The sequence below is a fragment of the Microvirga arsenatis genome, assembly GCF_009910705.1.
GTDB lineage: Bacteria > Pseudomonadota > Alphaproteobacteria > Rhizobiales > Beijerinckiaceae > Microvirga > Microvirga arsenatis.
The window spans coordinates 57,122-168,267 of the sequence record NZ_JAAAXJ010000008.1; the positions used below are offsets into that span (position 1 = coordinate 57,122).

Genomic DNA, 111,146 nt, shown 5'->3' on the forward strand with positions numbered 1-111,146 from the left:
TCGTTGAGCTTGAACCCGTCGGGGCCGAACAGCTTGATCCCGTTGTCCTCGTAGGGGTTGTGCGAGGCCGAGATCATGACGCCGAGGTCGCAGCGCATGGAGCGGGTGAGCATGGCGACCGCCGGGGTCGGGATGGGCCCCAGGAGCAGCACATCCATTCCCACCGAGGTGAAGCCGGCCTGAAGGGCGGATTCGATCATGTAGCCGGACAGCCGCGTATCCTTGCCGATGACGACCCGGTGGCGGTAGTCGCCGCGTTGCCGGAACATGACTCCAGCCGCCTGCCCCACCCGCAGGGCGAGATCCGGGGTGATGATGCCATTGGCGCGGCCGCGAATGCCGTCGGTCCCAAAGTATTTACGCACGTGCTTTGTCTCCGCATTCCGTTGCGCCGATGCGCGCTTTTGCTTTTTCAAAGCAACCTCCCCCACTTCGGTCAAGGCATGGAGGCCGATCCGCGCATCACAAGTGATAAGCGATTGTTACAAACCTTCCGCCTAGCTCATGTGTAGTATTAGTACTTCAGGGTAAACAAAAAAGAACGCCCGCTGATAAAGCGGGCGTTCCTGGATTTCACAACTACTGGCGCTTTTAGGCCTGCGGCTGGGGCTCCATGCCGCCATCGCTCTCCCGGGGACGGCCGGGACGGGTGGTCGGGACGGCGGAGCCGCGGGTCGGGGTGACCGGGTCGCCGGCGTCCCGCACCGGGGGCTGGCCGTCGAGGAGGTTGCGGATCTCCTCGCCGGTGAGGGTCTCGTATTCCAGAAGGCCCCGGGCCAGGGTCTCCAGATCGTGCTGCTTCTCGGTGAGGATGCGGCGGGCGTCGTTCAGCCCGCCCTCCACGAGGCGGCGCACCTCCGAGTCGATCTTCTGGGCGGTGGCTTCCGAGATGTTCTGCTGGCGGCCCACCGACATGCCCAGGAAGACCTCGTCCTGGTTCTCGCCGTAGGCGACGGTGCCGAGCTCGGGCGAGAAGCCCCAGCGGGTCACCATCATGCGGGCCAGGCGCGTCGCCTGCTCGATGTCGGACTGGGCGCCGGAGGTGACCTTCTCCTTGCCGAAGATCATCTCCTCGGCGATGCGCCCGCCCATCATGATCGCAAGCCGCGAGGTCATCTGCTCGTAGCTCATGGACAGCTTGTCCCGCTCAGGCAGCTGCATGACCATGCCGAGCGCGCGGCCGCGCGGAATGATGGTGGCCTTGTGCACGGGGTCCGTGGCCGGAACGTTGAGCGCCACGACGGCGTGGCCGGCCTCGTGATAGGCGGTCAGGCGCTTCTCGTCGTCGGTCATGACGAGGGTGCGGCGCTCGGCGCCCATCATCACCTTGTCCTTGGCGTCCTCGAACTCGCGCATGGTGACGATGCGCTTGCCGCGCCGGGCGGCCAGCAGCGCCGCCTCGTTGACGAGGTTCATCAGGTCCGCGCCCGAGAAGCCGGGGGTGCCGCGGGCGATCACCTTCAGGTCCACGTCGGGAGCGAGCGGGACTTTCCGCACATGGACGCGGAGAATCTTCTCGCGGCCGACCACGTCGGGGTTCGGCACCACGATCTGGCGGTCGAAGCGGCCCGGGCGCAGGAGCGCCGGGTCGAGCACGTCGGGGCGGTTGGTGGCCGCGATGATGATCACGCCCTCGTTGGCCTCGAAGCCGTCCATCTCGACCAGCAGCTGGTTAAGGGTCTGCTCGCGCTCGTCGTTGCCGCCGCCGAGACCGGCGCCGCGGTGACGGCCGACCGCGTCGATCTCGTCGATGAAGATGATGCAGGGGGCGTTCTTCTTCGCCTGCTCGAACATGTCGCGCACGCGGGAGGCGCCCACGCCCACGAACATCTCGACGAAGTCGGAGCCCGAGATGGTGAAGAACGGCACGTTGGCCTCGCCTGCCACCGCGCGGGCGGTGAGGGTCTTACCGGTGCCGGGAGGGCCGACGAGCAGCACGCCGCGGGGGATGCGGCCCCCTAAGCGCTGGAACTTCTGCGGATCGCGCAGGAACTCCACGACCTCCTGCAGGTCCTCCTTGGCCTCGTCGATGCCGGCGACGTCGTCGAAGGTCACGCGGCCATGGGCCTCCGTGAGCAGCTTCGCCTTCGACTTGCCGAAGCCCATGGCCCGGCCGGCGCCGCTCTGCATCTGGCGCGACAGGAACACCCAGGCGCCGATGAAGAGCGCGATGGGCAGGATGTTCATGAGAACCGCGATGAACCAGGGGGTCGAATCGGATTGCGGACGGGCCGTGATCTGCACGCCCTTCTGCTGCAGCTTCGTGACCAGCATGGGGTCGCTCGGCGCATAGCTCGTGAAGGTGCGGCCGTCCGTGTAGGTGCCGCTGATCTCGGGCCCGGAGATCACGACGCTGGAGATGCGCCCGGCATCGGCGTCGCTCAGAAGCTGGCTGTAGGCGATGTCGCTGCCGCCGCCCCGCTGGCCGGGGCTCTGGAAGAGGGTGACGAGCGCCAGCACCAGGAGGAAGATGACGACCCACAAGGCGAAGTTGCGGAAATTTGAATTCATTGGATCAGGTTCTGCCCCAGAGGGAGATGAGCGTGAGGAGATCTCCCCGCGCGGCTAAACTCAATGTAGGCACACCGTCTCGCCTTGCCAAGGGAATGAGGCGCCCGTGCGGCATCATCCGATAGCCTTGGCAGGTGACTTGGCTAACGGCCCCGGCGACGGGGGGGTTCCCGGGCGAGCGTCACCTTTCCCCCGGGGTCGAGGCGAACGAGCGCTCCGGCGACGGTCGCGCGCAGGGCTTGCCCCTGATCCACCGCCTCCCTGAGGCGCTCCGCGCAGGCTTCGAGCCGGCTGAGGCGCGGGCTTTCGAGCCCGATGCGGGCGAGGCTCAAGGCCAGCATCCGCACGGCGATCTCGAAGGGCTCGCGGCCCAGCGCACCGGCCTGGAACGCCAGGCCTCCCCCCTCCTGGACCGGCCCTGCCCGCTCCAGCGCCTCCCGGGCCATGCGGTCGAGGGCCTCGTCCGCCCGGGCGGCGCGCTCGGCGAGGCGCGCGAGGCGCCCGGCGGTGAGCCCCTCCTCGGCCAGGAGCGGCATGAGCCTGCGCCAGCGCACGCGGGCGTAGAGCTCGTTCGCATTGGAGGGATCGAGGACGAAGCGCCAGCCCTCCCGCCGGCAGAGGTCGAGAAGAAGCGACTTCGGCAGGCCGAGGAGCGGCCGGCCGTGGCGGATGCCCTGCCTGTCCGTTTCCCGGCGCATGCCGGAAAGCCCCTGCAGGCCGGAGCCCCTGGCGAGGCGCATCATCACCGTCTCGGCCTGATCGTCGAGCGTATGGGCGGTGACGAGATGGGAGGCGCCGAGCTCCCGGGCATGGGCGACGAGAAGGCGGTAGCGCGCCTCGCGGGCGGCCTCCTGAACCCCGGCTGCGGGCTTGCTCCCGGTCCAGGGGAGCGTCCGGTGCGGCAGGCTCAAGGCGGCGGCCTCGCGGGCGACGAAGGCGGCCTCCTCGGCAGCCTCGGGCCTCAGGCCATGATCCACGGTGGCGACGAACACGGGCGGGCGGCCGGGCCCAGCGGCCCAGCGCGCGAGAAGGTGCATGAGGGCGATGGAATCCGGACCGCCGGAGACGGCGGCCACGATGCCGGAGGCGCGATCGAGGGAAAGGAACATGCGCTCCAGCCCGTCATCCGAGAGCGGATCGTCGGGGGGCGGAGGAAGAGCCACGGCGCGGCCTGAAGGCTTTTTAAGGGATCAGCTGCACTTGATCCGCTTCTGCTCGCGCTCGGAGGCCTGGCGCACGGCGGCGGAGGCCTGCGGGTACTTGCGGTCGAGCTCGGCGAAGACGGCGCAGGCGCGGTCCTTGGCACCCAGCCCGTTGAGGGAGATGCCGAGCCGCAGCAGGGCGTCGGGAGCCTTGGCCGCATCGGGGTGCTCGGCCGAGACGTTCAGGAACTGCTCCGCGGCCTCCCGGTAGCGGCTGCGCACGAGATAGGTCTCGCCCAGCCAGAAGGTGGCCTCGGGCACCAGCCTGTCGCGCGGATTGGACTGCAGGAAGCGGCGAAAGCCCATCTCGGCCTGGTCGTACTGCTTCTGCGTGAAGGAGGCATAGGCCGCGTCGAAATCCGCGCGCGGGTTGCCGACGCTGGTGGCCGCCACGCTCGGGCCGGGCCTTTCGCTGATGGCGCCCTGCGGCAGGGCCGCGGCGGGGCCATCCATCGGGGCGCCGGCCTCGTCCTGCTCGATCAGGTCGCCGATGCCGGCAAGCTGGCCGCCGGGCAGCGGCATCGGGCGGCCGGCATCCGCCGCCAGCGGGGCGGACGGCGGCGTGGAGCCGAGCGGACGGGGCGCGCCCGGGGCATCCGGCGCCTCCGACGGATCGAAGACGTCGCTGCGGCGCTGCGGCTGGGGAGCGGGGGCGGGCTGCGCCTGAGGCTGGGCCGGACGCGGGGGCGTCGCGGTGGAGGGCGCGGGCTTGGAGCCGCCGCCCCGCCCCTCCTGGAAGCGGAACTCCACGTCCTCCTGGAACTTGCGCAGCTGTTCCTTCAGCTGGCGGTTCTCGAACTGGAGCTGCTCCATCTGCCCCGCGAGCTGGCGGAACTGGCTCTCGAGCCGGTTCAGGCGCACGACCACCTCGGCGGCATCCTGCGCGGCGGCAGGGGCTGCGAGGGCGAGGGCAAGGGCGAAAAAGGCAAACAGGCGTCGATACATGCTGGGATATCCGTGAGGATCCTCGAACGAGGCGCCGTTAACACAAAAGCGCCGCCACGGCGAGACTATGGCGGCGCTCCAGGATTTCACAGGGACTTGAGCGAGAGTATCGGACCCAAAAGTGGGCCCCACTTTTGGGGACAATTTCGAGACTCCCTCTCTTGGCCGGCGCATCGTTCGGAGCGGAAAACCGGATCCACTTTTCCGCACGATGCGCTGGGTGAGGCCTTATGCCCCGGCGCCGCCCCCGAGCACCGTCACCGCGCGACGGTTCTGCGACCAGCAGGAGATGTCGTTGCACACCGCCACCGGGCGCTCCTTGCCGTAGGACACGGTGCGGAAGCGGTTGCCCGGGATGCCGCGGGAGATCAGGTAGTCGCGCACGACCTGGGCGCGGCGGGCGGAGAGCGAGAAGTTGTACTCGCGGGTGCCGCGCTCGTCCGCATGGCCCTCCACGATGAAGGTGTATTGCGGGTAGCGCTGCAGCCACTGGGCCTGCTTGTCGAGGGTCGCGACGGCGGTGGGGGTGAGGTCCGTGGAGTCGGTCTCGAAGAACACGCGGTCGCCCACGTTGACGACGAAGTCCTGGGCGCTGCCCGGGGTGGCGGCGCCGCCGGCGCCGAAGCCGCCGGCTCCGCCCGCCATCTCATCTTTGTTGGACGAACACGCCGCCGCCCCGAGGGCGAGGACGAGAGCAGCGGCGAATTTGACGGCGCGCAGCGTCATCATGGGCAATACTCCTTACACATACGTTTGCCGAACGTTGTGTCTTTCATATCGGGAGGATGGTTAAGGGAGGGTTCCGTCAACCGTGAGGACAAGCGCCGGATCAAGGTGAATTATGGCCAAGTTGTGGAAGTTGGCCTTAGGGTTAACAGAACGTGAAGACCACGGCGTCCAGCCCTGGGATACATTCCTTTAGGGAAGTTAGACGAAGCTCGGCTGCCGATTGCCCGTCTCACGCGTTGAGAGGTCATGAACATCGTGACGACCCCGCCCGGTACCCTCGGACAGCCCTACCGCAAGGCCCTCGACGACCTGCGTCTGGAGCGGGCCTTCTCGCGCATCGCCGACAGCGACCTGCGCCATGGCAACGCGGTCGCCCTGCTGCGCGACTCGCGGGAGAACTACCCGGCCTGGCTCGAGGCGATCCGCTCCGCCGAACGGGTCGTCCACTTCGAGAACTTCATCGTCGCCGATGACGACACGGGCCGGGAATTCGCCGAGGCGCTCATGGAGCGGGCGCGCGCCGGCGTGCGGGTGCGGGTGCTCTACGACTGGCTGGGCTCCTCCGCCCGCGCCCTGCCGCCCTACTGGCGGCGCCTGCGCGAGGCCGGCGTCGAGGCAAGGGTTTTCAACCCGCCCCGGCTGACGGACCCGTTCTGGATCCGCCGCAACCACCGCAAGCTGATCACGGTGGACGGGCGCATCGCCTTCGTCTCGGGGCTGTGCGTGTCCGACAACTGGGTCGGCAAGGACGGCCAGGAGCCCTGGCGCGACACGGGCGTGTCCCTCGCGGGACCCGTGGTGGCCGATCTCGACGCCACCTTCGCCGAGAGCTGGTCGCTTGCGGGCATGCGGGCGATCCCGAAATCCGAGCTGCCCCATGCGGATCTCATCCCGCATGCGGGCACCATCGCGGCGCGGGTCATCAGCGGCGAGCCCGGCATGTTCCGCACCTACCGGGTCGACCAGTTCATCGCCGCCACGGCCCAGCGCAACCTCTGGATCACCGACGCCTATTTCGTCGCCACCACCTCCTACGTGCAGGCCCTGGGCGAGGCGGCCCGGGACGGCGTGGACGTGCGGCTCCTCGTTCCGGGATCGAGCGACGTGCCGGCGCTGCAGCCGGTCGTGCGGGCGGGCTACCGCTCCCTCATCGAGGCCGGCATCCGCGTGTTCGAGTGGAACGGCTCCATGCTCCACGCCAAGACCGCCGTGGCGGACGGGCGCTGGGCGCGGGTGGGCTCCACCAACCTCAACCTGGCGAGCTGGGCCACCAACTGGGAGCTCGACGTGGTGGTGGAGGACACGGGCTTCGCCGAGGCGATGGAGGCGATGTACCTGGAGGACCTCGCCAACGCCACGGAGATCGTGCCCGGCTGGCAGTCGCGCCGCCGGCAGGCGAAGAACATGCGCTCGCGCCGCGGGCACCGCTATGCCAAGGGCGGCGTCAGGCGCCTTGCGGCCGGCGCCCTGGCGCTCTCCACCACCGTGGGCCGGGCGGTGGGATCCGGGTCGCGCTCGCTCACCGCCACGGAGGCGAGCAGCATCGCCATCATCGGCTGCGTCCTGCTGGCCCTCGCGGCGCTGATCACGTTCTTCCCCGTCATCATCATCTCGCCGGTGGTCATTGCGCTCGTCTGGTTCGGCCTCGCGCTGCTGATCCGCGCCTTCCGCCTCAAGCGGCGCGTGCGGCTGCGGCGGCGCAAGCTCGCCCTGCGGCGCAAGCTGGCGAGGATCAAGGAGGAAGAGGCCTCCATCGGAGAATAAAAGGAAACCCGGGGCCCAAGCTTGGCGTTGACGTCGGGTATGCCCGACACGCGCTTCCCGAGGAGTTTCCCATGGCATCAGGCCCCTCCGGCACCCTCGATCCCCTCGACCGCACCCATGCGATGAGCGCCCTCCTGGCGCAGAACTGGTGGGCCTTGGCCCTGCGGGGCGTCCTCGCCATTGTCTTCGCGCTCATCGCCTTCCTCTCGCCGGGGGCGACGATCCTGTCCCTCGTGCTGTTCTTCTCGGCCTACATGCTGGTCGACGGGGTCTTCGGCATCGTCTCAGGGATCAGGGCTGCGTCCAACCACCAGCGCTGGGGCCTGCTGGTGCTGGAGGGCATCCTCAACATCCTGGTCGGCATCGTTGCCTTCGCCATGCCGACGCTGACGGTGCTGTTCTTCGTCACCCTGACAGCCGTCTGGTCGCTGGTCACCGGCGTGCTGATGATCGTCGCCGCCTTCAAGCTCAACCCCGATTACGGCCGCGGCTGGCTGATCTTCAGCGGCCTCGTGTCCGTGCTCTTCGGCGTGGCGCTCCTGATCGCGCCGCTGGTCGGCGCCGTGGTGCTGACCTGGTGGCTCGGCGCCTATGCGCTGGCCTTCGGCATCGGCCTCCTGGTGCTGGCCTTCAAGCTGAAGGGTCGCCGGGACGATGCGGCCGGCAGCACGGGGACGCTGAGGGCTTGAGCCCACTTCCCTCCCCCTTGTGGGGAGGGCCAGGGTGGGGGTGCCGGCGCTCCCCTTTCAAGATCGTGGCTCCGATCACCTCTCCCCGGATCTCGGGTGTTCCCGAGATCCGTTTCTGGGCTGCAGGTCGGGAACACCCGACCTGCGGCGGGGAGAGGTCGAGCGACAGCGAGGGTGAGGGGGAGAGCGGGTGCCGGAGAGGGCTGTAACCCCTCACCCGGACCTGACGGTCCGACCTCTCCCTCAGGGAGAGGTGAATAGGCGCCAGACCTTCTGAGATGATCGCTCACACCCCCCTCTCCAACTCTCCCCCACAAGGGGGGAGAGGGCAGGTTGGCGCTCGCTTACCGCGACTCGCTCAACAGCGGCGACCAGGTCGGGTCGGAGGCGAAGGACGGGGTCGGCACGGGCTGCTCCACGCGGCCGGTGATGTCGACCATGTAGAGCTTGCCGCCGGCCTGCCCGCCCGGATCGCGGAAGAACAGGATGTACTGGCCGTTGGGCGCCCAGGTCGGGCTCTCGTTGTGGAAGCCTTCCGTGAGGATGCGCTCGCCCGAGCCGTCCGGCTTCATGATGCCGATGGCGAAGCCGCCGGCGCGCTGCTTGGTGAAGGCGATGTAGTCGCCCCGCGGCGACCAGGCCGGCTGCGAATAGGAGCCGTCGCCGAAGGAGATGCGGCGCTGGTCCGAGCCGTCCGCGTTCATCACGTAGATCTGCTGCTTGCCGCCGCGGTCGCTCTCGAACACGATCTGCTTCCCGTCCGGCGAGAAGGACGGCGAGGTGTCGATGGCGGGCGTCGAGGTCAGGCGCGTGGTGGCCTGCGAGCCGAGATTCATCATGAAGATGTTGGCGTTGCCGCCCTGCTGCAGGCTCATGACGATGCGGCTTCCCTCGGGCCCGAAGCGCGGCGAGGAGGCCATGTCGGGGAAGTTGCCGAGCACCTGACGGGTGCCGGTCTCCAGATTGATGACCTGGACGCGCGGCTGCTGGCCCTCGACCTGGGACATGTAGGTGATGTCCTGGGTGGCGGGCGAGTAGCGCGGCGCCACGACGGAGGTGTCCCCTTGAGTCAGGTAGCGCACGTTGGCACCGTCCTGGTCCATGATGGCGAGACGCTTGCGGCGGTTCTCCTTCGGGCCGGATTCGTCGACGAACACGATGCGCGAGTCGAAGAATCCGCCGAAGCCCGTGATCTTGGTGTAGACCGCGTCCGAGATGATGTGGCCGACGCGGCGCCAGAAATTGGCGTCCGTCACATACTGCTGGCCGGTGAGCTGCTGGCCGGTCTCGATGTCCCACAGGCGGAACTCCGCGCGCAGGCGCCCCGACGGGTCGCGCGAGACGCGCCCGGTCACGAGCGCCTGGGCGCCCGCCATCTTCCAGGCGTCGAAGCGCGGCGCTGCGTCGAAGGACGGACGCTCGGGGAAGCGCGCCTTGTCGAGGGGCGCGAAGTACCCTGAGCGCTGCAGGTTGTTGGTGATGATCCCCGACACCCGCTGGCCGAGATCGCCCTCGCCCGAGAAGTCGGCGATGGCGATGGGCATGGGCTGGAACTGCCCGCCGGGACCGACGCGGAACGAGAGCTGCGCCTGGGCAGCGGGAACGAGCGCCGCCATCGGCAGGACGACGGCCAGCGCGACGATGAGACGGGAAACGATGCGAGTGATCATGGGATGCTATCTCAAGCTTGAACGGCTTTAAGAGAGAGGAGGATCGAACTGGACGTTCAGGATCTTCCAGTCCGCGTAATAGGGCGCGAATTTCGCGGGAATTTCGAACTGGCGGCACTTGCGGATCGCCCGGACCGCCGCATCGGCCACCGCGCGGTCGGTCGATGAGCTCCCCGCCTGAAGGATCTTTGGCTCGGTGCTGAGCGAACCGTCCTGGTTCAGGCGGATGTCGAGGACCGGAGGCGTCACCTGCCCGCCCGAGGCCGCGATCGGCGCGCTGTAGCAGCGCTCGATTTGCGACACGAGGATGCCGATGAGCGCATCGCGCAGGCTGGGCGAGAGCTTCGCCGCCGATCCCGTCGCGGTGCCGAGCGACGCGGTCTTCTGGACCTCCGCGCCGGTCGCGCCGGTGGATTGGCTCTTCTCCTTGCTGTCGAGGAACTGCTTGAGGTCGCCCATGTCGAGCTTCTTGGCGAGCTGGGCTTCCTTGCGCGCCTTGGCCTCGGCCTCTTCCTTGGCTTTCGCTTCGGCGAGCTTCTTCGCCTCGGCTTCCGCCTTGGCCTTCGCTTCGGCCTCGGCCTTCGCCTTGGCTTCGGCGATCCGCTTGGCTTCCGCCTCGGCCTTGGCTTTCGCCTCGGCTTGCGCCTTCGCCTTGGCTTCGGCCTCGATCCTGGCCTGCTCGGCCGCCTTGGCCTTCTCGATGGCCTCGGCTTCGGCCTTTTCGCGAAGCTGCTTTTCCTCCGCGGCCTTGGCCTCGGCGGCTTTGTCTTCCTGCGAACGTGTCGGCGGCGCGGGCGGCGGCGGCTGGGCCGCCACGGGCTCCTCCTTGTCGGCGACCTTCATCTCGGCCGGGCGCTTCGGGGGAGCCGGCGCATCGCGCTTGTCCTCGCCGGGATCCTTCTGTTCGGTCTTGTCGGCGACGCGCTCGGCGCGGGGCTTGGGCTGCGGGGCCTTGGCGTTGGTCTCGCCCTTGGTGATCTGCGAGAGCTGGGCATCGGTGATGACCTCGACCGGGATGCCCTCCTGCGCCTCAGGAAATTCGTGCACGGAGGACAGGCCGATCATGGCGGCAGCCAGCAGCGCCGCATGCGCGACGCCCGAGACCCAGAAGCCCGGCTCGGAGGTGTTGAACTTCCATGTCAACGCCACGTCTGTTTGCCCCCTGCTTTCAGCCGGCTCAGTTCCGGTCCACCTCGGTGACGAGGGCGACGCGCTTGTAGCCGGCCGTGGTCACGATCGACATCACCTGGGCGACGCGCCCGTAATCCACGCGCTTGTCGCCGCGTACGAAAATGCGTTCGTCGAAGCCCGCCTTCGAGACCTCCGCCAGCTTGCCGACGATGGCCTCGTCGGTGAGCTCGATCTCGCCCAGGAACACCTGGCCCGTGGCCTTGATGGAGAGCGTCACCGGCGTCGCGTCGGAATTGAGCGGCGCGGCCTTGGTCTGCGGCAGGTCGAGCGGCACGCCCGCCGTCATCATGGGCGCCGCCACCATGAAGATGATGAGCAGCACGAGCATGACGTCGATGAACGGCGTCATGTTGATCTCGTTGATCACGCCGGCCTGCCGGGAGCGCCTGCGGCGCCTGCCCCCTGCCGATCCTGCCATCATGGCCATGCCGGATCCTCCTTATGCCGCATTGGCGGGCGGACGGCCCGCATGGCCGATGCGCTCGTCCACCTGACGGGACAGGATGGCCGAGAACTCGTCGGCGAAGCCCTCGAGCCGCGTCTGGAGCTTGCCGACCTCGCTCTGCAGCTTGTTGTAGGCGAGCACCGCGGGAATGGCCGCGAAGAGGCCGATGGCCGTGGCGAACAGCGCCTCCGCGATGCCCGGCGCCACGACGGCGAGGCTGGTGTTCTTGGAGGCGGCGATGGAGGTGAACGAGTTCATGATGCCCACCACCGTGCCGAACAGGCCGATATACGGGCCGGCCGAGCCGATGGAGGCGAGCACGGTGAGGCGCGCGTTCAGCCGCTCCACCTCGCGCTGGATGGTGACGTCGAGCACCTTGTCGATGCGCTGCGGCAGGGTCTGGAACGAGCGCCCCGAGCCCTCGAAGGAGCGCTTCCACTCGCGCATGGCGGCGACGAACACGGCGGCCAGGCCCGTGGCCGGGCGGCTCTGGAGGTTGCGGTAGAGCTCCTCCAGGGACTGGCCGGACCAGAACACGTCCTCGAACCGGTCCATGGCGCGCTTGGAGCGGGCGTAGAGCAGCGTCTTGTCCACGATGATGGCCCAGCACCAGACCGAGGCCGCGAGCAGGCCGATCATCACGAGCTTGACGATGAAATGGGCCTGCCAGAACAGGCCAAAGAAGGACAGGTCGTGGGCCACAGGAGCGGCCTGGGCCACATCAGCCGGATTCATGATCTCTCGTCCTCGCTCTTCGAGCAGCCTTGAGGGGTTCAAGGCCCGCCGCAGAATGGTCTTGGGAAAATCTGTTTCTGTATCACAGCTCGTTCGCCCCCGAATCTGTCGAAAATAAGGGCGGCGGGCCGACAGGATCGAGATCGTCCCAGACCGTCACCTGTTAGGCACAGAGTAAGGTTAAGGTCTGGTTTAAAAGGGGCTTTTTCGCGCGAGGATCCTGAGCTCCCGAAGCGGCAGCCGGCGCGATTCGCGCCGGGACGGGCTTGCCCTTGCACCGCCGGACGGGCCTTATGCGAATCCGCACGACCACCCCTGACCGGCCCGGATGCCCATGAGCCAGCCTTTGAGCCTTGCAACCCTCTCCGCCCTGCCCCCGGCCGTGGAGCGGCCGCGCTACCGCCGCGAGGCGCTGCGCCCCGGGATCCTGCATGTGGGCGTCGGCAACTTCCACCGGGCTCACCAGGCGGTCTATCTCGACGACCTGTTCAACCAGGGCCGGGATCTGGACTGGGCCCTCGCGGGCGCCGGCATCCGCCCCGGCGACCGGGCCATGCGGCAGGCGCTGCAGGGGCAGGACTGGCTCACCACCGTGGTCGAGATGGAGCCGGGAGCGCACCGGGCGCGGGTGACCGGCGCCATGGTCGATTTCGCGCCGGTGGGCGAGGATGGCCGCGCCATCGTGGCGGCCCTCCAGGACCCGGCCTTCCGGATCGTCTCCCTCACCGTCACGGAGGGCGGCTACTGCATCGACCCGGCGACCGGCGCCTTCAACCCGCAGCATCCCGACATCGTGCACGATGCGGCCCATCTGCAGGCGCCGAGGGGCGTGTTCGGCGTGCTCGTGGCGGCGCTGAAGGCCCGGCGCGAGAGCGGCCTTCCCCCCTTCACGGTCATGTCCTGCGACAACATCCCCCATAACGGCGACGTGACGCGGGATGCGGTGGCCGGCCTCGCCCGCCTCGTCGATCCGGCGCTCGAGGGCTATGTGCGCGAGAGGGTGGCCTTCCCCAACAGCATGGTGGACCGCATCACGCCCGCCACCACGGACGCCCAGCGCGCGGCGCTCTCCGAGCGCTTCGGCATCCAGGACGGCTGGCCGGTCTTCTGCGAGCCCTTCCGGCAATGGGTTCTGGAGGACCGCTTCTGCGCCGGGCGGCCCGCCCTGGAGGAGGTGGGCGTCACCTTCACGCCGGATGTGGCGGCCTTCGAGCTGATGAAGATCCGCATCCTCAACGGGGGGCACGCGGCCATCGCCTATCCGGCCGCCCTGCTCGGCATCCACTTCGTCCACGACGCCATGGCCGATTCCGAGGTGCGCGGATTCCTCGACAAGCTGGAGGCGGAGGAGATCGTGCCGGTCGTGCCGCCGGTGCCGGGCGTCGACCTCGACGCCTACACCCGCCTCATCGCCCGCCGCTTCGCCAATCCGGAGATCGGCGACACCATCCCGCGGCTGGCCCAGGACGGCTCGAACCGGCAGCCCAAGTTCATCCTCCCCTCGACCCGGGACCGGCTGAAGGCGGGCGCGGACGTGACGGGCCTCGCCCTGGTCTCAGCCCTCTGGTGCCGCTTCTGCGCCGGCACGGCCGACGATGGCCGCCCCGTGACCGTGGACGACGCCAACGCCGCTCGCCTGACGCCCGCGGCGCTCGCGGCGAAGGACGATCCCGCCGCCTTCCTGGGCTTGCGGGACATCTTCGGCGACCTTGCCGATACGGCGCCCTTCCGCGCCCGCTTCGCGACGGCGCTCGGCAGCCTCTGGCGCGACGGGACGCGGGCGACGCTGCGGCGGTATATGGATGGGCAACTGATCTGAAGGAGGAACGATGAGCAAGGATGGCAATTCGTCCGACCCAACTCGGATCGTGCAGGGGCAGCTCGACGCCTACAACGCCAAGGACATAGACCGCTTCATGAGCTATTGGGCCGAGGATGCGCAGTACTTCGCCTTTCCCTCGGACCTCTTGGCGCAGGGCGCGGAGCAGATCCGGGAGCGCCATGTCGCCCGGTTCAAGGAGCCTAACCTCTTCGGTCAGCTCGTCAGCCGGATCAACGTCGGCAATCTGGTGATCGACAGGGAGGTCGTGACCCGCACCTTTCCGGAGGGACCAGGTCGTGTCGACGTGATCGGGATTTACGAGATCAGCGGCGACAGGATTGCCAAGGCGTGGTTCAAGATGGGCGCACCTGTGCTCGACCAAGCACCTTAAGGCGCAGCCGCGTTCAGCGCCGCCCGCAGCTCGTCCGGGATCCGCACCGCGCGACCGCCCCTGACGGCGGCGACCATCACGTCGGCGGTGACCAGCACCTCCTCGCCGCGCCGGACCTCTTGGGCGAGGGTCATGGAGGCGCCACGCATTTCCTTGGGGCGGGTCACAACGGTGAGCACGTCGTCCATCACGGCGGCGCCCAGGAACTCGATGGTCATCTTGCGGACCACGAAGGCGAGCCCGCCCATCTCGGCATGGAGATCCGACTGCGCCACCTCCACCGCCCGCAGCAGCTCCGTGCGGCCGCGCTCCAGGAAGCGGAGATAGCTCGCGTGATAGACGCGGGCGGAGAAATCCGTGTCCTCGTAGTAGACGCGGATGGGGAGAATATGGGCCCCGTCCTGCATGACGCCGGAGAGGTGGGGCCAGCGCCCACCCTCCCCTTGAGGGGGAGGGTCGGAGCGCGTGAGCGATCCGGGGTGGGGTGGCGGCGCGACGTCTTGGGAGGTCGCGTTTTCCACCCCCTCCCGCGCCTGCGGCGCGACCTCCCCCCTCAAGGGGGAGGTGCTGGCGTCGCGCCGCTCACTCATCCGCATCCCCGCCGAACAGCCCGAACTGCGCCGCGGTCTCGCGGGTCGGTTCGGGGATGCCGAGATGCCTGAAGGCGTGGGGGGTGAGGATGCGCCCGCGCGGGGTGCGCTGCACGAAGCCCTTCTGGATCAGGTAGGGCTCGATGATGTCTTCGATGGCGTCGCGCGGCTCCGAGAGAGCCGCCGCGATCGTCTCGATGCCCACCGGACCGCCGCCGAAGGAACCCGCGATCATGGTCAGGTACTTGCGGTCCATGAGGTCGAGGCCGATGGAATCGACGTCCAGCAGGCGCAGGGACCGGTCCGCGAGGTCGCGGGTCACCGTCTGCACCCCCTCGACGATGGCGAAGTCGCGCACGCGGCGCAGGAGGCGGCCGGCGATGCGGGGGGTGCCGCGGGAGCGGCGGGCGATCTCGTTCGCCCCCTCCTCGCTCATGCCTAAGCCCAGCACCCGGGCGCTGCGGCGCACGATGAGCTCCAGCTCCTCCACGGTGTAGAACTCGAGCCGGATCGGGATGCCGAAGCGGTCGCGCAAGGGAGTGGTGAGCAGGCCCGCGCGGGTGGTGGCGCCGACGAGGGTGAATTTCGGCAGCTCGATCTTCACCGAGCGGGCAGCGGGGCCCTCGCCGATGATCAGGTCGAGCTGGTAATCCTCCATGGCCGGATAGAGGATTTCCTCCACCGCCGGGTTGAGCCGGTGGATCTCGTCGATGAAGAGCACGTCGCGCTCTTCGAGGTTGGTGAGCTGGGCCGCGAGATCGCCCGCCTTGGCGATCACCGGGCCGGAGGTCGAGCGGAAATTGACCCCGAGCTCGCGGGCGACGATCTGGGCGAGCGTGGTCTTGCCCAGGCCCGGCGGGCCGACGAAGAGCACGTGATCGAGGGCGTCGCCCCGGGCCTTGGCGGCGTCGATGAAGACCTGGAGATTGGCCCGCGCGGCCTTCTGGCCCGTGAAATCGTCGAGCGAGAGCGGCCGGATCGATGCATCGACATCGTCCTCGCGCTTTTCGGGGCTGAGCAGGCGGCGTGAATCGGTCAAAGAAGCTTACCTTCCAAAGGCTTCATATAGGCATTTACCCTGTAATACGCCATCCTTAACAGGATCAAAACAGGAACGTCCTGCCCCCTCTGTCATTCCCGGCCGGAGCGCCAGCGGAGGGGAAGGGAACCCATCAATGTCGAGTATGCGGGTGGATCCCCTTCCCTCGCCTGCGGCTCGCCGGGGCTGACAGGAGACACTCAACGCGCCAGCTCTCTCAACCCTAACCTAATAAGCGTCTTCGCCTCGGCCTCGTCGCCGGCCTGCTTCATCGCGGCCGCAACCGCTGCTGACGCTTGGACCTGGGGATAGCCGAGATTGACCAGGGCCGAGATGGCATCGGCCACGGGGGCAGGCGCGCTCCTGTCCTCGACCGCGCCGGTGAGGCGGATGAGGGCCGGGTCGACGGCGGCGAAGGCCGGAGCCTTGTCCTTGAGCTCGGAGACGATGCGCTGGGCGAGCTTGGGGCCGACGCCGGGACCGCGGGCGACGGAGGCCTTGTCGCCGGTGGCAATCGCCGTCGCGAGCGCTCCGGGATCGAGCACCGAAAGGATGCCGAGCGCCACCTTGGCGCCCACGCCCTGCACGCTCTGCAGCAGGCGGAACCACTCGCGCTCCGAATCCGAGCGGAAGCCGAAGAGGCGGATCATGTCCTCGCGGACCATGGTCTCGATAGACAGCACCGCCGCCTCGCCGGTGGGCGGGAGGTTCTGCAGGGTGCGGGAGGAGCAGTGGACCACGTAGCCGACCCCGTGCACGTCGAGGATCACGAAATCCTCGCCGTAGGAATCCACCACGCCCTTGAGTTTGCCGATCACGTCAGTCCTTGCTCCTGCTTCCCTCCCCCATGCGGGGAGGGATTGAGGGTGGGGGTCGTAAAGCCGGAGTGCTGCGCTTCGCGGTGAACTCACGCGCCTGCTGCAGCATCCGACGGGACGATCCCACCCAGTCGAACCACCCCCACCCCTACCCCTCCCCGCAAGGGGGAGGGAAGAGGCGTTCTCTTCGGGTCACGATCCCCGGATCGGCTATCGCCGTCCGGGATGACGTTTGTGGCTCTGTAACACCTAATAGCTCGCCGCCAAAGCGCGGGCCTTGCGGTGGTGGGCGTGGGCGATGGCGATGGCGAGCGCGTCGGCGGCATCCGCCTTCTTGAAGTCGGCCTTGGGCAGCAGGATCTTCACCATGGCCTGCACCTGATCCTTCTCCGCATGGCCCACGCCGACCACGGTCTTCTTCACCTGGTTGGCGCCGTATTCCGCCACCGGCAGGCCATGGAGGGCCGGCACCAGGAGGGACATGGCGCGGGCCTGGCCGAGCTTGAGGGTCGCCTGCGCGTCCTTGTTGACGAAGGTCTCCTCCACGGACACCTCGTCGGGCGTCCAGGTCCGGATCACGTCGGTGAGCCGGTCGTGGAGCTGCTTGAGGCGCAGGGCCAGCGCGAGGTCGCCGTCCGAGGTCACGACCCCGCAGGCGACGAAGGAGAGCTTCGTCCCCTCGACGGTGATGACGCCCCAGCCGGTGTTGCGCAGGCCGGGATCGAGGCCGAGGATGCGGACGCGCTCGCTCACATCAGCCCGCCATCTTCTGCATCAGGGCGTCGGACAGCTCGAAGTTGCCGTAGACGTTCTGCACGTCGTCGTGCTCCTCGAGCGATTCCATGAGCCGCATGAGCTTCTCGCCGGACTCGTCGTCGACCGCGACCGGCGTCTGGGGCTTCCAGACGAGCTTGGAGGCCTTGGGCTCGCCGAACCTGTCCTCGAGCGCCTTGGTCACCTCGTTGAGGGAGCCCTGGTCGCAGTAGATCTCGTGGCTCTCCTCGCCGGAGACCACGTCGTCGGCGCCGGCCTCGATGGCGGCCTCCAGCATGGTGTCCGCATCGGCGACGCCGGCCGGGAACTCCACGAGCCCGACCCGGTCGAACATGAAGGAGACGGCGCCGGTCTCGGCGAGGTTGCCGCCGCTCTTGGTGAAGTAGGAGCGGATGTCGGAGGCCGTGCGGTTGCGGTTGTCGGTCATCGCCTCGACGATGATGGCGGCACCGCCCGGGCCGTAGCCCTCGTAGCGGATCTCCTCGTAGTTCTCGCCCTCGTTGCCCGAGGCCTTGTTGATGGCGCGCTGGATGTTGTCCTTGGGCATGTTCTCGGCGCGGGCGGCGAGGATCGCGGCGCGCAGGCGCGGGTTCATGTTCGGGTCGGGCGCGCCCATCTTGGCCGCCACGGTGATTTCGCGGGCGAGCTTGGAGAAGAGCTTGGAGCGCATCGCATCCTGGCGCCCCTTGCGGTGCATGATGTTCTTGAACTGCGAATGTCCGGCCATCGGGGCCTCTCCGAAGATGCGGCCGAGGGCGGCTGGGGAACCCTGCGCCCGTCAGGCCGTGAATGGTGACGATGAGGGGCTTATAAGGCGGCGAAGGGCTTGAGGCAAAGCCCCCCGCCCACCGATTCGGATCAGAAGCCGAGCCAGCCCGGCAGGTTCTGAATGGCCGCCACGATGAGGTGGTAGGAGGCGCCGAGGATCGTCACCGTATAGGCGAGCCCTGCCAGGCCGATGAGATAGCCGGCGATCAGGAGATAGCCGTCCTCCTCCATGACCGCGATGGAGGCAATGACGAGGGCGATGGAGGGCGGGAAGTTGGTGCCGGGGAACGGGATCAGGACCGAGAGGGCGACCAGGACGGCGAAGAGCCCGACCATCCGGTCGCCGATGGGGCCGAAGAGCTGGAGCAGCCGGGGCTTGCAGTAGCTCTCGAGCTTCTGGAGCCTGGGCTCGGCGATGTCGATGAGGCGCTTGAACTTCGCGACGGAGACCGTCTGCCGCAGGAGGAACTTGGGCAGCCAGGGGCGCTTGTGGCCGAGCATCATCTGGATGCCGAAGATGAGCACGGGGGTGCCGACGATGCCCGCGATGCCGGGCACGTTCGGGACGCAGTTGGGCAGGGAGAACAGGATCAGCACGAAGCCGAAGGCGCGCTCGCCGAAAGCCTCGATGATCTCTCGGATCGAGATCGTCTCGGCCCTGGCCTCGTCGATCACGGCCCGCAGGACGGCCGAGGCGCTCTGGTGCTCGTGCGCCTGATGGAACTCGCTCGTCTGCCGATAGACGTTGATCCTGCCGGTCCTGGTTGTCTTCGCGTCTGCGTCCACCGATCACCTCCGTGACGGGACAGATGGGAACGGCGACGCTCCACGCCAAGGGAGCGCCAACGGAGATCCCCTCCCCCTTGCGGGGAGGGGCAGGGGTGGGGGTGGTGCGACCGGGTGAGACCTTTCCGTCATGGCCCGGCCTGTCCCGGTCATCCCAATCAGGAAAAGCACTGTACCTCATCGCATCGGGATCACCGGCACAAGGCCGGTGATGACGCGGTAGGATACGCTTTGGCAATCCTAAGAGTGCAGAGCCTGACACTCCAACCCCCACCCTCGATCCCTCCCCGCAAGGGGGAGGGAAGAAGCAGAGGTCAGTCCCAGAAGCGGGGCCAGGTCTCCTCGAGGTGCGGCCCGAGCCGCACGGCCGCCACGCGCTTGGCCAAGCCGGTGCGGTCGTCGGTTTCCACCGCAACGCCCGAGAGCGTGCCCTCCCCGAGGGCCGGCTCCATGCGCGGCCCGGGGGTCTTCTGGACGAAGCGGCGGATCGATTCCTCCTTCTGCATGCCGAGCACGGAATCGTAGTCGCCGCACATGCCCGCATCGGTCATATAGGCCGTGCCGCCGGGCAGCACCCGGTGATCGGCGGTGGGCACATGGGTGTGGGTGCCCACGACCAGGCTCGCCCGCCCGTCGAAGTAATGGCCCATGGCCTCCTTCTCGCTCGTGGCCTCCGCGTGGACATCGATGACGACGGCATCCGCCACCTGCCCCAGCGGGCAGGTTTCGAGCTCCCGGTCCACGGCGGCGAAGGGATCGTCGAGGGGGTCCATGTAGAGGCGGCCCATGACGTTGATCACCAGGACCCTGTGGCCGGAGCGGGTGTCGATGAGGTTGGCGCCCCGGCCCGGGGTGCCCGGCGGATAGTTCACGGGGCGCAGGAGCCGCGGCTGGCGCTCGATGAAGACCAGGGTCTCGCGCTGGTCCCAGGAATGGTTGCCGAGGGTGATCGCGTCGGCGCCCGCGGCCAGGATCTCGTCGCAGATCGCCTCGTTGATGCCGAACCCTCCGGCCGCGTTCTCGCCGTTGATGACCACGCAGTCGAGCTGCCAGCGGTCGCGCAAGGATGGCAGGCGTTCGATCACCGCGCTGCGGCCGGGCCGCCCGACGATGTCGCCGAGGAAGAGAAGACGCATGATGGTCCTTAAGCAGATTTCGTCCGAATGAGCTCGGCTTCGGTGATGATAACGTCGAGAAGCCGGTCGTGGGGCTCGACCGGAACCGCGTCGATCTCCTGAACCGCATAAGCAAGCCCGATGGTCAAGGTGGGATGCTGCGCTTCCAGGGCCGCGATGGCCCGGTCGAAATGGCCCTTGCCGTAGCCGATGCGCCCTCCCCGGCGGTCGAAGGCGACGAGGGGGACGAGCAGGGCCTTCGGGAAGACCTCCGGCGCATCGGGGCCCGGCTCGCGCACGCCGAAGCCGCCCTTGACCAGCACGTCGCCGGGCTGCCAGAGGCGCCAGCTCAGGTGGGGATGGAGGATCTGGGAGAGGGCCACGTCCTGGCCGCGGTCGAGCAGCGCCTCCATGAGCGGGCGCGGGTCGACCTCGGTGCGGATCGGCCAGTAGCCGCCCACCGGCGTCGCGTTCTGAAGATCGGGGAGTTCGAGCGCCCGGCCTGCGATGCGCCGCGCCGCCTCCTCGCGAAACCCTTTGTCGAGCGCGTCGCGGCTCGCGAAGCCCTCGCGGCGGAGGCGCTCCTTCAGTTCGGGAGGAGAGAGAGAAGTCATAGAGTGCGGAGCCACAAAAGCCGTCGGAGAAGCGATCCCGGGAACCTACAAAGTAGGTGGGCGCCGTATGTCCCGGTCCACGGACCGGGTCAGGGACAGCTCCCTTCAGGATCGATAAGGCCCCGGGGAATATGAACTCCTAACGCGCCCCGCAGCCCCGCCTTCCTTATGTAGGGGTCCGCAGGCCCGGGGGGAAGGGGAAAAGCGGAATGAAACTCATATCTTTCGAGCCGCCTCCGTAACATTCCGAAGTAGCCGGGCTGCCCGAACTCCGCCAAATGCACCGTGTAGGGGATGTGCCATCGACCAGCGGAGGAAACATGGCCCATCTGAAGCACCATCGATACAAAGAGCTGCATCGCAAGGGCCGCACGGCCTCGCCCAGCATCGACGCCATGATGCGGGAGGTGCTGCACAGGCTCGGCGACATCGACTTCCAGTACGAGCTGGAGCTCGACAGGGCCGAGCTGCGCGCTCCGACCCCTGAGTCGAAGGAACATCTCAGGAGACGGATCAGGGCCGCCCATCGCGAGCGGCGCGAGCCCTATGTGGAGCTGCTCGCCACGCTCCGGCAGCGCCAGCACCGCCTCGCCGCGTAACGGCGAGGCACGGCTCAGCCGGATCGGCGGTAATGGTAGCGGTACAGCTCGCGCCGGAACCCGAGCGCCTCATACAGGGCATTGGCGGGGGCGTTCTCCGCGACCACGGCCAGGCAAGCTCCTGTCGCTCCCTGCCGCTCCCGCGCCCAGGCCAGCACCGCGCCGACGGCCTTCCGGCCGAGCCCCCGACGCCGGACGGCCGGATCGGTCACGACGGAGTTCACGCAGACGATCCCGTCGTGGACTGCCCCGTATGCCAGGGCGCCAGCGCGGCCGTCGGCGAGCCGCACCGTCGCGAAGACCGCAGGAACCGCAAGGCTCCCGAGGATCTTCCGGTGGATGGCCCGGGTGGCCTCGCTCTGCCCGTGCAGCCGAGCCAGGGTGCCGAGCCAGACCTCGCCCGGAAAACCCTCCTCCATGGCCGCGTCTCCGGCAGGCTCCGGCGGCGTATCGGCGAAGTCCATGAACAGAACGCGGCTTTCGTCCTCCGGCGGGCCGTAGCCCCGCCGGCCGAGCGCATGGTCCAGGGCGGGATCGGCGGTCGACGGGATGCAGAAGATCGCCGGCAGCCCTTGAGCGCGGTAGACGGCCTCGCAATAGCGGATCTTGCGATCGAGCGGCAGCGTTCCGGGGGCGACGAGGTTCACGGAGTTCGTCCGCCGCGTATGACCGTCCGCCAGCCGGATCAGCCAGCCGTCGAAGACCACTTCGCGCAGGGCCGGCCAGCCGTTCAGGCAGGCCTCTTCGATGCTTCTTGTGAGACGATCTTCGGGAGAGGGAATCATTTTGCTGAACCAGGGCGGCCCTTCGACCGGACACACTTTACGGGTGGAAAACAGATCATCGCCGGTTATGATCGACCGAGGCTTTTGCTCATGTAAACGGTTGTTCCTCCCATGAAAGGCTCACGCTTGACGATGACGTATCCGGTCCTCTCGTAAAGAGCGACGTTGGCCTCGAAAGCAGCATTGGTCAGCAGGCGGGTCTCGGTGCATCCAGCCTCGATGGCCCTGCGCTCCGCATGAGCCAGCAACTGCCGGCCCAGTCCCCTACCCTGATCCTCTGGCCTCACGGCAACATTCTCGATCCAGAGATGATCCTCGCGCAGCATCATCTGGATCAATCCCACTATTCTGGGACCGATGGAGATCACATCGATCCAGTGCTCCCGGACGGCTTGGTCGTAGTCGACGGCCATCGGTCGAGGCTCACGGCCGATAACCGGAACCCACCTTGCATATGCAGCCCGCACAACATCACGGATCATCGCCGCATCTTCCGGTTTTGCAGACCGGAATTCCACATTGGGCTCCGAAAGCATGAGAGTTCCCTAGACGTTGGAAATAAAAACCCTGCCGACCGGATGGTGGGCAGGGCTGCTGGAGCATTGAGAGAAAGCGAAGGGATCTATGCTCCCATACTTCGCCCTCTCGGACTCAACGCAGCGCCCCGTACTGTCGTGCGGAATCGGCGTCGCTGGGCTGAGTTCGAGAAGAGTGCGTTCATAGCGCCATTTGTGCCAACGTATAACATATCTGTCAATTGACGATCTCGGCAGCAGTTCCTGCTCCGGCGCTACCGCAAAGGCAGGTTTTTTGGCTCGAAACAGAGCGCCCGAGATCCCGCTATACCTGCCCCGCCCCGTTGAGGCTGCGCGCCAGCTCCTCGATCCGCTCGGCCGCCCGCTGGACGCCTTCGGCGAGTCGGGCCTCGATGAGGTGGAGGCGTTCGTCGCCGGAGGAAGAGGCGCGCCGGAACTCCGCCATCTCCGCCTCCAGGGCCGCAAGCCGCCCGCGGGCCTCGTGCAGTTCGTCCGCCTGGGAGAGGGCTGCCATCACGTGGAGGCGCAGGTCCCCGATCTCGCCGAAGGAGGCGCGCAGCTCCTCGATGCGGGCGTCGTAGGCCGCGGCCAGGCCTTCGAGATGCCGCTCTTCCCCCTCGCCGCAGGCCATGCGGTAGGTCCGGCCGGCGATGGTCACGGTGACCTGGGGCATCCTCAACCCTCCTCCGGCTCGAGCTGGCCGGCCCGGGCGAGCACGGCCTCGACGGCTCCGATGGCATGGCGGACCCGGCGGCCCACGTCGTCGGCCGCCGCCTCGAAGCGGTGCAGGCGGGTGAGCGCTCCGTCGAGCTCCACGGCGAGGCGGGCCCGGTCGTCCTGCATGAGCTGGAGCTCGGTCTCCAGACCGCCGCGGCGCCGCTCGGCCTCCAGGCGGCGGGAGACCGCCGCCTCGAGGAGCCCCAGGGCCCTGTCCAGCCGCTTCATCGCTTCGTCGAGTGTGGGCGCCATCGTGCCTCCTGAATCGGGGGATGACACTAGGCTTCCCGCGTGAAGCGGGCAACGGTCCACAAGGGGATTACACCCTTTCCAGCCTTTGACTCGCCCGGGCCGCATGTTAAGGAGCCGACGCCTTTTCCAGACAGACCGCCCCGTTGCGGGGCCTCAAGACCTGTGGATCACGCCGTGCTGAATACCGTCTCCGCCGATCGCGTCACCCATTCCGATCTGGCGAACGCCGTGCGCGTCCTCGCCATGGACGCCGTCGAACAAGCCAAGTCCGGCCATCCTGGCCTTCCCATGGGCGCCGCCGACATCGCCACGGTGCTGTTCACCAAGTTCCTGAAATACGATGCCGCCGACCCGGCCTGGCCCGACCGCGACCGGTTCATTCTCTCCGCCGGCCACGGCTCGATGCTGCTCTACGCGCTCCTGCACCTCACCGGCGTGAAGGGCATGACCATCGACGAGCTCAGGAACTTCCGCAAGCTCGACTCGAAGACCCCGGGGCACCCCGAGAACTTCATGACCCCCGGCGTCGAGACCACCACCGGGCCGCTCGGCCAGGGCATCGCCACGGCGGTGGGATTCGCATTGGCCGAGCGCATGCTCAACGCCGAATACGGCAGCGATCTCGTCGACCACTACACCTATGTGCTCGCCTCCGACGGCGACCTGATGGAGGGCATCAGCCAGGAGGCCATTGCGCTCGCAGGCCACCTGAAGCTCAACCGCATGATCGTCCTGTGGGACGACAACGAGATCTCCATCGACGGCCCCCTGTCGCTCGCCGACTCCGTCGACCAGGTGAGGCGCTTCCAGGCCTGCGGCTGGAATGCGATGCGCATCGACGGCCATGACCCGAAGGCGATCCAGCGCGCGATCGCCAAGGCCCAGAAGTCGGACCGCCCGACCCTCATCGCGTGCAAGACCGTCATCGGCTACGGCGCCCCGAAGAAGGCCGGCACCTCCAAGGCGCACGGCGAGCCGCTCGGCGCGGAGGAGCTCGCCGGCGCCAAGGCGGCGCTGGGCTGGAGCCATGCGCCCTTCGAGATCCCGGACGCCATCCGCGATGCCTGGGCCAAGGCCGGCCGGAAGGGGCGCCGCCTGCGCAAGGCCTGGGCGGACCGGGTGAAGGCCCTGGAGCCTGAAAAGCGCGCCGAGTTCGAGCGCCGCCTGAAGGGCGAGCGCCCGAAGGCGCTGGCCGATGCGGTCGCCAAGCTGAAGGACCGGCTCGTCGCCGAGCCGCAGAACGTCGCCACCCGCAAGGCGAGCGAGATCGCGCTCGAGGTCATCACCGAGGCCGTGCCGGAGCTGGTGCTGGGCTCGGCGGACCTGACGCCCTCCAACAACACCAAGACCAAGAACCTCACCGCCATCTCGCCCGGCAACTACGCCGGCCGCTACATCCATTACGGCATCCGCGAACACGGCATGGCGGCGGCCATGAACGGCATCGCGCTCCATGGCGGCTACGTGCCGGCAGGCGCCACCTTCCTGGTCTTCACCGACTATGCCCGTCCCGCCATGCGCATCGCGGCGCTCGCCGGCATCCCGGTGGTCTACGTGATGACCCACGACTCGATCGGGCTGGGCGAGGACGGCCCGACCCACCAGCCGGTGGAGCACCTGGCGGCGCTGCGCGCCATGCCGAAGATGCGCGTGTTCCGCCCCGCCGACGCGCTCGAGACCGCCGAGTGCTGGCAGCTGGCGCTCGAGCGCACGGACGGCCCGACGACCCTGGCGCTCACCCGCCAGAACCTGCCGCAGGTGCGGAAAGAAGCCGGCCAGGGCAACCTCTCGGCCACGGGCGCCTACGAGCTGTCCCCCGCCTCGGGCAAGGCCCGCGCCACCATCTTCGCGTCGGGCTCCGAGGTCGAGATCGCGCTCGCGGCCCAGAAGATCCTGGATGAACAAAGCTTCGCCGTTCGCGTTGTGTCGGTGCCTTCGCTCGACCTCTTCCTCGCTCAGCCCGAGAAAGTTCGCGCCCGCATCATCGGCGATGCGCCGGTGAAGGTCGCGGTGGAGGCGGCCGTGCGCTTCGGCTGGGATTCGGTGATCGGCCCTGACGGAATTTTCGTCGGCATGCATGGGTTTGGCGCCAGCGCGCCCTACAAGGACCTTTACAAGCACTTCGGCATCACCGCCGAGGCGGTCGCCGAAAAGGTCCTCAGGACTCACAATCTCTAAGGCCTGGGAGACCTCAGGCCGGAAAACGCAAGGGAGCTAAGACTATGACGGTGAAGGTCGCGATCAACGGGTTCGGTCGCATCGGACGCAACATCCTCCGCGGCATCGTGGAGAGCGGCCGCAAGGACATCGAGGTGGTGGCCATCAACGACCTCGGCCCGGTCGAGACGAACGCCCACCTGCTCCGCTTCGACTCCGTCCACGGCCGCTTCCCGGCGGAAGTCGCGGTCGACGGCGAGTTCCTCGTCATCAACGGCCAGAAGATCCGCGTCACGGCGATCAAGGACCCGGCGACCCTGCCCCACCGGGAGCTCGGCGTCGACATCGCGCTGGAATGCACCGGCATCTTCACCTCGAAGGACAAGGCCTCCGCGCACCTCGCCGCCGGCGCCAAGCGCGTGATCGTCTCGGCCCCCGCCGACGGCGCCGATCTCACGGTCGTCTACGGCGTCAACCACGACAAGCTGACGAAGGACCATGTGGTCATCTCGAACGCCTCCTGCACCACGAACTGCCTCGCCCCCGTGGCGAAGGTGCTTCACGAGGCGGTGGGCATCGAGAAGGGCTTCATGACCACGATCCACTCCTACACCAACGACCAGCCGACGCTCGATCAGATGCACAAGGACCTCTACCGCGCCCGCGCGGCGGCCCTGAACATGATCCCGACCTCGACCGGCGCCGCCAAGGCCGTGGGCCTCGTGCTGCCCGAGCTCAACGGCAAGCTCGACGGCTCCTCGATCCGCGTGCCGACCCCGAACGTCTCCGTGGTCGACTTCAAGTTCGTGGCCAGGAAGACCACCACGAAGGAAGAGATCAACGCCGCGATCAAGGCGGCCGCCGACGGCCCGCTCAAGGGCATCCTCGGCTACACGAATGCCCCGAACGTCTCCTCCGACTTCAACCACGACCCGCACTCCTCCGTGTTCCACATGGATCAGACCAAGGTCATGGAGGGCAACTTCGTGCGCGTGCTGTCCTGGTACGACAACGAGTGGGGCTTCTCGAACCGCATGGCGGACACCGCCATCGCCATGGCGAAGCTCATCTAAGGGAGGCCTGTGAATGACCGCCTTCCGCACGCTCGACCAGGCCGACGTCAAGGGAAAACGCGTTCTCGTCCGGGTGGACCTCAACGTCCCCATGGAGAACGGCCGGGTGACGGACGCGACGCGCATCGAGCGCGTCCTGCCCACCATCCGGGAGATCGCCGACAAGGGCGGGAAGGTGATCCTTCTCGCCCATTTCGGGCGCCCGAAGGGCCGCGATCCTAAAGAGTCCCTGAAGCCCGTCGCGGAGGCGGTCTCGCAGCATCTCGGCAAGGCGGTAGCCTTCGCCGACGACTGCATCGGCGAAAGCGCCGCCCGGGCGGTCAGCGCCCTGAAGGACGGCGACGTGCTCCTCCTCGAGAACACCCGCTTCCATGCAGGCGAGGAGAAGAACGACCCGGCTTTCATCCAGGAACTGGCGAAGCTCGGCGACCTCTACGTGAACGACGCCTTCTCCGCCGCGCACCGGGCGCACGCCTCGACCGAGGGTCTCGCCCGGGTGCTGCCGTCCTATGCCGGCCGCACCATGCAGGCGGAGCTCGACGCCCTGACGAAGGGCCTCGAGGCGCCCAAGCGCCCCGTCGTCGCCATCGTGGGCGGCGCCAAGGTCTCGACCAAGATCGACCTGCTCGAAAACCTCGTGACCAAGGTGGACGCCCTGGTCATCGGCGGCGGCATGGCCAACACCTTCGTCCACGCCACGGGCCTCGGCGTCGGCAAGTCGCTCGCCGAGAAGGACCTTGCCGCGACCGCCATGCGCATCATCGAGAAGGCGCGGGAGGCCAACTGCGCCATCATCCTGCCCGTGGACGGCGTCTGCGCCTACGAGTTCAAGGCCGGCGCCCTCAACCACACCTACGGCATCGACGCGATCCCCGAGGACCAGATGATCCTGGACGTGGGCTCCCAGTCGGTGGAGCGCATCAACGCGGCGATCAACGATGCGGCGACGCTGGTGTGGAACGGGCCGCTCGGCGCCTTCGAGATCCCGCCCTTCGACCAGGGCACCGTGGCGGCGGCCCGCCACGCGGCCCAGCGCACCCGGGAAGGCAAGCTCGTCTCCGTCGCCGGCGGCGGCGACACGGTGGCGGCGCTCAACCATGCTGGCGTTGCGGACAGCTTCACCTATGTATCCACGGCAGGCGGCGCCTTCCTGGAATGGCTCGAGGGCAAGTCCCTGCCCGGCGTGGAAGCGCTGAGAGCCTGAAAACGGCCCGAGCCGAAGGGGCTACCCCTTCGGCACCCGGGACGGCACGGGAAGATCGCTTAAGCTAAGGTTCAGTTTCGGCGCGCTTAAAACGACGCGCCCAATAAGGAGGATAGGATGGCCCGCATCACGATGAGGCAGCTTCTGGATCACGCAGCCGAGCACGGCTACGGCGTGCCTGCCTTCAACATCAACAACATGGAGCAGGCGCTCGCGATCATGGCGGCGGCCAACGAGGTCGATGCGCCCGTCATCATCCAGGCGTCCCGCGGCGCCCGCCAATACGCCAACGACGTCATGCTCAAGCACATGATGGACGCCGTGACCGAGATCTACCCGCACATCCCGGTCTGCGTGCATCTCGACCACGGCAACGAGCCCGCCACCTGCATGACCGCCATCCAGGCCGGCTTCACCTCGGTGATGATGGACGGCTCGCTCAAGGCCGACGGCAAGACCCCGGGCGACTGGGACTACAATGTGGGCGTCACCAAGAAGGTGGTGGAGATGGCCCATCTCGGCGGCATCTCGGTGGAGGGCGAGCTCGGCGTGCTCGGCTCCCTCGAGACCGGCATGGGCGACAAGGAGGACGGCCACGGCGCCGAGGGCAAGCTCTCCCACGACCAGCTGCTGACCAACCCGGACGAGGCGGTGAAGTTCGTGGCCGAGACCAAGGTCGACGCGCTCGCCATCGCCATGGGCACCTCGCACGGCGCCTACAAGTTCACCCGCAAGCCCGACGGCGCGATCCTGGCCATGCACGTGATCGAGGAGATCCACAAGAAGCTCCCGAACACCCACCTCGTGATGCACGGCTCGTCCTCGGTGCCGCAGGAGCTGCAGGACATCATCAACAAGTACGGCGGCCAGATGAAGCCCACCTGGGGCGTGCCGGTGGAGGAGATCCAGCGCGGCATCAAGCACGGCGTGCGCAAGATCAACATCGACACCGACAACCGCATGGCCATGACGGGCCAGATCCGCAAGGTTCTGCAGGAGAACCCGGGCGAGTTCGACCCGCGCAAGTACCTGAAGCCCGCCATGGAGGCGATGACAAAGCTCTGCAAGCAGCGCCTGCAGGAGTTCAACACCGCCGGCCAGGCCTCGAAGATCAAGCGGGTCTTCACCCTCGCCGAGATGGCCAAGCGCTACGCCTCCGGCGAGCTCGACCCCACCTTCGGCTCGGCCCGCCAGGCGGCGGAGTAAGGCGATCAGGCTTTCGCCTCAATCATCCTCGACAAGCGGGGCCTCGCAAGAGCGCCCCGTTTTCGTTATGGGAAGGCCGTCTTCCCTTTCTGACCCCTGTGACCCATGGCCGATACCGCCGCCCGCCTCTACCTGATCACCCCCGTCCTGGAGGACGCCTCCTTCGCGCCGCGCCTTGCCGAGGCCTGCGCGGCAGGCCGCGTGGCCGCCGTGCTGCTGCGGCTGAAGCCCGCCGACGAGCGCAGCCTGACCAACCTGGTGAAGGCCCTCGCCCCTGCCGCTCAGGAGCATGGCGCCGCCGTGCTCGTCACCGCCGAGGGCCAGGCGGACCTCGCCACCATCGCCGCCAGGGGCGGGGCCGATGGAGCCCATGTGACCGGCGCCGACCCTGCCCTCGTCCGGGAACTGCGCGATCGCCTGAAATCCGAGCGCGCCATCGGCGCCGGCGGCATCCGCACCAGGGACGACGCCATGACGCTGGGCGAGGCCGGCGTCGACTACCTGCTCTTCGGCGAGCCGCGCCCGGACGGGTCGCTGCCCCCGCTGGAGAGCGTGGTGGAGCGGGCCGCTTGGTGGGCCGAGATCTTCGAGACGCCCTGCGTCGCCTATGCCCCGACCCTGGAGGCCGTGGGGCCGCTCGCCGCCACGAATGCCGAGTTCGTGGCCCTGGGCGATGCGGTGTGGTCCCATCCTGAAGGCCCGGCCGCCGCCCTGAAGGCCGCCGCCGGGATCCTGGACCGGCAGGGGGCCACCCAGTGAGGCGCCACGCCTGGATTCTCGCCGGCGCCCTGCTCGCAGCCGCCGCGCCCGGCCATGCGGCGCAGCCCGACCTCGCCTATGGCGCCTATCAGCGCGGCCTCTACCTGACCGCGTTCCGCGAGGCGACCCTGCGGCTCGAGAGGAACAACGGCGACGCCGCGGCCATGACCCTGCTGGGCGAGCTCTACAACCAGGGCCTCGGCATCCCGATGGATGCGAAGAAGGCCTCCGAGTGGTATCGGCTGGCGGCCCAGCGGGGCGATGCCCATGCGATGGCCTCCCTCGGCCTCATGGCCCTCGACGGGCGCGGCATGGCCAAGAACCCCGCCCAGGGGCGGGCCTGGCTGGAGGAGGCCGCCGCCAGGGGCAATCCCCTCGCCTCTCACAACCTCGCCCTGCTCCTCCTCACCAGCGAAGCCAGCGCCGACCTGCAGAAGGCGGTCGAGCTCCTGAAGAAGGCCGCCGCGGCCGAGATCCCCGATGCGCAGCACGCGCTCGGCGTGCTGTATCTCAAGGGGCGCGGCGTGGAGCGCAACGCCGCGGAGGCCGCCCGCCTGTTCGAGCGCGCCGCCAGGAACGGCAGCTCCGTCGGCGAGGTGGAATACGCCATCCTGCTCTTCAACGGCGACGGCGTCGCGGCGAGCGAATCCCAGGCCGCGCGCTATTTCCGCCGGGCCGCCGCCAAGGGCAACGCCATCGCCCAGAACCGCCTCGCCCGCCTGCTCGCGGCCGGCCGGGGCGTGCCCGCCAACAAGGTCGACGCCGCCGCCTGGCACATTCTGGCGGCAGCGCAGGGCCTGGCCGATCCCTGGCTCGACAACGCCTTGAAGGACCTCACCCCCGAGGATCGCAAGCGGGCCGAGAGGCTCGCCGCCGAGCGCCTCGGCATGCGGTAATTGCGTCCTCTCCCGTCGCCGCCGGCCTCATACCGGTGACGACGGGTTGAGGGCGGCCAGCCACACAAAATCCCAAGACCGGGATCATTCGAGCGCCTGCCCGGTTGTTCAACCGCTTGACGCCAATCCTCCCGTAGTCCATCGACCACACTCTCTTTCAAAACCGCTCTTTGTCAGGACCTGCACGATGATCCGCTCGCCCCTCATGACCGTCATGACCGATGCCGTGATGAAGGCCTCGCGCTCCCTCAAGCGCGATTTCGGCGAGGTCGAGAACCTGCAGGTCTCGCGCAAGGGGCCGGGCGACTTCGTCTCCGCCGCCGACCGCAAGGCGGAAAAGATCCTGCGCGAGGCCCTCGAGAAGGCCCGCCCCGGCTACGGCTTCGTCATGGAGGAGGAAGGCGTCGTCCAGGGCACGGACCCCAGCCACCGCTGGCATATCGACCCCCTCGACGGCACCACGAACTTCCTGCACGGCCTGCCCCAGTTCGCCATCTCCGTGGGGCTCGAGCGCGACGGCCAGATCGTCGCCGGCGTGATCTACGATCCGATCAAGGACGAGCTCTTCATCGCCGAGCGCGGCAAGGGCGCCTATCTCAACAACCGCCGCATCCGCGTGGCGGCCCGCAGCGACCTCGCCGACGCGGTGGTGGCCTGCGGCCTGCCCCATATCGGCAAGGGCGACCACGGCCTGTTCCTGCGCGAATCCGCCACCGTGATGAGCTATGTGGGCGGCATGCGCCGCTTCGGCGCCGCCTCCCTCGACCTCGCCTATGTGGCCTGCGGGCGCTTCGACGCCTATTGGGAGCGGGGCCTGAGCTCCTGGGACATGGCGGCGGGCATTCTCATGATCCGCGAGGCCGGCGGCTTCGTCTCCGATGCCGACGGCGGCTCCGACCCGCTGGGGAAGGGCACGATCGCCTGCGGCAACGAGACCCTGCACCGGGACCTGCTCAAGCTGCTGAAGAAGGCGAAAGGCTGATATTTCTGTTCGTGCCGGGGGCCGGGCCAACGGTCGCGCTTGATCCTTCGGACGGGCGCGGCCACATTGGGGCAGCCCCGAAGCACGAAAGCACAGGATAACGATGGCGGACCAAACCCTTACCCCACCGCGGATCTACCTCATCCGCATGGCGGTCTTTCTGGTTTTGGCAGGGTTCATCGCCTTCATCCTCTACCGGCAGATCTGGGAGGCCTTCCAGGCCAATCCGGGCCTCAACGCCCTCATCCTGGGCGTGATGTTCATCGGCATCGTGCTCGCCATCCGGCAGGTCTGGCGCCTGTTTCCGGAGGTGCGGTGGGTCAACACCCTCCGGCAGAGCGAGGAAGGGCTCGTCGCCCCCACGCCGCCGGTCCTGCTGGCCCCGCTCGCGGCCCTGATGGGCAACAGGCCGGGCCATTCGGGCCTCTCGGTGGCCGCCACCCGCTCGGTGCTCGACTCCATCGGCGCCCGCCTCGACGAGAGCCGCGAGATCGTGCGCTATCTGGCCGGCCTTCTCGTCTTCCTCGGCCTCCTCGGCACCTTCTGGGGCCTCATCGACACGGTGGGCTCGGTCGGCCGCATCATCTCGTCGCTCCGGACGGGGCAGGATTCGGCGGTGCTGTTCGACGAATTGAAGAACTCCCTTGCCGGGCCGCTCCAGGGCATGGGCCTGTCCTTCTCCGCCTCCCTCTTCGGCCTGGCGGGCTCCCTCGTCCTCGGCTTCCTCGACCTTCAGGCCGGCCAGGCGCAGAACCGCTTCTACACGGAGCTGGAGGACTGGCTCGCCACCTCCACCACGGATGCTCCCGTCGAGCCCTCCCTGCGCGCCGGCGCCACGCCCCAGGACCTGACGCTCGCCCTCAACCGGCTGACCGCCGCCGTCAACGACGGCGCCGGCGGACGGGCCGCGACCCAGGCCATGGCGAACCTGGCCGAGGGCGTGCAGGGCCTCGTCCAGCACATGCGCGCCGAGCAGCAGATGATCCGCGACTGGGTGGAGGCCCAGGCCGCCCGCGAGAAGGAGCTGAAGCAGGTGCTCGACCGGCTCTCCCGTGAAAGGCTGCCCTGATGCCGGTCTCGAGCGCAGGCGGGCGGCGGCGCGGGCGCGGCGGCCAGATCAACTACTGGCCCGGATTCGTGGACGCCCTGTCCACCCTGCTGCTCGCCATCATCTTCCTGATCTCGGTCTTCACGGTGGGCCAGTTCTTCCTCTCCCGCGAGCTCTCCGGACGCGACACGGTGCTCGACCGGCTCAACCGCCAGATCGCCGAGCTCACCGACCTCCTCTCCCTCGAGCGCTCCAACCGGCGCAGCATCGAGGAGACGGTCACCTCCCTTCAGACGACCCTGCGCGCCAACGAGGCCGAGCGGGCGCGCCTGCAGGGGCTGCTCGACAGCGGCGGCGCGGCGCAGGCCCAGGCGCAGCAGCTGGGCACCCAGCTCGAGGCCGAGCGCCAGGCCACGGGCCGGGCGCTCAGCCAGGTGGAGATCCTCAACCAGCAGATCGCCGCCATGCGCCGGCAGCTCGCGGCGCTCGAGGAGGCGCTCGCGGCCTCCGAGAACCGGGACCGGGAGAGCCAGGCCCGCATCGCCGATCTCGGCAGCCGCCTCAACGTGGCGCTCGCCCAAAGGGTGCAGGAGCTCGCCCGCTACCGCTCCGACTTCTTCGGCCGCCTGCGCCAGATCCTCGGCAACCGGCCGGACGTGCGCATCGTCGGCGACCGCTTCGTGTTCCAGTCGGAGGTGCTCTTCCCGGCGGGCCAGGCCTTCCTGCGCCCCGAGGCCTCGGGCGAGATCGACCGCATCGCGAGCGCCCTGATCGAGCTCGAGAAGCAGGTTCCGCCCGACATTCCCTGGGTGATCCGGGTCGACGGCCATACCGACCAGCGCCCCATCAACACCCCGCAATTCCCCTCGAACTGGGCCCTGTCCTCCGCCCGCGCCATCGCCGTGGTGCAGGCGCTCGTCGCCCGCGGCGTCCAGCCCCAGCACCTCGTCGCCGCCGGCTTCGGCGAGTTCCAGCCGCTGGACACCGGCACCACGGAAGAGGCCTATGCCCGCAACCGGCGCATCGAGCTGAAGCTGACGGAGCGGTGAAACTCCGTCAGCTTGAGTTTAGTTACAGGGGCTTACCAAGGTAAGCTGCTACTTTGGATGTCTGAACACCTACTTGTCTCACAGCATTGATGAGCTGCTCACGAGTGATGTTCCACTTCTTAGTCCAGTATTGGACCTCCCACTCCTCATGGATGTTGATCTTGGTAGGATCTTGAGGACGCCGGATATTGAGATTGTCAGGCATTCTTGCACTCCTGGTTCTATATGCGGTATCTCCGCAACCAGAAGTTATGTACATCCTATAGAGACTACAAGATTACGTTAAGCTCACTCCGCCGCCTCGCTCCGCTCCTGCTCCCCCGTGAACTGCAGCCGTGCGAGGCGCGCGTAGAGGCCGCCCCTGGCGAGGAGGGTCTCGTGGGTGCCCTCCTCCGCGATCCGGCCCTGGTCCATGACGAGGATCCGGTCGGCGGAGCGGATGGTGGCGAGCCGGTGGGCGATGACGAGGGTGGTGCGGCCCTCCATCAGCCGGTCGAGGGCTCCCTGAACCTTGCGCTCGCTCTCCGCATCGAGCGCCGAGGTGGCCTCGTCGAGGAGCAGGATCGGCGCGTCCTTGAGGATGGCGCGGGCGATGGCGAGGCGCTGGCGCTGGCCGCCGGAGAGGGTGATGCCGCGCTCGCCGATCTGGGTCTGGTAGCCCTGCGGCATGGCCTGGATGAAGCCGTCGGCGGAGGCGAGCTCCGCGGCGCGGCGCACCTCCTCCTCCGTGGCCTCCGGGCGGCCGTAGCGGATGTTGTCGAGAACCGAGGCCGCGAAGATCGTCGGCTCCTGCGGCACCAGGGCCATGCGGGCGCGCAGGGCGAAGGGATCGGCCTCGGCGATGGGCACGCCGTCGACCCGGATCGTGCCTTCCTGCGGGTCGTAGAAGCGCAGCAGCAACTGCAGGATGGTGCTCTTGCCCGCGCCGGAGGGCCCGACGATGGCCACCCGCTCTCCCGAAGCGACCGCGAAGCTGAGGCCGTGCAGCGCCTGCTGCTCCGAGCGGGTCGGATAGGCGAAGCGAACCTCCTCGAAGGACACGGTGCCCAGCGGCGGGTTCGGCAGGGGCTTCGGGTGGCGCGGTGCCTTGATCGCGGGCCGCGCCGCCAGGATCTCGCCGATGCGCTCCGCCGCGCCGGCGGCCTGGGCGAGCTCGCCATAGACCTCCGAAAGCTGGCCGAGGGAGCTTGCGGCAAAGACCGCGTAGAGCACGAACTGCGACAGGCGCCCGCCCGTCATCTGCCCCGCCAGCACGTCCTGCGCGCCGTACCAGAGAACCCCGACGACGCTCGCGGAGACGAGGAAGATGCCCGCGCCGGTGAGGAAGGCGCGCATGGTCGTGGAGAGCCGGGCGGCGTGGAAGGCCTCCTCCGCGGCGGCGGCAAAGCGCGATGCGGTGAGGCTTTCCATGCCGAAGGCCTGCATGGTGCGCACGGCCCCGATGGCCTCCGCCGCAAAGGCCGAGGCGTCGGCCAGCCGGTCCTGCGCCGCCCGCGACCGGCGCCGCACGGCGCGCCCGGAGAAGACGAGCGGCAGGACGATGACCGGAATGGCGAGAAGCACGAGGGCCGAGAGCTTCGGGCTCGTGACGATCATGAGCGTCACGGCGCCCACGAAGAGGAACAGGTTGCGCAGGGCGATCGAGATGCTGACGCCGAACGCCGCCTTGACCTGGGTGGTGTCGGCGGTGAGCCGCGAGACGATCTCGCCGCTCCGGGTCTGGTCGAAGAAGGCAGGGTCCAGGGAGGTCAGGTGGCGGAACACGGCGGCGCGCAGGTCCGCCACGACCCGCTCGCCCAGGGTGATGACGCAGTAATAGCGAAGGGCGCTGGAGAGGGCGAGCACGCCCACCACCACGACCAGCAGGACGAAATAGGCATTGATGAAGGCCCGCCCCTCCTCGGAGAAGCCGAAATCGATCACCCGGCGCACGGCGATGGGAACCACGAGCGTGGCCGCGGAGGCGAGGATGAGGGCGCCGAGCGCCGCGGCGATCCTGCCCTTGTAGGCGAGGCCGTAGGGGATGAGCGGCTTCAGGGCGCTCAGGGCAGCCTTGGGGCGGGATGGGGCGGAGGGCAAATCGGCCATGTCAGCCTTCGTCGAGGGAACCGCGGAGAGGAGCTGTGTCCATTGGCACGGAATCAGCTCTTTTCGTTTGAGGTGTCTCAATTTCCGGCAGCGAAGCAGGCTCACCCCGCCGAAAAGTGATCTGGGGCGGTTTAGCACCTTTGCCCCGGCTTGTTTCAAGGGTCTAAGTGGGGTATAGGCGCGCATCCATCAATTCAGGCTCGATCTACCCTGCGGGCTGACCAGACTTGGCTGGCCGCGAGAAGGACTATGGCAATGGCGCGCAAAGAAACCGATCATCCCGACTACCACTTCATCAAGGTGGTCATGACCAACGGCACCGAGTACACCACCCGCTCGACCTACGGCAAAGAGGGCGACACCCTCAACCTCGACATCGACCCGAACACCCATCCGGCCTGGACCGGCGGCCAGCAGCAGCTGCTCGACCGCGGCGGTCGCGTGTCGCGCTTCAACTCGAAGTTCGCCGGCCTCGGCCTCGGCGGCAAGAAGTAAGCCGGCAGCAGCGCCGGCCGTTTCAGGCCATCCTGCGAAAGCCCCGCTTCGGCGGGGCTTTTTCGTTGGCCGCATCGTTCCGCGGTTCTCTCTCACGCCCCAACCCTAGCCCTCCTCCATCAAAATCAGGGGCAGGAGAGGGCCAGGTGCGGGTGCAGTGTTCTCACTTTGTTCTTGACTTCTGCTGCAAGCTGGGCTATATCATGGCTCATCCTCGTCCGGTGAGGGGCGCGCTCGCGAGGCGTCGCAGATGCGGGACGGGGCGCGGTCCCGCCGCAGGCCTCGCACGCCTGTGGTCGCGGGAGGCCGACCCTGGGCTCTGCCGCAGGAGGTCCGCCTGAAAAGAACCGCGCGTGACGAGCAGTCCGGCTCTTCACCTTCCACCATCATCCATCGAGCCGGGCTGCCCCAAGCGCCACCCTCGAGCAACCCTGACGGCTCGCAGCTCACGCTGCGGGCCCGAAGGCGCTGGATCTTTGAAAGACTCACCACCTGCGTCATCCCGGACGGCGTGAGCCGATCCGGGATCGCATGACCCATGAGGCGCTCTTTCCCTCCCCCTTGTGGGGAGGGCCAGGGTGGGGGTGTGAGCGAGTGCCTATAAAGGTCAGGCGCCGACACCCCCGCGAGACGGGCCCGGCTCACTCAGATCGACCGGCAGCGATCAAGGCTCCTATTGCGGAGGTCCAAAAGCCTTCTGCAGCAGGCCGAGCTGGTCCGCGACCGGATTCGGGGCTGCGGACTGGACGGGGGCCTCCCCCTCGGAGATCAGGCGCTCCAGGTGGAGGATCCTGGCATGGAGACGGGTCGCCAGGCCTATGAGCTCCCTCAGCCGGGCGGGCAGGGCCTCGTACTCGGCCACGGTGGCGGCCGTCTCCGGCGTGTTGAGGCGGACCCGGTTCTTCTCGCTCCGGGCCTGATCCGGGGAGATCTCCCCCTCCGCGACGGCCCGCTGCAGCAGCAGCCAGGACGCCACCTGCATCAGCCGGGTGGTGAGGCGCATGCTCTCGCTGGCATAGATGAGGCTCGCCTGACGGGGCAGATGGCGCGATTCCTCGCGGCCGGGCCCGTCGAGATAGGCGGCGGTCTCCTCGATCAGCTCCATGCCTTCCTGGAACAGGGCCTTGAAGGCCTCGGACCCGACGAAGCTCTGCCCGAACCGGACAGGATCGATGTCGAGCTGGATCACGTCGGGTTCGTTCACGCGCATCTCCCAAGCCTTGCCATTCCGCCGCGAGGGGCGGAGGCATTCCGAACGCATGGGAAGATTATAGAGCGGCTCGCGGGAACTTGCCTCGCTAACCTCTTCTTAAGGTTAAGCCTGCTCCCCTCAAAAATCGAGCCGCTCGAGGCGGCTCTTCAAGTCTAACAGGGAAGCGTCAAACAGAGTGGACCGAAAAGCCACCCGGCATCCAGAGAGAGAGAGAAATCTGGATGCCTCTAGGATGCCTCGGATTGGTTAACGGGCCGTTAAGGCTCCTCGACATTTCCCGGATCGATTCATCACGCCGATCCCTCACACCGATTCCTGGCCGATCTTGAAGAAGGCGCTGGCGGCAGCCAGGGAGCTTTCCTTTCTAGCCTTCGCCTCCTTGAGGCGGGCGATCTCCCGCTCGAGCACCTCGACACGCTCGTCGAGCTCGTCGATGGAGAGCATCGACAGGTCCTGGCCGATTTCGTGCCCATTGAAGACGCGGCGCGGTTCATCGGCAAAGGGATCGAGGGCCATGGCATTCTCCTCCGCAACGGTTGATCGGGACGTTAATCCGGCATGTATTCCTTGCCAACAGAGCCTATATCCCGGGAGCTTGTTGACCAAAGGAGGGGAAAATGGGGCAGATCCCGGACACGATGCGCGCCGTCGTCGCGCAAGGCAGCGGCGGGCCCGAGGTCCTGAAGGTGGTCCAGCGTCCCGTTCCCCAGCCCGGGAAGGGTGAAATCCTGGTCCGGGTGAAGGCGGCGGGCGTCAACCGTCCCGACGTGCTCCAGCGGCAGGGCGGGTATCCCCCTCCCCCCGGCGCGCCCGACATCCTGGGGCTCGAGATCGCGGGCGATGTCGCGGCTTCGGGCCCCGGCGCGGCGCGCTTTCCCGTCGGCACGCCGGTCATGGCCCTTGTCCCGGGGGGCGGGTACGCGGAATACGCCCTCGCCCACGAGAGCAACGCCCTGCCCGTTCCGTCCGGCCTCTCCGTGGAGGAGGCGGGCGCCATCCCGGAGACCTATTTCACCGTCTGGACCAATGTGTTCGACCGCGGCCGCCTGCAGCCGGGCGAGACCCTTCTCGTCCATGGCGGGACCTCCGGCATCGGCACCACGGCGATCCAGCTCGCCAAGGCTTTCGGGGCCAAGGTGATCGCCACCGCCGGCTCGCCCGAGAAATGCGAGGCCTGCCGGCGGCTCGGCGCGGATGCGGCGGTCAATTACCGGACCGAGGATTTCGTCGCGGCGGTCAAGGAGGCCACCGGCGGGCGCGGCGCGGACGTGATCCTCGACATGGTGGGCGGGGACTACATCCCCCGCAACTACGAGGCCGCCGCCCAGGACGGGCGGATCGTGCAGATCGCCTTCCTCCAGGGCCCCAGGGTCGAGGTCGATTTCCGCCGCCTGATGGTCAAGCGCCTCACCCATACGGGTTCGACCCTGCGGCCACGCTCCCCGGCGGAGAAGGCGGCGATCGCCCGCTCGCTCGAGGCCAAGGTCTGGCCGCTCCTGGCCGAGGGCCGCTGCCGGCCGGTGATGGATTCGGCTTTTCCACTGGAGGACGCAGCCAAGGCTCATGCCCGCATGGACGGGGGCGAGCACATCGGGAAGATCGTGCTCACCCTATAAAGTTTGCAACATCGCGGCACGATCCCTATAATCATCCCGTTTCCCTCACATCGTGAGACGAGATGCTCCGGTCCGCACCGGTTCGGAGCGCAAGAGAGTTTTGCCGTGCGGCGCCGATCATCCGGCGCCCGGCCTGAAGGAGGTTCGCTTACATGTCCCAGGGACCGCTGATGCCGAAGGCGACGGCCGTTTGGCTCGTCGAGAATACATCGCTGTCGTTCGACCAGATCGCCGATTTCTGCAAGCTCCACCCGCTCGAGGTGAAGGGCATTGCCGACGGCGAGGTCGCGGCGGGCATCAAGGGCCTCGACCCGGTGACCACGGGCCAGCTGACCCGCGAGGAGATCGAGAAGGCGCAAAGCGACCCGAACCACCGCCTCCGGCTCGCCGAATCGCGGGTGAAGCTGCCCGAGCAGAAGCGGGTCAAGAAGGGGCCGCGCTACACCCCCGTCTCCCGCCGCCACGACCGCCCCAACGCCATCCTCTGGCTCGTGCGCAACCATCCCGAGCTGAAGGATGCGCAGATCATGCGCCTCGTGGGCACCACCAAGACCACGATCCAGCAGGTCCGCGACCGCACCCACTGGAACTCGGCCAGCCTTACCCCCATGGACCCGGTGACGCTGGGTCTCTGCTCGCAGATCGACCTGGATTTCGAGGTGCAGCGCGCCGCCAAGGACCGCCCGCAGGTGGAGCCCCAGGAGCATGGCGGCACCCTGATGCCGGCGGAGGTCTCCACCGCTCCCGAGCGGCCCGCCGATCCCTTCGCCGACATGAGCCGCCCGAAGCCGGCTCAGGAAGACAACATCGACCTCAACTCCGTCTTCGCCAAGCTCAAGACGCTCAAGCGTTCGGACGACGAGGACGACCGGTAAGTTTCACGCAGAACGGCCCGGAGCGATCCGGGCCTTTTTGTTGGTCATGTGGTCATTTCGGACGGAGCGCAGCGAGGATCCGGGATCGTCTTCAGAACGATACGCCACCAGCCCTCTCCCCCCTTGTGGGGGAGAGTTGGAGAGGGGGGGTGTAGCGCCGGACTGGAACCAAGGTGGCGCCAGCACCCCCCTCCCGGCCGCTGCCGCGGCCACCCTCCCCCACAAGGAGGGAGGGGATACCTGCGCCACACTCGCTTAACGATCCCGGGTTCTGCTGAGCAGCCCCAGTATGACGCTTGCAGCCTCAGCCCGTCACGCCCCTGGCCCGCAGCGCCTCCCCGATCTCCTCGAGAATGATCGGATCGTCGATGGTGGCGGGGGTCGTCCATTCCTCGCCGTCGGCGATCTTCTTCATGGTGCCGCGCAGGATCTTGCCCGAGCGGGTCTTGGGCAGCCGCGGCACGGTGATGGCGAGCTTGAAGGCGGCCACGGGGCCGATCTTCTCGCGCACGAGGCCGACGAGCTCCTTCTCGATCTCCTCGGGCGCCTTCTGGACGCCGGACTTCAGCACCACGAAGCCGCAGGGCACCTCGCCCTTCAGGCTGTCCTTGACGCCGATGACGGCGCATTCCGCGACCGCCGGATGGGAGGCCAGCACCTCCTCCATGCCGCCCGTCGAGAGGCGGTGGCCGGCGACGTTGATGATGTCGTCGGTGCGGCCCATCACCCAGACGTAGCCGTCCTCGTCGATGTAGCCCGCATCCGAGGTGTTGTAGTAGCCGGGATAGACCGAAAGATAGGATTCCCGGAAGCGCTGGTCCGCGTTCCAGAGCGTGGGCAGGCAGCCGGGAGGCAGGGGCAGCTTCGCCACGATGGTGCCCATCTTGCCCCGTCCGACGGATTTCCCGCTCTCGTCCAGCACGTCGAGCTCGTAGCCGGGCACGGCGACCGTGGGCGAGCCGTGCTTGACCGGCAGCGCTCCGAGGCCGAGCAGGTTGCCCGCCACCGGCCAGCCGGTCTCCGTCTGCCACCAATGGTCGATGACCGGGACGTTCAGGATGTCCTCGGCCCATTTCACGGTGTCGGGATCCGCCCGCTCCCCTGCCAGGAACAGGGCGCGGAAGGACGAGAGATCGTACCTCTTCAGGAGGTCCGCGTTCGGATCCTCCTTCTTGATCGCCCGGAAGGCCGTGGGCGCGGTGAAGAGCGTGACGACGCCGTGGTCGGCGATCACCCGCCAATAGGCGCCCGCATCGGGGGTCCCCACCGGCTTGCCCTCGTAGAGGATCGCCGTGCAGCCGTGAAGCAGCGGCCCGTAGACGATGTAGGAATGGCCCACGACCCAGCCTACGTCGGAGGCGGCCCAGAAGACCTCGCCGGGCTTCACGCCGAAGAAGTACTCCATCGACCACTTGAGCGCGACCATGTAGCCGCCGTTGTCGCGCACCACGCCTTTGGGCTTGCCGGTGGTGCCGGAGGTGTAGAGCACGTAGAGCGGGTCGGTGGCGGCCACCGGCACGCATTCGGCCCTGCGGCCTTCCCTTCGGGCGCGTGCGGTCTCGCTCTGCCAGTCGCGGTCGCGGCCCTCCACGAGGGAGGCCTCGCATTGCGGCCGCTGGTAGATCAGGCAGGATTCGGGCTTGGAGGCCGAGAGCGTGATGGCCTCGTCCAGCAGCGGCTTGTAGGCCAGAACCCGGGCGCCCTCGATGCCGCAGGAGGCGGAGAGGATCGCCTTCGGCTTGGCGTCGTCGATGCGGGTGGCGAGCTCCTTCGGGGCGAAGCCGCCGAAGACCACCGAATGGATCGCGCCGATGCGGGCGCAGGCCAGCATCGCGAAGGCGGCCTCGGGGATCATGGGCATGTAGATGACGACCCGGTCGCCCTTCTCGACCCCCATGTCCCGCAGCACGGCGGCGAGCGTCGCCACCTCGTCCTGCAGCTCGGCATAGGTGACGGCGCGCTTCGTGCCGGTGACGGGGCTGTCGTAGATGATGGCGGCCTGCTCGCCGCGCTGGGCCACGTGCCGGTCGACCGCGTTGTGGCAGGTGTTGCAGACGGCGTCGGTGAACCAGCGCCCGTAGATCCCGGCCTTCGGATCGAACACCGTGCCGGCGGGCCTGATCCAGTCGATCCCCCGCGCGGCCTCAGCCCAGAACCCCTCCGGATCGGCTTTCCAGCGGGCATAAACCTCATGATAGCGGCTTTGGGTCGATGACATGGCGTTTCCCCGTTGCGTTCACTGCATGAGACTTCGCGTGGCTGCTGTGGTAGCAGGCGGTTGTGCCGTGGTCAGCGGAGACTTTCGGCGATCCGACTTTCGGCGAGTTCCTTCGTGATTACCGATCCTCTCTTCTATGCCGCGGCCATTCCGGCCGTGACGCTTCTCGGCCTCGCCAAGGGCGGCTTCTCCGGGCTCGGAATGCTCTCCCTGCCGCTCATGGCCCTGGTGGTGTCGCCCGTGCAGGCGGCCGCCATCACCCTGCCGATCCTGATGGTGCAGGATGTCGTCTCGGTTTGGGCCTACCGGTACACATGGGACCGGCGCAACGTGGCCATCCTGGTGGGGGGCGCCGTGTCGGGCATCGTCACGGGCTACCTGCTGGCCGCACAGGTCTCCGACGCCGCGATCAAGCTCGCCGTCGGGTTGATCTCCATTGCGTTCGCCATCCGCCGCCTGGTGCTGGAGCGGGGCGGACGGGAGCCGAAGGCAACCACGGCCGACCTGCCGCGGGGCCTCTTCTGGGGCTGGGTGACGGGGTTTACCAGCATGATCGCCCACGCGGGCGGCCCGCCGTTCCAGATCTACGTGATGCCCCAGCGCCTGCCGCGGGACGTGTTCGTGGGAACGGGGGCGGTGGTGTTCGCGCTCATCAACTGGATCAAGGTGCCGCCCTACCTGGCGCTGGGCCAGTTCACCGTCGAGAACATGGCCACCGCGGCGGCGCTCTTTCCCGTGGCGATCGCCTCCACCTGGGCCGGGGTCCTGCTGGTGCGGCGCGTCTCCGGCCAGAGCTTCTACACGGCGGTCTATGTGCTGCTGGTTCTGGTGGGCCTCAAGCTCGCCTATGACGGCGCGGCCGCTCTGCTGTAGGCACGCAAACGAAAGCCGCCGCTCCAGGGATGAAGCGACGGCTTCCGGGTTGGGGATTGTTCTGGAACCGCGCGGCTAGTGCACCGCCGATTCGGAGCTTCTCAATCGGGCGATCTCATCCTTGAGCTGAAGCTTCCTTCGCTTGAGTTCTGCCAACTTCATGTCATCTGCCGCGGGTCTGCTGAGGGTGTCCTGGATCTCGCGCTCGAGGGCGCGATGCTTGCGCTCCAGTTCCGACAGGTGATTCTGCAGTGGCATGTCAGTTCCTCCTATGTGATCTACTGACCCGGCTATTGTGCCTGCGAGAGTGTGGCGAGTCGAAGGCAAAATTTGCAGAATCGAGAGCTGAAGATGCTCGTCTGATCTTGCCCTCCACAGGCCCTCAGAGCATACTTCGCGCCTCTTGGCCCGGCGTCCTTAGGCGACTTGGCATTGAGCGCATCGTGCGGAAAAGTGGACCCGGTTTTCGCTGGCGCGGCCCGCTGGGTCCGCGCCCAACGATGCGCCGCTCGAGGGATTGAGTATCGGATCGATCCCGAGAGCGAAGACCACTTTGGGGTCCGATGCTCTGGAAATTTTCAATGACCGAATTGGCTGAACTGGAAGCGGAATTGGCCCGTCTCAAGCAGGAGCACCGCGACCTCGACATGGCGATCGACGCCCTGGAGAGCATGGTCGCCGGGGACCAGCTGCAGGTGCAGCGCCTGAAGAAGCGCAAGCTCGCCCTCAAGGACCAGATCATGCGGCTCGAGGATCAGCTGACCCCCGACATCATCGCCTGAAACGCCCGGCTTTCCCGGAACGGCCTTGCCTGCCGGGAGCGGCTTCGCTATTCCCGCTGGACACCCTTGGGCCGCATCCTTGGCCTTTGCAGCCGGAGCCACGCCATGGCGGGATTCCCTATCGCCATCATCATGGGCAGCCAGTCCGACTGGGCCACCATGCGCCACGCCGCCGAGACCCTCGATGCGCTCGGCATCGCCTACGACGCCCGCATCGTCTCCGCCCACCGCACGCCGGACCGGCTCTACGACTTCGCCAGGAGCGCCAAGGCGGAGGGCTTCCAGGTGATCATCGCCGGCGCCGGCGGGGCCGCCCACCTCCCGGGCATGACCGCCGCCATGACCCCCCTGCCCGTCTTCGGCGTGCCCGTGGAATCCAAGGCCCTCTCGGGTCAGGACAGCCTGCTCTCCATCGTGCAGATGCCGGCCGGCATCCCGGTCGGGACCCTGGCCATCGGCCGTGCCGGCGCCGTCAATGCCGCCCTGCTCGCCGCCGCCGTGCTCGCCCTGCACGATCCGGAGCTCAGCCGGCGCCTCGACGACTGGCGCAGGCGCCAGAGCGAGAGCGTGGCCGAGCGGCCCTCCAACGAAAGCTGACCCCGCATGATCCGTCCCGGCTCCACCCTCGGCATCCTCGGCGGCGGGCAACTCGGCCGCATGATCGCCATGGCGGCGGCGCAGCTGGGCCTCAAGACCCACATCTACGCGCCGGAGGAGAACAGCCCCGCCTTCGACGTGGCCACCGAGGTCACCGTCGCCCCCTATGAGGACGAGGCGAGCCTGGTGCGCTTCGCCAAGGCCGTGGACGTGGTCACCTACGAATTCGAGAACGTGCCGAGCGAGACCGCCGCCACCCTGAGCGCCCATGCCCTGCTCGCGCCCAATGCCCAGGCGCTGGCCGTGGCGCAGGACCGGTTCCTGGAAAAGAGCTTCATCGCGGGCCTCGGCATCGACGTCGCCCCCTTCGAGGTCTTCGCGGACGAGGCGGAACTCGGCGAGGTGCTGGAGCGCATCGGCCGGCCCGCCGTGCTCAAGACCCGGCGCTTCGGCTACGACGGCAAGGGGCAGGCGATGCTCCGGCCCGGGACGGACGCCGCTGCCGCCTGGGTGGAACTCGGCCGCGCGCCGGCCATCGTCGAGGGCTTCGTGCCCTTCGAGCGGGAGGTCTCGGTGGTGGCGGCCCGCACCGCGTCGGGCGCCTTCGCAGCCTATGATCTGTGCGCCAACGAGCACCGCCACCATATTCTGGACTTAACCCGGGTTCCCGCGGGCGTCTCGCGGGAGACGGAGGAACAGGCGGTCCGGATCGCCCGCGCCATCGCCGAGGCCCTGGACTATGTGGGCGTGCTGGCGGTGGAGATGTTCCTGGTCTCGGACGGGGGCCGGGAGCGCCTCGTGGTCAACGAGATCGCCCCGCGGGTGCACAATTCGGGCCACTGGACCCTGGGCGGCGCCGTGACCTCGCAGTTCGAGCAGCATGTGCGCGCCGTCTGCGGCTGGCCTCTGGGGAGCGCCGCCCGCCTCGGGCGCGTGGAGATGCGCAACCTGATCGGCCACGATGTGGACGCCTGGGAGGAGATCCTCGCCGAGCCCGGCGCGCATCTGCACCTCTACGGCAAGGCGGAGGCGCGGGCCGGCCGCAAGATGGGGCATGTGACCCGGGTTTTCCCGGAACGGGATTGAAACCTTTTCGAATCCTGGCGGTTATCGATCTGGCCCGGCGGTTTTCTTCAGAGGCAACCCTGGACAGGCAGGGCTTCTTCTGATATCGACGCCGGCCAGATAGAGGTGCGCTTGACGCGCCTCCTTTGTTTTCTGTCACAATCGAAACGGATCAATACGAGGAATTCGCGTGCAGGTTCTTGTCCGGGATAACAACGTCGATCAGGCGCTCCGCGCTCTCAAGAAGAAGATGCAGCGTGAGGGCATTTTCCGCGAGATGAAGCTCCGCGGCCACTACGAGAAGCCGTCCGAGAAGAAGGCTCGCGAGAAGGCTGAGGCCGTTCGCCGCGCCCGCAAGCTGATCCGCAAGCGCATGCAGCGCGAAGGCCTGCTGCCTTCGAAGCCCCGCCCGACCCGCTGAGCTCTTGCGAGCGAGCCCTTCCGAGGGCTCAAGCCTATCGGTTGTGAACCAGCGCCCGTCGCGTGAAGCGGGGCGCTGTTTGCATGTCTGGGCCCAAGCCCTGCGACAGATGGCCGGGCAAGGCGCCTCTTTCCCCCCGCGGCATGCCTTTTTGATGCCTTGTTTCACGGCTGTTAAGGTTTTCCCGCCAGAGTGCCGCCTCCCGGTACCGAGTAAGAAGCTGGAGACGAACGTGTTCGCCCCATCGATCCGCCGTTTTGCCCCCCTGAGCCTGACCCTTGTCGCCCTCGGCCTCTCCGCCTGCGGCACGACGAGCACCGGCCCCGCCCAGCGCATCGCCGTGGTGGAGGAGGACACGCAGGGCACGAGCACGGTCAACATCGCCTCCCTGTCGGACGTGATCCAGCGCAACCCGAACGATCCGAGCGCCTACAACACCCGCGGCGCGGCCTATGCCCGCGTGGGCAACTACAGCAGCGCCATCGCCGACTTCACCAAGGCGGTGCAGCTCGACCCGAACTACGCCCCGGCCTACAGCAACCGGGCGCTGGCGCTCCGGCAGACGAACCGCAACGATCAGGCCCTGGCCGACTTCACCCGCGCGATCCAGGCCGATCCCAATTACGGCCCGGCCTATATCGGCCGCGCCAACCTGTACCGCGCCCAGAACCAGTTCCAGGAGGCCCTCAGCGACCTGAACATGGCCACCCGCCTCCTGCCCGAATCGGCCGAGGCGCTCCATTCCCGCGGCCTGCTCTACCAGCGCCAGGGGATGCACCAGCAGGCGATCCTCGACTTCGACGCCACCATCGACCGCAACCCGTTCGTCGGCGCGCCCTATGCCGCCCGCGGCCAGAGCCTCGTGGCCACGAACCAGTACGACAAGGCGATCGAGGACTTCAACGCGGCCCTCAACGTGGACCCCAAGGACGCCAATTCCTGGGCCTGGCGCGGCGTGGCCTTCGAGCGCAAGGGCGACCGCGCCCAGGCCGTCGAGAGCTACCAGCGCGCACTGGCCATCGACAACGCCAACAGCATCGCCCGCCAGGGCTCGTCCCGCCTGCAGGGCGGCGTCACGAGCCTGTTCCGCTCCTGAACCCCGCAGAGGAGCGGCGGCATGAACCCCGCCCCTCCCCTGCGGACGGTCTCCGACATCGGTCGGCTTCTCGAAGCGCATGCGGGCCTGCATGCGCTTTTGTCATGTGTGGAGAGCCTCGAACTGCCGGACGCCTGGATCGGCGCGGGTGCGATCCGCAACCCGGTCTGGGACGTGCTGCACGGGCGTCCCATCGACCTCCGGCGGCTCGACGACGTGGACGTGATCTTCTTCGATCCCGGCGATACGGGAAGGGGGCGGGAGGCGGAGATCGAGCGCCGGCTCCGCGCCCTGGCGCCCGCCGTTCCCTGGTCGGCGAAGAACCAGGCCCGCATGCACCTGCGCAACGGCGATGGGCCCTATCGTGACACCTTCGATGCGGGTGCTCACTGGGCCGAAACCGCCACAGCCGTTGCGGCCCGCTCGATCGGAGGGAAGCCGGAGGTCATGGCGCCCTACGGCGTCGACGATCTCCTGAACCTGATCGTGCGACCGACCCCGGTCTTCGGGCACAAGATGGACATCTACCGCGAGCGGGTCATGGCGAAGGACTGGCCTGCCCGCTGGCCGAATCTGACGCTGCTGATGACGTGGGAGGGGGCCTATTCGGCGTCTCACAGTTCCTTCGACAGGATCGAGACGTAGGGCTCGAAGCCGAAGGCGCGGTAGGTGCGCTCGGCCCGCTCGTTGGCCACGAGGGCGCCGATGACGAGGCGCTTCAGGCCGGCGGCCTTCGTCAGGCGCTCGGCCTCGTCGAGCAGCATCCGGCCGATGCCGCGCCCGCGCCAGTCGCGGTGCACGATCAGATCCGTCACCGTGCCGTGGTTGCGGACATCGGCGGTCACGTAGGCGGCATCCTGGTCGAGCGAGAAGCCCATCGCGGCGACGACAGCCCCTTCCGCTTCCGCCAGGACGATGCGACCGTTGCGGCGGGACAGGCGCTGCATCAGCTCGTCGTAGTATTCCTCGGCCGCCCCATAGTCGCGCCGCCGGTCGCCGACGAGATCGGCCTCGAACACATTGAGCTGGTGGATCAGCTCGACGACGATGCCCCGGTCGGCGGGAAGAGCGGTGCGGAGGGTGATGGAGGGCATACGATAATCCGGCTGGTGCGCGAGGGAGACGGGGTTAAAGCAGATTTAGCTCCATCCGTCATTCCATCACGCGTCATGGCCGGGCTTGTCCCGGCCATGACGTCTTAGGAACCACAAACCTCATCCTGAGGAGCCCGCGCAGTGGGCGTCTCGAAGGAGGATCCAGAGAGCACTGGATCCTCCTTCGAGACGGATTGCTCACGCAATCCTCCTCAGGATGAGGACAGAGGATACAGAAAAGGCAATTCCTGGAACACGTCCCGGGCTGACGAAAAGGTTGCCGAACAAAATGCCCGGCACGAAGGCCGGGCAAAGCGCTTCCCTGATCGCCCGATCAGAGGTTCTTGAGGATCTCGTCGACCACCTTCTTGGCGTCGCCGAAGAGCATCATGGTGTTGTCGCGGAAGAACAACTCGTTCTCCACGCCCGCATAGCCGGAGCCCATGCCGCGCTTGATGAAGAGCACGGTCTTGGCCCGCTCCACGTCGAGGATCGGCATGCCGAAGATCGGGGAGGCCGGATCGGTCTTGGCGGCCGGGTTGGTCACGTCGTTGGCGCCGATGACGAAGGCCACGTCGGCCTGAGCGAACTCGCCATTGATGTCCTCGAGTTCGAACACCTCGTCGTAGGGCACGTTGGCTTCCGCCAGCAGCACGTTCATGTGGCCGGGCATGCGGCCCGCCACCGGATGGATGGCGTACTTGACCTCGACGCCCTCGGCCTTCAGCTCGTCCGCCATCTCGCGCAGGGCATGCTGCGCCTGGGCCACCGCCATGCCGTAGCCCGGCACGATGATGACCTTGGAGGCGTTCTTCATGATGAAGGCGGCATCGTCCGCCGAGCCCTGCTTCACGGGCCGGGTCTCGACCGCGCCGGCAGGCCCGCCCGCCGTCTCGCCGCCGAAGCCTCCGAGGATCACGGAGACGAAGGAGCGGTTCATGCCCTTGCACATGATGTAGGACAGGATCGCGCCCGAGGAGCCCACCAGCGCGCCGGTGATGATCAGCGCGAGGTTGCCCAGGGTGAAGCCGATGCCGGCGGCCGCCCAGCCGGAATAGGAGTTGAGCATCGACACCACCACCGGCATGTCGGCACCGCCGATGGGGATGATGAGGGTGACGCCGAGCACGAAGGAGACCAGCACGATCAGCCAGAAGGCCGCGTGGCTCTCGGTGCGGATGAAGGCGACGAGCAGCACCAGCAGCAGGAGGCCGAGGCCGATGTTGATGAGGTGCCGGCTCGGCAGCATGATCGGCTTGCCCGACATGCGGCCGTCGAGCTTCAGGAACGCGATGACGGAGCCGGTGAAGGTGATGGCGCCGATGGCCACGCCCAGCGCCATCTCGAACAGCGAGCCGCCATGGATGGCGCCTTTCGCGCCGATGCCGAAGGCCTGCGGCGCATAGAGCGCGCCTGCCGCCACGAGCACCGCCGCGAGGCCTACCAGGGAGTGGAAGGCGGCGACGAGCTGGGGCATGGCCGTCATGGGCACGCGCCGGGCGATCACCGCGCCGATGCCGCCGCCGATGGCAAGACCTAAGATCACCAGCGCCCAGCCGCCGAAGCCGCTCGGGGGCGAGACGAACAGGGTGGTGAGGATGGCGATCCCCATGCCCACCATGCCGTAGAGGTTGCCCTGCCGGGAGGTGGTGGGGTGCGACAGGCCCCGCAGGGCCAGGATGAACAGGACGCCCGAGACGAGGTAGAGGATCGAGGCTAGATTGGCCGACATCGCCTCACCCCTTCTTGCGGTACATGGCGAGCATGCGCTGGGTCACCAGGAAGCCGCCGAAGATGTTGATGGCCGCGAGGATCAGGCCGATGAAGCCGAGGGCCCTGGCCCAGATCGGCCCCTCGCCGAGGGCCGGGGCGACATTGACGCCCACCGCCAGCACCGCGCCCACCACGATCACGGAGGAGATGGCGTTCGTCACCGACATCAGCGGGGTATGCAGCGCCGGGGTCACCTGCCAGACCACGTAGTAGCCGACGAAGATCGCGAGCACGAAGATGGCGAGGCGGAACACCGTCGGGTCGACGGCCCCGTGGGTGACGGCCGCAGCGGCATGTCCGGCCGTATCGGCCAGCTGATCGGCAATGGACTGGGCCGATTCAGCGGCGCGGCGGGCGGCCTCGGCCGCTGCTCGGGCCTGCTCGACGGCCTGTTCGGGCGTGAGTGCCATTCTGTCCTCCCCTGGACGGTTTAAGCGGTCGGCTGGAAGGCGGTGTGGACGATGGCGCCGTCGCGGGTCAGGCAGGTGGCCTTGACCAGCTCGTCGTCCCACTTCACGGCCAGTTCCTTGGTGTCCTTGTTCACCAGCGTCTCGACGAAGGCGTAGAGGTTCTTCGCGTAGAGGCTGGAGGCCGTGGCGGCGAGACGCCCGGGCACGTTGAGGTGGCCCACGATCTTCACGCCGTTGTGCTCCACCACCTGTCCGGGCTGCGCGAGCTCCACATTGCCGCCGCGCTCCACCGCCAGATCCACGATCACCGAGCCCGGCTTCATGGACTCGACCATGGCGCGGGTGACCAGCTTCGGCGCCGGGCGGCCGGGGATCAGGGCCGTGGTGATGACGATGTCCTGCTTGGCGATGTGGGAGGCGACCAGTTCGGCCTGCTTGGCCCGGTACTCGGCCGACATCTCCTTGGCGTAGCCGCCGGCGGTCTCGGCCTGCTTGAACTCCTCGTCCTCCACGGCAATGAACTTGGCGCCCAGGCTCTCCACCTGCTCCTTGGCGGCGGGGCGCACGTCGGTGGCGGTGACCACCGCGCCGAGGCGGCGGGCGGTGGCGATGGCCTGGAGGCCGGCGACGCCCGCGCCCATGACGAAGATGCGGGCGGCCGGCACCGTGCCGGCGGCCGTCATCATCATCGGGATGGCCCGGCCGTATTCGGCCGTGGCGTCGATGACGGCGCGGTAGCCGGCGAGGTTGGCCTGGGAGGAGAGGACGTCCATCACCTGGGCGCGGGTGATGCGGGGCATCAGCTCCATGGCGAAGGCGGCAACCCGGGCATCGGCAAGGCTTTTCAGGGCCGCGTCCTGGCCGTAGGGGTCCATGATGGCGATGACGAGGGCGCCGGGCTTGGCGCCGGACAGCTCGTCCGCGGCAGGGCGGCGAACCTTCAGGACGACGTCGGCATCCTTCAGGGCCTCGGCGGCGCTGGCCGCGACCGAGGCGCCTGCGGCCTCGAACTCGGCATCCGTGATGCCGGCCTTGGCGCCGGCACCGGCCTGGACGACCACGTCCGCGCCGAGGGCCTTGTATTTCTTGACCGTCTCAGGGGTGGCGGAAACACGGGTCTCCGCTCCATCGGTTTCGGAGAGAACGGCAATCCGCATTTTGGCCCCCCTGCGACTTGGTCAATGGCTTGAGATCAAGCTCTTGTCTCGTTTCGATGAACTCCCGCTGCTCAGTAGAGGATGAGCGCCAGGAGAAGGAGAACGCCTACCGCAGCCGGGGCGCGCACTCCGATGGAAGGAGCCATCGCTCCGACGGCACCGGCCGCCAGGGAGAGGACGACGCCGAAGATCGCCGTCAGCCAGGCGTGCTTGATGCCGCCGACGGCCAGCGCGAGGACGTGGCAGATGACGACGGCGGTTGCGATTTCGGCGAACTGGATAAATCCGCGATAGGTCGCCTCATGAGCGCGGCCGTCCATATCCGGACTGTAACCCCCATGCGGCGCATGTTTTGTATCGGCCATGATTCAAAGCCCTGTTGAGCGTCACGTTTAATGGCTGCGTTTAACGCATGCGGTGAGGAGCCGCAATCTTTCGAATGGCTCCCAGCGAAAACTTTATGAATGTTTCGCGCCGTTATTTGATCCCCAGGAAGTCGCGCCACTGGGGCAGGCAGACGGTTTCGTAATCGTATTTCGCCACGGCGATTCGGCGCGCTTCCGCAGCCATGGCGGCCGACCGCTCCTTGTCCGCCAGGGTCTCGCGCACCCGCTCGGCCAGGGCCTTCTCGTCGAAGAAGGGGAAGAGGCGGCCGTTGACCCCGTCCTCGATGATCTCCCGGACCGGCTCCGTGTCGGAGGCCACGATCCGGCACTCCAGCGCCATGGACTCGATGGAGGACCAGGACAGGACGAAGGGATAGGTCATGTAGACATGGGCGGAGGAGACCTGGAGCACCTTCACGAACTGGTCGTAGGGCAGGTTGCCGACGAAATGGATCCGGGACCAGTCCACCGGCCGCTCGATGCGCTCCTTGAACACGTCGAACCAGGACTTCCCGCCAGGCGCGGAGCCGGAATAGCTGGTGCCCTTGCCGCCCACGATCACTACCCGCAGCTCCGGGTCGATGTCGAGGAGATAGGGCAGGCTCTTGAAGACCACGTGGGCGCCCCGCATCGGCTCGATGTTGCGGGTGACATAGGTGACCACCGGCTTGTCGCGGGTGAGCTGAGGGCCGTCCTGGCCCAGCCTGAGCTTGACGGCCGGGTCGGGCAGGAGCCGCTTCGTGTCGATGCCGTCGTGGATGATGGCGAGGCGGTCGCGCAGGTAATCCGGGAAGGTGTCCCGCTGGTAGCGGGTGGGCGCCACGGCCAGGTCCGCGACGTCGAGGGCGCCGAGCTGCATGGCGTTCTTGGCGCGCAGGCGCCAGATCACCTCCTCGTTGGTGATCGGGAACTCGGGGTCGAAGTCCAGGTCCTGCCCCTTGGCGTGGTAGTAATATTCGAAATAGGCCACGTGGCGGGCCTTGGGCCATACGTCCTTGAGAAAAAGGTTCTCGCCCCAGCCGGTATTGACCACCACCACGTCCGGCTGGAAGCCCTGGGCCGCCAGGGCGCGGGCCTTGTGGGCGACCCCGTAGGCCCGGCGCAGGCGCGGGATGACGGGGGAATAGCGGTTCTGGAAGGGGGCGTCGTCCGGCCCCGGCACCGCCTCGTAGGAAAAGTACTTCACCCCCGGGATGGAGCATTGCTTGACCATCCCGAGCCCTACGACCTCGTGCCCCTCGGCGGCGAAGGACCGGGCGAGCCGCAGGAACTGGCCCGGGAAGTTCTGGTGAACGAAAGCGATCTTCATCGGCTGCCCCCTCGCGCCGCCGGCCCGTTCGGGCTCGCAGACGGCCTTGAGCCCTTGCTCTTCCGCATGGTCATGCCCTAAGGCCGAACGGCGAAAGATGCAACCTCATTACAGAGGATTTGGTAAACCGGCAGCGGCGAGGGCCTCCTGCTGCCTGCGACCCAGGGTTTCCAGGGAGAAGCGCTCGATCTCGGTCTCGAAGAGCCGGTGGTAGTTCAGCTCGGCCCTCAGGTGGAGGAAGACCGCGCCCAGGCCCACCGCGGCCCGATCCATGAAGACGAACTCCCGCGGCACCGTGACCGGGCCCTTCTCCTTCAAGGCCTTGTGCACCTCGAAAGCCTGCCTGCGCCCGTACTCGCCGGGCTTGACTCCGTCAGCCACGGTGCGGATCCGGTCGTCGAGGAGCGGGGCGTAGATGAAACGGGCCCAGATGTTGAGGATGTCGATCAGCTCGTTCGACAGGCTCTTGAAGCCCCAGGTCTCGTAGGCATGGACGATGCGGGCGCGGTCGTCGGTCTGCAGGCCCCGGTAGAGATCGACCACGCCGCCGACGAAGCGCGGGTGGAAGATGCGGATGCAGCCGTAGTCGAGAAGGTTGATCCCCCTCGCCTCCCCGCCTTCGGAGAAGACCGTGTAGTTGCCCAGATGCGGATCGCCGTGGATCACGGCCGCATGGCTGAAGGGGTGCCACCAGGCCTTGAACATGGCCACCGCCAGCCGGTTGCGGATCTCGACCGGCGCCTCGGTGAAGGTCAGGATCTTCTCGCCTTCCAGCCACTGGAGGGACAAAAGCCGCTTGGTGGAGAGCTCCGGATGGACCCGCGGCACCCGGACCTCCTCCACGTCCGACAGGGCCTGGGCGTAGAGCGTCGCGTGCCGGGCCTCGCGTTCGTAGTCGAGCTCCTCGCGCACCCGCTCGCCGATTTCCTTGGCGATCTCCCGGGTGTCGATGGCCGGGTCCATGCGCCGGTGGACGGCGAAGACCCATTCGAGCTGCTTGAGATCCGCCTCCACGGCCGATTGCATGTCCGGGTACTGGAGCTTGCAGGCGATGTCCTCGCCCTCCTTCGTGGTCGCCCGGTGGACCTGGCCGAGGGAGGCGGCGGCGGACGGGGTGAGGTCGAAGGAGCCGAACCGGCTCTGCCATTGCGGCCCCAGCTCCGCCTGCATGCGCCGCTTGACGAAGGCCGCCCCCATGGGCGGCGCCTCGCTCTGGAGCTTCTGCAGCTCGGCGGCGTATTCCGGCGGGATGAGGTCGGGGATGGTGGCGAGCAGCTGCGCCACCTTCATGATGGGCCCTTTCAGGCCGCCGAGCGCCTGGGCCAGCACCGCCGCATTGGCGGCATCGCGATCGTCGCCGCCGAACAGGCGCGACCCGGCCATGCGGGCCGCCACTCCGCCCATATTGGCACCCACGCGGGCATAGCGGGCGGCGCGGGCGGAAAAGCGGTTCGCTTCGGTGTCACGGTCGGCCATGAAGGGGCTCTTCCTGAAAGTTGTGCGGGTGTGGGCTGGCAACGCCCTGCCACGGAGCACGGCGTCCCGACGTTGCGCCATCGCAACGATCCCGAGGCTTGGCGCGGGCTGCCGGCGATCCTCCCCGGCGGCTCACCGTTCCATGGCCTCGAGCTCGCCGATCAGCCGCTCGATCATCGACAGGCCGATCTGCCAGAAGGACGGATCGCTCGCATCGAGGCCGAAGGGCGCGAGGAGCTCGGAATAATGCTTGGTGCCGCCCGCCGAGAGGAGCGCGAAGTAGCGGTCCACGAAGCCCTCGCTGGAGCGCTCGTAGACCCCGTAGAGGGAGTTCACGAGGCAGTCGCCGAAGGCATAGGCATAGACGTAGAACGGCGAGTGGATGAAGTGGGGGATGTAGGTCCAGAAACTCTCGTAGCCCGGGCCGAGGCGGATCGCCGGGCCCAAGGACTCGTCCTGCACCGACATCCACAGCTCGCAGAGTTTGTCGGCCGTCAGCTCGCCGTTGCGGCGCTCCAGATGGACCTTGCGCTCGAAGGAGTAGAACGCGATCTGGCGCACCACCGTGTTGATCATGTCCTCGACCTTCGCGGCCAGCATCGCCTTGCGCTGCACCGGATCGCCGGTCTGGTCGAGGAGGCGGCGGAAGGTGAGCATCTCGCCGAAGACCGAGGCCGTCTCGGCGAGCGTCAGGGGCGTGGGCGCCATGAGGGCCCCGTTGGGCCCGGCCATGACCTGGTGCACCCCGTGACCCAGCTCGTGGGCGAGGGTCATCACGTCCCGCGGCTTGCCCTGGTAGTTGAGCAGCACATAAGGGTGAGCCGAGGGCACGGTCGGGTGGGCGAAGGCGCCCGGGGCCTTGCCGGGACGGGTCGGCGCGTCGATCCAGCCCTCGTCGAAGAAGCGGCGGGCGATGTCGGCCATGCGCGGCGAGAAGGCGGAATAGGCGGAGAGCACCGTATCCTTCGCCTCGTTCCAGGAAATGGTGCGCTGCTCGACCTTCGGCAGGGGCGCGTTGCGGTCCCAATGGTCGAGCTTGTCCTTGCCGAACCACCTGGCCTTCAGGGCATAGTAGCGGTGCGACAGGCGCGGATAGGCCTCCCGCACGGCGGAGACCATGGCCTCCACCACCTCGCGCTCGACCCGGTTCGCCAGATGGCGGGAATCGGCCACGTCCTCGAAGCCGCGCCAGCGGTCGGAGATCTCCTTGTCCTTGGCGAGCGTGTTGGTGATGAGGGTGAAGGTGCGAAGATGGGCCTTGAAGGTCCTGGCCAGCGCATCGGAAGCGTCCTTGCGCACGCTCTCGTCCGGATCCTGCAGCTTGTTCAGGGTCGGCTCGATGGGCAGCTCCTCGCCGCGCACGGTGAACCGTAAGGAAGCGATGGTCTCGTCGAACAGCCGGTTCCAGGCCGAGCGGCCGGTGACGGACTTCTCGTGGAAGAGCTGCTCGATCCGGTCGTCGAGCTGGTAGGGCTTGTCCTTGCGCAGGTCCTCGATCCACGGCCTGTAATGCCTGAGCGGCTCTTCGCTCATGGCATGATCGAGCACCGCATCGTCGATTCGGTTGAGTTCCAGCCCGAAGAAGAGCAGCTCCGTGGAGGCGGCGGTCAGGCGCTCCTGCGTGTCGCCGTAGAACTTGGCGCGCACGGGATCGGTGGTGTCGCCGGAATAGACGAGGCCCGCATAGGACATGAGGCGGCCGAGAAGATCCTCCAGCGCCTCGTAGCGCTTCACCGCCTCGCCGAGCGCCTGCGCGGCGGCCTCGCCCCGCGCCAGCTCGTCCAGCTTGCCGCGATAGGCGGCAGCGAAGGCCTTGCACTCGGCCTCCGCCTTCGCGAGGTCGCTCCTGAACGCCTCGCTGTCCATGCCGGGATAGAGGTGGGACAGGTCCCACTCGGGGAGCAGGCCGAGTTCGGCCTGCGCGGCGCCGGAGGACGAAGGATGATGCAGAGGGGAAGCGGTCTGAGGGATCACGGCCGGGAGCCTGCTCGGAAATCGGGGTCGAAGGGATACCGCACTCATATTGGCCGCCGCGCGCCAGGGATCAACCCATGCCGGCGGCGGCGGGCGAGGGCGATACCCGCCGTTAGCGTTCGGTTTACCCTTTCCCCCGATCGCATCCTGCCCCGGCACGGACGAAGCGGCCGCCGCCCTTGATTATCAACGACATAGGCGAACGGCCCCGCGCCGGACGCGCAGAGCTTTACAGAAAATTGAAAGAACTTGGCCTAGAGGATGAAGCCGCGTGACGTTTTGCGCGTTAAGCGTAACAGACGTGTGCCCGCACACGGACGGCATTCATTCGATGGAGGATCGTTGCGTCCTCCCACTTCATTGCGACGAGGAGCAAGGTCATGCGTGGCTTGCGCAAGACAGCTGTTTGGCTCGGCCTGATCGGATCCGCCTCCCTCCTGCCCTTCTCCGTCCTGGGGCAGGAACCGGCCAACGGCCTGCAGCCCGGCAGCCTCGAGCCCGTCATGGCCGGGAGTGCTGCGGAACCCTCCTTCCACGATGTCGCCGTGCAGGATGCAGGGACGCCGAAGGATCTGGCCTCCCCGGCGATTCCGCTGACCGAGCCCGCGCCCGTTCTCCTCGAAGCCGCAGACCTGAAGCCCTCTCCCACGATCGACATTCCCCTGCCCGATGCGGCGCCCGTGACGGCGCTCCTGCAGGGGGACCTCCTGCGCCTCGCCGTCGAAAGCCTGTTCGCCGACGATGCGGCCATGCGCGAGATGCGCGTGAGCGGCAGGGATCGGGAGGCGCTGTCCGCCTATTATGCGCGGGCCGAGCGCGCGCTGGTCTGGGCGCAGGACGGCGCCTGGTCGCCGGCAGCGCGCGCCGCGATGGAGCGCCTGAAGGCTGCTGACGAGGATGGCCTCGATCCTGCCGATTATGCCTTTGCCGAAGCGGGATTGCGCAAGGAGGCTTCCCCGGCGCAATGGGCGCGCGCCGACGTGAAGCTCTCCCTCTCGGTGGTCCGCTATGCCCGCGACGCCCGCGGCGCGCGCATCGACCTTCCCCGGCTGTCCCCGCTCGTGACGCCGAAGCTCGCGATCCCGGGCGTCGAGGACGTGCTGAGCACGGTCTCCTCGGCAAAGGACGCGAACGCGGCGCTCGCCGCCTACAACCCGCCGCATGCCGGCTACAAGGCCCTGAAGGAGCGCCTGGCGAAACTGCGCGAGAACCACCCCTCGCAGCCCAGCGTGCGCCTGCCGAAGGGGCCGATCCTGCGCGTGGGGATGAGCGACCCGCGCGTGCCGCTGATCCGCGCGCGCTTCAACCTCACCAAGGGAACGGACAACGCAACGGTCTATGACGAGCGCGTGGCCTCCGCCGTGGCGGCGTTCCAGAAGGAGCGCGGCCTGCCGGACACGGGCGTCCTCAACGCACAGACGGTGGCGGCCCTGTCGGGCCCGTCGCTGGCGCAGCGGGAATCGGAGATCATCGCCAACATGGAGCGCTGGCGCTGGCTTCCCGCGGATCTGGGAACCCGGCACATCGTGGTGAACGTGCCCGAGTACCGGCTGCGGCTGGTCGACGGCCGCAGCGTGGTCCACGAGACGCGCGTGATCGTCGGCAAGGAGCAGTCGCAGACCCCGATCTTCTCCGAAGCCATGAAATACCTCGTGGTGAATCCCTCCTGGACGATCCCGCCCTCGATCATGAAGAAGGAGATCCTTCCCGCCCTGGCGAGCGATCCCGATTACGCCGCGCGCAAGGGCTACAGGATCATCCGCAGGGGCGACCGCATCACCGTGCAGCAGCCGCCTGGGGAGCGCAACGCGCTGGGATTCGTGAAGTTCATGTTCCCCAACCAGCACGCGGTCTACCTGCACGACACGCCCAACCGCAACCTGTTCTCCGCTGCCAAGCGCGCCTTCAGCCACGGCTGCGTGCGCGTCGACAAGCCGTTCGAGCTCGCCGAGGAGATCATGGGCAAGGACGGCAAGTGGACCGAGGAGAAGCTGCGGGGCCTCATCGGCAAGGGCGAACGCACCGTGCATCTGAGCGCGCCCCTGCCGGTGCACCTGACCTACTTCACCCTCGCCGTCGACGAGAAGGGCGAGATGAGGAGCTACGAGGACATCTACGGCCTCGACCGCAAGGTCCGCGCCGCCCTCAACCTCCAGGAATAGCCCCCGGGCCCCGTCACTTTTTCCGCCGATTTCCCGCCCACTTAACGCGAAGGTAACCGTCCTCGGCAAAGATCCTTTCACTATAAGGATTTCCGCATCCCCGGATGCGGCCGGTAAAGACGAGTATCACAGTGAGAGTATTGCGTAAGGACCGCCCGGCGTTTCGCGTCGGCATCGGTCTTGCGGCCTTTCTGGCCGTCATGGTGGGCGGAATTCGCGGCACGCAGGATGCCGTCGCCAATGGCGATACGCGAACCCTGACCCTCTACCACAACAACACCAAGGAAAGCCTCACGGTCACCTTCCGGCGCAACGGCCAGTATGACCAGGGCGCCCTGCAGCAGCTCAACTGGTTCCTGCGCGACTGGCGCCGGGACGAGCCCACCCGCATGGATCCGCGCCTGTTCGACACGGTGTGGGAGGTCTATCGCGAGTCAGGCTCCAGCGCGCCGGTGCACGTGAACTCGGCCTACCGCTCGCCGCAGACGAACTCGATGCTCCGCCGGCGCTCCAGCGCCGTGGCCAAGAACAGCCAGCACATGCAGGGCAAGGCCATGGACTTCTACCTGCCCGACGTGTCGACCGCGCGCCTGCGCGCCATCGGCATGCGGCTCCAGAACGGCGGCGTCGGTTATTATCCGAACGCCTACACGCCCTTCATCCATCTCGACGTGGGCAGCGTGCGCGCCTGGCCGCGCATGACCCGCGAGCAGCTCGCGAGCATCTTCCCCGACGGCAAGACCGTGCACATCCCCGCCGACGGGCGACCCATGCCGGGCTACGAGGAGGCCCGCGCGGAGGTGCTGGCCAAGGGCGGCACGGTTGCCGGCTACACGGCCTATGCGGACGCGGAGGAGGCGGTTGCCAACCAGCCGCGGCGCAAGAGCTTCTGGGCCACCCTTTTCGGTCTCGGCGAGGACGAGGAGGAGGATGCGGAGGAGATCCGTGTGGCCTCGCGGCCCGGCCGGGCGCTCGTCGCCTCCCGCCAGCGGGCGCCGCAACAGCCGCAGGACTACTATGCGAGCGACTCGAACTCGTCCGTCTATGCGGCGCTGCAGCCGGCCCAGGCGCCGGTGCAGGCGGCACGGCGCGCTCCGGTGGCCGTCGAGCCCAGGCCCGAGCCTCCGGCTCCTGCGGTGGTCGCCGCCATGGCTCCCGCCCTGCGCGAGGACCTGAGCCCGCCGCCTGCGGCCCCGCTGCCGCCGACCCGGATCAACGGGGCGCCCAGCACGGTCCAGACCGCCTCCGGCCCGGCGCTCGCCTGGCAGCAGGGTCCGGGAGCCCAGGGCGGCGACTCCGACCTGACCATCGCCAAGGGCATGGCCTTCGCCCCGATCCCGCCCCGGCGTCCGGGCACAACCGACGCGGAGCCCGAGACCGTGGCCGGAACCCTGGCGCTCGCCTATGCCCCGCTGCCCCCCGCCCGGCCCGGCTCGCTGGCGGCCACGAACCCGATTCCCGTCCTTGCGGAGCTGCGCGGCGCCGCAGAGCCGCCCGCAGGCGCGCCCCCGGCTCCCCTGCCCCCGCCCCGGCCGGACCTGCGCCCCGTCGCGGTCGCTGCGGCGGGTCCGGTGGAGATCCCGGTCGCGACCACGGGCTCGACGCCCAAGGACGCGAAGGCCAAGCCCGCCGCCCCCGAACCCAAGGCCCCGCCGGCGCAGGCCAAGATTCCCGCGACCGCCCTGAGCGCCCTGATGTCGGCCCAGCCCAGCCTGCACATGGGCTTCTCCAGCAAGCCCGTGGGCGATCTGGCCACCAACCGGTTCACGGGACCGGCGGTCAAGCCGCTCCCGGTGGTGCGGTAAGGAGAAAGGGCCCCTCGCGGGCCCTTTTCGTTTCACGCGCCGTGGGTGCGGCTGTAGCCGTTGCGGGGCGGCGGGGCCCATCCCGCCGGCGGTGCCTTGGGCCTGTAGACCTCGACGAGGAGCGGATGGCAGGCGGCCGCATCGCTCGAATGCTGCGCGCTGCAATCGCCGCCAGGACAGGCGGAGAGCGCGCCGAGCAGATCGATCTCCGCGAAGAACTCGAGATAATCGCCCGGCCGCACGGGGCTTGCCTTCATGAAATACTGCCCCGTGTCGCGGGTGAAGCCCGTGCACATGAACACATTGAGCACATCGTGCACGGCAGGCTCGACCTCCTCCTTCGGCCTGCCGAGGCTGTGCGCGAGGGCGCGGGTGAGATTCGAGTGGCAGCAATGGTGGTACTCGTCGCCCCCTGAGAGGAGCTTGTGCGTGTAGGGGTCGCAGCGCGTGCCGATCACGTCGTGCACGGAGCCGCCGAACTCGTCGAAGCCGTACCAGTCGAGGGTGTCCTCGGTGATCGTCGCCATGGGGCGCAGGTACGGCAGGCACGACCAGAGCTGATCGCCGGTGGAGAGATGCGTGCCGTGCAGCGCCCGGGTCTTGCCGGAAAAGAAGCGCTCGCTGATGTCGCCGGCGGACCAGAGATTGAGGTCGCCCACCTGCGGCCCCTCGATGCTGACGATCCGGAAGAAGGATCCGGCCGGCACACGGAAGCAGCAGGCCTCGCGCGGCGGCACGATGACCTCGTCCACCTTCTCCCAGCCCGCGCGGGCAGCGCGATAGGCCTCGACGTCCGGCCGCGGCAGGGTGTCGACGGGGTAGCAGATGACCGGCCCGACCTTCCGGCGCGCCTCGGCGTCCCCGGGTTCCGTCACTTCATGGCGCGCACGCTTCATGGATGCCTCCCGCAATCGAATCCTCGGGAATCTATAGAGAACCGGCCAGCCGGGAGCGAGCGCGAAGCGCGGGCCTGCTTGAGCCTTGCAGCGTTTCGTAGTCTATGGCGGGCGCCACAAGGATCGCACGATGACCGACCCGAATGCCCTGCGCCCGCTGGAGGCCTATCCGAGCCGCACCAGCGCCGACATCCGCTATTCCGATCTCGACCGGCAGGGACATGTCAACAATGCGGTGTTCGCCACCTTCTCGGAGATCGGCCGGGTGGCCTTCATGTACGACCCGGCGCACCCCCTCGCCTCCGAGGGCCGAAGCTTCGTCATCGCACGGCTCCTCATCGACTTCCGGGCCGAGCTCTTCTGGCCCGGCACGGTGGAGATCGGCACCGGCGTCGTGAAGGTCGGGCGCAGCTCCTTCTCCCTGGCGCAGGGAATCTTCAACGAGGGGCGCCTCGTGGCCACGGCGGAGGCCACCATCGTCATGGTGGACAAGGAAACGCGCCGCTCGACCCCGCTGCCGACGGAGACGGTGGACGTCCTGAAAAGCCTGATGCTGGACAATTCCTAAATCAGTCGACTTCGAGGGAAGCCAACCCGCCGCCTCGTCATGGCCGGGCTCGTCCCGGCCATCCCGATCCTGTGAGGTCCAGTGCTTCACCCAATCGGGATCACCGGCACAAGGCCGGTGATGACGTGCAAGGGGCCATCAAAATGGCAAAGGCCCCGCAGATTGCACTGCAGGGCCCTTTCAGGTCTGAAGAAGACCGATTTCAGCCTACGCCATCCCGAGCGCCTGCATGTACAGCTCGAGGATCGCCTCCTCCTCCTGACGCTCGGCGTAGTCGCGCTTGCGCAGGGAGATGATCTTGCGGATCACCTTGGTGTCGAAGCCGTTGCCCTTCGCTTCGGCATAGACGTCCTTGATGTCGCCCGTGATGCCGGCCTTTTCCTCCTCGAGGCGCTCGATGCGCTCGATGAAGGCCTTCAGCTGGTCGGCGGCGACGGATTCGGTGTTGAAAGCTGCGTCATCCATGAATGAAGCCCCTGATTGATGGCATTGGCGCCAGTGTTATGGCCATTTGGTTGAGGCCGTTTTAATGCTTCGGCCTCGACTTCTCGAAATCGGCGAGCTGCGACGGGCTGGCCTCGCGCTGGTGGCGCGCCTTCCACTCCTCATAGGGCATGCCGTAGACGTAAGTCCGGCTCTCCTCCTTGGAGAGGGCGACGCCCCGCTCGTCGGCCGCATCCTTCATCCAGTTCGACAGGCAGTTGCGGCAGAAGCCCGCGAGATTCATCAGGTCGATGTTCTGCACGTCGGCGCGCTCGCGCAGGTGGTCGAGGAGCCTGCGGAAGGCGGCCGCCTCCAGTTCCGTCCGGGTCTTGTCGTCGATGCCGTTCATCGGCTTGGTCCTCCGTGCTGGCGCAGGCGGTCGCGGGTGCGGGTGCCGAAGATCCGCGGCGCGCGAAGCTCGGGCCGGGCCACCAGGGGTTCGAGGAGCCGGGCGAAGCGCTCGGCCCATTCCTCGGCGCCTTCATCGGAGGCGATCAGGTCCTGCCGGATCTCGATCAGCGCGTTGGCCAAGCCCCGCACCGTGGCGTGGCGGTCGACTGTGTCGCCCGCCAATGCCCCATCATAGGGCTCGTTGTCGCCGACGACGAGCCCATCCTCGGCCTGCAGGCCTTCCAGGAGCGGCCTGGCGAAGCGGTCGTCCGCATCCCACAGGATTCCCACATGCCAGGGCCGCGGCCAGCCGCGCCAGACCGGCGTGAAGCTGTGGACCGTCACGATCACCGGCGGATGGCCCGCTGCCATGGCCCTGTGGATCGCGCCGGCAATGGCGTGATCGTAGGGGTCGTAGAAGCGGGCGATGCGCCGCTGCACCTCCGCCTCGTCCGCCCGGGCATTGCCCGGCACCACCGCGCCGTCGGACAGACGCATGACCAGGGTCGGGTCGTCCCGGCCCCGGTTGGGATCGATGATCAGCCGTGAGAACCGGGTGAGGATCGCCGGCGCCTTCAGGCGCCGGGCGAGCGAGCGGGTCACGGCAGCGGCGCCGATGTCATAGGCGATGTGGCGCTCGAACTCGGATTCCGGCAGGCCGAGACCGCCCAGATCCGGCGGCACCTCGTTGGAGGCGTGGTCGCACAGGATCAGGATCCCCGATTCGAAGGAGCCGGGGACGATCTCGACCGGATGAGGCTCAAGGAAAGGGTCGTCGAGCTTGAGCGCGGCGGATGCGGACATGGCGAGGGTGGATCTAAGGAATGGCGATTGAACGGCGGAGGAAAAGCCTTACCCTGCCCCTCCGACCCTGACAACGCGACGTTACGCGCAACAGACTTTCACGGCCGACATGTCCCCGACATCCACCACGGCCCGGCTCGAGCCGGGCTTCGCCTCCGCTTTTGCCGCCCTCTGCCTCGGCGCCGTGGCGATGGGGATCTCCCCGATCTTCGTGCGCTTCGCCTCCGCGGACATGGGGGGAGCGCCCGCGGATGTGGGCCCCTTCGCCAGCGCCTTCTGGCGGGTCGCGCTCTGCCTGCCCCTGCTCTATGCCTGGATGCGGATCGAGGAGCGGCGCGCGCCTGCGGGCACCCCAAGGGTCCAATTCTCCAAGGCGAGCATCCTCGGGGGAATCGTCTTTGCCGGCGATCTGTTCTTCTGGCATCTGGCGATCCTCAGGACCACGGTGGCCAACGCCACCTTCTTCGCCACCCTGGCGCCGCTCTTCGTGGTGCTGACCGTCTGGCTCGTGCTGCGGCAGCGGGTGTCGCGGGGAACCTTCCTCGGCCTTGCGTTGTGCCTCCTTGGCGGGGCGGCGCTGATCGGGCAGAGCCTCCAGGCGGATCCGGCCCGGATCGCGGGCGACCTCTACGGGATCGCCACCGCCTTCTTCTTCGGCATGTATTTCCTTGCCGCCAGCCGGGCGCGCAAGACGGCGGGCGCGGCGCGGGTGACCTTCGAGGCGGGGCTCATCACCTCGGCCATCCTCCTCGTCGTCGCGGTTCTGTTCGACACACGGGTGATCCCGCAGACGGGCCGTGGGATCGCGGCGCTGCTCGCCATGTCCTATGTCAGCCATGCGGGCGGCCAGGGGCTGCTCGCCATCGCGCTGGGCCGCCTGCCGCCGGTCTTCTCGTCCCTGGTGATCTTCCTGGAGGCCATTGCTGCGGCCGTGTTCGGCTGGGCGGTGCTCGGCGAGGAGCTGACGCCGGTTCAGGCCTTGGGCGGCGCCCTGATCCTCTTCGGGATCTGGGCCGCGCGCCCGAAACCCGACCCGGAGCCCTCTTCAAACGGGGAGAGATCGTGAGCGGCAAGGCTCCCGGCTGTGGCGACGGGGCCATGCGGCGGGCAAATCTTGGGCCGGGCCCCGTCTCGGGTCTTGCCCCCGCGGCGCTTCTGGCCGACAACGATTCGCCAAAATTCTCACCGCATTGAGCGATTTCATTCCTTTCGATTCGACCATACCGCATCCATGAAGGCCGATCCCTCCCCCTCGTCTCCTCGCTGGCGGCGAAGCGTTGCACTCGCATTCCTTGTCTCGAGCGGAGGCCTTCTGGCCGCATCGCCTGCGAAGGCGGACCTGCGCCTGTGCAACATGACCTCGAGCCGCGTCGGCATCGCGCTCGGCTACCGGGACGCTCAAGGATGGGTGACGGAAGGCTGGTGGAACCTCAAGGCCCGCGCCTGCGAGACCCTTCTGAAGGGCCAGCTCGGCGGGCGCTTCTACTACATCTACGCCATCGACTACGACCGGGGCGGGGAATGGAGCGGGCGCTCCTTCATGTGCACGCGCGAGCGCGAATTCACGATCCGGGGAACGGAGGACTGCCTCGCCCGCGGCTTCGACCGCAGCGGCTTCTTCGAGGTCGATACCGGTGAACAGAAGAGCTGGACGATCCAGCTCACGGAAACGAACCGCCCAGGGGGACAATGACGATGAGACGCGCACGGCGCACGAAGATCCTGGCGACCTTGGGTCCCGCTTCCGAGAACCCCGAGATGATCGCCAAGCTGTTCGAGGCGGGGGCCGACGTGTTCCGCCTCAACATGAGCCATCTGCCGCGCGAGAAGCTGAAGGAGCGGGTGGCGATGATCCGCTCGGTCGAGGCCAAGTTCAAGCGGCCCATCGCCATCCTGGCGGATCTTCAGGGCCCCAAGCTGCGCGTGGGCGCCTTCGAGGGCGACGGCGCCATGCTGGTTCAGGGGCAGTCCTTCACCCTCGATGCGGACACCACGCCCGGAACGGCCAAGCGCGTGCACCTGCCCCATCCCGAGATCCTCTCCTCGCTCGAGCCCGGCCATACGGTCCTGATCGACGACGGCAAGCTGCGGCTTCGCGTGAAGAGCGTGAAGCAGGGCTCCGCCACCACCTCCGTCGAGGTCGCCGGCAAGATCTCCAACCGCAAGGGCGTGAGCCTGCCCGACACCACGATCCCGGTTGCGGCCATGACCGACAAGGACCGCTCGGACCTGGAGGCCGCCCTCGACGCGGGAGTGGACTGGATCGCCCTCTCCTTCGTGCAGCGTCCCGAGGACGTGGCCGAGGTGAAGAAGGTGGCCCGCGGCCGGGCGCTGGTCATGGCCAAGCTCGAGAAACCCCAGGCGATCACCCGCCTCGACGAGATCATGGAGATCTCGGATGCGGTCATGGTCGCCCGCGGCGATCTCGGCGTCGAGATGCCGCTGGAAAAGGTGCCGGGCATCCAGAAGCGCATCGTCCGCACGGCGCGCCGTTACGGCAAGCCAGTGGTGGTGGCGACCCAGATGCTCGAATCCATGATCACCTCGCCCGTGCCGACCCGCGCCGAGGTCTCGGACGTGGCAACGGCCGTCTATGACGGCGCCGACGCGGTGATGCTCTCGGCCGAGAGCGCCTCGGGCCAGTACCCGATCGACGCGGTGGCCACCATGAACCGGATCGCCGAGGAGGTGGAGCAGGATCAGAACTACTGGTCGATCGTGCGCACCCTCAACGCCGAGCCGGAGGCCACCGGGTCAGACGCCATCGCGGCAGCCTCGCACCAGATCGCCGACACGCTGAACCTCAAGACGGTGGCCGCCTGGACGTTTTCGGGCTCCACCGCCTTCCGCATCGCCCGCGAGCGGCCGAACTCGACCGTGATCGCGCTCACCCCCAGCATCGACACCGCCCGCCGGCTTGCCCTGGTCTGGGGCGTGCATTCGATCCGCACGAAGGATGCGAGCGACATCGACGACATGGCCTCCCGCGCCTGCAAGTTCGCCGTGCGCGAAGGCTTCTCGACGGTGGGAGACCGGGTGATCATCGTGGCCGGCATGCCCTTCGGCACGCCCGGCGCCACCAACATGGTGCGAATCGCCTTCGTGAGCCAGGACCACGCCGCTCAGGCGTGATCCGCTTCCGCCCTGGCTGGTGCGATCCGTCCGGCCAGGGCTTCGATGGCGGAAAGGACGGTCGCCTTGTCGGCATATTGCGGCATGTGGCCGATGCCTGGCATCAGGATAAGCTCGGCTCCCGGCACCTCTCTGGCGAAGGAGCGGCTGTGGAGATCGGTCCAGACGATCTCGTCCCTGTCGCCCGCGACCACCGTCGCCGGTACGCGGATCTCGCGGTAGCGCGGGCTCTGGCGCCGGGCCGCGTCGTACATGACGGCGAAATCATGCAGGTTGACCTCGTAGGCCCGCGGCCGAAAGGCAAGCGGGATGAAGCCCTGCCGGACGATGCCCGGGGGAGGAGGCTGGGGGCTGAAGGTCTTTGCCTTCATCCAGGGCCTCAGCACCAGCAGGAGCGGCACCGCCAGGGTGCGGATCAGCAGCCATCCGGCCCGGGAATCGACGAGGCGCCGGTACCAGCCGATATAGCCGCCGGGCCAAGGCGAGGTGATGCCGGACAGAACGAGGATCGCGCCTGTCACGTCGGTGTGGTCGAGGGCGAAATGCGGCACCACCAGCCCCGACCAGGAATGGCCCACGATCACGGCCTCACGAACGCCCAGCCGGCGCAGGGCCTCGGCGATGAGGGCGGCCTGCCGGGCCGGATCGGCCTCGCCGAGGCCGGGCCTGCGCGTGCTCCAGCCATGGCCCGGCCGGTCGATGGCGATCACCCGGTAGGCCTGCGACAGGGGCGTTCCAAGTCCCAGCATGGACTCGGCGAGGTTGGACGAGGCGCCGTGCAGGATGACGACGGTTCCGCGCGGCGGAGCATCCTTCGGCCCCTCCTCCCGATAGTGGAGACGGCAGCCCTCGACCTCCATGAAGCGGCCGGTCGGCGGATAGCGCCGCTCGATGCACCAGGCGTAGAGAAAGGTGAAGGCGGCGCCCAGGATCAACAGGAGGGCCGGCGCCGCGACGAGAGCGAGCAGGGTCATCCCTGCAAGCTGGGATCAGAGGTCCTGCCCGTCAACCTGGGGACCGAGGCGCGTCACGATGGTTTTCACGTCCGAGGCCTGCGGGTTGAGCTTCAGCACCCGACGATAGGCCTCGAGCGCCCGGGCCTTGTCGTCGGAGGCCATGAAGATGTGGCCCAGGCCGGTCCAGGCATTGAAGTGGCGGGGTTCGATCTTGAGCGCCCGGTGCAGGTCGGCCATGGCGGCCACCGGGTCGTCGAGCTGGTAGAACACCGTGGCACGCTTGTACCAGGCCTCGGCCCAATTGGGCTGGATCGCCAGCACCCGGTCGATCAGCTCGACGGCCAGCGGATAGTTCTTTTTGCCGAAGGCCTCGCCTGCGCGGCTGAGGAGAAGATCGGCCGTGTCGGAGCCCGAACGGGAGAAGCGGCGCTCGATGAGATTCGAGATGCCCTCGGCCTCACGCTCCGACTGGGCCTTGCCGAGGCGCTCGAAGAGCTCGTCGAGGCTGGACGGGCGCGGGGGATTGGGCTTGGCCGGGGGGGCCTGCTCCTTCTGGTCCTTGGGCCGCACGGGAGACTGCGCCGCAGCGGGGTGGGCGAGGAAGACCAGGGACAGGATCGTGATGGACGCGAAAAAGCGCATGCCGGGATTTTAGGGTCCCGGCATGCGCGGTCAATTCAGATAATCGTGTGCGGCATCGCCGCACCGCCGGCTTCAGGATCGCATCGCTTATGCCGGGGAACCGGCTTCCACTTCCCCAGCGCGATGCATTAGCCCTGACGCGCCTTGTAGCGCTTCTGGGTCTTGTTGATGATGTAGACCCGGCCCTTGCGACGAACCAGCTGGTTGTCGCGGTGACGGCCGCGGATCGACTTCAACGAGTTACGGATCTTCATATCCGGTCTCCTGCGGCCCCTCGGGAAGGCCGGAAATTAGAAAATGGTGGGCGCGGCTGGGATCGAACCAGCGACCCCTACGATGTCAACGTAGTGCTCTCCCGCTGAGCTACGCGCCCGGGAAACGGTGATTTTGACGTCCCGTCTCGGCTGTGGGGGCGATATACCCACAAGCGGGCGCGGGCGCAAGCCTTAGGGAGGCCTTTTTTAGGCCGCCATCATTTTATCGACCTCGGTCACCAGGTCGCGCAGATGGAAGGGCTTTGACAGGACCTTGGCATCGCGGGGGGCCTGGGAATCAGGGTTCAGCGCCACGGCCGCAAAGCCCGTGATGAACATCACCTTGATGTCCGGGTCGAGCTCGGTGGCCTTGCGGGCCAGCTCGATGCCGTCCATCTCCGGCATGACGATGTCCGTCAGGAGGAGCTCGAAGGGCTCCTCGCGCAGGCGGTTGTAGGCGGAAAGGCCGTTGTCGAACGAGGCGACCTCGTAGCCCGCGTTCTCCAGCGCCTTCACGAGAAAGCGGCGCATGTCGTTGTCGTCTTCGGCGAGAAGGATCTTCATCGGTTGCCAGCCCCGAATCGTGGCGAAATGGTCTTCACGACTTCATGCCGGACCGGGAGTAAACAAGCCGTGAAGGAAGGACGCAGCCCTGCTACGATATTGTCATGGACAGGCGGCGGCGCTGCCTTACACTAGCCTTCGAGCCCGGTTTCCTCCTTCATCATAGTCAAGTTCGTTTCCTGATGCGGCCAGCCATCGTCGATGAGTTCGACCCTCCGTTCACTGTCACGGAACCTGCAGTCCAGACGATCCCCTTCGTCTTCAACGTGCCCCATGCGGGAGCCATCTACCCGGCCTCGTTCCTGGCCTCGTCGCGGCTCGACGCGGTTGCCCTGAGGCGGTCCGAGGACGCCTTCGTCGACGAGCTCTTCGCGGCCGTGACCGAACTCGGCGCCCCTCTCATGACCGCCCATTTCCCGCGCGCCTATCTCGACCTGAACCGGGAGCCCTACGAGCTCGACTCGCGCATGTTCGACGGGCGCCTGCCCTCCTTCGCCAATACCCGCTCCATGCGGGTGGCCGGGGGGCTCGGCACGATCCCGCGCATCGTGGCCGACGGGCAGGAGATCTACCGCTCGCGTCTTCCCGTGGACGAGGCCCTGCATCGGATCGAGTGGCTCTACAAGCCCTACCACCGCACCCTGCGCAACCTCGTGCGCCGCACGGCGCAGCTCTTCGGGCATGCCGTCCTGATCGACTGCCATTCCATGCCCGCCTCGAGCGTCAGCCGCGAGGACGGAATGAAGGCCGACATCGTCCTGGGCGACCGCTACGGGACGAGCTGCGCCACCCTGCTGATCGACCTGGTGGAGGCCGCCCTGAGGGGACGCGGCTACGCGGTGGTGCGCAACAAGCCCTATGCGGGCGGCTTCATCACGGAGCATTACGGCGAGCCTGCCCTGGGCCGGCACGCGCTGCAGATCGAGATCAACCGCGCCCTCTACATGGACGAGCGCACCATGCAGCGAAAGCAGGGGTTCGACCGTCTGGCGTCGGACCTGACCCAGGCCTTCTCCCAGGTGATCGGCGACATCGAGGGGGCGCTGGTCACCCGCCCGATCGCGGCGGAGTAGTTTCGTCCCTCCCACGCTGGCCGGCACAGGGCTTCAGGCAAGAAAAAAGGCCACTGTTGCCAGCGGCCCGAAGTTTAGGGAGGAAACGCCCAAGAAGGGCTGCAACAGGCGACGCCATCGCCATGTCGCACTGCAATAATTACGCCGCATCGCACAAATTGCAACAGAAATTTCGCCTATAGTCATGACTTTGTTGCATATCTGCTCGGATGCGGATCGATGGCTCTGACGTAGAAGATCAGGCTGAGCAGCAGCCATGCCGCCAAGCTTGCGAAGACGAGGCGGTAGCCCTCGGGCCGGTAGAGTCCCTGATCGGAGCGTCCCACGACATCGATCAGCATGCCCGTGACGCTCTGGGACAGGAAGGCTCCTCCCATGGTGCCGATGTTCATGAGCGTGATGCCGCGGCCCGTCAGCGTCGAGGGGAACAGCGATTTCCCATGGCTCGTCAGGATCGGCGTATAGGCCACGCAGAGGCCGAACAGGGGAAACCAGAGGGCGGCCCAGCGGCGGTCGAGGGGCACGAAGACCAGGACCGCCAGAAGCAGGATGGTCGCCGCGCCTCCGATGAGGACAGGCCTCTTGTAGCTGCCCCAGAAGCGGTCCATCGCCCCCCACATCAGCATGCCGACGATCTGCGCCGTGGCGCCCAGGAGCAGCACGTTCCCGCGGGCGGCAAGGTCCGCGCCGTGCACGTCCGACAGCCAGGGCCCGCCCCAGAGGCCGATGACGGAGGCGAAGCACCCGTAGGTGGTCAGGTGCATGAAGAAGACGGGCCAGAAGGACGGCACCTTGAGGGCGGCCGCGACGCCCCTGAACGCCGCGCCCCAGCTTTCCTCCGGCCCGTCCCTGCGCGGATCCCTGGGGACGGCAACGGCGATGATTCCTGCGATGACGACCGTCAGGACCGCGACGGTCAGGAAGGAGGCGCGCCAGCCGAACGCGGCGGACGCGGCAGCAAGCGGCGCCGTCGCCGCCAGGGTGCCTGTATTGGCAAGTCCCATCTGCAGGCTGGTGAGCCCGGCAAACCGCTCCGGCGGGAAGCGGCGGGCATAGATCACCAGCGGGGCCATGAAGAAGGTGGAGCAGCCGAGCCCCATCAGCACCCGCGCGGCAATCAGCAGGGAGGCGGAGGAAGCCAGGGCGAACAGGGCCGTGCCCAGGACCGTCAGCACCGCCGTTCCCAGCATGGTGCGCTTGGGGCCGTAGCGGTCGATCAGGATGCCGATGGGGATCTGCACCGCCGCGAAGGAGAAGAAGAAGGCGCTGGAGAGCAGCCCCGTCTGGGTGGCGGACAGATCGAGCTCCCGGGCGAGGTCGTTGGCGATCACGCCGATGGAGTTGCGCAGGAACTGGCTGACCGCATAGATCGACACCAGCGCCGCAACCAGGATCAGGGCCGCCTCGGAGCGGGTCGGTGGAGGCTTGGGCGCGAAATCCATGCGTTCTTGCTCCTCAAGGCGCCGCAGCTCACTTGCCGCGCGCGAGGTGCTTGATAAAAGGGGTATTCGGATTTTAGTGTTGAAAGTGCCATAGCTCATGCTACTCTCATTTCGGATTTAAGTGTGGAGAACGAGCATGTTTAACGAGTACCAACAGAGACACATGGAGCATCTCGCCAGCCTCCCTCCGGAGGCAAAGTCGGCCTGCGGATGGTACTCTCGGGAGGAATGCGACAAGGGCCACGGATGCGGCATGTGCGAGCGGAGAAGGCCCGAGAAGGGAATGCCTCCCTGCGATATCGTCCACCTTCTTCGGAGGGACGCGCAGCGGCTCTACAGATGGGATTACCCGAGCCCCACTCGTCCGGAGGACGGCCACAAGAACCTCTCCCCCTGGAAAGCAGCGGATCACATCGAGGCGCTGCGAGGCGCTCTCCGTGATCTCCTCCGCATCTCGACCTGGGATGGTGAGTTCACCACGAGGGAGGAATACGAGCCCGTTGCCGAGCGAGCCCTCGCTCTCCTCCGTGACTCCACAGTCAAGCCCGAATGATCTTGAATGGTCAACGCTCTCTACTTGGATAACTGGACCGTGGAGAAGCTGCACAAAACCAAGAACGGCTACCGGCTTGAGGCTCACTACAATGTTGAGCCCAGCCACTGCCCGAAGTGCGGCTCGGTCCGGAAGCCCTATAAGCACGGCCCCAAGGTTGTTGAATACGTCGATGCGCCGGTCCACGGCTGGCGCACCGTCGTAGACGTTGAGGTTCAACGCTATCGCTGTCGGGATTGCGGCTCCACCTTCATGCAGCCCTTGCCTGATATGGACCCCAAGCGGCAGATGACCCGCCGCTGTGTCGAGCATATCAAGGAACAGGGGCTCCTCCGTCCTTATACCCAACTCGCCCGAGAGATCGGCGTGACGGAGAAGACCGTCCGCGACATCTGCAACGAGGAGATCGACAACCTTCTGGCGTCGCACCAGCCCTACGCCCCTGTCATCCTCGGGATCGACGAACTGACGCTTCTCCATAAGAAGCGCACCATCTTCACTGACGTGGGTGAGCGGCGTGTCATCGACCTGATGGACGGCATGAACCGCTCTCAGGTGGACCGCTGGCTCTACACCCTGCCCAACCGGAAACGCATCCAGTTGGTCACGATGGACATGTGGGGGCCTTACCGCGAGGCCGTCCGGGCGCTCCTGCCGGAAGCCATCATCGTGGCCGACAAGTGGCACATCCAGAAGAAGGTCAATGAACTCCTGGACGTGATCCGCAATCGGCAGCGCAGAGCGGCCAAAGGGAAGGCCCGCAAGAACCCGTGGAAGGCGCGACGGCTGATCCAGGCCCGTGGCAAGAACCTCTCGCCTCAACGGGCGCTCCTCCTCGATGGGATGCTGAAGAACAATGACCTTCTCTCTGCGGCTTGGCATACCAAGGAAGCGTTCTACGACATCTGGGACGCGGCCAACCGGAGCGAGGCGGAAGCCCGCTTCGACCACTGGAAAGCCAATCTTCCCAGCGAGGTCCAGGGAGACTTCGGAGCCCTCGCCAAGACCGTCGAGAACTGGCGAGAGGAGGTCTTCGTCTACTTCGACCACCGCTACACCAACGCCTACACCGAGTCCGCCAATGGGCTGATCAAGATCGTCAACCGTGCAGGCCGTGGCTATCGGTTCGAGGCTATTCGGGCTAAGGCGCTGACGATGCCGAGGCTCAACGAGACCCGCTGGTTCATCTGCGAGTCCTGCCTGGGGCAGTTCCAGATCAATCCCGACAGCTTCATTGCGGCACCCCACCTCAAAGGATTCGGCGAGACGCGGCACTTCCCGAACGTCTACGCGATGTGCGGTCGGTGCCACCAATTCCACACTGATGAGTGGTTCAAGCGTCATGCCAAATCCACACCTAAATCCGAATAGCCGATAAAAGCTCAATGCAGGCGGGCCAAGGCCGGCCACGTCATTCTTTTCAGGGACCGGACGCCATGGGGCTCATCGACTTCACGCATTTCGTCAACGAGCTCGCAACCCAGTCCGGCCAGGCGATCCTGCCCTTCTTCCGCACCGCCATCGCCACGGAGGACAAGTCCCGCGGCGGCGCCTTCGACCCGGTCACGGAGGCCGACCGGGCGAGCGAGGCGACCATGCGCCATCTCATCAAGCGCAGCTTCCCTACCCACGGCATCGTCGGCGAGGAATTCGGCGCCGAGCGCCCGGATGCGGACTACGTCTGGGTTCTCGATCCCATCGACGGAACCCGGGCCTTCATCGCCGGCCTTCCCACCTGGGGCACCCTCATCGGCCTGACCCACAAAAAGCAGCCGGTCTTCGGCATGATGCACCAGCCCTTCACAGGCGAGCGCTTCTTCGGCGATTGCGGCAGCGCGACCTATCGCGGGCCGGGCGGCGAGCGCAGGCTGAAGGTCCGCCCCTGCGCCTCCCTGAAGGACGCGGTGATCTCCACCACGAGCCCGCGGCTCTTCGCAGGCGACGAGCTGCGCGCCTACGACCGGGTCGAGAGCGTGGCGCGCCTCGCCCGCTACGGCTGCGACTGCTATGCCTATTGCATGCTGGCCGCCGGCCATATCGATCTCGTGGTCGAGTCGGGCCTCAAGCCCTATGACATCGCTGCCCTGGTGCCGATCATCGAGGGTGCGGGCGGGATCGTCACCACCTGGGACGGCGGCTCAGCCGCCGAGGGCGGGCGCATCGTCGCGGCGGGCGACCGCCGGATCCATGCCGCCGCCGTCGAGCTGCTCAGCCGCTGATCCCTTTTCGGCCCGGTCCCGCTGCGCCGGCGGAACCGGATCGGGCGTGCCGGGGATGAAGGCGTCGAAGGCGGCCCAGAACTGCTCGCGCACCGGGTCCCGCTCCATCAGCACCTCGTGCCGGGCGCCAGGGATGACGATGACCCGTCCGGCCTTGAGCCGGGAGGCGAAGCGCTCGGTGGCAGGCGTCGCGCAGACCGGATCCGCCCCGGCCGCGATGATGAGCGTGGGCAGGCGGATCCTGATGGCATAGCGGGGATCGGCAAAGCGCTTCATGAAGCGGAAGGCGCTGTCGAGCCATGCCACGGTCGGAGCCCCGATGGCCCCGGCTCCAATGGCATGAGCCGCATCGGCATTGCGGCCATAACGCACCGGGTCGCTGGTGAGGCGGTTGCCCTTGAACGGCAGGGTGGAGATCGAGGTCTCGCCCCCACCAGGCACGAACATGGAGCCCATCCCGAGAAGCCGCAGCACCCGCGCCAGCAGGGCGGCCGAGCGGGTGCGCCGGATGATGCAGAGCGCGATCATCGGCGTGGTGGTCACGAGACGCCGGAAGGGCAGCCAGCCCTCATAGGCCGCATTGAGCGCGATGGCGCCGCCCATGGAATGGGCGAGGCCGAAATACGGTGCAGGCATGTGCGGTACGAGGATCTGGTCGTGGATCGCCTCCAGGTCATGCCGGTAATCGGAGAAGCGCCGCACATGGCCTTTGCGCGGGTTGCTCACCTGCCGCCCCGACAGCCCCTGCCCGCGCCAGTCGAAGGCCACCACGGCAAAGCCGCGGTCGAGCAGCTCGCCCACGACCTCGAAGTACTTTTCGATGAACTCCGCCCGGCCCTGCAGGATGCAGACCGTGCCCTGCGGCTCCTCCGTCTCCGGCATCCAATAGGCGGCCCTGAGCGCCACGCCGTCGCGGGCGGTCACGCTCAGCAGGGTCGGCTCTCCGGGCACGGGATTGTCGGGGGTCGTGATGAATTCCACGGCAGGGTCCAACTTGAAGGCTCAAGCTCTTTATAGAGCAGCATGGCTTTAGGGAACGTTCCTCTTGAAAGCAAACCTGTTCATTCCCACATCGAGGCCGTGCCGGCCATGATGGCGGCGCGAAGACCCAGGTCCAGCCTCTGAAGGTGGATCTTCTTTCAGCATGTCGCTTCAAGCGGAGGATATGCCATGCGACAGTTCGATCTTGCTCCCCTGTACCGCAATACGGTCGGCTTCGACCGTCTCTTCTCGATGCTCGACCAGATGGTCGGCGTCGATGCGGCTCCGAGCTACCCGCCCTACAACATCGAGCGCACCGGCGAGAATGCCTATCGCATCTCGATCGCGGTGGCCGGCTTCACCGACCGCGACCTCACCATTGAGGTGAAGGAGAACGCCCTCTCCGTCCGCGGTGAGCGCAAGCCTTCGGAAGAGCGCAAAGTCGACGTTCTCCATCAGGGCATCGCCGCCCGCAGCTTCGACCGGCGCTTCCAGCTGGCCGACGGCGTGCAGGTGGTCGGCGCGACCCTCGAGAACGGCCTGCTCCACATCGACCTCGTGCGCGAGACGCCCGAGGCCAAGAAGCCGAAGCTCATCCCGATTTCCACGAACGGCACGCAGACCATCGAGGCCCAGAAGGCTGCCTGACGTCCGAGGAGCCCAAAAAGAGAGCGCCCCGGTTCATGCCGGGGCGCTTTTTTGTTTTTAAGTCCTGGTCCTTGGTAATCCCGCCGGGGCCGGGGGCTGCCCCGCTGGTCAAGGGTCTCTTGGGAATGATCCTTCGCGGGTGAATGCGGCAAGGTTAGGGCAATCACTCCGCCGCGTGGCGCGATACCCCAGAAGAGGCGATCTCCAGCAGCCGGTGTACGTCCTCCTCCCGCGTCGCCCAGGAGGCGACGAGGCGGACCAGCACCTCGCCCTCCCCGACATGCTCGCCCTCGGGCAGGCTCAGCTCGGTCCAGGGATTGTAGAGAATGCCTGCGGCCTTGAGCGCCCGGTCCAGGGCATGGGGAATGATCGGGAACACCTCGTTGGCCTGGGTCGGCCAGGCGAGGCGCACGCCGGGCAGGCGCGCCAGTCCCTCCGAAAGAGCCTTGGCCATGCGGTTGGCGTGGCGGGCATTGGCGAGCCAATGGTCGTCCGCGAAATAGCCTTCGAACTGCGCCGCGATCAGGCGGGCCTTGGAAATGATCTGGCCTGCGCGCTTGGAGCGGTAGTCGAGCGCCTCCGCCAGATCCGTCCTGAACACCACGATGGCCTCGGCCATGAGGCCGCCGTTCTTGGTGGCGCCGAAGGAGAGGATGTCGACGCCCCGCTTCCAGGTCATCTCGGCCGGGGTGCAGCCGAGCGCCACGAGGGCGTTGGCGAAGCGTGCGCCGTCCATGTGGAAGGCCAGCCCGTGCTCGCGGCAGACCGCGCCCAGGGCGGCCAGTTCGTCGAGATCGTAGACGAGGCCGCCTTCGCTCACCTGCGAGATCGACAGGGCCTTGGGCGGCATCTGCTTCACGGCCCTAGGCAGGCTCTTCACATAGGCGGCGACGTCATCGGCCTTCAGCTTGGCCCCGACGCCCGGCAGGCCGGTCAGCTTGGCCCCGTGCATGAAGAATTCCGGGGCCCCGCACTCGTCGTCGATGACGTGGGCCTCCCGGTGGCAGATGCAGAGCCCATAGGGCGGAACCGCCGAGGAGAGAGCGAGCGCATTGGCGGCCGTGCCGGTGGTGGCGAAGAACACATCCACGTCGCGCTCGAAGATCTCGGCGAAACGCGCCCGCACCCGCCTGGTGATCTCGTCGTTGCCGTAAGCAGCCATGGCGCCGGCATTGGCCTCGACGATGGCCTGCAGAACGGGTGCGCTCGCCCCCACGGTGTTGTCGCTCGCAAAGTTCATCCGATGCCTCCTCGGCCCGCACCCTGACGATGGCGGCCGACATGTCAAGAACATTGACCCATCGGCGGAGACTTTCGTTCCAACCACGTGAAAGCTGTTTTTGTTACACTCGACAACGCTGCCTTGTAACTTTTGTCTAAAATTTTTCCAAACCCTCTTGTCCCCTGCAGCAAACTCTGGCACCTTGCTCTCATTAGGACAGCCATGCTGTCCCTTTCGGGGTGCCTGCGCCCTGTTCTTCGCCCTGAGGTCTTCTTGATGCTTCGCACGACGCGAACGAAACGAGATACCGAGAAAGCCGCCCGCAAAACGTGGGCGGGACGGGCGACTCTGGGCTGAGTTCACGAAGCCCGAAGGATGCCCGCGAGGAGCGGGCTCCCCTGCCGGACCCAACCCTCGAAAACCCGAAGAAGCGGCGGGCACCCGGACGATCCGATCATCCGGCAGGCCCAAAAGCCGCCTCAAAGAACCTTGAAGACGCGTTCGGATGTGAGGATCTGCCATGAGCGACGTGCCGACCAAGAGCCCGGAAATCGAAGTGCCAAGCCGCACGGCCGCGACGGCAAGCAAAGCTCATCCCGTGCGCGATCCGGGCCTGCCGGCAGCCCAGGGCCTCTATAACCCGGACAACGAGCAGGATTCCTGCGGCGTCGGCTTCATCGCCGACATGAAGAACCGCAAGTCGCACGAGATCGTGGAGCAGGGCCTCCAGATCCTCCTGAACCTCGACCACCGCGGCGCCGTGGGCGCGGACCCGAAGATGGGCGACGGCTGCGGCATTCTCGTGCAGATCCCGCACAAGTTCTTCGCCGCCGAATGCGCGAAGGTCGGCATCTGGCTGCCCGAGGCGGGCCAGTACGGCGTGGGCCATCTGTTCATGCCCCGCGACCCGGAAGGCTTCAGGCTCGTCGAGGAGATCGTCACCAAGGCCATCGCCGACGAGGGCCTGCAGCTTCTCGGCTGGCGCGACGTGCCGGTGGATTCGAGCGATCTCGGCGAGAGCGTGAAGGCCACCGAGCCCCTGCACCGCCAGATCTTCATCGGCAAGGGCAAGGGGATGGACGACCAGGAGACCTTCGAGCGCCGCCTGTTCATCGCGCGCAAGGTGATCTCCAACGCCGTCTACGACATGAAGGACCCGCGCACCGCGGGCTACTACCCCGTCAGCCTGTCCTCGCGCACCATCGTCTACAAGGGCATGGTGCTCGTCACGCAGCTGCGCGACTACTACCTCGACCTGCAGGATCCGCGCTTCGAGAGCGCCATCGCCCTCGTGCACCAGCGCTTCGCCACCAACACCTTCCCCACTTGGCAGCTCGCGCATCCCTATCGCATGGTCGCCCATAACGGCGAGATCAACACCCTGCGCGGCAACGTGAACTGGATGGCGGCGCGCCAGGCATCCGTCGACTCCGAGCTCTTCGGCAACGACATCTCCAAGCTGTGGCCGATCTCCTACGAGGGCCAGTCCGACACCGCCTGCTTCGACAATGCGCTCGAGTTCCTGGTGCGCGGCGGCTACTCCCTGTCGCACGCCATGATGATGCTCATCCCCGAAGCCTGGGCCGGCAACCCGCTCATGGACGAGAACCGGCGCGCCTTCTACGAATATCATGCCGCCCTCATGGAGCCATGGGATGGCCCGGCAGCCGTGTGCTTCACCGACGGCCGGCAGATCGGCGCGACGCTCGACCGCAACGGCCTGCGCCCGGCGCGCTACCTCGTCACCGAGGACGGCCTCGTGGTGCTCGCCTCCGAGATGGGCGTGCTGCCGATCCCGGAGGAGAAGATCGTCGAGAAGTGGCGCCTGCAGCCCGGCAAGATGCTGCTCATCGACCTGGAGGAAGGCCGCATCGTCTCCGACGACGAGATCAAGCAGCAGCTCTCGCAGGCACATCCCTACAAGGAATGGCTGAGGCGCACGCAGATCGTGCTGGAGGATCTCAAGCCCGTGCAGGCGCGCGAGTCGCGCACGGACGTGTCGCTCCTCGACCGCCAGCAGGCCTTCGGCTACACCGCCGAGGACCTCAAGCTCCTCATGCAGCCCATGGCCGTCACCGGCCAGGAGGCGGTGGGCTCCATGGGGTCGGACACGCCGATCTCCGCCCTCTCCGACAAGCCGAAGCTGCTCTACACCTATTTCAAGCAGAACTTCGCCCAGGTGACGAACCCGCCGATCGACCCGATCCGCGAGGAGCTCGTCATGAGCCTCGTGTCGTTCATCGGTCCGCGCCCGAACATCCTCGATCTCGAGGGCACATCGCGCCGCAAGCGCCTGGAAGTGCGCCAGCCGATCCTCACCAACGAGGATCTGGAGAAGATCCGCTGCATCGGCCATTTCGAGGACCGCTTCGACACCAAGACCCTCGACATCACCTATGACGCCGAGCTCGGCGCGGCCGCCCTCGACGGCGCCCTCGACCGGCTCTGCGACCGCGCGGAAGCGGCGGTCCACGGCGGCTACAACATCATCATCCTGTCCGACCGCATGGTCGGCCCGGACCGCATTCCGATCCCGGCGCTGCTCGCGACCGCGGCCGTGCACAACTACCTGATCCGCAAGGGCCTGCGCACCTCGGTCGGCCTGGTGATCGAGAGCGGCGAGCCGCGCGAGATCCACCACTTCGCCTGCCTTGCCGGCTACGGCGCGGAGGCGATCAATCCCTACCTCGCCTTCGAGACCATTGCCGACATGCACGCCAAGGGCGAGCTGCCGCAGGAGGTCGACGCGGACGAGGCGATCAAGCGTTACATCAAGTCCATCGGCAAGGGCCTGCTCAAGGTGATGTCCAAGATGGGCATCTCCACCTACCAGTCCTACTGCGGCGCGCAGATCTTCGACGCTGTCGGCCTCCGGTCCGACTTCGTGGCCCGCGACTTCTTCGGCACCGCCACCACCATCGAAGGCATCGGCATGGACGAGGTGGCGGAGGAAACGGTGCGCCGCCACCGCGACGCCTTCGGCGACGCGCCGATCTACCGCGACGCGCTCGATGTGGGCGGCGAATACGCCTATCGTACGCGCGGCGAGGTGCATGCCTGGAATCCGGACACGGTCGCCACGCTGCAGCACGCCGTGCGCCTCAACGCGCAGGAGCGCTATCGCGAGTTCGCGCGCCTCGTGAACGAGCAGGACAACGAGCTCAAGACGATCCGCGGCCTCTTCCGCATCAAGGCCGCCGCGGAGACGGGGCGCGCTCCGGTCCCGCTGAGCGAGGTCGAGCCCGCGCAGGAGATCGTCAAGCGCTTCTCCACCGGCGCCATGTCCTTCGGCTCGATCTCGAAGGAGGCGCATGAGACGCTGGCCCTCGCCATGAACGCCATGGGAGCCAAGTCCAACACCGGCGAGGGCGGCGAGGAGCCGGAGCGCTTCCGGCCGCTCCCCGACGGGCGCTCCAAGCGCTCCGCCATCAAGCAGGTGGCCTCCGGCCGATTCGGCGTGACGACGGAGTACCTCGTCAATGCCGACATGATGCAGATCAAGGTGGCGCAGGGAGCCAAGCCCGGCGAAGGCGGGCAGCTGCCCGGCCACAAGGTCGATGCCAAGATCGCCCGCGTGCGCCACTCGACGCCCGGCGTCGGCCTCATCTCGCCGCCGCCGCACCACGACATCTATTCCATCGAGGATCTGGCGCAGCTGATCTTCGACCTGAAGAACGTGAACCCGTCCGCCGACGTGTCGGTGAAGCTCGTGGCGGAAGTGGGCGTCGGCACCGTCGCCGCCGGCGTCGCCAAGGCGCGCGCCGATCACATCACGATCTCAGGGTTCGAGGGCGGCACGGGGGCCTCTCCCCTCACCTCGCTCAAGCATGCGGGCTCTCCGTGGGAGATCGGCCTCGCCGAGACCCAGCAGACCCTCGTGCTCAACCGGCTGCGCGGCCGCGTGGCGCTGCAGGCCGACGGCGGCCTGCGCACGGGCCGCGACGTGGTGATCGCCGCACTTCTCGGGGCCGATGAGTACGGCTTCTCGACTGCACCCCTGATCGCGGCGGGCTGCATCATGATGCGCAAGTGCCATCTCAACACCTGCCCCGTCGGGGTGGCCACGCAGGACCCGGTGCTGCGCAAGCGCTTCAAGGGCTTGCCCGAGCACGTCATCAACTACTTCTTCTTCGTCGCCGAGGAAGTGCGCGAGCTGATGGCCGAGATGGGCTTCCGCACCGTGGACGAGATGATCGGCCAATCCGACCTGCTCGACAAGAACGCGGCCATCGACCACTGGAAGGCGAAGGGACTGGACTTCACCAAGCTCTTTCACAAGCCCGATGTGGGTCCGGACGTGGCGATCCGTCACAAGGAGCGCCAGGTTCACCCGATTGCGAACGTGCTCGACCGGACGTTCATCGCGCAGGCCGGACCCGCCCTGGAGAAGGGCGAGGCGGTCGTGATCGAGTCGCAGGTGCGCAGCTCCGACCGCACGGTGGGCGCCATGCTCTCCGGGGAGGTCGCCAAGCGCTACGGCCACGAGGGCCTGCCCGACGACACGATCACCGTGAAGCTGAAGGGCACCGCGGGACAGAGCTTCGGCGCGTGGCTGGCGGCCGGCGTGACGCTCAGGCTGGAGGGCGAAGCCAACGACTATGTCGGCAAGGGCCTGTCGGGCGGCAAGATCATCATCGCGCCTTCGCCGGACTCGAAGGCTCTCCCTGAGCGCTCCATCGTCGTCGGCAATACGGTGATGTACGGCGCGATCTCCGGCGAGGCCTATTTCCGGGGCGTCGCCGGCGAGCGCTTCGCCGTGCGCAACTCCGGCGCCATCGCCGTGGTCGAGGGCACGGGCGATCATGGCTGCGAGTACATGACCGGCGGCCTCGTGGTGGTGCTCGGCCAGACCGGCCGCAACTTCGCGGCGGGCATGTCCGGCGGCATCGCCTATGTCCTCGACGAGGACGGCTCGTTCTCGAAGCGCTGCAACCTGTCCATGGTCGACCTCGAGCCCGTCGAGGAGGAGGAGGACCTCATGCGCCGCCTCCACCATCACGGCGGCGATCTGGAAACCAAGGGCCGCATCGACATCATGGCCAACATGTCGGGTCCGGATGAGGAGCGCCTGATGCAGCTCATCACCAACCATCACACCTATACGGGCTCGACGCGGGCCAAGGAGATCCTCGACAACTGGGCCTCCTACCGCACCAAGTTCGTAAAGGTCATGCCGGTCGAGTACCGCCGCGCGCTCCAGGAGATGGATCGTCTCCGGAACCTGCAGGCGGCGGAATAAGGATTGAAGGGGCAAACCCATGGGCAAGGTCACAGGTTTTCTCGAATACGACCGGCAGGAGCAGAAGTATCAGCTCGCCGGCGAGCGCGTGCGCCACTTCCGCGAGTTCACGCTGCCGCTCGACGACAACGATCTGAAGAAGCAGGCGGGGCGCTGCATGGATTGCGGCATCCCCTTCTGCCACGGGCCGACGGGCTGCCCGGTGCACAACCAGATCCCCGACTGGAACGACCTCGTCTGGCAGGGCGACTGGGAGGAGGCGGCGCGCAACCTCCACACCACCAACAACTTCCCGGAGTTCACGGGCCGCATCTGCCCGGCGCCCTGCGAGGAGGCCTGCACCCTCAATCTCGAGAACCAGCCGGTCACCATCAAGACCATCGAGCAGGCCATCGCCGACAAGGCGTGGGAGATGGGATGGGTGAAGCCCGAGCCCGCCAAGATCCAGACGGGCAAGCGCATCGCCGTCATCGGCTCGGGCCCCGCAGGCCTCGCCGCAGCCCAGCAGCTCGCCCGCGCCGGCCATGAGGTGCACGTGTTCGAACGCCAGGCGAAGCCCGGCGGCCTGCTGCGCTACGGCATTCCGGACTTCAAGATGGAGAAGTACCACATCGACCGCCGCGTGAAGCAGATGGAGGCCGAGGGCGTGGTCTTCCATTGCGGGGTGAACATCGGCGTCGACCGCAGCTTCGCCTCGCTGCACAACGAGTTCGATGCGGTGCTGTTCGCCGGCGGCGCGGAGGACCCGCGCAACCCGAACCTGCCCGGCCAGGACCTCGCCGGCGTGCACTACGCCATGCCCTACCTCACCCAGGCGAACAAGCGCGTCGGGCACGAGGAGGTCAGCGACGAGCCGATCCTCGCAGGCGGCAAGCATGTGGTGGTGATCGGCGGCGGCGACACGGCGTCCGACTGCGTCGGCACCGCCTTCCGCCAGGGCGCGCTCTCCGTGACCCAGCTCGACATCCGTCCCAAGCCGCCGGAGCGGGAGGACAAGCTCACCGTGTGGCCCTACTGGCCGACGAAGCTGCGCACCTCCTCCTCCCAGGCGGAGGGCGCGGAGCGCGAGTTCCAGGCGGCGACCCTGGGCATCGAGGGCAAGAAGGGCCGCGTCACCGGGGTGCAATGCGCCCGCGTCGACGAAAAGCGCCAGCCGATTCCCGGTACGGAATTCGTGCTCAAGGCCGACCTCGTCTTCATCGCCATCGGCTTTGCCGGCTCGGTGAAGGAGGGCCTGCTGGAGCAGTCCGGCGTCGCCGTGGACCGGCGCGGCAATGTGGTTGCCGACGACAGGTCCTATCGGACGTCCAACGAGAAGGTTTTCGTGGCCGGCGACATGCGCCGCGGCCAGTCGCTGGTGGTCTGGGCCATCCGCGAGGGCCGCCAGGCGGCCCGCTCCATCGATACCTTCCTGATGGGCTCCAGCACCCTTCCGGTCTGAGGGCGGATCATCGCTTCAACGGAAGCGGCGGCGCATCTCAAGATGCGCCGCCGCTTTTCTTTGGTGCCGGAAACCGTGTTTACGGATTGGGCCAGCGGAAGTCGTCGGCGCGGCCGGGGCGCGATCCCGGGGCGGCGCCGACCCTGAAGGCGCGCTGAGCGGCATAGGCATGGTCGCCCGTGAGCTTGGGCGGAGCCGTGACGAGAGCGCCGCCCGGGGCGACGTCCTGGCGCGTGAGCGGCAGGACGGGCCCGACCAGCGGCTTCTGCGGCAGGGCGACGGGCGCCGCGGCATCGGGCGGCGCGGGAATCGCAGCCTCGATGGAGGGTGCAGGCGCCCCCTCGGCAGGAGCAGATGCTGCGGGGTTGGGAGCCGCAGCCACGGCCGCTCCGCCCTGACCGAGGATCCGCTTGATCTCCGTGTCGGCGAAGAAGGCCACCTTGCGGGCGCCGGCGCGGGTGAAGAACACGCCCTCGTTGGTGCGCAGCTTGGTCGGCTCCCCGTCCACGTCGGGACCCTCGGCCGTGTAGCGGTTCTCTTCGTCCACGAAGCCCGGCCAGATGTCCACGTAGGTGCCGCCATGGCGCTGGACGCTCTCCTTGTAGATCTCGTTCATCGCCACGAGATCGTCGGAGATCTTGCTGTTCTTCATGGGCGGCAGGCCGATCCAGACCACAGGGATGCGGCGCTCCTTGAAAACGCCCATGATCGCATCGACCCGCTGCCGGTAAAGATCCCTCCACCGGTCGGACAGGGGCTCCACGGCCTCGTCGCCCTCCCTGATCGACTGCCGGTCGTTCGTGCCCAGCATGACCACGGCCACGGAGACCTTCTGGCCCCCGTCCAGGGTCGACCTGATGAAGTTCGGCCAATCGGCCGGGTCGGCGCGGACGAGGTTGACGTCGCCGCGCACCTTGGCGACGACCTCCACATCCTGGTTCTCGGCATAATGGGCGTCGAGACCCTGGCGGGCGAAGCCGGCCAGGGCGTCCCCGAACACCACCACCTGGGTGCTCGGGTTGATCTTGGGCTTCTCCTGCTTCGCCACGGCGGGCGCGGCGGCCGGCTTGCGCGGCCGCGCCACCGGGGCGCGGGCGGGCGGCGGGGGATCGTCCGGCACCCCGAAGAAGCGCCGCAGGCTGAAACCCTGCTGCGGCTGGGGCTGGGCGGGCTGCACGAGCTTTCCCGGATAATAGCCGGGCGGGTAGGCCCGGGGATCGCGGTAGCCCTGCTGCTGGGGATATCCGGGCTGCTGGTAATAGCCTGGCTGCGCCAGGGCCGCGCCGGCGCCTCCCGCCATGAGGAGCAGGGCCAGGGTCATGCGGCGGAGGATCGGCACCAGTTTCATCGGCGGTTCCATATTTGCCCGGGACCAGCCCTGTTATAGTGCCTCACGGGCTTTCCGTCAGCGGGCCGTGCGCAATTCGCGCAGAACGGCGTAATCGGCGTAGCCGTCCGGGATCAAACCGCGCCGGAGCTGGAAGTTCCGCACAGCCTCCCGGGTCTTGGAGCCGAGCTTGCCGTCCGCATCGCCCTCATAAAAGCCGAGGCGGGCCAGGCGCTCCTGCAGTTCCTGGCGCTGGTCCTTGTCCAGCATGGGCTTGTCCTTGGGCCAGGCTCCCTGGATCGGCAGCCCTCCCATGAGGCGGTCGCCCAGATGCGCCACGCCCATGGCATAGGCATCCGACGAATTGTAGGTCTTGATCACGTCGTAGTTGCGGGTGACCAGGAAGGCTGGCCCATCGGCCCCACCCGGCAGGAACAGGTTCGCCTCGCCCGCGCGCGGCATGGCCTTGCCGTCGACCCGGCGCAGGCCGAGGGCCTGCCATTGGGCGAAGTTCTGCTTGAGGTGGCGGAAGTCGAACCCCTTCGGCAGCTGGACCTCGAAGCCCCAGGGCAGCCCTGGTTCCCAACCCTGCTGGCGCAGGTAATTGGCGGTGGAGGCCATGGCGTCCGGCACGGAGGACCAGATGTCGCGCACCCCGTCCCCGTTGCCGTCGACGGCGTATTTCATGAAGCTCGAGGGCATGAACTGGGTCTGGCCCATGGCGCCGGCCCAGGAGCCCAGCATCCGGGAACGGTCGACGTGGTCCTGCTCCAGGATCTGCAGCGCGGTGAGAAGCTCCTCCCGGAAGAAGTCGCCGCGATAGCCCGTATAGGCCAGGGTCGCCAGCGCCCGGACGGCGTAGATCGAGCCGGTGAAGCTGCCGAAATTCGTCTCCATGCCCCAGACGCCGAGCACCACGGAGCGGGGAACGCCATAGGCCTTTTCGACCATGCCGAGGGTCTTCGACCATTCGGCGGCCATCTCCTGGCCGCGCTTGAGGCGCTGGGCCGAGATCGAGCCCTCGATATAGTCCCAGATCGGGCGGACGAACTCGGATTGCTTGCGGGTGAGCGCGACGATCTTGGCATCGGGCTCGACGCCGCGGAAGGCCTCGTCGAAAGTGGCCCGCGACACCCCCCGCGCCTTGGCCGCCGGCCAGAGGCCCTGCACGAAGCGCTGGAACCCGGCATCCGCCGTCTCCTGCGCCCGAACGGGAGAAGATGCGAGCCCCGCGCCGGCGGCGAGGCTCAGGCCGAGGAGGAGGGCGCCGGAGAGGCGGCGCACCAGATGCAGCGGCTGGCGCATGGATGTCGCTCATGAAACAGGACGGATCGTCCCGCCATTGCGACACTAGGGGAGTTAACGGACGGTTGAAAACTAGCCTTATAGGTAGGGGTCTATGCGGCTTTCCGTCCCGCCAGCGCCTTTTCCCAGCGCAGGGCTTGGTCGACGATCTCCTCCAGGCTGTCATGCTGGGGCTGCCAGCCGAGCCGGCGGATCCGGTCGACCTTGGCGACCAGCTGAGCCGGATCGCCGGGACGGCGAGGGCTCAGGCGCACCTCGAAATCCACGCCCGAGACCCGCTTCACCACGTCGACCACCTCCAGCACGGAAGCGCCGTGGCCGTAGCCGCAGTTCATGATGGCGCACTCGCCTCCGTCGCGCAGATGCCTGAGGGCGACGAGGTGGGCGCGGGCCAGGTCGTTGACCTGGATGTAGTCGCGCACGCAGGTGCCGTCCGGCGTGTTGTAGTCGGTGCCGAACACGTCGAGATGCGGCCGCTGCCCCAGCGCAGCCTGGGCCGCCACCTTGATCAGGTGCGTCGCCTGCGGGGTCGACTGGCCGGAGCGGCCCTTCGGGTCGGCGCCAGCCACGTTGAAGTAGCGCAGGATGGCATAGCGCAGCCCATGGGCGGTATGGGCATCCTGCAGCATCCATTCGGACATGAGCTTGCTGCGGCCGTAAGGGTTGATCGGCGCCAGCGGCATGTCCTCCCCGAGCAGGGGCGCCTCCGCATTGCCGTAGACCGCGGCCGTGGAGGAAAACACGAAGTTCCTGATGCCCTTCTCCACGGCCGTTTCGATGAGGGCCCGGGTCTTCACCGTGTTGTTGAAGTAATAGCCCAGGGGGTCGGTGACGGATTCCGGCACCACGATCTTGGCGGCAAAGTGCAGGATGCTGTCGATGCCGTGCTCCTCGATCACGCGGGCGACGAGCGCCTGATCGCCCACGTCGCCGGCCACGAAGGCGGCGTCCTGCGGCACGGCCCAGCGGAAGCCGGTGGACAGATTGTCGAGAACGACCACCTCCTCGCCCGCATCCAGAAGCTCCAGCACCATGTGGCTGCCGATATAGCCCGCGCCGCCCGTCACCAATACCGCCATGTCGACCCTCCGAGGAACTGCCTGCCCGGCAGCTTAACCATAACGCTTCAGCCGCAATTCAGGTCCAGCCGGTCAAGGGAGCAACGCTGCGCCGAAACCTCGGACGGCGTACCGCGTTAGGGGTCTCGAAGCTTGGCAGTTATCGGTTTTCTTTTCCCGGTCGTGTCTTAGATTACCCTTCCCTCTCGAAGCTCACTCATGGCTCATCCAATGAAGCGTATCCGCAAAGCAGTCCTTCCCGTCGCCGGTCTCGGCACCCGGTTCCTGCCGGCCACCAAGGCCGTTCCCAAGGAGATGCTGTGCGTCGTCGACCGCCCCGTGGTGCAGCACGTGGTCGACGAGGCGCGCGCCGCGGGGATCGAGCATTTCATCTTCGTCACCGGGCGCAACAAGGCCGTGATCGAGGATCATTTCGACATCGCCTACGAGCTCAACCGCACTCTCGAGGCGCGCGGCAAGACCAAGGAGCTGGAGCTCCTCGCGAGGGACCAGCCCCAGGCCGGGCAGACGAGCTTCACCCGCCAGCAGGAGCCGCTGGGCCTGGGCCATGCGGTGTGGTGCGCCCGGGAGCTGGTGGGCGACGAGCCCTTTGCCGTGCTCCTGCCCGACATGCTCAGCCGCGGCTCCATGGAACAGATGATCGCGGCCTACGAGAAGCACGGCGGCAACATCATCGCCGTGGAGGAGGTGCCGGAGGATCAGACGCACCAGTACGGCATCGTCTCGGTCGGCGAGGAGTTCGGCCAGACCTTCGAGATCACCGGCATGGTGGAGAAGCCGCCGAAGGGCACCGCGCCCTCGAACTACATCATCTCCGGCCGCTATATCCTGCAGCCCGAGATCTTCGATGTGCTCTCCACCCAGGAGCGCGGCGCCGGCAACGAGATCCAGCTCACGGATTCCATGATCCGCCTGATGAAGGAGCAGAAGTTCTTCGGCATGAAGTACCAGGGCAAGACCTACGATACGGGCTCGAAGATCGGCTTCCTGATGGCCAACGTGGCCTATGGGCTGGAGCGCGAGGATCTTTCGGCCGAGTTCCGCCGGGAGCTTGAGGCCCTGCTGCGGCAGAAGTGAGCGGCGTGATCGATCGGCCATAGGGTTCCGCATGGCCGCCCGCATGTGCTAGAGGGCGGCCATGGCACTTGCAAAACCCCTCTCCCCCTCGCCCGACCAAGCCGTCGCCTCCGCCCTGCGCACGCTCGCAGCCGAGCGGGACGGCCTGACGATCCTGATGGAGGCCATCGGCAACGGCCTCGGAGGCCCGTTCACGGCCGCGGTCGAGACGATCGCCGCGGCCAAGGGCCGGGTCATCGTCACCGGCATGGGCAAGTCCGGCCATGTGGGCCGCAAGATCACCGCCACCTTCGCCTCGACGGGCACGCCGGCCCATTACGTCCACCCCGCGGAGGCAAGCCACGGCGACCTCGGCATGATCCAGACCGACGACGTGATCATCGCCCTGTCCTGGTCGGGGGAGACGGCGGAGCTTGCCGACATCATCGGCTATTCCCGGCGCTTCCGGGTGCCCCTGGTCGCCATGACCTCCAACGCGGATTCGACCCTGGGACGCGCCGCCGACATCTGCCTGACCCTGCCGAAGGCCAAGGAGGCCTGCCCGAACGGGCTCGCCCCCACCACCTCGACCACGATCCAGCTGGCGCTTGGCGACGCCCTCGCCGTCGCCCTCCTGGAGCGGCGCGGCTTCACTGCGGAGAATTTCCGGGTCTTCCACCCCGGGGGCAAGCTCGGCGCCCGCCTCAAGCTGGTGCGCGACATCATGCATGTGGGCGAGCGCCTGCCCCTCGTCGGCGTCGAGGCCCGCATGGGCGAGGCCATCGAGGAGATCGGCCGCAAGGGTTTCGGTGCCGTCATCGTGGTGAACGGGGACGGCACGCTCGCCGGCATCGTCACCGACGGCGACCTGCGCCGCAACCTGCGCCCCGATCTCGCAACGCTTCCTGTCGCTGCCGTCATGACCAGGACGCCGCGCACCATCGCCCCGGACGCCCTCGTCGCGACGGCTCTCGAGATGGAGGAAGCCTCCCGGATCACGGCCCTGATCGTGGTCGAGGGCGGCAAGCCCGTCGGCCTCGTGCACTACCTCGACCTGCTGCGGGCCGGCGCGGCCTGATCAGGGATCGTCGACCACCAGGGTCGATCCCTCGACCCGCACGACCCGCACCCTGGCGCCGGCGAAGCGGTCGGCGCCGGTCACGCGCCAGGAACTGTCGTCCACGCGGATGCGCCCCTCCCCGTCCTTGATCGGCGTCTCCAGGGTGAAGACCCGGCCGACGAGGGCCTCTCCCCGCCGGTTGAGCTGCTCGGCCGGGGCTTCGGGCTGCCCCTTGGGGCGCATGAGGGTCCGTCCCAGGACCACCGCCGCCACGCAGAGGGCCGCGAAAATCAGCGCGGAGGCCTGCCAGGACAGGTCGAGAACCGCATCCAGAAGGCCCGTCGCGATGGCCGCCAGCCCCAGCCAGAGGAAGAAGGCTCCCGGCGCCAGGAGCTCAACCCCGATCAGGAGCACCCCGAGGATGATCCAGGCCCAGGCTCCGAGACCGATGAACGCGTCCTGGATCATGAGCGCTCGCCTCCTCCGGTGACCGTGGGAACGCTGCGGGCAGGCTTGTTGAGGCCCGCGCCGCCCTCGCCGAACACCGACTTGGTGAGCTCCGCGATGCCGCCGAGGGTTCCCGCAAGGCCTGCCGCCTCGATGGGCACGATCACGACCTTCTGGTTGGGAGCCGATGCGAGGGCGCGGATCGCGTCGATGTACTTCTCCGCCACGATGAAGTTGGCCGCCGCCAGATCGCCCTTGGTGATGGCCTCGCTGACCATGCCGGTCGCCTTGGCTTCGGCCTCCGCTTGCCGCTCGCGGGCTTCCGCATCGCGGAACGCAGCTTCCCTGCGGCCCTCGGCCGCCAGGATCTGCGACTGCTTCTGGCCCTCCGCGCGCAGGATCTCCGCCTGGCGCAGGCCCTCCGCCTCGAGCACCGCGGCGCGCTTCTCGCGCTCGGCCTTCATCTGGCGCGCCATGGCGCCGGCAAGATCCTGCGGCGGGAGAATGTCCTTGATCTCGACGCGGGTGACCTTGGCGCCCCAGGGGGAGGCGGCCGCATCCATGACCCGCAGCAGCCGCTCGTTGATCTCGTCCCGGTGGGAGAGCAGCTGGTCGAGATCCATGGAGCCGACGACGGTCCGGATATTGGTCATGGTCAGAACCAGCAGCGCCTGGTTCATGTCCGAGACCTCGTAGGAGGCGCGGGCGGGGTCGAGGATCTGGTAGAAGGCGGCAGCATCGATGGTGACGCCTGCATTGTCACGGGTGAAGGCCTCCTGGCTCGGAATGTCGAGCACCTGCTCCATGACGTTCACCTTTTTGCCGATCCGGTCGATGTAAGGCACGATCAGGCCGAGGCCGGGGGTGAGGGTGCGCGAATAGCGCCCGAAGCGCTCGACCGTATAGGCATAGCCCTGCGGAACCGTCCGGATGCCCATGGCGATCGTCACCACCACGACGAGCACCAAGACAATGACGAAGATGTCGAAACCACTCACCAGCATGAAGCCCCCAGGCAACGGAGTTGCAGAGAGCTCACGCTATCCCAAACAGGCTTGGAGTCCTAGAGCGTTGCCCCATGACGCGGCTGAATACACTCTCTGTCCTCATCCTGAGGAGCAGCCGTGAGGCTGCATCTCGAAGGAGGATCCAGTGCTCTCTGGACACTCCTTCGAGACGCCCACTGCGCGGGCTCCTCAGGATGAGGACTGTGCTGTTCAGATGATCAAAGCCAGCCCTGAAGCTCGCGCTCCACGACGTGGTTGATGACGCGCATCCCCTCGTCGCTGTCGTTGAGGCAGGGCAGGTAGGCGAATTCCTCGCCGCCGTTGTGCATGAAGATCTCGCGGTTCTCGCCGTCGAGCTCCTCCAGGGTCTCCAGGCAATCGGCCGAGAAACCCGGGGCCACGATGGCCATACGCTTCACGCCGCTTTTCGCCAGCGCCTCCACCGTCTTGTCGGTATAGGGCTGGAGCCATTCCGCCGTGCCGAACCGGGACTGGAAGCTCATGCGGAACTTGTCCGGCGACCAGCCGAAGGCCTCGCGCATCAGGCGCCAGGTCTTCACGCAATGGCAATGATAGGGGTCGCCCTTCAAAAGGTATTCCTTCGGCACCCCGTGGAAGGAGACGAGGATCACCTCCGGCTCGAAGGTGAGCTTCGCCAGATCCCGCTTCATCGCGGAGACCACCGCGTCGATATAGACCGGGTCGTCGTGATAGGGCGGCGAGACGCGCACGGTGGGCTGCCAGCGCATCTCCATGAGCGCGCGGAAGGCCTGGTCGCAGGCGGTGGCCGATGTGGCGGCCGAATATTGCGGGTAGAGCGGCACCAGGAGGATGCGGTCGCAGCCCTGGTCGAGCAGCGCCTGGATGCGCTCCCGCACCTCCGGCTTGCCGTAGCGCATCGCCCAATCGACCGTGATCCTGTCGCCGGCGATGCCCTTCAGGTGCTCGGCCACCTTCTCCGCCTGGCTGCGGGTGATGGTCTTGAGCGGGCCCTCATCGCGTTCGTTGTTCCAGATCGAGGCGTAGTCGCGGCCTTTCGGGCCGGGGCGCTTGGTGAGGACAATGAGGTTGAGGATCGGCCACCAGATGAGGCGCGGGGTTTCGATGACGCGGCGGTCGGAGAGGAATTCCTTGAGGTAACGCCGCATGGGCCAGTAGGTGGTGCCCTCCGGCGTTCCCAGGTTCATCAGCAGCACACCGATCCGCCCCGCCCTCACGGGCGGGTGGTCCACCGGGCGCACGCCCGGGAGCAGATCGGTCGGTTTGACAATCTCGTTCATGCAAAGCCCTCGGCCGCAGGGTGGTCGCACCCCGCTCTTGATTGGCGCCTAGATAAGGGGTCTCGGCGGTTCCGCCAACTGCGAGGCCCATCACATCGCCGCGCGCGGCCGCAAACGGCCCTTGCAGGAATCCGGCCTCATATGCCTGCCTCCGCAGAAGGCGCCGGCTTGAGCACGGCCTCGATGGCCACGCGCAGGCCCTCGGGCCGGAAATCCATGTCGACCCTGGCGTTCAGCTGCGTGGCGAGCACCCGGTGCAGCAGGCGCGACCCGAAGCCCTGGCGCGTGGGAGCCGAGACCTCGGGGCCGCCGCGCTCCTCCCAGACGAGCTTCAGCCGCGTTCCCTCCCCGGCCGGCTCGGCTTCCCAGGAGATGGCCACCTTGCCCCCGGGAACCGACAGGGCACCGTACTTGGCCGCATTGGTGGTGAGTTCGTGGATCGCCATGCCGATGGGCACCGCCGCCTCCGAGGGCAGCTCCACCGGCGGCCCGTTCAGGGAGATCCTCTCGCCCCTGGCATCGTTGTAGGGTCGCAGCTCCTTCTCCATGATCCCGCGCAGCGGCGCGGTCTGCCACACCGCCTCCGTCAGGAGCGAGTGGGTGTTGGCCAGCGAGATGATGCGGCCGACGAAGGCCTGATAGAAATCGTCGATGCTGAGCGCCGAGCGGGCGGTGGCGCCGACCACCGCCTGCACCGTGGCGAGGGTGTTCTTCACGCGGTGATGAAGCTCGCGGATCAGGAGCGACTGCCGGGTCTGGGCCTGCTTGCGCTCCTCGATCTCGTTCTGGGCATTGCGGTAGAGGCGGCTGTTCTCGAGGGCGATGGCGGCCTGCGCCGTCAGGCCGGCCAGCAGATGCTCGCTCCTGGGGCTGAAGGCTCCCGGCCTTTCATGCCCGAAGACGAGAACGCCGTGGATCTCCCCCGTGCGCAGCAGCACGGGCACCGCGAGGATGCTGCGGATCTGCGGCGCTCCCGGCGCCGGATCCGTGGCGAGGGGCATTCCGTCCGGGCTCTTGCCGACGGTGATGGTGTCGAGGCGGACCGTCTTGCCTTGCGTGAATGCAGGCGCACAGAGATTCCTGATGTCCAGGCCGGAGAGGGCCTGCCCGGAACCGCCCGGGGCGAAGCCGCTCTCATGCGGCGGCCCGTCCTGGGACGCGCCACAGAAGAAGGCGCCGAACTGCGCCCCTGACAGCTCGACGCCTGCATCGACGACGGTTTGCACGATGCGGTCGAGGTCGAGTTCCGCCGCCAGGGCGCTGCCGGTGCGGTTGAGGGTTTCCAGGGCAGCCGTCTCGGTCCGCAATTCGCTCGTCCGCAAGGCCACCTGCCGCTCCAGGAGCGCGGCATTGGCAGCCTGCTCGTGGACCTGCTGCGAGGCCAGGGCGGTGAGCGCGGTGAGCGCGAGCAGCGCAATCAGCGCAAAGGCGCCGTAGAGCCGCGTCTGCACGAACCACGGCGTCCAGTAGGCATCCTGCGGCATGCTGACATTGATGTAGAGCGGCATGGCCCCGACTCTATGGTAGGCACCGATGCGCTCCCCGCCCATGCTAAGGAACGCATAGAGTCCCGATTGGGCCGATGCGTCGAGCGCCCTGTCGAAGGCCGCCTTGTCGATGGGCGCGAAGGAGAGCCCGTCGGGCGGCGGCGGATGCTGTGCGATGACCGAGGCATCGGAGGCGCGCATCAGCACGATCCGGCTTCCCTTCGGCATGCGCAGCTTCGACCAGTAATCGTAGAAATAGGACAGGGAGACCGTCACCGATGCAATGCCGTCGAACCCGCCGCCGGTGCCCTGAAGGCGGCGGCTGAGCATGAAGGTCGGGGCCTTGGTGACGCGCCCAAGGATCGGCTCGCCCACGAACAGGCCCCGGTCGGCCGACACCTGAGCCTCGAAGGCGTCGCGCCCGGTGGCGTTCGAGGACGGGGTCGGGAAGGCTGCCGAAGTCAGGCGCAAGCGCCCGCTCGCGTCGTTGAGCCACACATCCTCGATATAAGGCAGCGCCTCGCGAACGGCGCGGATCTGCTGCCACAAGGGCCTCGAGCCCTCCACCTGGTCCCAGCTCTGACCCTGGATCAGGGCCGTGGCCTGCTTCAGGGTCAGGTCGGTGACCTCCAGCAGCCGCGCCGTATGATCCGCCAGGAAAAAGGCCGCATTCCTGAGGTCGTCCTCGTTGCGCTGGATCAGGCGGTTGCGCTGCTCCCAGGCGATGTAGCCGAAGGTGACGAGAATGAATGCGACGCCGAACAGGCCCATGGCGAGGGTGAGCCGCCCGCGCGCAAGAGAACGGGGACGGCTCTTCTTCGACAGGCTTACGGTTTCAGGGCGCGTGTGGAACTGCAAGGAAAGATCGTTTCGGGATGGAGATTCGCAGGTGCAAATGCAGGATGGCACAGCAAAAGCCGTTGATGGAGAGCAAATCTACGCCCCCTGCTCCCTTTGACCAGAGGCCTGCGACCACTCTCGCCGGGAACCGGGTGCGCCCGAGCACCGCAGCGCTTTCAGGCCCAATGAAAAACGCCGGGACCCGAGGGTCCCGGCGCCGGAGTGAAAAGGGCTTCCCGGATCAGCGCAGGACGATGCGACCCTCGACCTTCGGGGCCACCTTGCCGGCCTTCGCCACATAGTCGATCACCTGGCTCGCCATGAGCTGGCTTGCCGACACGTCGATGAGCGACTTGGCGCCGATGAACGCCCGATATCCGTCGCCGCCACGGGCCACGAAGTCGTTGGTGGCGAGCTTGTAGGTCTTGGCCGGATCGAGCGGCTGGCCGTTGATCTTGACCGACTTCACGCGGCTGCCGACCGGCTCCTTCAGGTCGACCTCCGCCACGATGCCGGAGACCTGCGGGAAGCGGCCGCCGAGCTCGCGCACCTGGCTCACGCCGTTCTCGAGCGCGTCCTTGATCTGGGCGCCGGTGACCTCGAGCAGCACGGTGGTGTTGCCGAAGGGCATTTCCGAGAGGATGTCGCGGCGGGTCAGCTTCTGACCGGCCTGGTACTGCTTGTCGGCCCGGATGCCGCCACCGTTGGTGAGGGCGACGTCGGCGCCGACGGCAGCCTTGAGGGCGTCGGTGATCAGGTTGCCCATGGCGGCCTCGCCTCCGCGCACGGTGGCGCGGCGGCTGTCGAGGGGCGTTTCCGTCACGCCGATCTCGACGTCGAGTTCCTTCGAGAGCTTGTCCTCGTAGCCCTTCACCACGGCCTCGATCTCGGGATCGGGCTTCACATTGGCGGTGTCCACGATGCGGAAGTTCGGCGACCAGGTGACGGTGGTCTTGCCGTCCTTCGTGGTCTTGTTGACCGAGAGCTCGACGATGTTGACGAAGTTGGCCTGCGACTCGGATTCGGATACCACGACCTTGCCGTCGTAGAAGGCGAGCAGGTGCTCGTCGTGGCCGCCGATGATCACGTCCACGCCGGCGGAGCGGGCGATGATCATGTCGACTTCCAGCGGCGTGTGGGCGACGGCGACGACGAGATCGGCGCCCTTCTCGCGCAGTTCCTTGGCCTTCGCGCGGGCGGTATCGATCGTGGGGGAGAACTTGATGCTGCCCGGGCTCGATGCGATGGGCGTGTCCTCGGTGGTGAGGCCGAAGAAGCCGATCTTCACGCCCTGGACCTCAACCATCTTGTCGGGCTTGGTATTGGCCGGCAGGCCGTTGCCGTCGACGATGTTGGTGGCCACGATGTCGAACTTGGCCTCGGCCATGCGGGCGCGGAAGGCGTCCGGACCCAAGTCGAACTCGTGATTGCCCGGGGCCATGACGTCGACATTCATGCGGTTCAGGATGTCGATGATGTGGGCGCCCTTGTCGAAACCCGACAGGAGCGAAGGCGAGATGGTGTCGCCCGCGTGGATGAAGAAGGCATTGCCCTTGGCCTTCTCCTCCTTGATCACGGTGGCAAGCTTGGCAAATCCGCCGCGACCCTTCTCGGGGCCCATGCGGTCGATGTCGTTGGTCTGGACGAAGCGGATCGTCACGGCCTCCTGCGCCAGGGCCGTGCCCGACAACAGCAGGGACAATCCAAGAAATCCGGCACGCAGGGCGGCGGAGGGGCGGCTCTGAAGCATCATACAAAGTCCTCGTAGCAGGTTGGATCCACGGATGGAGGCATGGAACCTAGACCGGCAACGTGTCACAGAAGTAACATTCTGTCGATATTTTCAGAGCCAATTCGGCGGCGTCCCGATGTCTTTTCCATCCGCTGCCATCCTATCCCTTAGCCGGCGCAGCAACAGGCCTGCGCCCCACGAAAGGCCCTCCTGCCCATGACCGGCCCCATTGCCCAAGCCCTTGCCGAGTTCCGCGCCAAGCCCCAGGCCGAAGGGTGGCTCACCCTGCCCTTCTTCCGGGACGGGAGCGCGGACGCCGTGGCGGCCAAGGTCGATGCGGCGATCGCCTCCGGAGCTCAGGTGCTGCCGCCCCCGGAGGCCGTGTTCACGAGCATCAGCCTGACCCCTCTGGAGAAGGTCAAGGTGGTGGTCCTGGGTCAGGACCCCTATCCGACCCCGGGCGATTCCCACGGGCTGGCCTTCTCCTACCGCGGCTCCCGGCGGCTGCCCGCCTCCCTGCGCACCATCCTGCGCGAGATGGCGGAGGATCTGGAGGTCCCGATGCCATCCTCCGGAGACCTGTCGAAATGGGCGCGGCAGGGCGTGCTGCTCATCAACACGGCGCTCACGGTGGAGGCGGGAAGATCCGGGGCGCACATGAAGCTCGGCTGGTCGGCCCTGGTCGACCAGGCGATCGCGGCGATCTCGCAGCAGCAGCCCGCCGTGGTCTTCCTGCTCTGGGGCGGCCCGGCCCGCAAGCGCGCGGCGCTGGTGGACCGGACGAAGCATCTCGTGATCGAGGCAGGCCACCCCTCCCCGCTCAACCGGCTCAACGACTTCCGCGGCACGAAGCCCTTCAGTCGCGCCAATGCCTGGCTCGTCGAGAAGGGGCTTGAGCCCGTGGACTGGCGGCTGGACAGCTGACGCCGCCTTCAAGGCCTCACAAAGCACCTTGCCGAGGAGGCTCCTCAGAGGCTAGGTCTCGCCGCAGACCATAGGGCTCGCGACCGCGCTGCCGCGACAGGCTTGGAGATCAAGATGACGGAATCATTGTTTGGACAGGTCGAAGCCTTTGCGGGCGACCCGATCCTCTCCCTCAACGACAGCTTCAAGGCCGATCCGCGCGCGGAAAAGGTCAATCTCAGCATCGGCGTCTACACGGACGAGCAGGGGCGCCTCCCGGTGCTGGGTTCCGTCCGGGCCGCCCATGAGCGCATCGGATTCGCGGAGCGGCCCTACCTGCCGATGGAAGGCCATGCGGGCTACCGGGAAGGCGTGCAGACGCTCATCTTCGGAGCGGGCCATCCGGCCTTGGCCGAGAAGCGGGTCGCGACGATCCAGACCCTCGGGGGCACGGGCGCAGTCGGCATCGCCGCCGACTTCCTGGCCAAGCACTGCCCCGGCCGCACCGTCCTCGTCAGCGACCCGACCTGGGACAACCATCACGGCCTGTTCCAGCGGGCGGGCTTCAAGACCGCCACCTATCCCTATTGGAACCGCGCCAGCCGCTCCGTCGACTTCGACGGCATGGTGAAGGCGCTGGAAGCCGCCGCGCCCGGCTCCATCGTGGTGCTCCAGCCGGTCTGCCACAACCCGACCGGCGTGGATCTCAACGAGGCGCAGCAGGCCGCCATCACCGACGTGCTGGTCGCCAAGGGCCACATCGTGGTGTTCGACATGGCCTATCAGGGCTTCGGCACCAGCCTGGAGGAGGACGCCGCCTTCGTGCGCCGCTATGCGGAGCGCGCGAGCTGCCTGGTGGCCAATTCCTTCTCCAAGAACTTCTCGCTCTATGGCGAGCGCTGCGGCGGCCTGAGCGTCGTGTGCCGCGACGGGGACGAGGCCGAGCGCGTGCTCGGCCAGCTGAAGCTCGCGGTGCGCCGCAGCTATTCGAGCTCGCCGATGACGGGCGGCCTTCTCGTCGCGACGGTGCTCGGCAACGACGACCTGCGGGCCCAATGGACGCAGGAGGTGGAGACCATGCGCACCCGCATGGATTCCATGCGCCGGCTCCTCGCGGAGCAGATCCGCGCCCTGTCGAACGAGGTCGATGTGGGCTTCCTCACGAACCAGCGCGGCATGTTCAGCTTCACGGGCCTGACCGAGCAGCAGGTCACCGCCATGCGCGAGCGCGACGGGGTTTACCTCGTGGGCTCCGGCCGCATGTGCGTGGCGGGCCTCACCGAAGCGAACGTGCCGAGGGTCGCCAGGAGTTTTGTCGAGGTGAGTCAGGCGCGGGGCTGACGAGCCTTGCCCATCGCGTCATCCCGGATCGGCTGCGCCGTCCGGGATGACGCTTGTTGGGTTTACTCCGCCGCAACGGCCATCGGCTGCGGCTCGGCGCGGAACTTGACGAGGAGATCCGCCTCCTCCGCCTTCGCGCTCTTGAGGTTCCGCTCCTTGACGTGACCGAAGCCGCGGATCTTCTGCGGAATGTTGGCGAGGCCCACAGCGGTGGCGTGGTTGCCGGGGTTGAGCTTCGTCACGATCTCCTCGATCCGCTCCTCGAACTCGCGGATGAGCCCGCGCTCGGTGCGGCGCTCGTGGGTATAGCCGAAGACGTCGAACGGCGTGCCGCGCAGGGCCTTGAACCTGGCCAGGACGCGCATGGCTTTCAGCATGCCGGGGCCGAAGCTCATCTTCTTCGGAAGACCGGTGACCGGATCCTTCCTGGCGAGGATGGGCGGGGCCATGTGGAACTCGTAGCGCAGGTTCTCGCCCTCGAAGGCCGAGGCGACCTGCTTCTCGAAGTGCCCGTTCGTATAGAGGCGCGCCACCTCGTACTCGTCCTTGTAGGCCATGAGCTTGAACAGGGAGCGCGCCACCGCATCGGCGAGCGCCGTTGAACCCGGCACGGCCGCGGCTTCCGCCGCGCGCACGCGCTCCACCTGGGCGCGGTAGCGGCGGGCGTAGCGCCTGCTCTGGTATTCCGTGAGGAACGCCACGCGCCGTTCGATCACCTCATCGAGCGTCTCGGAGAGTTTCCGCGACTCCGTCGGTGCCTTGAGCTCGCTCATCATGGTGGCGATAAGTTCCGGCTCCGCGGCCGCGCGGCGCCCCCAGGTGAAAGCGGCGAGATTCATCTTCACCGCTTCGCCGTTGAGCTCGATGGCCTTCTCGATGGCAGCGCCCGAAAGCGGGATGCGGCCGGTCTGGTAGGCGTAGCCCAGCATGAACATGTTGGCAGCGATGGCATTGCCGAGAAGCGCGGTGGCAATCGCCGTCGCATCGACGAAGGACACGCCTTCCTCTCCTGCCGCCGACCTGATGGCGCGCTTCAGGCGCTCCGTCGGCAGGGAGAAGTCGGCATTGCGGGTGAACTCGCCGGGCATCACTTCCGCGGTGTTCACCACGAGCGCCGTCTGCCCCTGCTTCACGGCGGCGAGCACCTTCTTGGTGCCGGTCACCACGAGGTCGCAGCCGAGGACGAGATGAGCCGACTCCGCGCTCACGCGGATGGCGTGAATATCCTCCTGGCGATTGGCAAGACGCACGTGGCTGTAGACCGCGCCGCCCTTCTGGGCGAGGCCGGCCATGTCGATCATGCCCAACCCCTTGCCCTCGAGATGCGCCGCCATGCCGAGGATCGCCCCGATGGTCACGACGCCGGTGCCGCCCACGCCCGTCACGATGACGTTGAAGGTGCGGTCGATGGCGGGGATCGCCGGGTCAGGCAGCGGTGTGAGCGTCATGCCCTCCGTCGGGACGGTCTCGGGCACCGCCTTCCTCACCTTCGCGCCATGCACCGTCACGAAGGACGGGCAGAAGCCGTTGACGCAGGAGAAGTCCTTGTTGCAGTTCGACTGGTCGATCTGCCGCTTGCGGCCGAACTCGGTCTCCACCGGCTGCACGGCGACGCAGTTCGACTGCACCGAGCAATCGCCGCAGGCCTCGCAGACGAGATCGTTGATGATGACGCGCTTGTCCGGATCCGGGAACTCGCCGCGCTTGCGGCGGCGGCGCTTCTCCGAGGCGCAGGTCTGGTCGTAGATCATCACCGACACGCCGGGCACCTCCGCCAGCTGCCGCTGTACAGCCTCCAGCTCGCTGCGGTGGTGGATCGTCATGCCGGCGGGCCAGCGGATCTCCTTCGGGTACTTGTGCGGCTCGTCGGTGACCAGCGCGATGCGCTCCACACCCTCCTCGCGCACCTGACGGGCGATCATGTCGACGGTGAGCCCGCCCTCGTGCTTCTGACCGCCGGTCATGGCGACCGCGTCGTTGAAGAGGATCTTGTAGGTAACGTTGGTCTTGGTGTGGATCGCCCAGCGCAGGGCGAGGACGCCGGAATGGTTGTAGGTGCCGTCGCCGAGGTTCTGGAACACGTGGCCGCGCTTCGAGAACGGCGCCTCCCCGATCCAGTTGGCGCCCTCGCCTCCCATCTGGGTAAACCCTTCCGTGGAGCGGTCCATCCACTGCACCATGTAGTGGCAGCCGATGCCCGCATAGGCGCGCATACCCTCGGGCACCTTCGTGGAGGTGTTGTGCGGGCACCCGGCGCAGAAATGCGGCACCCGGTTGGCCACGTCGCCCGTTGCCGCCAGCACATCCTGCGCATGGCGCAGCCGCGCCACGCGCCCGCGAAGGTCGTCGTTGTTGTGATAGGCGAGCAGGCGCTCGCCGATGGCGATGGCGATGTCGTTGGGGTCGAGCGCGCCCTTGACGGGGAAGAGCCAGCGGCCCTCCTCGTCCTTCTTGCCGATACAGACCGGCTGGTTGGCCGTGCCGTAGAGTTCCTCGCGCAGCTGCACCTCGATGAGGGAGCGCTTCTCCTCGACCACGATGACCTTGTCGAGCCCGCGCGCGAAATCCACCAGCTCGGCTTGAGAGAGCGGCCAGGGGCAGGCCACCTTGTAGAGACGAAGTCCCATGTCGTTGGCCTTCACCTCGTCGAGGCCGAGCTCGTCCAGCGCCTGGCGCACGTCGAGATAGGACTTGCCGACGGTGATGATGCCGATCTTCGGGTTGCGGCCGCCGGAGAGGACGATGCGGTTGAGGTTGTTGGCGCGCACGAAGGCCAGCATGGCGTCGCGCTTGAAGTCCTGGAGCCGCGCCTCCTGATCGAGCACGCCGTCCCGGTTGCGGATGTTGAGGCCGCCCGGCGGCATGACGAAGTCGTCGGGGATGACGATCTTCACCCGGTCGAGGGAGCCGTCGACGGAGGCGGTGGACTCGATATTGTCCTTCACGCATTTGAAGGCGACCCAGGTGCCGCAGAAGCGGCTCATGGCATAGCCGTAGAGGCCGTAATCGAGAATCTCCTGAACGCCGGCGGGGTTCAGGATCGGGATCATCACATCGACGAAATGGAACTCGGACTGGTGCGCGACGGTCGAGGATTCCGCCGTATGGTCGTCGCCCATCAGCGCCAGCACGCCGCCATGCTTCGACGAGCCGGCCATGTTGGCGTGGCGGAACACGTCGCCGGAGCGGTCGACGCCCGGGCCCTTGCCGTACCAGAGGCCGAAGACGCCGTCATACTTGCCGTCGCCGCGAATCTCGGCCTGCTGCGCGCCCCAGATGGCGGTGGCGGCGAGTTCCTCGTTGAGACCGGGCTGAAAGACGATGTTCGAGGCTTCGAGCCATTTCCGGGCGCGCCAGAGGTTCTGGTCGAGACCGCCGATGGGCGAGCCGCGGTAGCCGGAGACGAAGCCGGCCGTATTCAGGCCCGCCAGACGGTCGCGCTCGCGCTGCATCAGCAGCATGCGGATCACGGCCTGGGTTCCGGTGATGAAGACGTGATCCTTGGAAAGATCGTACTTGTCGTCGAGCGTGACGTGACGCAGCCCTACATGACCTTCGGCCATGACGCGTGTTCCTCCTGAGGCCTGTGCCCCGCTGCCGGTGATCCGGTCTTGTTGCCGCGAAATATGTCAGCATTACTGACATAACCGCCGGACTCCGTCAATCGACGCCTTCGTTTCGCCTCTGTTAACCATAAAACCTCATACCGTCTTCCCTGCCCGGCTCTCGCCGGAAGCCTCGCTTCTCCAAGGTCGATCCATGACGCGCCTGACCGGACTGAAACTTTCCCTGGCGGCCCTCGTATGGAGCCTGGCCGCGCCGGCTCTCGCCCATCCCCACGTGTGGGTCACAGCCAAGGCGGAGGTGGTCTTCGCGCCCGACGGCAAAGTGACCGGCATCCGCCACCACTGGACCTTCGACGAGGCCTATACGGCCTATGTCACGCAAGGGCTGGACAAGAACGGCGACGGCAAGTTTTCTCCGGAGGAGTTGCAGGGGCTGGCGGATGAGAACGCCGCATCCCTCATCGAGTTCGAGTATTTCACGGTGCTGAAGGCGCGGGGCAAGCCGCAGACCTTCGACCCGCCCCGGGAAGCCCGGATGAGCATGACCGACAAGCAGGTGGCCATGTCCTTCTTCCTGCCCCTCAAGACGCCCGTGCCGCCCTCGGGGGCGGTGTCCGTCGAGATCGAGGATCCGACCTTCTTCGTCTATTTCAGCCTGACTGATGGCCAGGCGGCCGTGTCGCTCGCCAACGCACCCCAGGGCTGCGTGACCAGCATCGCGAAGGCCAAGCCGCTCGATGCCACCATGCAGAAGATCCTGCAGGACGAGGGCGCCATCCAGCCGCAGGACTTCGGCATCGAATATGCCAACAGGGCCATCATCGCATGTCCTTGACGTCCGACGCCCCCGCCCTCTCCGATCCCGGCCGGGCGCCGCTGCGACGGCGGCTCGGCATCATGCTGGCCGCTGTCGCCATTGTGGCAGCGGCGATGGGGCTGATCGGCCTGTGGCTCGGGCCCGTGAGCAAGCCGCCGCCGCGGAGCCCGTTCGGCATCGGCCTGCGCGAGGCGGTCCCGTCAGGGAGCATCGGGGCTTGGATCCTGTCGGTGCAATCGGAGTTCTATGGAAGCCTTCGGGCAGGCGTGCGGGAGATGAAGGAGAACGGCTCGGCCCTGGTCTCCCTCCTCTTCGTCGGCTTCGCCTACGGCGTTTTCCACGCAGCCGGACCGGGCCACGGCAAGGCCGTGATCTCCGCCTATCTCGTGGCGGACGAGAAGGCCTTGCGCAAAGGCGTCGCCTTGAGCCTGGCGGCCGCCCTCGTGCAGGCATCGGTGGCCATCGCCATCGTGTCCGGCGTGAACCTCGTGCTGCGCGCCACCGCCGCCACCATGAACAAGCTGGCCCTGAATGTTGAGCTGGCGAGCTTCATTGCCGTGGCCCTGCTCGGCGCGGTCATCACCTGGCGCAAGGCGGGAAAGGTGTTGGGTGTCATGGCGATGGCCCGCAACCCTTACGCCGCCGTTCAGGAGACTTGCGACCACGTCCATCTGCCGCCGCCCGACGCCATCAACCGGTTGAGCCGCTGGCGCGAGATGGCAGGCGTGGCCATCGCCGCCGGGATCCGCCCCTGTGCGGGCGCCCTCATCGTCCTCGTCTTCGCCCTGTCGCAGGGCCTGTTCGCCGCGGGCATCGCTGCGACCTTCGCCATGGCCCTGGGCACCGCGCTCACCACCAGCGCCATCGCGGCGCTTGCGGTCTTCTTCAAGGCCATGGCGTTGAATCTCGCCGGCGGGCGCGGTGCGTCCGGCGCCCTCGCCATCGCCGGGCTGGAGTTGCTCGCCGCCGCCTTCGTGCTGGTCCTGGGCCTCAGCCTTCTGCACGGGCTGTGGAGCACGGGCGGCTTGTAAGCGCACCACCGCCCGGAGGGTTGCGCTGGAAGCATATCCAAGCCGCCATCCCCGCTTTCTCATGCGTTGCTGCACCTGCGAAGAGGCGGCATAAGAGATGCTCTTGCAGGGGCAAGCCATGAGCGCATCCGCTCCATCTCCGACGCATGTTCATCGTCTCCACGAGGATGTCGCCGCCGGCCTCACGGGCACCCTCGTCGTGGCGCTGGGCGTCGCCTTCCTCTCGAAGGCGACCCTGCTCACGGGCGGTACGGCGGGGCTCGCCCTCCTCCTGCAATATGCAACCGGCTTCGAGTTCGGCGCCCTCTTCCTCGTCGTGAACCTGCCCTTCTATGCGCTCTCGATCCTGCGCATGGGCTGGAAGCTCACGATCCGCACCTTCCTGGCCGTTCTGCTCGTCTCCTTCCTCACCGGGCTCACCTCCGCCTGGCTCGGCATCGCGCACCTCAATCCGGTCTACGCGGCGGTGACCGGTGGCATGCTGGTGGGCCTGGGTCTGCTGATCCTGTTCCGGCACCGCACGAGCCTGGGCGGCGTCAACATCCTCGCCCTCTACGCCCAGGAGCGCTACGGCCTTTCCGCCGGATACGTGCAGCTCGCCGTCGACGCCCTGGTCCTGCTGGCCTCCCTGTTCGTGGTGACGCCGGAGCAGTTCGCCCTGTCGCTGCTCGCCACGGTCGTGATCAACCTGGTCATCGCCATCAACCACAAGCCCGGCCGCTATCTCGGCGTCAGCTGATCACAAGCCGAGCGAGCCCCCATCCGAGCGGGGATCGTGCACCGCCTCGACGCGCCCGTTGCGCGGGTGCTTCACCAGCATGCCCGCATGGCCGAAGCGCCCGGAATAGGCCTCGTCCATCTCCTCGACCGTATGGCCGAGCCGAGAGAGGCCGCGGATCAGGCCGGGGTCGAAACGGCTCTCCACCTTCAGCACGGCCTCCTGGCCGCGCAGGCTCGCATCGAGCAGCCAGCGGGGCGCCTCCACGGCGTCCGCCAGCCCCATGCCGGCCTCTGCATAGCGCGAAAAGATCTGGCTGAGGAATTGAGGCTGGGTTTCGCCGCCCATCGCTCCGAAGGACAGCACCCGCCCATCGTCGAACACGGCCATGCCCGGATTGAGCGAATGGAGCGGCCGATGGCCCGGCTCCAGCCGGTTGCGGCTGGCAGAATCGAGCGAGAAGGCGGTGCCGCGGTTGTGCCACAGGATCCCCGTCGCCGGGAGCAGGCAGCCGGAACCATAGGCCCAGAACACGGACTGGATGTAGGACACGGCAAGCCCGTCGTGATCGATGGCTCCCATCCAGATGGTGTCCCCGTCGATGGAACGCGGCAGGGGAAAGGAGGCGGCCCGCTTCATGTCGATGAGGGCGGCCTCCCTGTCCAGCGCCTGGGGCGTCAGGAAGGAGGCCGGGTCGTGGGCGAGGTTCCGGGGGTCCGCCACCACCCGGTCGCGGATGGAGAAGGCGCGCTTGGCGGCCTCGATCAGCCCGTGATGGCGTTCGGGCGTCTCGCCCTGAAGCCCGTTGAGGCGCTCGACCATGCCGAGGATCAGCAGGGTGGCGAGCCCCTGGCTCGGCGGCGGCAGGTTGTAGACGGTCGAGCGCCGCAACCGGACCGAGAGAGGCTCCACCACGCGGGCGCGATAGGTCTCCAGGTCGCGGCGGGTGATCGGGCTGCCGATCCGCTCCAGATCGCGGGCGATCTCCCGCCCCACATCGCCCCGGTAGAAATCGGCAAGACCCGCATGGACGAGCTGCTCCAGGGTGTCGGCAAGGCGCGGCGTTCGCCTCTGCGCGCCCTCCGGCGCTCTCTTGCCTTCGACCAGGAAGGCTTCGGCGAAGCCGGGAACCTCATAGAGGGCCGCTTCCTCGCCGGTCTTGAACCGCTCCTCGGAGCGGGAGACCGGGTATCCGTCCCGGGCGAAGCGGATGGCGTCTCCGATCAGCAGATCGAGGGGCATCTGCCCGCCGAGCGCCTTGGCGAGTTCGAGGGCGAGAGCCCATCCCCCGACGGCGCCGGCCACGGTGAGCGCCGAATCCGGCCCGCGCGGCGGGACGGCGTCGTAGCCCTTGTCCCGGTAGCGCCGGATGGTGGCGAGCGCGCCGGCCGGTCCCGAGGCGTCGAGGGCGTGGATGCGGCCCTTGGGCTCCCGCACGAGCCAGAACCCGTCGCCGCCGATGCCGTTCATGTGCGGATAGACCACCGCGATGGTGGCCGCCATGGCCACCATGGCCTCGATCGCATTGCCGCCGGCAGCGAGAATGGTCTGGCCGGTCTCGGCCGCGAGGATATGGGGAGCCGCCACGGCGGCTGTCGAGAAGACGGGGGTTTCGGGCATGGGCTCTTGAATATGGGGCGCGACAGAATGAGATTCGGGGAGAACTTGCACCGGAGGGGGCGTTTAGGGTAGTCCCCTTTGCAACAGACGAAGTGAGGCAGCAGTGGCTCAGGCGAAAAGCACCAACTGGCGCAACGTGATCACCATCATCAGCATCATGATCCTGGTGGGCGCGGAGGTTTTCGGCGTCGCGATCGCCGCCGGCTGGGCCATCGCGGGGCTGTTCGAGCTCGGCGACCTCGTGGGCTACGCGCTCATGGGCCTGTTCAGCCTGTTCGCTCTCTACATCCTGGTGAACCTCTGGCGCCGCTGCGTCGCCGTCGAGCCCCTGACCGGACGCGCCTAAGGCTTTTCACAGACCTTCATCACGATGGGATCGGCCTCGGGCGGCACATAGGCCTCCATCGGGCGGCACTGGCCTGCCATGCAGATCCGCCAGTCCGCCGTGGCGCCCGAGCGGCGCATGACCACCTGGGCCTGAGGCGGCAGGTTCGGCCTCCACGACCAGACCCCACTGCCGAACTTGGCCTCCGGCGGCGGCTCCATCCCGGCCCCGGAGCCGCGCACCCGCGCCTCGACGAGTTCGAGCCCTGCCGGTGTCGAGCGCCAGTCCTCCTCCCAGGCGATCCTCTCGACCGAATGCGTCCAGGCCAGGGTGATTGCGCCGGCCATGAGGGGCGCGACCGCGGAGCCGGCCAGAAGGCAGATCATCAGCCGACGACGGGCTTGGCGACCCGTCGGGTCTGCCAGACGTGGAAGCCCACGAAGAGCGCCGCCAGCACGAAGCCGATCTCGTCGGTCAGCGGAATGGCAGCCACGAGGAAGCCCGCAGCCGCCGCAGCCCAGATCCGCTCCCACCAGGCCAGAGGCTTCAGGAAATAGCCGATGGCGGCGACTCCCCAGAGCGTCATGGCGAGCGAGGCCTTGACGACGATGTAGACCACCGCAAGCCAGTAGCCTGCCCCCTCCAGCCCCGGCACCGGCTGCAGCATCAGGGTGGGGTCATAGACGGCCATGTAGGGGATGACGAAGCCCGGCAGCGCGATCTTGACCGCCTGGATGCCGATCTTGAGGCCCGATTCCTTGGCCATGGGGGCTGCCGCGAAAGCGGCCAGCGCGACCGGCGGCGTCAGGTCCGCCATGATGCCGAAGTAGAAGACGAACATGTGCGAGACGATGAGCGGCACATCGAGCTGCAGCAGGATCGGCGCGGCGAGCGACGAGGTGATGATGTAGTTCGGGATCGTCGGGATGCCCATGCCCAGGATCAGGCTGAAGATCATGGTCAGCACCAGGGCGGCAAAGATGTTCTCCTTGCCGATGGAGATCATCCAGGTGCCCACGATGGTGCCGAGCCCGGTGAGCGTCATGGTACCGATGACGATGCCGACGACGGCGCAGGCAAGGCCCACGGGAAGCGCCTGGCGCGCGCCGTCCGCCAAGGCATCGACGCAGGCTTTCAAGGTCGTGCGTCCCCGACCCGAAAAGGCGTTCCACAGGGAGAGGGCCGCCACCACGAGCACGACGAGCGTCACGGTCGAAGCGAGCGAATAGGCGGAGACCAGCGCCAGACCGATCCAGAAAGCGATGCGCAGGGCCGGCGTGCCGAGACCCGCCGCGATGGCCGTGCCGAGGATCAGCGCCACGGTGAGCGAGAGGCCGACCGCACCGGCGAAGAGCGGCGTGTATCCGGCAAAGAGCAGGTAGACCAGTACGCCGAGTGGAGCGAGGAGGAACCACTTCCTCCTCATCTCGGCCCAAGCATCGGGCAGCTCGCTTTTGGGCAGGCCACGCAGGTTACGCTTGCCGGCCTCGAGATGCACCGCCAGATAGCAGGCCGCGAAATAGAGGATCGCCGGGATGATCGCAGCCTCGACGATCTTCGAGTAGGGCACGTCGATGGTCTCGGCCATGATGAAGGCCACGGCGCCCATGACCGGCGGCATGATCTGGCCGCCCATGGACGAGGTCGCCTCCACTCCGCCGGCGAAAGCGGAGGGGAAGCCGAAGCGCTTCATGAGCGGGATCGTGAATTGGCCCGAGGCCACCACGTTGGCGACGCCCGAGCCCGACACGGTGCCCATGAGCGCGGAGGACGCCACGCAGACCTTGCCGGGACCGCCCTGCTTGTCGCCGAAGACCGCCATGGAGATGTCGTTGAAGAAATCGATGACGCCGGCCTTCTCCATGAAGGCGCCGAACAGGATGAACAGGAAGATGTAGGTGGCCGAAACCAGCGTGGGCGTGCCGTAGATGCCCTCCGTTCCGAAGGACATGTGCTCGACCACCTGCTCGAGCGAGTAGCCGCGATGGTCGAGGGGAGCCGGCAGGAGGTGCCCGAACAGGCAGTAGGACAGGAACAGGCCCGCGACGATGGGAAGCGCCGGACCCATGACGCGCCAGATGAGATACATGAGGATCGCGAGCCCGGCGATGCCCACGGCAAGATCGACCGTCGTGAGATCGCCTGCGCGAACGACAAGCTCCTCGTAGAAGGCCCAGTGGTACAGGCCCACCAGGAAGCTGACGGCACCGACGATCCAGCCGAGGGCGCGCAGGGACGAGGAGCCCGAGCGGTGATTGGCGATCATCGCCCCTGCCACGAGGCACAGGAAGCCCACGTGGAGGGTGCGCACCACCTGGCTCGGCATGCTGCCGCCGAACCGCAGGACGAGCCCGAAGGCGACCGCGACGGCGAGCCAGGCAAGGATGCCATCGACGCTGCGGCGGCGGCGAACGGCAAGCCCGATCAGCCAGGCCGCCCAGGCCACCATGGTGACGGCCCAGAGATGCGTGAGGCTCAAGCCTGCGATGAAGGGCTGGTCGAGGGGAATGCCGAAGGAGGTGATGATCTGGAACGTGGAGAACGAGACGGCGATCCAGAACAGGAGCCTCCCCAGGAAACCCTCGCCGAAGCTTTCCGGCAGGCCGTGCTCCGGATTCACGGATTCCGCCGGCGCTTCCATCTGGGCGAGTTCGGAAGCGTTGACGCCCTGGCTCATCTGCGGCTCCTCACGGATCGTTCTTCTTGTCACGAAAAAGCCGGAGCAGTTCACCTGCCCCGGCCCGTTTGTCAATCAAGGGAGGGGTGAAATCACGAACCCTGCTTCTTGACGCCTTTTTCGTCGAAGTAGCGCTGCGCGCCGGGATGCATCGGAATCGGCATGCCGGAGAGCGCGCTCTCGAGCTTGATGTCCTTGGCGGCGGCATGGGCGGCCACCAGGTCCGGCAGGCTTTCATAGATCGCCTTGGTCATCTGGTAGACGGTCTCGTCCTTCACGCCGGAATGGGTGACGAGGTAGTTCACGACGGCTGCCGTCTGCACGGGGGCCGTCTGGCCGCCATAGGTGTTGGCCGGGATCGTGGCCTTCACGTAGGGCGTGCCGACCTTGTCCACGACGGAGGCCGGAATCTCCACCACCACGATCGGCACGGAGGTGGCAAGATCGCGGATCGAGGAGACGCCGAGGCCGGCCGATTGCAGGGTGGCGTCGAGCTGGCGGTTCTTCATGAGCTCGACGGACTCGCCGAAGGGCAGATACTCGACCTTGCCGAGATCCTTGTAGGAGAGGCCCGCGCCCTGGAGGATCGCCCGGGCGTTGAGCTCGGTACCGGATTTCGGCGCGCCGACGGACAGGCGCTTGCCCTTGAGATCCGCCAGCGACTTGATGCCGGATTCCTGGGTGGCCACGATCTGGATGTAGTTCGGGTAGATGGCGGTGATGCCGCGCAGCTTGTCGAGCTTGCCCTTGAAGCCCGCCTCCTCGTCGCCGGCCCAGCCCATGGCGAGGCTGTCGCCCAGGGTGAAGCCGATCTCGCCCTTGCCCTGCTGCAGGAGGGTGAGGTTCTCGACGGAGGCCTTCGTGGCCTGGACCGACGGACGGGAGCCCTGCACCTTGTCGGTGAAGATCTTGGAGAGTGCAACGCCGAGCGGGTAATAGACGCCGGAGGTGCCGCCGGTCAGGACGTTGATGAAATCCTGGGCGTGGGCGGGAAGGCTTGCTCCGGCCAGCGCGATGGCGGTTGCTGCGCCCACGAGGCGGCGCATGACTTTTCGATGCATGGCGTACTCCCTATCTGTGGCGCAGCCGTCGCCGCACCTGTGTGTGGGGTAACTTTGACCGCTGACGAGGAATTCTCAAGAGGCTAAGAGGGACTTAATCCTGCCACCTTGGTCGGTAGGGGTGCCCTCCTCCACAGATACATGCGCTCATCCATGATCAATCGTCGCCAGTTCCTTCAAACCGCAACCGCCACGGCGGCCCTTGCCGCCCAGG

General features: G+C 67.4%; 105 protein-coding genes, 1 tRNA gene and 1 other RNA gene (2 of these 107 running past the window's edge). 46 read left to right on the forward strand and 61 right to left on the reverse strand.

Features of this window, described 5'->3' with window-relative positions:
* From glmM to pal, 5 genes are all read right to left on the reverse strand, one after another.
* Positions 1-365 carry the 5' end (the start) of a phosphoglucosamine mutase gene (gene glmM, locus GR303_RS15470; RefSeq protein ID WP_161725448.1) on the reverse strand. 991 nt of this gene lie to the left of the window's left edge, so the window shows 365 of its 1,356 coding nt (coding positions 1-365); its start codon is at positions 363-365; the stop codon falls past the left edge of the window.
* Positions 366-591: 226 nt separating this feature from the next.
* The gene (ftsH, locus tag GR303_RS15475) at positions 592-2,511 is read right to left on the reverse strand and encodes an ATP-dependent zinc metalloprotease FtsH (RefSeq protein WP_161725449.1); all 1,920 of its coding nucleotides are present in this window, start codon (positions 2,509-2,511) and stop codon (positions 592-594) included.
* Between the two features lie 143 nt (positions 2,512-2,654).
* Positions 2,655-3,674, reverse strand: coding sequence for a tRNA lysidine(34) synthetase TilS (gene tilS, locus GR303_RS15480; RefSeq protein WP_161725451.1), 1,020 nt, complete (start codon positions 3,672-3,674; stop codon positions 2,655-2,657).
* Between the two features lie 27 nt (positions 3,675-3,701).
* The gene (gene ybgF / locus GR303_RS15485) at positions 3,702-4,658 is read right to left on the reverse strand and encodes a tol-pal system protein YbgF (RefSeq protein WP_161747587.1); all 957 of its coding nucleotides are present in this window, start codon (positions 4,656-4,658) and stop codon (positions 3,702-3,704) included.
* A gap of 228 nt (positions 4,659-4,886) precedes the next feature.
* A complete protein-coding gene (gene pal / locus GR303_RS15490; protein WP_161723894.1) occupies positions 4,887-5,387 on the reverse strand; it encodes a peptidoglycan-associated lipoprotein Pal in 501 nt (166 codons plus the stop codon).
* Between the two features lie 246 nt (positions 5,388-5,633).
* Here pal and GR303_RS15495 point away from each other — a divergent pair, with 246 nt between their 5' ends.
* Positions 5,634-7,151 carry a phospholipase D-like domain-containing protein gene (locus GR303_RS15495; RefSeq protein ID WP_161723895.1) on the forward strand — a complete coding sequence of 506 codons (1,518 nt, stop codon included), beginning with the start codon at positions 5,634-5,636 and terminating at the stop codon, positions 7,149-7,151.
* Between the two features lie 71 nt (positions 7,152-7,222).
* Positions 7,223-7,840: an HdeD family acid-resistance protein gene (locus GR303_RS15500; protein ID WP_161723897.1), complete on the forward strand. Its 618-nt coding sequence runs from the start codon at positions 7,223-7,225 to the stop codon at positions 7,838-7,840.
* Positions 7,841-8,184: 344 nt separating this feature from the next.
* On the opposite strand, the gene tolB is transcribed toward GR303_RS15500, so the two are convergent.
* The 4 genes from tolB to tolQ are packed head-to-tail and all read right to left on the reverse strand — an operon-like array spanning position 8,185 to position 11,881.
* Positions 8,185-9,510, reverse strand: a complete 1,326-nt coding sequence (gene tolB / locus GR303_RS15505; RefSeq protein ID WP_161723899.1) for a Tol-Pal system beta propeller repeat protein TolB — start codon at positions 9,508-9,510, stop codon at positions 8,185-8,187.
* Between the two features lie 27 nt (positions 9,511-9,537).
* On the reverse strand, positions 9,538-10,659 hold the full coding sequence (gene tolA, locus GR303_RS15510; RefSeq protein ID WP_425487119.1) for a cell envelope integrity protein TolA: 1,122 nt from the start codon (positions 10,657-10,659) through the stop codon (positions 9,538-9,540).
* A 28-nt stretch (positions 10,660-10,687) separates the two neighbouring features.
* Positions 10,688-11,122 carry an ExbD/TolR family protein gene (locus tag GR303_RS15515; protein ID WP_161724128.1) on the reverse strand — a complete coding sequence of 145 codons (435 nt, stop codon included), beginning with the start codon at positions 11,120-11,122 and terminating at the stop codon, positions 10,688-10,690.
* An 18-nt stretch (positions 11,123-11,140) separates the two neighbouring features.
* Positions 11,141-11,881 (reverse strand): protein TolQ, encoded by a 741-nt coding sequence (gene tolQ / locus GR303_RS15520; RefSeq protein ID WP_161723901.1) that lies wholly within the window; start codon positions 11,879-11,881, stop codon positions 11,141-11,143.
* 334 nt (positions 11,882-12,215) lie between these two features.
* Here tolQ and GR303_RS15525 point away from each other — a divergent pair, with 334 nt between their 5' ends.
* Positions 12,216-13,700: a mannitol dehydrogenase family protein gene (locus GR303_RS15525; RefSeq protein WP_161723902.1), complete on the forward strand. Its 1,485-nt coding sequence runs from the start codon at positions 12,216-12,218 to the stop codon at positions 13,698-13,700.
* A 10-nt stretch (positions 13,701-13,710) separates the two neighbouring features.
* On the forward strand, positions 13,711-14,094 hold the full coding sequence (locus GR303_RS15530) for a nuclear transport factor 2 family protein (protein WP_161723903.1): 384 nt from the start codon (positions 13,711-13,713) through the stop codon (positions 14,092-14,094).
* On the opposite strand, the gene ybgC is transcribed toward GR303_RS15530, so the two are convergent.
* The 9 genes from ybgC to ssrS all read right to left on the reverse strand — a co-directional run bounded on the left by ybgC (position 14,091) and on the right by ssrS (position 20,759).
* Complete coding sequence (gene ybgC / locus GR303_RS15535; protein ID WP_161724130.1) at positions 14,091-14,501, reverse strand: tol-pal system-associated acyl-CoA thioesterase; 411 nt, start codon at positions 14,499-14,501, stop codon at positions 14,091-14,093. The genes GR303_RS15530 and ybgC overlap by 4 nt on opposite strands.
* Positions 14,502-14,676: 175 nt before the next feature.
* On the reverse strand, positions 14,677-15,723 hold the full coding sequence (gene ruvB / locus GR303_RS15540; RefSeq protein WP_161723905.1) for a Holliday junction branch migration DNA helicase RuvB: 1,047 nt from the start codon (positions 15,721-15,723) through the stop codon (positions 14,677-14,679).
* Between the two features lie 200 nt (positions 15,724-15,923).
* The gene (gene ruvA, locus GR303_RS15545; protein WP_161723907.1) at positions 15,924-16,541 is read right to left on the reverse strand and encodes a Holliday junction branch migration protein RuvA; all 618 of its coding nucleotides are present in this window, start codon (positions 16,539-16,541) and stop codon (positions 15,924-15,926) included.
* Positions 16,542-16,790: 249 nt separating this feature from the next.
* A complete protein-coding gene (ruvC, locus tag GR303_RS15550) occupies positions 16,791-17,294 on the reverse strand; it encodes a crossover junction endodeoxyribonuclease RuvC (protein ID WP_161723909.1) in 504 nt (167 codons plus the stop codon).
* Between the two features lies 1 nt (position 17,295).
* Positions 17,296-18,042, reverse strand: coding sequence for a YebC/PmpR family DNA-binding transcriptional regulator (locus GR303_RS15555; RefSeq protein ID WP_161723911.1), 747 nt, complete (start codon positions 18,040-18,042; stop codon positions 17,296-17,298).
* Between the two features lie 131 nt (positions 18,043-18,173).
* Positions 18,174-18,869, reverse strand: coding sequence for an exopolysaccharide biosynthesis protein (locus tag GR303_RS15560; protein ID WP_161723914.1), 696 nt, complete (start codon positions 18,867-18,869; stop codon positions 18,174-18,176).
* A gap of 314 nt (positions 18,870-19,183) precedes the next feature.
* A complete protein-coding gene (locus GR303_RS15565; protein ID WP_161723915.1) occupies positions 19,184-20,005 on the reverse strand; it encodes a TIGR00282 family metallophosphoesterase in 822 nt (273 codons plus the stop codon).
* Positions 20,006-20,013: 8 nt separating this feature from the next.
* Positions 20,014-20,598, reverse strand: coding sequence for a 5-formyltetrahydrofolate cyclo-ligase (locus GR303_RS15570; RefSeq protein ID WP_161723917.1), 585 nt, complete (start codon positions 20,596-20,598; stop codon positions 20,014-20,016).
* A gap of 4 nt (positions 20,599-20,602) precedes the next feature.
* Positions 20,603-20,759, reverse strand: a non-coding RNA gene (gene ssrS / locus GR303_RS15575) — 6S RNA.
* A 159-nt stretch (positions 20,760-20,918) separates the two neighbouring features.
* Here ssrS and GR303_RS15580 point away from each other — a divergent pair.
* Positions 20,919-21,197, forward strand: coding sequence for a hypothetical protein (locus GR303_RS15580; RefSeq protein ID WP_161723919.1), 279 nt, complete (start codon positions 20,919-20,921; stop codon positions 21,195-21,197).
* 14 nt (positions 21,198-21,211) lie between these two features.
* Here GR303_RS15580 and GR303_RS15585 read toward each other — a convergent pair whose 3' ends face one another.
* The 4 genes from GR303_RS15585 to GR303_RS15600 form a co-directional block, all read right to left on the reverse strand.
* Positions 21,212-21,982 carry a GNAT family N-acetyltransferase gene (locus tag GR303_RS15585; protein WP_161723921.1) on the reverse strand — a complete coding sequence of 257 codons (771 nt, stop codon included), beginning with the start codon at positions 21,980-21,982 and terminating at the stop codon, positions 21,212-21,214.
* Between the two features lie 65 nt (positions 21,983-22,047).
* Positions 22,048-22,464, reverse strand: a complete 417-nt coding sequence (locus tag GR303_RS15590) for a GNAT family N-acetyltransferase (RefSeq protein ID WP_246205657.1) — start codon at positions 22,462-22,464, stop codon at positions 22,048-22,050.
* 358 nt (positions 22,465-22,822) lie between these two features.
* On the reverse strand, positions 22,823-23,191 hold the full coding sequence (locus GR303_RS15595) for a cell division protein ZapA (RefSeq protein WP_161723925.1): 369 nt from the start codon (positions 23,189-23,191) through the stop codon (positions 22,823-22,825).
* A 2-nt stretch (positions 23,192-23,193) separates the two neighbouring features.
* Positions 23,194-23,487 (reverse strand): DUF4164 domain-containing protein, encoded by a 294-nt coding sequence (locus GR303_RS15600; RefSeq protein WP_161723927.1) that lies wholly within the window; start codon positions 23,485-23,487, stop codon positions 23,194-23,196.
* Positions 23,488-23,661: 174 nt separating this feature from the next.
* Between GR303_RS15600 and tkt the strand changes: the two genes are divergently transcribed.
* The 9 genes from tkt (at position 23,662) to GR303_RS15645 (ending at position 33,861) form a co-directional block, all read left to right on the forward strand.
* The gene (gene tkt, locus GR303_RS15605; protein ID WP_161723928.1) at positions 23,662-25,665 is read left to right on the forward strand and encodes a transketolase; all 2,004 of its coding nucleotides are present in this window, start codon (positions 23,662-23,664) and stop codon (positions 25,663-25,665) included.
* A gap of 44 nt (positions 25,666-25,709) precedes the next feature.
* Complete coding sequence (gene gap / locus GR303_RS15610; RefSeq protein ID WP_161723930.1) at positions 25,710-26,717, forward strand: type I glyceraldehyde-3-phosphate dehydrogenase; 1,008 nt, start codon at positions 25,710-25,712, stop codon at positions 26,715-26,717.
* 13 nt (positions 26,718-26,730) lie between these two features.
* Complete coding sequence (locus GR303_RS15615; protein WP_161723932.1) at positions 26,731-27,921, forward strand: phosphoglycerate kinase; 1,191 nt, start codon at positions 26,731-26,733, stop codon at positions 27,919-27,921.
* Positions 27,922-28,038: 117 nt separating this feature from the next.
* Positions 28,039-29,127, forward strand: a complete 1,089-nt coding sequence (gene fba, locus GR303_RS15620) for a class II fructose-bisphosphate aldolase (protein WP_161723934.1) — start codon at positions 28,039-28,041, stop codon at positions 29,125-29,127.
* A 105-nt stretch (positions 29,128-29,232) separates the two neighbouring features.
* On the forward strand, positions 29,233-29,886 hold the full coding sequence (locus GR303_RS15625; protein WP_161723935.1) for a thiamine phosphate synthase: 654 nt from the start codon (positions 29,233-29,235) through the stop codon (positions 29,884-29,886).
* On the forward strand, positions 29,883-30,782 hold the full coding sequence (locus GR303_RS15630; protein ID WP_161723937.1) for a tetratricopeptide repeat protein: 900 nt from the start codon (positions 29,883-29,885) through the stop codon (positions 30,780-30,782). Before GR303_RS15625 ends, GR303_RS15630 begins: the two co-directional genes overlap by 4 nt.
* Positions 30,783-30,969: 187 nt before the next feature.
* Entirely contained in the window at positions 30,970-31,764 is a 795-nt protein-coding gene (locus tag GR303_RS15635) for an inositol monophosphatase family protein (protein WP_161723939.1), read from the forward strand.
* 103 nt (positions 31,765-31,867) lie between these two features.
* The gene (locus tag GR303_RS15640) at positions 31,868-32,833 is read left to right on the forward strand and encodes a flagellar motor protein MotA (RefSeq protein WP_161723941.1); all 966 of its coding nucleotides are present in this window, start codon (positions 31,868-31,870) and stop codon (positions 32,831-32,833) included.
* Complete coding sequence (locus GR303_RS15645; RefSeq protein ID WP_161723943.1) at positions 32,833-33,861, forward strand: peptidoglycan -binding protein; 1,029 nt, start codon at positions 32,833-32,835, stop codon at positions 33,859-33,861. The genes GR303_RS15640 and GR303_RS15645 overlap by 1 nt, the downstream gene beginning before the upstream one ends.
* A gap of 22 nt (positions 33,862-33,883) precedes the next feature.
* On the opposite strand, the gene GR303_RS15650 is transcribed toward GR303_RS15645, so the two are convergent.
* Complete coding sequence (locus GR303_RS15650; protein WP_161723945.1) at positions 33,884-34,066, reverse strand: DUF3606 domain-containing protein; 183 nt, start codon at positions 34,064-34,066, stop codon at positions 33,884-33,886.
* A gap of 83 nt (positions 34,067-34,149) precedes the next feature.
* Entirely contained in the window at positions 34,150-35,949 is a 1,800-nt protein-coding gene (locus GR303_RS15655; RefSeq protein ID WP_161723947.1) for an ABC transporter transmembrane domain-containing protein, read from the reverse strand.
* A gap of 255 nt (positions 35,950-36,204) precedes the next feature.
* Here GR303_RS15655 and rpmE point away from each other — a divergent pair, with 255 nt between their 5' ends.
* A complete protein-coding gene (gene rpmE, locus GR303_RS15660; protein ID WP_201752080.1) occupies positions 36,205-36,444 on the forward strand; it encodes a 50S ribosomal protein L31 in 240 nt (79 codons plus the stop codon).
* A gap of 673 nt (positions 36,445-37,117) precedes the next feature.
* Here rpmE and rcdA read toward each other — a convergent pair.
* The gene (gene rcdA, locus GR303_RS15665; RefSeq protein ID WP_161723951.1) at positions 37,118-37,648 is read right to left on the reverse strand and encodes a protease adaptor protein RcdA; all 531 of its coding nucleotides are present in this window, start codon (positions 37,646-37,648) and stop codon (positions 37,118-37,120) included.
* 312 nt (positions 37,649-37,960) lie between these two features.
* Positions 37,961-38,173 carry a DUF1192 domain-containing protein gene (locus GR303_RS15670; RefSeq protein ID WP_161723953.1) on the reverse strand — a complete coding sequence of 71 codons (213 nt, stop codon included), beginning with the start codon at positions 38,171-38,173 and terminating at the stop codon, positions 37,961-37,963.
* 101 nt (positions 38,174-38,274) lie between these two features.
* Here GR303_RS15670 and GR303_RS15675 point away from each other — a divergent pair, with 101 nt between their 5' ends.
* A complete protein-coding gene (locus GR303_RS15675) occupies positions 38,275-39,273 on the forward strand; it encodes an NAD(P)H-quinone oxidoreductase (protein WP_161723955.1) in 999 nt (332 codons plus the stop codon).
* A gap of 152 nt (positions 39,274-39,425) precedes the next feature.
* Positions 39,426-40,148 (forward strand): DUF1013 domain-containing protein, encoded by a 723-nt coding sequence (locus GR303_RS15680; RefSeq protein WP_161723957.1) that lies wholly within the window; start codon positions 39,426-39,428, stop codon positions 40,146-40,148.
* 304 nt (positions 40,149-40,452) lie between these two features.
* Here GR303_RS15680 and GR303_RS15685 read toward each other — a convergent pair whose 3' ends face one another.
* Entirely contained in the window at positions 40,453-42,366 is a 1,914-nt protein-coding gene (locus tag GR303_RS15685; RefSeq protein WP_161723958.1) for a propionyl-CoA synthetase, read from the reverse strand.
* 114 nt (positions 42,367-42,480) lie between these two features.
* Here GR303_RS15685 and GR303_RS15690 point away from each other — a divergent pair, with 114 nt between their 5' ends.
* On the forward strand, positions 42,481-43,239 hold the full coding sequence (locus tag GR303_RS15690) for a TSUP family transporter (protein WP_161723960.1): 759 nt from the start codon (positions 42,481-42,483) through the stop codon (positions 43,237-43,239).
* 75 nt (positions 43,240-43,314) lie between these two features.
* On the opposite strand, the gene GR303_RS15695 is transcribed toward GR303_RS15690, so the two are convergent.
* The gene (locus GR303_RS15695) at positions 43,315-43,497 is read right to left on the reverse strand and encodes a YdcH family protein (RefSeq protein WP_161723962.1); all 183 of its coding nucleotides are present in this window, start codon (positions 43,495-43,497) and stop codon (positions 43,315-43,317) included.
* Between the two features lie 323 nt (positions 43,498-43,820).
* Between GR303_RS15695 and GR303_RS15700 the strand changes: the two genes are divergently transcribed.
* The 6 genes from GR303_RS15700 (at position 43,821) to GR303_RS15725 (ending at position 47,845) form a co-directional block, all read left to right on the forward strand.
* Positions 43,821-44,021, forward strand: coding sequence for a YdcH family protein (locus GR303_RS15700; protein ID WP_201752083.1), 201 nt, complete (start codon positions 43,821-43,823; stop codon positions 44,019-44,021).
* A 105-nt stretch (positions 44,022-44,126) separates the two neighbouring features.
* Entirely contained in the window at positions 44,127-44,618 is a 492-nt protein-coding gene (gene purE, locus GR303_RS15705; protein WP_161723966.1) for a 5-(carboxyamino)imidazole ribonucleotide mutase, read from the forward strand.
* 6 nt (positions 44,619-44,624) lie between these two features.
* Complete coding sequence (locus GR303_RS15710; RefSeq protein WP_161723968.1) at positions 44,625-45,704, forward strand: 5-(carboxyamino)imidazole ribonucleotide synthase; 1,080 nt, start codon at positions 44,625-44,627, stop codon at positions 45,702-45,704.
* A 169-nt stretch (positions 45,705-45,873) separates the two neighbouring features.
* On the forward strand, positions 45,874-46,104 hold the full coding sequence (gene rpsU, locus GR303_RS15715; RefSeq protein WP_009763401.1) for a 30S ribosomal protein S21: 231 nt from the start codon (positions 45,874-45,876) through the stop codon (positions 46,102-46,104).
* 232 nt (positions 46,105-46,336) lie between these two features.
* Positions 46,337-47,200, forward strand: coding sequence for a tetratricopeptide repeat protein (locus GR303_RS15720; protein ID WP_161723970.1), 864 nt, complete (start codon positions 46,337-46,339; stop codon positions 47,198-47,200).
* A gap of 21 nt (positions 47,201-47,221) precedes the next feature.
* Complete coding sequence (locus GR303_RS15725) at positions 47,222-47,845, forward strand: nucleotidyltransferase family protein (RefSeq protein WP_201752084.1); 624 nt, start codon at positions 47,222-47,224, stop codon at positions 47,843-47,845.
* Here the strand turns inward: GR303_RS15725 and GR303_RS15730 are convergent.
* The 8 genes from GR303_RS15730 to GR303_RS15765 all read right to left on the reverse strand — a co-directional run bounded on the left by GR303_RS15730 (position 47,815) and on the right by GR303_RS15765 (position 56,827).
* The gene (locus tag GR303_RS15730) at positions 47,815-48,294 is read right to left on the reverse strand and encodes a GNAT family N-acetyltransferase (protein ID WP_161723971.1); all 480 of its coding nucleotides are present in this window, start codon (positions 48,292-48,294) and stop codon (positions 47,815-47,817) included. The genes GR303_RS15725 and GR303_RS15730 overlap by 31 nt on opposite strands.
* Before the next feature lie 334 nt (positions 48,295-48,628).
* The gene (locus tag GR303_RS15735; RefSeq protein ID WP_161723973.1) at positions 48,629-50,026 is read right to left on the reverse strand and encodes an NAD(P)(+) transhydrogenase (Re/Si-specific) subunit beta; all 1,398 of its coding nucleotides are present in this window, start codon (positions 50,024-50,026) and stop codon (positions 48,629-48,631) included.
* A 4-nt stretch (positions 50,027-50,030) separates the two neighbouring features.
* A complete protein-coding gene (locus GR303_RS15740) occupies positions 50,031-50,477 on the reverse strand; it encodes a proton-translocating transhydrogenase family protein (protein ID WP_161723975.1) in 447 nt (148 codons plus the stop codon).
* A gap of 20 nt (positions 50,478-50,497) precedes the next feature.
* Entirely contained in the window at positions 50,498-51,634 is a 1,137-nt protein-coding gene (locus GR303_RS15745; RefSeq protein ID WP_161723977.1) for a Re/Si-specific NAD(P)(+) transhydrogenase subunit alpha, read from the reverse strand.
* 71 nt (positions 51,635-51,705) lie between these two features.
* Complete coding sequence (locus tag GR303_RS15750) at positions 51,706-51,999, reverse strand: aa3-type cytochrome c oxidase subunit IV (protein ID WP_161723979.1); 294 nt, start codon at positions 51,997-51,999, stop codon at positions 51,706-51,708.
* A gap of 112 nt (positions 52,000-52,111) precedes the next feature.
* Positions 52,112-53,329: a glycosyltransferase gene (locus GR303_RS15755; protein WP_161723981.1), complete on the reverse strand. Its 1,218-nt coding sequence runs from the start codon at positions 53,327-53,329 to the stop codon at positions 52,112-52,114.
* Between the two features lie 108 nt (positions 53,330-53,437).
* Positions 53,438-54,805 carry an ABC1 kinase family protein gene (locus tag GR303_RS15760; protein ID WP_161723983.1) on the reverse strand — a complete coding sequence of 456 codons (1,368 nt, stop codon included), beginning with the start codon at positions 54,803-54,805 and terminating at the stop codon, positions 53,438-53,440.
* Between the two features lie 132 nt (positions 54,806-54,937).
* Positions 54,938-56,827 carry a M3 family oligoendopeptidase gene (locus tag GR303_RS15765; RefSeq protein ID WP_201752085.1) on the reverse strand — a complete coding sequence of 630 codons (1,890 nt, stop codon included), beginning with the start codon at positions 56,825-56,827 and terminating at the stop codon, positions 54,938-54,940.
* Positions 56,828-57,159: 332 nt separating this feature from the next.
* Between GR303_RS15765 and GR303_RS15770 the strand changes: the two genes are divergently transcribed.
* Entirely contained in the window at positions 57,160-58,941 is a 1,782-nt protein-coding gene (locus GR303_RS15770; protein WP_161723987.1) for a L,D-transpeptidase family protein, read from the forward strand.
* Between the two features lie 131 nt (positions 58,942-59,072).
* Complete coding sequence (locus tag GR303_RS15775) at positions 59,073-60,746, forward strand: DUF882 domain-containing protein (protein WP_343038464.1); 1,674 nt, start codon at positions 59,073-59,075, stop codon at positions 60,744-60,746.
* Positions 60,747-60,778: 32 nt separating this feature from the next.
* On the opposite strand, the gene GR303_RS15780 is transcribed toward GR303_RS15775, so the two are convergent.
* Positions 60,779-61,642 carry an urea carboxylase-associated family protein gene (locus GR303_RS15780; protein ID WP_201752086.1) on the reverse strand — a complete coding sequence of 288 codons (864 nt, stop codon included), beginning with the start codon at positions 61,640-61,642 and terminating at the stop codon, positions 60,779-60,781.
* A 130-nt stretch (positions 61,643-61,772) separates the two neighbouring features.
* On the opposite strand from GR303_RS15780, the gene GR303_RS15785 reads away from it, so the two are divergent.
* A complete protein-coding gene (locus GR303_RS15785; RefSeq protein ID WP_161723991.1) occupies positions 61,773-62,210 on the forward strand; it encodes an acyl-CoA thioesterase in 438 nt (145 codons plus the stop codon).
* A gap of 207 nt (positions 62,211-62,417) precedes the next feature.
* Here the strand turns inward: GR303_RS15785 and GR303_RS15790 are convergent, their stop codons facing one another.
* The 3 genes from GR303_RS15790 to GR303_RS15800 all read right to left on the reverse strand — a co-directional run bounded on the left by GR303_RS15790 (position 62,418) and on the right by GR303_RS15800 (position 63,887).
* The gene (locus GR303_RS15790) at positions 62,418-62,675 is read right to left on the reverse strand and encodes a DUF2312 domain-containing protein (protein WP_161723993.1); all 258 of its coding nucleotides are present in this window, start codon (positions 62,673-62,675) and stop codon (positions 62,418-62,420) included.
* Between the two features lie 61 nt (positions 62,676-62,736).
* The gene (locus tag GR303_RS15795; RefSeq protein ID WP_161723995.1) at positions 62,737-63,042 is read right to left on the reverse strand and encodes a DUF1244 domain-containing protein; all 306 of its coding nucleotides are present in this window, start codon (positions 63,040-63,042) and stop codon (positions 62,737-62,739) included.
* On the reverse strand, positions 63,039-63,887 hold the full coding sequence (locus GR303_RS15800; protein ID WP_161723997.1) for an N-formylglutamate amidohydrolase: 849 nt from the start codon (positions 63,885-63,887) through the stop codon (positions 63,039-63,041). Before GR303_RS15800 ends, GR303_RS15795 begins: the two co-directional genes overlap by 4 nt.
* A 109-nt stretch (positions 63,888-63,996) precedes the next feature.
* Between GR303_RS15800 and GR303_RS15805 the strand changes: the two genes are divergently transcribed.
* From GR303_RS15805 to pyk, 3 genes are all read left to right on the forward strand, one after another.
* Positions 63,997-64,953, forward strand: coding sequence for a DMT family transporter (locus GR303_RS15805; RefSeq protein ID WP_161723999.1), 957 nt, complete (start codon positions 63,997-63,999; stop codon positions 64,951-64,953).
* A 273-nt stretch (positions 64,954-65,226) separates the two neighbouring features.
* The gene (locus GR303_RS15810) at positions 65,227-65,580 is read left to right on the forward strand and encodes a DUF1036 domain-containing protein (protein WP_281351489.1); all 354 of its coding nucleotides are present in this window, start codon (positions 65,227-65,229) and stop codon (positions 65,578-65,580) included.
* A gap of 2 nt (positions 65,581-65,582) precedes the next feature.
* On the forward strand, positions 65,583-67,019 hold the full coding sequence (pyk, locus tag GR303_RS15815; RefSeq protein ID WP_161724002.1) for a pyruvate kinase: 1,437 nt from the start codon (positions 65,583-65,585) through the stop codon (positions 67,017-67,019).
* Here the strand turns inward: pyk and GR303_RS15820 are convergent.
* The 5 genes from GR303_RS15820 to cpdR all read right to left on the reverse strand — a co-directional run bounded on the left by GR303_RS15820 (position 67,010) and on the right by cpdR (position 69,435).
* Positions 67,010-67,993: an alpha/beta fold hydrolase gene (locus GR303_RS15820; RefSeq protein WP_161724004.1), complete on the reverse strand. Its 984-nt coding sequence runs from the start codon at positions 67,991-67,993 to the stop codon at positions 67,010-67,012. The two genes, pyk and GR303_RS15820, sit on opposite strands and share 10 nt — an antisense overlap.
* A gap of 15 nt (positions 67,994-68,008) precedes the next feature.
* Positions 68,009-68,617 (reverse strand): tetratricopeptide repeat protein, encoded by a 609-nt coding sequence (locus GR303_RS15825; protein WP_161724006.1) that lies wholly within the window; start codon positions 68,615-68,617, stop codon positions 68,009-68,011.
* A gap of 128 nt (positions 68,618-68,745) precedes the next feature.
* Positions 68,746-68,871 carry a type B 50S ribosomal protein L36 gene (ykgO, locus tag GR303_RS15830; protein WP_009763379.1) on the reverse strand — a complete coding sequence of 42 codons (126 nt, stop codon included), beginning with the start codon at positions 68,869-68,871 and terminating at the stop codon, positions 68,746-68,748.
* A 44-nt stretch (positions 68,872-68,915) separates the two neighbouring features.
* A tRNA-Val gene (locus GR303_RS15835) sits at positions 68,916-68,990 on the reverse strand.
* 88 nt (positions 68,991-69,078) lie between these two features.
* Positions 69,079-69,435, reverse strand: a complete 357-nt coding sequence (cpdR, locus tag GR303_RS15840) for a cell cycle two-component system response regulator CpdR (RefSeq protein ID WP_161724008.1) — start codon at positions 69,433-69,435, stop codon at positions 69,079-69,081.
* 182 nt (positions 69,436-69,617) lie between these two features.
* Between cpdR and GR303_RS15845 the strand changes: the two genes are divergently transcribed.
* Entirely contained in the window at positions 69,618-70,508 is an 891-nt protein-coding gene (locus GR303_RS15845; RefSeq protein WP_161724010.1) for an N-formylglutamate amidohydrolase, read from the forward strand.
* A 182-nt stretch (positions 70,509-70,690) separates the two neighbouring features.
* Here GR303_RS15845 and GR303_RS15850 read toward each other — a convergent pair whose 3' ends face one another.
* On the reverse strand, positions 70,691-71,950 hold the full coding sequence (locus GR303_RS15850) for an MFS transporter (protein ID WP_161724012.1): 1,260 nt from the start codon (positions 71,948-71,950) through the stop codon (positions 70,691-70,693).
* Between the two features lie 136 nt (positions 71,951-72,086).
* Between GR303_RS15850 and GR303_RS15855 the strand changes: the two genes are divergently transcribed.
* The 3 genes from GR303_RS15855 (at position 72,087) to hisN (ending at position 74,722) form a co-directional block, all read left to right on the forward strand.
* Complete coding sequence (locus tag GR303_RS15855; protein WP_161724014.1) at positions 72,087-72,503, forward strand: hypothetical protein; 417 nt, start codon at positions 72,087-72,089, stop codon at positions 72,501-72,503.
* A 6-nt stretch (positions 72,504-72,509) separates the two neighbouring features.
* The gene (locus tag GR303_RS15860) at positions 72,510-73,874 is read left to right on the forward strand and encodes an ISL3 family transposase (RefSeq protein WP_161724016.1); all 1,365 of its coding nucleotides are present in this window, start codon (positions 72,510-72,512) and stop codon (positions 73,872-73,874) included.
* 65 nt (positions 73,875-73,939) lie between these two features.
* The gene (gene hisN / locus GR303_RS15865) at positions 73,940-74,722 is read left to right on the forward strand and encodes a histidinol-phosphatase (RefSeq protein ID WP_161724018.1); all 783 of its coding nucleotides are present in this window, start codon (positions 73,940-73,942) and stop codon (positions 74,720-74,722) included.
* Here hisN and GR303_RS15870 read toward each other — a convergent pair.
* A complete protein-coding gene (locus tag GR303_RS15870; RefSeq protein WP_161724020.1) occupies positions 74,642-75,703 on the reverse strand; it encodes an alpha/beta fold hydrolase in 1,062 nt (353 codons plus the stop codon). The two genes, hisN and GR303_RS15870, sit on opposite strands and share 81 nt — an antisense overlap.
* A gap of 189 nt (positions 75,704-75,892) precedes the next feature.
* Between GR303_RS15870 and GR303_RS15875 the strand changes: the two genes are divergently transcribed.
* The gene (locus GR303_RS15875) at positions 75,893-76,351 is read left to right on the forward strand and encodes an Hsp20 family protein (protein ID WP_161724022.1); all 459 of its coding nucleotides are present in this window, start codon (positions 75,893-75,895) and stop codon (positions 76,349-76,351) included.
* 163 nt (positions 76,352-76,514) lie between these two features.
* On the opposite strand, the gene GR303_RS15880 is transcribed toward GR303_RS15875, so the two are convergent.
* Positions 76,515-77,591, reverse strand: coding sequence for a threonine aldolase family protein (locus GR303_RS15880; RefSeq protein WP_161724023.1), 1,077 nt, complete (start codon positions 77,589-77,591; stop codon positions 76,515-76,517).
* Between the two features lie 502 nt (positions 77,592-78,093).
* Here GR303_RS15880 and gltB point away from each other — a divergent pair.
* Positions 78,094-82,812 carry a glutamate synthase large subunit gene (gltB, locus tag GR303_RS15885; RefSeq protein ID WP_161724025.1) on the forward strand — a complete coding sequence of 1,573 codons (4,719 nt, stop codon included), beginning with the start codon at positions 78,094-78,096 and terminating at the stop codon, positions 82,810-82,812.
* Between the two features lie 19 nt (positions 82,813-82,831).
* Positions 82,832-84,253, forward strand: coding sequence for a glutamate synthase subunit beta (locus tag GR303_RS15890; RefSeq protein ID WP_161724027.1), 1,422 nt, complete (start codon positions 82,832-82,834; stop codon positions 84,251-84,253).
* 79 nt (positions 84,254-84,332) lie between these two features.
* On the opposite strand, the gene GR303_RS15895 is transcribed toward GR303_RS15890, so the two are convergent.
* From GR303_RS15895 to galE, 3 genes are all read right to left on the reverse strand, one after another.
* The gene (locus GR303_RS15895) at positions 84,333-85,601 is read right to left on the reverse strand and encodes an SGNH/GDSL hydrolase family protein (RefSeq protein WP_161724029.1); all 1,269 of its coding nucleotides are present in this window, start codon (positions 85,599-85,601) and stop codon (positions 84,333-84,335) included.
* Between the two features lie 57 nt (positions 85,602-85,658).
* Positions 85,659-86,885, reverse strand: a complete 1,227-nt coding sequence (locus GR303_RS15900; RefSeq protein ID WP_161724031.1) for a lytic murein transglycosylase — start codon at positions 86,883-86,885, stop codon at positions 85,659-85,661.
* Between the two features lie 92 nt (positions 86,886-86,977).
* A complete protein-coding gene (galE, locus tag GR303_RS15905; RefSeq protein WP_161724033.1) occupies positions 86,978-87,964 on the reverse strand; it encodes a UDP-glucose 4-epimerase GalE in 987 nt (328 codons plus the stop codon).
* Positions 87,965-88,174: 210 nt separating this feature from the next.
* On the opposite strand from galE, the gene galU reads away from it, so the two are divergent.
* Both galU and GR303_RS15915 read left to right on the forward strand, forming a co-directional pair.
* The gene (galU, locus tag GR303_RS15910; protein ID WP_161724034.1) at positions 88,175-89,041 is read left to right on the forward strand and encodes a UTP--glucose-1-phosphate uridylyltransferase GalU; all 867 of its coding nucleotides are present in this window, start codon (positions 88,175-88,177) and stop codon (positions 89,039-89,041) included.
* Positions 89,042-89,102: 61 nt separating this feature from the next.
* Entirely contained in the window at positions 89,103-90,098 is a 996-nt protein-coding gene (locus GR303_RS15915) for a KpsF/GutQ family sugar-phosphate isomerase (protein WP_161724035.1), read from the forward strand.
* On the opposite strand, the gene GR303_RS15920 is transcribed toward GR303_RS15915, so the two are convergent.
* From GR303_RS15920 to GR303_RS15940, 5 genes are all read right to left on the reverse strand, one after another.
* The gene (locus GR303_RS15920; RefSeq protein WP_161724037.1) at positions 90,099-90,548 is read right to left on the reverse strand and encodes an NfeD family protein; all 450 of its coding nucleotides are present in this window, start codon (positions 90,546-90,548) and stop codon (positions 90,099-90,101) included.
* Positions 90,545-91,531 (reverse strand): SPFH domain-containing protein, encoded by a 987-nt coding sequence (locus GR303_RS15925; RefSeq protein ID WP_161724039.1) that lies wholly within the window; start codon positions 91,529-91,531, stop codon positions 90,545-90,547. The genes GR303_RS15920 and GR303_RS15925 overlap by 4 nt, the downstream gene beginning before the upstream one ends.
* Before the next feature lie 221 nt (positions 91,532-91,752).
* Entirely contained in the window at positions 91,753-92,814 is a 1,062-nt protein-coding gene (gene hemH, locus GR303_RS15930) for a ferrochelatase (protein WP_161724041.1), read from the reverse strand.
* A 137-nt stretch (positions 92,815-92,951) separates the two neighbouring features.
* Entirely contained in the window at positions 92,952-95,159 is a 2,208-nt protein-coding gene (locus GR303_RS24795; protein WP_246205660.1) for a sensor histidine kinase, read from the reverse strand.
* A gap of 223 nt (positions 95,160-95,382) precedes the next feature.
* Complete coding sequence (locus tag GR303_RS15940) at positions 95,383-96,894, reverse strand: bifunctional metallophosphatase/5'-nucleotidase (protein WP_246205661.1); 1,512 nt, start codon at positions 96,892-96,894, stop codon at positions 95,383-95,385.
* A gap of 195 nt (positions 96,895-97,089) precedes the next feature.
* On the opposite strand from GR303_RS15940, the gene ung reads away from it, so the two are divergent.
* Together ung and GR303_RS15950 are read left to right on the forward strand one after the other, a co-directional pair.
* The gene (gene ung, locus GR303_RS15945; RefSeq protein WP_161724043.1) at positions 97,090-97,797 is read left to right on the forward strand and encodes a uracil-DNA glycosylase; all 708 of its coding nucleotides are present in this window, start codon (positions 97,090-97,092) and stop codon (positions 97,795-97,797) included.
* Positions 97,798-97,911: 114 nt separating this feature from the next.
* Positions 97,912-99,117 (forward strand): amino acid aminotransferase, encoded by a 1,206-nt coding sequence (locus tag GR303_RS15950; RefSeq protein WP_246205663.1) that lies wholly within the window; start codon positions 97,912-97,914, stop codon positions 99,115-99,117.
* A gap of 62 nt (positions 99,118-99,179) precedes the next feature.
* Here the strand turns inward: GR303_RS15950 and GR303_RS15955 are convergent, their stop codons facing one another.
* Complete coding sequence (locus tag GR303_RS15955; RefSeq protein ID WP_161724045.1) at positions 99,180-102,680, reverse strand: indolepyruvate ferredoxin oxidoreductase family protein; 3,501 nt, start codon at positions 102,678-102,680, stop codon at positions 99,180-99,182.
* A gap of 196 nt (positions 102,681-102,876) precedes the next feature.
* Between GR303_RS15955 and GR303_RS15960 the strand changes: the two genes are divergently transcribed.
* The 3 genes from GR303_RS15960 to GR303_RS15970 all read left to right on the forward strand — a co-directional run bounded on the left by GR303_RS15960 (position 102,877) and on the right by GR303_RS15970 (position 105,270).
* Positions 102,877-103,518 carry a DUF1007 family protein gene (locus GR303_RS15960; RefSeq protein WP_161724047.1) on the forward strand — a complete coding sequence of 214 codons (642 nt, stop codon included), beginning with the start codon at positions 102,877-102,879 and terminating at the stop codon, positions 103,516-103,518.
* A complete protein-coding gene (locus tag GR303_RS15965) occupies positions 103,509-104,531 on the forward strand; it encodes a nickel/cobalt transporter (RefSeq protein WP_161724048.1) in 1,023 nt (340 codons plus the stop codon). The genes GR303_RS15960 and GR303_RS15965 overlap by 10 nt, the downstream gene beginning before the upstream one ends.
* Positions 104,532-104,649: 118 nt before the next feature.
* On the forward strand, positions 104,650-105,270 hold the full coding sequence (locus GR303_RS15970) for a YitT family protein (protein WP_161724049.1): 621 nt from the start codon (positions 104,650-104,652) through the stop codon (positions 105,268-105,270).
* Here the strand turns inward: GR303_RS15970 and GR303_RS15975 are convergent, their stop codons facing one another.
* Positions 105,271-106,869 carry a gamma-glutamyltransferase family protein gene (locus GR303_RS15975; protein ID WP_161724050.1) on the reverse strand — a complete coding sequence of 533 codons (1,599 nt, stop codon included), beginning with the start codon at positions 106,867-106,869 and terminating at the stop codon, positions 105,271-105,273.
* 157 nt (positions 106,870-107,026) lie between these two features.
* Here GR303_RS15975 and GR303_RS15980 point away from each other — a divergent pair, with 157 nt between their 5' ends.
* Positions 107,027-107,215: a hypothetical protein gene (locus tag GR303_RS15980; protein ID WP_161724141.1), complete on the forward strand. Its 189-nt coding sequence runs from the start codon at positions 107,027-107,029 to the stop codon at positions 107,213-107,215.
* Here the strand turns inward: GR303_RS15980 and GR303_RS15985 are convergent.
* From GR303_RS15985 to GR303_RS15995, 3 genes are all read right to left on the reverse strand, one after another.
* Positions 107,212-107,580, reverse strand: coding sequence for a DUF1850 domain-containing protein (locus GR303_RS15985; RefSeq protein WP_161724051.1), 369 nt, complete (start codon positions 107,578-107,580; stop codon positions 107,212-107,214). The two genes, GR303_RS15980 and GR303_RS15985, sit on opposite strands and share 4 nt — an antisense overlap.
* Positions 107,580-109,871 (reverse strand): TRAP transporter permease, encoded by a 2,292-nt coding sequence (locus GR303_RS15990; protein ID WP_161724052.1) that lies wholly within the window; start codon positions 109,869-109,871, stop codon positions 107,580-107,582. Before GR303_RS15990 ends, GR303_RS15985 begins: the two co-directional genes overlap by 1 nt.
* A 92-nt stretch (positions 109,872-109,963) precedes the next feature.
* Entirely contained in the window at positions 109,964-110,932 is a 969-nt protein-coding gene (locus tag GR303_RS15995; RefSeq protein WP_161724053.1) for a TAXI family TRAP transporter solute-binding subunit, read from the reverse strand.
* Between the two features lie 153 nt (positions 110,933-111,085).
* Here GR303_RS15995 and GR303_RS16000 point away from each other — a divergent pair, with 153 nt between their 5' ends.
* A protein-coding gene (locus GR303_RS16000; protein ID WP_161724054.1) for an OpgD/OpgG family glucan biosynthesis protein crosses the window boundary here: on the forward strand, positions 111,086-111,146 show its 5' portion. The gene runs 1,517 nt beyond the window's last position; the window shows 61 of its 1,578 coding nt (coding positions 1-61); its start codon is at positions 111,086-111,088; the stop codon falls past the right edge of the window.

What these genes read in the sequence shown, in the direction of transcription:
- GR303_RS15790 (WP_161723993.1), bottom strand. Translation starts at nt 62,675, where the DNA reads ATGGATGACGCAGCTTTCAACACCGAATCCGTCGCCGCCGACCAGCTG.
- pyk (WP_161724002.1), top strand. Translation starts at nt 65,583, where the DNA reads ATGAGACGCGCACGGCGCACGAAGATCCTGGCGACCTTGGGTCCCGCT.
- GR303_RS15650 (WP_161723945.1), bottom strand. Translation starts at nt 34,066, where the DNA reads ATGCCTGACAATCTCAATATCCGGCGTCCTCAAGATCCTACCAAGATC.
- GR303_RS15990 (WP_161724052.1), bottom strand. Translation starts at nt 109,871, where the DNA reads ATGAGCCAGGGCGTCAACGCTTCCGAACTCGCCCAGATGGAAGCGCCG.
- GR303_RS15900 (WP_161724031.1), bottom strand. Translation starts at nt 86,885, where the DNA reads ATGCGCCAGCCGCTGCATCTGGTGCGCCGCCTCTCCGGCGCCCTCCTC.
- hemH (WP_161724041.1), bottom strand. Translation starts at nt 92,814, where the DNA reads ATGAACGAGATTGTCAAACCGACCGATCTGCTCCCGGGCGTGCGCCCG.
- galU (WP_161724034.1), top strand. Translation starts at nt 88,175, where the DNA reads ATGAAGCGTATCCGCAAAGCAGTCCTTCCCGTCGCCGGTCTCGGCACC.
- rpmE (WP_201752080.1), top strand. Translation starts at nt 36,205, where the DNA reads ATGGCGCGCAAAGAAACCGATCATCCCGACTACCACTTCATCAAGGTG.
- fba (WP_161723934.1), top strand. Translation starts at nt 28,039, where the DNA reads ATGGCCCGCATCACGATGAGGCAGCTTCTGGATCACGCAGCCGAGCAC.
- GR303_RS15880 (WP_161724023.1), bottom strand. Translation starts at nt 77,591, where the DNA reads ATGAACTTTGCGAGCGACAACACCGTGGGGGCGAGCGCACCCGTTCTG.
- GR303_RS15495 (WP_161723895.1), top strand. Translation starts at nt 5,634, where the DNA reads ATGAACATCGTGACGACCCCGCCCGGTACCCTCGGACAGCCCTACCGC.
- GR303_RS15890 (WP_161724027.1), top strand. Translation starts at nt 82,832, where the DNA reads ATGGGCAAGGTCACAGGTTTTCTCGAATACGACCGGCAGGAGCAGAAG.
- GR303_RS15980 (WP_161724141.1), top strand. Translation starts at nt 107,027, where the DNA reads ATGATCCTGGTGGGCGCGGAGGTTTTCGGCGTCGCGATCGCCGCCGGC.
- GR303_RS15565 (WP_161723915.1), bottom strand. Translation starts at nt 20,005, where the DNA reads ATGCGTCTTCTCTTCCTCGGCGACATCGTCGGGCGGCCCGGCCGCAGC.
- GR303_RS15855 (WP_161724014.1), top strand. Translation starts at nt 72,087, where the DNA reads ATGTTTAACGAGTACCAACAGAGACACATGGAGCATCTCGCCAGCCTC.
- GR303_RS15965 (WP_161724048.1), top strand. Translation starts at nt 103,509, where the DNA reads ATGTCCTTGACGTCCGACGCCCCCGCCCTCTCCGATCCCGGCCGGGCG.
- GR303_RS15820 (WP_161724004.1), bottom strand. Translation starts at nt 67,993, where the DNA reads ATGACCCTGCTCGCTCTCGTCGCGGCGCCGGCCCTCCTGTTGATCCTG.
- GR303_RS15875 (WP_161724022.1), top strand. Translation starts at nt 75,893, where the DNA reads ATGCGACAGTTCGATCTTGCTCCCCTGTACCGCAATACGGTCGGCTTC.
- GR303_RS15555 (WP_161723911.1), bottom strand. Translation starts at nt 18,042, where the DNA reads ATGGCCGGACATTCGCAGTTCAAGAACATCATGCACCGCAAGGGGCGC.
- ybgF (WP_161747587.1), bottom strand. Translation starts at nt 4,658, where the DNA reads ATGTATCGACGCCTGTTTGCCTTTTTCGCCCTTGCCCTCGCCCTCGCA.
- GR303_RS15755 (WP_161723981.1), bottom strand. Translation starts at nt 53,329, where the DNA reads ATGAAGATCGCTTTCGTTCACCAGAACTTCCCGGGCCAGTTCCTGCGG.
- GR303_RS15845 (WP_161724010.1), top strand. Translation starts at nt 69,618, where the DNA reads ATGCGGCCAGCCATCGTCGATGAGTTCGACCCTCCGTTCACTGTCACG.
- GR303_RS15590 (WP_246205657.1), bottom strand. Translation starts at nt 22,464, where the DNA reads ATGATCCGTGATGTTGTGCGGGCTGCATATGCAAGGTGGGTTCCGGTT.
- GR303_RS15955 (WP_161724045.1), bottom strand. Translation starts at nt 102,680, where the DNA reads ATGGCCGAAGGTCATGTAGGGCTGCGTCACGTCACGCTCGACGACAAG.
- GR303_RS15780 (WP_201752086.1), bottom strand. Translation starts at nt 61,642, where the DNA reads ATGAAGCGTGCGCGCCATGAAGTGACGGAACCCGGGGACGCCGAGGCG.
- ftsH (WP_161725449.1), bottom strand. Translation starts at nt 2,511, where the DNA reads ATGAATTCAAATTTCCGCAACTTCGCCTTGTGGGTCGTCATCTTCCTC.
- GR303_RS15895 (WP_161724029.1), bottom strand. Translation starts at nt 85,601, where the DNA reads ATGAAACTGGTGCCGATCCTCCGCCGCATGACCCTGGCCCTGCTCCTC.
- GR303_RS15700 (WP_201752083.1), top strand. Translation starts at nt 43,821, where the DNA reads ATGACCGAATTGGCTGAACTGGAAGCGGAATTGGCCCGTCTCAAGCAG.
- GR303_RS15770 (WP_161723987.1), top strand. Translation starts at nt 57,160, where the DNA reads ATGCGTGGCTTGCGCAAGACAGCTGTTTGGCTCGGCCTGATCGGATCC.
- GR303_RS15765 (WP_201752085.1), bottom strand. Translation starts at nt 56,827, where the DNA reads ATGAGTGCGGTATCCCTTCGACCCCGATTTCCGAGCAGGCTCCCGGCC.
- GR303_RS15795 (WP_161723995.1), bottom strand. Translation starts at nt 63,042, where the DNA reads ATGAACGGCATCGACGACAAGACCCGGACGGAACTGGAGGCGGCCGCC.
- GR303_RS15850 (WP_161724012.1), bottom strand. Translation starts at nt 71,950, where the DNA reads ATGGATTTCGCGCCCAAGCCTCCACCGACCCGCTCCGAGGCGGCCCTG.
- GR303_RS15615 (WP_161723932.1), top strand. Translation starts at nt 26,731, where the DNA reads ATGACCGCCTTCCGCACGCTCGACCAGGCCGACGTCAAGGGAAAACGC.
- GR303_RS15725 (WP_201752084.1), top strand. Translation starts at nt 47,222, where the DNA reads ATGAACCCCGCCCCTCCCCTGCGGACGGTCTCCGACATCGGTCGGCTT.
- GR303_RS15525 (WP_161723902.1), top strand. Translation starts at nt 12,216, where the DNA reads ATGAGCCAGCCTTTGAGCCTTGCAACCCTCTCCGCCCTGCCCCCGGCC.
- GR303_RS15515 (WP_161724128.1), bottom strand. Translation starts at nt 11,122, where the DNA reads ATGATGGCAGGATCGGCAGGGGGCAGGCGCCGCAGGCGCTCCCGGCAG.
- GR303_RS15580 (WP_161723919.1), top strand. Translation starts at nt 20,919, where the DNA reads ATGGCCCATCTGAAGCACCATCGATACAAAGAGCTGCATCGCAAGGGC.
- GR303_RS15645 (WP_161723943.1), top strand. Translation starts at nt 32,833, where the DNA reads ATGCCGGTCTCGAGCGCAGGCGGGCGGCGGCGCGGGCGCGGCGGCCAG.
- GR303_RS15675 (WP_161723955.1), top strand. Translation starts at nt 38,275, where the DNA reads ATGGGGCAGATCCCGGACACGATGCGCGCCGTCGTCGCGCAAGGCAGC.
- GR303_RS15915 (WP_161724035.1), top strand. Translation starts at nt 89,103, where the DNA reads ATGGCACTTGCAAAACCCCTCTCCCCCTCGCCCGACCAAGCCGTCGCC.
- GR303_RS15985 (WP_161724051.1), bottom strand. Translation starts at nt 107,580, where the DNA reads ATGATCTGCCTTCTGGCCGGCTCCGCGGTCGCGCCCCTCATGGCCGGC.
- GR303_RS15585 (WP_161723921.1), bottom strand. Translation starts at nt 21,982, where the DNA reads ATGATTCCCTCTCCCGAAGATCGTCTCACAAGAAGCATCGAAGAGGCC.
- cpdR (WP_161724008.1), bottom strand. Translation starts at nt 69,435, where the DNA reads ATGAAGATCCTTCTCGCCGAAGACGACAACGACATGCGCCGCTTTCTC.
- GR303_RS15500 (WP_161723897.1), top strand. Translation starts at nt 7,223, where the DNA reads ATGGCATCAGGCCCCTCCGGCACCCTCGATCCCCTCGACCGCACCCAT.
- GR303_RS15740 (WP_161723975.1), bottom strand. Translation starts at nt 50,477, where the DNA reads ATGGCACTCACGCCCGAACAGGCCGTCGAGCAGGCCCGAGCAGCGGCC.
- GR303_RS15530 (WP_161723903.1), top strand. Translation starts at nt 13,711, where the DNA reads ATGAGCAAGGATGGCAATTCGTCCGACCCAACTCGGATCGTGCAGGGG.
- GR303_RS15640 (WP_161723941.1), top strand. Translation starts at nt 31,868, where the DNA reads ATGGCGGACCAAACCCTTACCCCACCGCGGATCTACCTCATCCGCATG.
- GR303_RS15710 (WP_161723968.1), top strand. Translation starts at nt 44,625, where the DNA reads ATGATCCGTCCCGGCTCCACCCTCGGCATCCTCGGCGGCGGGCAACTC.
- GR303_RS15950 (WP_246205663.1), top strand. Translation starts at nt 97,912, where the DNA reads ATGACGGAATCATTGTTTGGACAGGTCGAAGCCTTTGCGGGCGACCCG.
- ung (WP_161724043.1), top strand. Translation starts at nt 97,090, where the DNA reads ATGACCGGCCCCATTGCCCAAGCCCTTGCCGAGTTCCGCGCCAAGCCC.
- ykgO (WP_009763379.1), bottom strand. Translation starts at nt 68,871, where the DNA reads ATGAAGATCCGTAACTCGTTGAAGTCGATCCGCGGCCGTCACCGCGAC.
- tolB (WP_161723899.1), bottom strand. Translation starts at nt 9,510, where the DNA reads ATGATCACTCGCATCGTTTCCCGTCTCATCGTCGCGCTGGCCGTCGTC.
- GR303_RS15625 (WP_161723935.1), top strand. Translation starts at nt 29,233, where the DNA reads ATGGCCGATACCGCCGCCCGCCTCTACCTGATCACCCCCGTCCTGGAG.
- GR303_RS15925 (WP_161724039.1), bottom strand. Translation starts at nt 91,531, where the DNA reads ATGCTGGTGAGTGGTTTCGACATCTTCGTCATTGTCTTGGTGCTCGTC.
- GR303_RS15825 (WP_161724006.1), bottom strand. Translation starts at nt 68,617, where the DNA reads ATGCGCTTTTTCGCGTCCATCACGATCCTGTCCCTGGTCTTCCTCGCC.
- GR303_RS15860 (WP_161724016.1), top strand. Translation starts at nt 72,510, where the DNA reads ATGGTCAACGCTCTCTACTTGGATAACTGGACCGTGGAGAAGCTGCAC.
- tolQ (WP_161723901.1), bottom strand. Translation starts at nt 11,881, where the DNA reads ATGAATCCGGCTGATGTGGCCCAGGCCGCTCCTGTGGCCCACGACCTG.
- GR303_RS15785 (WP_161723991.1), top strand. Translation starts at nt 61,773, where the DNA reads ATGACCGACCCGAATGCCCTGCGCCCGCTGGAGGCCTATCCGAGCCGC.
- GR303_RS15805 (WP_161723999.1), top strand. Translation starts at nt 63,997, where the DNA reads ATGTCCCCGACATCCACCACGGCCCGGCTCGAGCCGGGCTTCGCCTCC.
- GR303_RS15750 (WP_161723979.1), bottom strand. Translation starts at nt 51,999, where the DNA reads ATGGCCGATACAAAACATGCGCCGCATGGGGGTTACAGTCCGGATATG.
- hisN (WP_161724018.1), top strand. Translation starts at nt 73,940, where the DNA reads ATGGGGCTCATCGACTTCACGCATTTCGTCAACGAGCTCGCAACCCAG.
- purE (WP_161723966.1), top strand. Translation starts at nt 44,127, where the DNA reads ATGGCGGGATTCCCTATCGCCATCATCATGGGCAGCCAGTCCGACTGG.
- GR303_RS15670 (WP_161723953.1), bottom strand. Translation starts at nt 38,173, where the DNA reads ATGGCCCTCGATCCCTTTGCCGATGAACCGCGCCGCGTCTTCAATGGG.
- GR303_RS15730 (WP_161723971.1), bottom strand. Translation starts at nt 48,294, where the DNA reads ATGCCCTCCATCACCCTCCGCACCGCTCTTCCCGCCGACCGGGGCATC.
- GR303_RS15970 (WP_161724049.1), top strand. Translation starts at nt 104,650, where the DNA reads ATGAGCGCATCCGCTCCATCTCCGACGCATGTTCATCGTCTCCACGAG.
- galE (WP_161724033.1), bottom strand. Translation starts at nt 87,964, where the DNA reads ATGGCGGTATTGGTGACGGGCGGCGCGGGCTATATCGGCAGCCACATG.
- GR303_RS15635 (WP_161723939.1), top strand. Translation starts at nt 30,970, where the DNA reads ATGATCCGCTCGCCCCTCATGACCGTCATGACCGATGCCGTGATGAAG.
- gltB (WP_161724025.1), top strand. Translation starts at nt 78,094, where the DNA reads ATGAGCGACGTGCCGACCAAGAGCCCGGAAATCGAAGTGCCAAGCCGC.
- GR303_RS15685 (WP_161723958.1), bottom strand. Translation starts at nt 42,366, where the DNA reads ATGTCATCGACCCAAAGCCGCTATCATGAGGTTTATGCCCGCTGGAAA.
- GR303_RS15995 (WP_161724053.1), bottom strand. Translation starts at nt 110,932, where the DNA reads ATGCATCGAAAAGTCATGCGCCGCCTCGTGGGCGCAGCAACCGCCATC.
- GR303_RS15760 (WP_161723983.1), bottom strand. Translation starts at nt 54,805, where the DNA reads ATGGCCGACCGTGACACCGAAGCGAACCGCTTTTCCGCCCGCGCCGCC.
- GR303_RS15695 (WP_161723962.1), bottom strand. Translation starts at nt 43,497, where the DNA reads ATGCCACTGCAGAATCACCTGTCGGAACTGGAGCGCAAGCATCGCGCC.
- GR303_RS15735 (WP_161723973.1), bottom strand. Translation starts at nt 50,026, where the DNA reads ATGTCGGCCAATCTAGCCTCGATCCTCTACCTCGTCTCGGGCGTCCTG.
- GR303_RS15680 (WP_161723957.1), top strand. Translation starts at nt 39,426, where the DNA reads ATGTCCCAGGGACCGCTGATGCCGAAGGCGACGGCCGTTTGGCTCGTC.
- GR303_RS15595 (WP_161723925.1), bottom strand. Translation starts at nt 23,191, where the DNA reads ATGCCCCAGGTCACCGTGACCATCGCCGGCCGGACCTACCGCATGGCC.
- GR303_RS15975 (WP_161724050.1), bottom strand. Translation starts at nt 106,869, where the DNA reads ATGCCCGAAACCCCCGTCTTCTCGACAGCCGCCGTGGCGGCTCCCCAT.
- GR303_RS15600 (WP_161723927.1), bottom strand. Translation starts at nt 23,487, where the DNA reads ATGGCGCCCACACTCGACGAAGCGATGAAGCGGCTGGACAGGGCCCTG.
- GR303_RS15940 (WP_246205661.1), bottom strand. Translation starts at nt 96,894, where the DNA reads ATGATGCTTCAGAGCCGCCCCTCCGCCGCCCTGCGTGCCGGATTTCTT.
- ybgC (WP_161724130.1), bottom strand. Translation starts at nt 14,501, where the DNA reads ATGCAGGACGGGGCCCATATTCTCCCCATCCGCGTCTACTACGAGGAC.
- gap (WP_161723930.1), top strand. Translation starts at nt 25,710, where the DNA reads ATGACGGTGAAGGTCGCGATCAACGGGTTCGGTCGCATCGGACGCAAC.
- pal (WP_161723894.1), bottom strand. Translation starts at nt 5,387, where the DNA reads ATGATGACGCTGCGCGCCGTCAAATTCGCCGCTGCTCTCGTCCTCGCC.
- GR303_RS15960 (WP_161724047.1), top strand. Translation starts at nt 102,877, where the DNA reads ATGACGCGCCTGACCGGACTGAAACTTTCCCTGGCGGCCCTCGTATGG.
- GR303_RS15570 (WP_161723917.1), bottom strand. Translation starts at nt 20,598, where the DNA reads ATGACTTCTCTCTCTCCTCCCGAACTGAAGGAGCGCCTCCGCCGCGAG.
- GR303_RS15655 (WP_161723947.1), bottom strand. Translation starts at nt 35,949, where the DNA reads ATGGCCGATTTGCCCTCCGCCCCATCCCGCCCCAAGGCTGCCCTGAGC.
- GR303_RS15800 (WP_161723997.1), bottom strand. Translation starts at nt 63,887, where the DNA reads ATGTCCGCATCCGCCGCGCTCAAGCTCGACGACCCTTTCCTTGAGCCT.
- GR303_RS15745 (WP_161723977.1), bottom strand. Translation starts at nt 51,634, where the DNA reads ATGCGGATTGCCGTTCTCTCCGAAACCGATGGAGCGGAGACCCGTGTT.
- GR303_RS15920 (WP_161724037.1), bottom strand. Translation starts at nt 90,548, where the DNA reads ATGATCCAGGACGCGTTCATCGGTCTCGGAGCCTGGGCCTGGATCATC.